At 69.9% G+C, this 112,560-nt stretch carries 112 protein-coding genes and 10 pseudogenes (2 of these 122 running past the window's edge); 72 read left to right on the top strand and 50 right to left on the bottom strand.

Going from position 1 to position 112,560, the window contains the following annotated elements:
- The 3 genes in view from OG622_RS02360 to OG622_RS02350 are tightly spaced (at most 50 nt apart) and all read left to right on the top strand, a layout consistent with a single transcriptional unit that may run on beyond the window.
- Positions 1-1,157 carry the 3' portion of an MMPL family transporter gene (locus OG622_RS02360; protein WP_371572800.1) on the top strand. The gene continues 1,048 nt to the left of window position 1, outside the view, so the window shows 1,157 of its 2,205 coding nt (coding positions 1,049-2,205); the start codon falls outside the window, past its left edge; it ends in the stop codon at positions 1,155-1,157.
- Positions 1,158-1,207: 50 nt separating this feature from the next.
- Positions 1,208-2,395: a sensor histidine kinase gene (locus OG622_RS02355; protein ID WP_371572798.1), complete on the top strand. Its 1,188-nt coding sequence runs from the start codon at positions 1,208-1,210 to the stop codon at positions 2,393-2,395.
- Between the two features lie 2 nt (positions 2,396-2,397).
- Positions 2,398-3,045: a response regulator gene (locus tag OG622_RS02350; RefSeq protein WP_371572796.1), complete on the top strand. Its 648-nt coding sequence runs from the start codon at positions 2,398-2,400 to the stop codon at positions 3,043-3,045.
- A gap of 12 nt (positions 3,046-3,057) precedes the next feature.
- Here the strand turns inward: OG622_RS02350 and OG622_RS02345 are convergent, their stop codons facing one another.
- From OG622_RS02345 to OG622_RS02325, 5 genes and pseudogenes are all read right to left on the bottom strand, one after another.
- On the bottom strand, positions 3,058-3,438 hold the full coding sequence (locus OG622_RS02345) for a transposase (protein ID WP_371583986.1): 381 nt from the start codon (positions 3,436-3,438) through the stop codon (positions 3,058-3,060).
- 976 nt (positions 3,439-4,414) lie between these two features.
- Positions 4,415-4,528, bottom strand: a pseudogene (locus OG622_RS02340) (transposase); the annotation flags it as partial.
- A 305-nt stretch (positions 4,529-4,833) separates the two neighbouring features.
- Positions 4,834-5,550, bottom strand: coding sequence for a methyltransferase domain-containing protein (locus tag OG622_RS02335; RefSeq protein WP_371583985.1), 717 nt, complete (start codon positions 5,548-5,550; stop codon positions 4,834-4,836).
- Positions 5,551-6,216: 666 nt separating this feature from the next.
- Entirely contained in the window at positions 6,217-7,494 is a 1,278-nt protein-coding gene (locus OG622_RS02330; protein WP_371572795.1) for a hypothetical protein, read from the bottom strand.
- Positions 7,495-7,607: 113 nt separating this feature from the next.
- A complete protein-coding gene (locus OG622_RS02325; RefSeq protein ID WP_371572793.1) occupies positions 7,608-7,859 on the bottom strand; it encodes a hypothetical protein in 252 nt (83 codons plus the stop codon).
- A 240-nt stretch (positions 7,860-8,099) separates the two neighbouring features.
- Here OG622_RS02325 and OG622_RS02320 point away from each other — a divergent pair, with 240 nt between their 5' ends.
- Together OG622_RS02320 and OG622_RS02315 are read left to right on the top strand one after the other, a co-directional pair.
- Positions 8,100-8,705 carry an ABC transporter ATP-binding protein gene (locus OG622_RS02320; protein WP_371572791.1) on the top strand — a complete coding sequence of 202 codons (606 nt, stop codon included), beginning with the start codon at positions 8,100-8,102 and terminating at the stop codon, positions 8,703-8,705.
- Positions 8,702-9,535: an ABC transporter permease gene (locus OG622_RS02315; RefSeq protein WP_371572789.1), complete on the top strand. Its 834-nt coding sequence runs from the start codon at positions 8,702-8,704 to the stop codon at positions 9,533-9,535. Before OG622_RS02320 ends, OG622_RS02315 begins: the two co-directional genes overlap by 4 nt.
- Before the next feature lie 165 nt (positions 9,536-9,700).
- Here the strand turns inward: OG622_RS02315 and uppS (OG622_RS02310) are convergent, their stop codons facing one another.
- Positions 9,701-11,527: a polyprenyl diphosphate synthase gene (gene uppS, locus OG622_RS02310; RefSeq protein ID WP_371572787.1), complete on the bottom strand. Its 1,827-nt coding sequence runs from the start codon at positions 11,525-11,527 to the stop codon at positions 9,701-9,703.
- A 327-nt stretch (positions 11,528-11,854) separates the two neighbouring features.
- Between uppS (OG622_RS02310) and OG622_RS02305 the strand changes: the two genes are divergently transcribed.
- The 9 genes from OG622_RS02305 (at position 11,855) to OG622_RS02265 (ending at position 19,416) form a co-directional block, all read left to right on the top strand.
- Entirely contained in the window at positions 11,855-12,880 is a 1,026-nt protein-coding gene (locus tag OG622_RS02305) for an SDR family NAD(P)-dependent oxidoreductase (RefSeq protein ID WP_371572786.1), read from the top strand.
- A 97-nt stretch (positions 12,881-12,977) separates the two neighbouring features.
- On the top strand, positions 12,978-13,457 hold the full coding sequence (locus OG622_RS02300; protein ID WP_371572784.1) for a nitroreductase family deazaflavin-dependent oxidoreductase: 480 nt from the start codon (positions 12,978-12,980) through the stop codon (positions 13,455-13,457).
- A gap of 157 nt (positions 13,458-13,614) precedes the next feature.
- Positions 13,615-13,773, top strand: coding sequence for a hypothetical protein (locus OG622_RS02295; protein WP_371572782.1), 159 nt, complete (start codon positions 13,615-13,617; stop codon positions 13,771-13,773).
- Entirely contained in the window at positions 13,773-14,024 is a 252-nt protein-coding gene (locus tag OG622_RS02290) for a hypothetical protein (protein WP_371572780.1), read from the top strand. The genes OG622_RS02295 and OG622_RS02290 overlap by 1 nt, the downstream gene beginning before the upstream one ends.
- 19 nt (positions 14,025-14,043) lie before the next feature.
- Positions 14,044-14,838, top strand: coding sequence for a hypothetical protein (locus tag OG622_RS02285; protein WP_371572778.1), 795 nt, complete (start codon positions 14,044-14,046; stop codon positions 14,836-14,838).
- A 253-nt stretch (positions 14,839-15,091) separates the two neighbouring features.
- On the top strand, positions 15,092-16,198 hold the full coding sequence (gene uppS, locus OG622_RS02280) for a polyprenyl diphosphate synthase (protein ID WP_371572776.1): 1,107 nt from the start codon (positions 15,092-15,094) through the stop codon (positions 16,196-16,198).
- Positions 16,195-17,208: a hypothetical protein gene (locus OG622_RS02275; RefSeq protein WP_371572774.1), complete on the top strand. Its 1,014-nt coding sequence runs from the start codon at positions 16,195-16,197 to the stop codon at positions 17,206-17,208. Before uppS (OG622_RS02280) ends, OG622_RS02275 begins: the two co-directional genes overlap by 4 nt.
- Entirely contained in the window at positions 17,208-18,362 is a 1,155-nt protein-coding gene (locus OG622_RS02270) for a Rieske 2Fe-2S domain-containing protein (RefSeq protein WP_371572772.1), read from the top strand. Before OG622_RS02275 ends, OG622_RS02270 begins: the two co-directional genes overlap by 1 nt.
- Positions 18,286-19,416, top strand: a complete 1,131-nt coding sequence (locus OG622_RS02265; RefSeq protein WP_371572770.1) for a terpene synthase family protein — start codon at positions 18,286-18,288, stop codon at positions 19,414-19,416. The genes OG622_RS02270 and OG622_RS02265 overlap by 77 nt, the downstream gene beginning before the upstream one ends.
- A 341-nt stretch (positions 19,417-19,757) precedes the next feature.
- On the opposite strand, the gene OG622_RS02260 is transcribed toward OG622_RS02265, so the two are convergent.
- From OG622_RS02260 to OG622_RS02245, 4 genes are all read right to left on the bottom strand, one after another.
- Positions 19,758-20,483: a spirocyclase AveC family protein gene (locus OG622_RS02260; protein ID WP_371572768.1), complete on the bottom strand. Its 726-nt coding sequence runs from the start codon at positions 20,481-20,483 to the stop codon at positions 19,758-19,760.
- A 1,018-nt stretch (positions 20,484-21,501) separates the two neighbouring features.
- The gene (locus OG622_RS02255) at positions 21,502-22,398 is read right to left on the bottom strand and encodes an aminoglycoside phosphotransferase family protein (protein WP_371572766.1); all 897 of its coding nucleotides are present in this window, start codon (positions 22,396-22,398) and stop codon (positions 21,502-21,504) included.
- Positions 22,399-22,719: 321 nt separating this feature from the next.
- Positions 22,720-22,965 (bottom strand): hypothetical protein, encoded by a 246-nt coding sequence (locus OG622_RS02250; protein WP_371572764.1) that lies wholly within the window; start codon positions 22,963-22,965, stop codon positions 22,720-22,722.
- 524 nt (positions 22,966-23,489) lie between these two features.
- Positions 23,490-24,341, bottom strand: a complete 852-nt coding sequence (locus OG622_RS02245) for a replication-relaxation family protein (RefSeq protein ID WP_371583984.1) — start codon at positions 24,339-24,341, stop codon at positions 23,490-23,492.
- A gap of 187 nt (positions 24,342-24,528) precedes the next feature.
- Between OG622_RS02245 and OG622_RS02240 the strand changes: the two genes are divergently transcribed.
- A complete protein-coding gene (locus OG622_RS02240; protein ID WP_371583983.1) occupies positions 24,529-26,289 on the top strand; it encodes a S8 family serine peptidase in 1,761 nt (586 codons plus the stop codon).
- Between the two features lie 356 nt (positions 26,290-26,645).
- Positions 26,646-26,803 (top strand): annotated as a pseudogene (locus OG622_RS02235) (purine permease); the annotation flags it as partial.
- Here OG622_RS02235 and OG622_RS02230 read toward each other — a convergent pair.
- Positions 26,790-27,587 (bottom strand): helix-turn-helix domain-containing protein, encoded by a 798-nt coding sequence (locus OG622_RS02230; protein WP_371572762.1) that lies wholly within the window; start codon positions 27,585-27,587, stop codon positions 26,790-26,792. The pseudogene OG622_RS02235 and the gene OG622_RS02230 sit on opposite strands and share 14 nt — an antisense overlap.
- A 96-nt stretch (positions 27,588-27,683) precedes the next feature.
- Between OG622_RS02230 and OG622_RS02225 the strand changes: the two genes are divergently transcribed.
- Positions 27,684-28,538: an NAD(P)H-binding protein gene (locus OG622_RS02225; RefSeq protein ID WP_371572759.1), complete on the top strand. Its 855-nt coding sequence runs from the start codon at positions 27,684-27,686 to the stop codon at positions 28,536-28,538.
- A 157-nt stretch (positions 28,539-28,695) separates the two neighbouring features.
- Here the strand turns inward: OG622_RS02225 and OG622_RS02220 are convergent, their stop codons facing one another.
- The 3 genes and pseudogenes from OG622_RS02220 to OG622_RS02210 form a co-directional block, all read right to left on the bottom strand.
- On the bottom strand, positions 28,696-28,836 hold the full coding sequence (locus OG622_RS02220; protein WP_371572758.1) for a hypothetical protein: 141 nt from the start codon (positions 28,834-28,836) through the stop codon (positions 28,696-28,698).
- A 74-nt stretch (positions 28,837-28,910) separates the two neighbouring features.
- Positions 28,911-29,640: pseudogene (locus OG622_RS02215) on the bottom strand (IS6 family transposase).
- A 483-nt stretch (positions 29,641-30,123) separates the two neighbouring features.
- Positions 30,124-31,575, bottom strand: a complete 1,452-nt coding sequence (locus OG622_RS02210; protein ID WP_371572756.1) for a membrane-associated oxidoreductase — start codon at positions 31,573-31,575, stop codon at positions 30,124-30,126.
- 115 nt (positions 31,576-31,690) lie between these two features.
- Here OG622_RS02210 and OG622_RS02205 point away from each other — a divergent pair.
- Positions 31,691-31,980: pseudogene (locus OG622_RS02205) on the top strand (helix-turn-helix domain-containing protein); the annotation flags it as partial.
- Positions 31,981-32,180: 200 nt separating this feature from the next.
- On the opposite strand, the gene OG622_RS02200 reads toward OG622_RS02205, so the two are convergent.
- From OG622_RS02200 to OG622_RS02185, 4 genes are all read right to left on the bottom strand, one after another.
- Positions 32,181-32,573, bottom strand: a complete 393-nt coding sequence (locus tag OG622_RS02200; protein ID WP_371572754.1) for a nuclear transport factor 2 family protein — start codon at positions 32,571-32,573, stop codon at positions 32,181-32,183.
- A 276-nt stretch (positions 32,574-32,849) separates the two neighbouring features.
- Positions 32,850-34,193: a zeta toxin family protein gene (locus OG622_RS02195; protein ID WP_371572752.1), complete on the bottom strand. Its 1,344-nt coding sequence runs from the start codon at positions 34,191-34,193 to the stop codon at positions 32,850-32,852.
- A gap of 5 nt (positions 34,194-34,198) precedes the next feature.
- On the bottom strand, positions 34,199-34,498 hold the full coding sequence (locus OG622_RS02190) for a hypothetical protein (RefSeq protein ID WP_371572750.1): 300 nt from the start codon (positions 34,496-34,498) through the stop codon (positions 34,199-34,201).
- Positions 34,495-35,292 (bottom strand): histidine phosphatase family protein, encoded by a 798-nt coding sequence (locus OG622_RS02185; RefSeq protein WP_371572748.1) that lies wholly within the window; start codon positions 35,290-35,292, stop codon positions 34,495-34,497. Before OG622_RS02185 ends, OG622_RS02190 begins: the two co-directional genes overlap by 4 nt.
- A gap of 217 nt (positions 35,293-35,509) precedes the next feature.
- Here OG622_RS02185 and OG622_RS02180 point away from each other — a divergent pair, with 217 nt between their 5' ends.
- Positions 35,510-36,964, top strand: a complete 1,455-nt coding sequence (locus tag OG622_RS02180; protein ID WP_371583982.1) for an IS66 family transposase — start codon at positions 35,510-35,512, stop codon at positions 36,962-36,964.
- A gap of 142 nt (positions 36,965-37,106) precedes the next feature.
- Here OG622_RS02180 and OG622_RS02175 read toward each other — a convergent pair whose 3' ends face one another.
- From OG622_RS02175 to OG622_RS02160, 4 genes and pseudogenes are all read right to left on the bottom strand, one after another.
- Complete coding sequence (locus OG622_RS02175) at positions 37,107-37,433, bottom strand: DUF1048 domain-containing protein (protein ID WP_371572745.1); 327 nt, start codon at positions 37,431-37,433, stop codon at positions 37,107-37,109.
- 1 nt (position 37,434) lies between these two features.
- Positions 37,435-37,791: a DUF1048 domain-containing protein gene (locus OG622_RS02170; protein ID WP_371572744.1), complete on the bottom strand. Its 357-nt coding sequence runs from the start codon at positions 37,789-37,791 to the stop codon at positions 37,435-37,437.
- The gene (locus OG622_RS02165; protein ID WP_371572743.1) at positions 37,788-38,114 is read right to left on the bottom strand and encodes a PadR family transcriptional regulator; all 327 of its coding nucleotides are present in this window, start codon (positions 38,112-38,114) and stop codon (positions 37,788-37,790) included. Before OG622_RS02165 ends, OG622_RS02170 begins: the two co-directional genes overlap by 4 nt.
- Before the next feature lie 210 nt (positions 38,115-38,324).
- Positions 38,325-38,474, bottom strand: a pseudogene (locus OG622_RS02160) (AAA family ATPase); the annotation flags it as partial.
- A 135-nt stretch (positions 38,475-38,609) separates the two neighbouring features.
- On the opposite strand from OG622_RS02160, the gene OG622_RS02155 reads away from it, so the two are divergent.
- The 6 genes from OG622_RS02155 (at position 38,610) to OG622_RS02130 (ending at position 42,518) form a co-directional block, all read left to right on the top strand.
- Complete coding sequence (locus OG622_RS02155; RefSeq protein WP_371572741.1) at positions 38,610-38,963, top strand: hypothetical protein; 354 nt, start codon at positions 38,610-38,612, stop codon at positions 38,961-38,963.
- Entirely contained in the window at positions 38,920-39,729 is an 810-nt protein-coding gene (locus OG622_RS02150) for a tyrosine-type recombinase/integrase (protein ID WP_371572739.1), read from the top strand. Before OG622_RS02155 ends, OG622_RS02150 begins: the two co-directional genes overlap by 44 nt.
- Complete coding sequence (locus OG622_RS02145; protein WP_371572737.1) at positions 39,726-40,064, top strand: helix-turn-helix domain-containing protein; 339 nt, start codon at positions 39,726-39,728, stop codon at positions 40,062-40,064. The genes OG622_RS02150 and OG622_RS02145 overlap by 4 nt, the downstream gene beginning before the upstream one ends.
- Positions 40,065-40,069: 5 nt before the next feature.
- Positions 40,070-40,426: a hypothetical protein gene (locus tag OG622_RS02140; RefSeq protein WP_371572734.1), complete on the top strand. Its 357-nt coding sequence runs from the start codon at positions 40,070-40,072 to the stop codon at positions 40,424-40,426.
- 139 nt (positions 40,427-40,565) lie between these two features.
- Positions 40,566-41,069 carry a hypothetical protein gene (locus OG622_RS02135; protein WP_371572733.1) on the top strand — a complete coding sequence of 168 codons (504 nt, stop codon included), beginning with the start codon at positions 40,566-40,568 and terminating at the stop codon, positions 41,067-41,069.
- A gap of 39 nt (positions 41,070-41,108) precedes the next feature.
- Positions 41,109-42,518 (top strand): IS701 family transposase, encoded by a 1,410-nt coding sequence (locus OG622_RS02130; protein WP_371572538.1) that lies wholly within the window; start codon positions 41,109-41,111, stop codon positions 42,516-42,518.
- Between the two features lie 29 nt (positions 42,519-42,547).
- Here the strand turns inward: OG622_RS02130 and OG622_RS02125 are convergent, their stop codons facing one another.
- Together OG622_RS02125 and OG622_RS02120 are read right to left on the bottom strand one after the other, a co-directional pair.
- Positions 42,548-43,108: a transposase gene (locus OG622_RS02125; RefSeq protein ID WP_371572731.1), complete on the bottom strand. Its 561-nt coding sequence runs from the start codon at positions 43,106-43,108 to the stop codon at positions 42,548-42,550.
- Positions 43,105-43,644, bottom strand: coding sequence for a winged helix-turn-helix domain-containing protein (locus tag OG622_RS02120; protein ID WP_371572729.1), 540 nt, complete (start codon positions 43,642-43,644; stop codon positions 43,105-43,107). The genes OG622_RS02125 and OG622_RS02120 overlap by 4 nt, the downstream gene beginning before the upstream one ends.
- A 554-nt stretch (positions 43,645-44,198) precedes the next feature.
- Between OG622_RS02120 and OG622_RS02115 the strand changes: the two genes are divergently transcribed.
- The 4 genes from OG622_RS02115 to OG622_RS02100 all read left to right on the top strand — a co-directional run bounded on the left by OG622_RS02115 (position 44,199) and on the right by OG622_RS02100 (position 46,637).
- Positions 44,199-44,840 carry a hypothetical protein gene (locus tag OG622_RS02115; protein ID WP_371572727.1) on the top strand — a complete coding sequence of 214 codons (642 nt, stop codon included), beginning with the start codon at positions 44,199-44,201 and terminating at the stop codon, positions 44,838-44,840.
- The gene (locus tag OG622_RS02110) at positions 44,840-45,145 is read left to right on the top strand and encodes a transposase (RefSeq protein ID WP_371572347.1); all 306 of its coding nucleotides are present in this window, start codon (positions 44,840-44,842) and stop codon (positions 45,143-45,145) included. Before OG622_RS02115 ends, OG622_RS02110 begins: the two co-directional genes overlap by 1 nt.
- 86 nt (positions 45,146-45,231) lie before the next feature.
- Positions 45,232-46,059 carry an IS3 family transposase gene (locus OG622_RS02105; protein ID WP_371572725.1) on the top strand — a complete coding sequence of 276 codons (828 nt, stop codon included), beginning with the start codon at positions 45,232-45,234 and terminating at the stop codon, positions 46,057-46,059.
- Between the two features lie 209 nt (positions 46,060-46,268).
- On the top strand, positions 46,269-46,637 hold the full coding sequence (locus OG622_RS02100) for a hypothetical protein (protein ID WP_371572724.1): 369 nt from the start codon (positions 46,269-46,271) through the stop codon (positions 46,635-46,637).
- On the opposite strand, the gene OG622_RS02095 is transcribed toward OG622_RS02100, so the two are convergent.
- A complete protein-coding gene (locus OG622_RS02095; protein ID WP_371572723.1) occupies positions 46,595-46,804 on the bottom strand; it encodes an ATP-binding protein in 210 nt (69 codons plus the stop codon). The genes OG622_RS02100 and OG622_RS02095 overlap by 43 nt on opposite strands.
- Positions 46,805-47,055: 251 nt before the next feature.
- Between OG622_RS02095 and OG622_RS02090 the strand changes: the two genes are divergently transcribed.
- From OG622_RS02090 to OG622_RS02080, 3 genes and pseudogenes are all read left to right on the top strand, one after another.
- Positions 47,056-47,661 carry a YiiX/YebB-like N1pC/P60 family cysteine hydrolase gene (locus OG622_RS02090; RefSeq protein ID WP_371572721.1) on the top strand — a complete coding sequence of 202 codons (606 nt, stop codon included), beginning with the start codon at positions 47,056-47,058 and terminating at the stop codon, positions 47,659-47,661.
- 71 nt (positions 47,662-47,732) lie between these two features.
- Entirely contained in the window at positions 47,733-48,962 is a 1,230-nt protein-coding gene (locus tag OG622_RS02085; RefSeq protein ID WP_371572719.1) for a hypothetical protein, read from the top strand.
- Between the two features lie 5 nt (positions 48,963-48,967).
- Positions 48,968-49,089 (top strand): annotated as a pseudogene (locus OG622_RS02080) (IS3 family transposase); the annotation flags it as partial.
- A gap of 261 nt (positions 49,090-49,350) precedes the next feature.
- Here the strand turns inward: OG622_RS02080 and OG622_RS02075 are convergent.
- The 4 genes from OG622_RS02075 to OG622_RS02060 all read right to left on the bottom strand — a co-directional run bounded on the left by OG622_RS02075 (position 49,351) and on the right by OG622_RS02060 (position 52,707).
- On the bottom strand, positions 49,351-50,019 hold the full coding sequence (locus OG622_RS02075) for a response regulator (protein ID WP_371572717.1): 669 nt from the start codon (positions 50,017-50,019) through the stop codon (positions 49,351-49,353).
- Entirely contained in the window at positions 50,004-51,101 is a 1,098-nt protein-coding gene (locus tag OG622_RS02070; RefSeq protein ID WP_371572715.1) for a hypothetical protein, read from the bottom strand. Before OG622_RS02070 ends, OG622_RS02075 begins: the two co-directional genes overlap by 16 nt.
- Positions 51,094-52,203 (bottom strand): sensor histidine kinase, encoded by a 1,110-nt coding sequence (locus OG622_RS02065; RefSeq protein ID WP_371572714.1) that lies wholly within the window; start codon positions 52,201-52,203, stop codon positions 51,094-51,096. Before OG622_RS02065 ends, OG622_RS02070 begins: the two co-directional genes overlap by 8 nt.
- 294 nt (positions 52,204-52,497) lie before the next feature.
- Positions 52,498-52,707 carry a hypothetical protein gene (locus OG622_RS02060; protein WP_371572712.1) on the bottom strand — a complete coding sequence of 70 codons (210 nt, stop codon included), beginning with the start codon at positions 52,705-52,707 and terminating at the stop codon, positions 52,498-52,500.
- 3 nt (positions 52,708-52,710) lie between these two features.
- Here OG622_RS02060 and OG622_RS02055 point away from each other — a divergent pair, with 3 nt between their 5' ends.
- Positions 52,711-53,400, top strand: coding sequence for a hypothetical protein (locus OG622_RS02055; RefSeq protein WP_371572710.1), 690 nt, complete (start codon positions 52,711-52,713; stop codon positions 53,398-53,400).
- Between the two features lie 144 nt (positions 53,401-53,544).
- On the opposite strand, the gene OG622_RS02050 is transcribed toward OG622_RS02055, so the two are convergent.
- From OG622_RS02050 to OG622_RS02025, 6 genes and pseudogenes are all read right to left on the bottom strand, one after another.
- Positions 53,545-53,712, bottom strand: coding sequence for a pRL2-8 (locus tag OG622_RS02050; RefSeq protein WP_371572709.1), 168 nt, complete (start codon positions 53,710-53,712; stop codon positions 53,545-53,547).
- A 1-nt stretch (position 53,713) separates the two neighbouring features.
- Entirely contained in the window at positions 53,714-53,986 is a 273-nt protein-coding gene (locus OG622_RS02045; RefSeq protein WP_371572707.1) for a hypothetical protein, read from the bottom strand.
- A 97-nt stretch (positions 53,987-54,083) separates the two neighbouring features.
- A pseudogene (locus OG622_RS02040) lies at positions 54,084-54,446 on the bottom strand (Pycsar system effector family protein); the annotation flags it as partial.
- A gap of 82 nt (positions 54,447-54,528) precedes the next feature.
- Positions 54,529-54,813: a hypothetical protein gene (locus OG622_RS02035; protein WP_371572705.1), complete on the bottom strand. Its 285-nt coding sequence runs from the start codon at positions 54,811-54,813 to the stop codon at positions 54,529-54,531.
- 170 nt (positions 54,814-54,983) lie between these two features.
- Complete coding sequence (locus OG622_RS02030) at positions 54,984-55,346, bottom strand: hypothetical protein (RefSeq protein ID WP_371572703.1); 363 nt, start codon at positions 55,344-55,346, stop codon at positions 54,984-54,986.
- Positions 55,347-55,375: 29 nt separating this feature from the next.
- Positions 55,376-55,627: an RRQRL motif-containing zinc-binding protein gene (locus OG622_RS02025; protein ID WP_371572701.1), complete on the bottom strand. Its 252-nt coding sequence runs from the start codon at positions 55,625-55,627 to the stop codon at positions 55,376-55,378.
- A gap of 280 nt (positions 55,628-55,907) precedes the next feature.
- Between OG622_RS02025 and OG622_RS02020 the strand changes: the two genes are divergently transcribed.
- Positions 55,908-56,378 carry a hypothetical protein gene (locus tag OG622_RS02020; RefSeq protein ID WP_371572699.1) on the top strand — a complete coding sequence of 157 codons (471 nt, stop codon included), beginning with the start codon at positions 55,908-55,910 and terminating at the stop codon, positions 56,376-56,378.
- A 502-nt stretch (positions 56,379-56,880) separates the two neighbouring features.
- On the opposite strand, the gene OG622_RS02015 is transcribed toward OG622_RS02020, so the two are convergent.
- Positions 56,881-57,033, bottom strand: coding sequence for a hypothetical protein (locus OG622_RS02015; RefSeq protein WP_371572697.1), 153 nt, complete (start codon positions 57,031-57,033; stop codon positions 56,881-56,883).
- Positions 57,034-57,393: 360 nt separating this feature from the next.
- Positions 57,394-57,879: an ester cyclase gene (locus tag OG622_RS02010; protein ID WP_371572695.1), complete on the bottom strand. Its 486-nt coding sequence runs from the start codon at positions 57,877-57,879 to the stop codon at positions 57,394-57,396.
- Between the two features lie 33 nt (positions 57,880-57,912).
- Here OG622_RS02010 and OG622_RS02005 point away from each other — a divergent pair, with 33 nt between their 5' ends.
- The 3 genes from OG622_RS02005 (at position 57,913) to OG622_RS01995 (ending at position 60,463) form a co-directional block, all read left to right on the top strand.
- Positions 57,913-58,491 (top strand): PadR family transcriptional regulator, encoded by a 579-nt coding sequence (locus OG622_RS02005; protein ID WP_371572693.1) that lies wholly within the window; start codon positions 57,913-57,915, stop codon positions 58,489-58,491.
- A gap of 21 nt (positions 58,492-58,512) precedes the next feature.
- A complete protein-coding gene (locus OG622_RS02000; protein ID WP_371572691.1) occupies positions 58,513-59,493 on the top strand; it encodes an NADPH:quinone reductase in 981 nt (326 codons plus the stop codon).
- 232 nt (positions 59,494-59,725) lie between these two features.
- Positions 59,726-60,463, top strand: a complete 738-nt coding sequence (locus OG622_RS01995) for a dienelactone hydrolase family protein (protein WP_371572689.1) — start codon at positions 59,726-59,728, stop codon at positions 60,461-60,463.
- Between the two features lie 137 nt (positions 60,464-60,600).
- Here OG622_RS01995 and OG622_RS01990 read toward each other — a convergent pair.
- A pseudogene (locus tag OG622_RS01990) lies at positions 60,601-60,825 on the bottom strand (hypothetical protein); the annotation flags it as partial.
- A gap of 67 nt (positions 60,826-60,892) precedes the next feature.
- The gene (locus tag OG622_RS01985; RefSeq protein WP_371572687.1) at positions 60,893-61,624 is read right to left on the bottom strand and encodes an IS6 family transposase; all 732 of its coding nucleotides are present in this window, start codon (positions 61,622-61,624) and stop codon (positions 60,893-60,895) included.
- A 565-nt stretch (positions 61,625-62,189) separates the two neighbouring features.
- On the opposite strand from OG622_RS01985, the gene OG622_RS01980 reads away from it, so the two are divergent.
- The 3 genes from OG622_RS01980 to OG622_RS01970 all read left to right on the top strand — a co-directional run bounded on the left by OG622_RS01980 (position 62,190) and on the right by OG622_RS01970 (position 65,395).
- Positions 62,190-62,756 carry a DUF485 domain-containing protein gene (locus OG622_RS01980; protein WP_371572685.1) on the top strand — a complete coding sequence of 189 codons (567 nt, stop codon included), beginning with the start codon at positions 62,190-62,192 and terminating at the stop codon, positions 62,754-62,756.
- Complete coding sequence (locus OG622_RS01975; RefSeq protein WP_371572683.1) at positions 62,753-64,336, top strand: cation acetate symporter; 1,584 nt, start codon at positions 62,753-62,755, stop codon at positions 64,334-64,336. The genes OG622_RS01980 and OG622_RS01975 overlap by 4 nt, the downstream gene beginning before the upstream one ends.
- A 447-nt stretch (positions 64,337-64,783) precedes the next feature.
- Positions 64,784-65,395 (top strand): helix-turn-helix domain-containing protein, encoded by a 612-nt coding sequence (locus OG622_RS01970; protein WP_371572681.1) that lies wholly within the window; start codon positions 64,784-64,786, stop codon positions 65,393-65,395.
- Between the two features lie 15 nt (positions 65,396-65,410).
- Here OG622_RS01970 and OG622_RS01965 read toward each other — a convergent pair whose 3' ends face one another.
- Positions 65,411-66,283 (bottom strand): IclR family transcriptional regulator, encoded by an 873-nt coding sequence (locus OG622_RS01965; RefSeq protein WP_371572679.1) that lies wholly within the window; start codon positions 66,281-66,283, stop codon positions 65,411-65,413.
- Between the two features lie 401 nt (positions 66,284-66,684).
- On the opposite strand from OG622_RS01965, the gene OG622_RS01960 reads away from it, so the two are divergent.
- The 27 genes from OG622_RS01960 to OG622_RS01830 all read left to right on the top strand — a co-directional run bounded on the left by OG622_RS01960 (position 66,685) and on the right by OG622_RS01830 (position 99,217).
- Complete coding sequence (locus tag OG622_RS01960) at positions 66,685-68,037, top strand: aromatic ring-hydroxylating dioxygenase subunit alpha (RefSeq protein ID WP_371572677.1); 1,353 nt, start codon at positions 66,685-66,687, stop codon at positions 68,035-68,037.
- The gene (locus OG622_RS01955) at positions 68,034-68,396 is read left to right on the top strand and encodes a bifunctional 3-phenylpropionate/cinnamic acid dioxygenase ferredoxin subunit (RefSeq protein ID WP_371572675.1); all 363 of its coding nucleotides are present in this window, start codon (positions 68,034-68,036) and stop codon (positions 68,394-68,396) included. Before OG622_RS01960 ends, OG622_RS01955 begins: the two co-directional genes overlap by 4 nt.
- On the top strand, positions 68,393-69,619 hold the full coding sequence (locus OG622_RS01950) for an NAD(P)/FAD-dependent oxidoreductase (RefSeq protein ID WP_371572673.1): 1,227 nt from the start codon (positions 68,393-68,395) through the stop codon (positions 69,617-69,619). Before OG622_RS01955 ends, OG622_RS01950 begins: the two co-directional genes overlap by 4 nt.
- A gap of 642 nt (positions 69,620-70,261) precedes the next feature.
- Entirely contained in the window at positions 70,262-70,828 is a 567-nt protein-coding gene (locus OG622_RS01945) for a 3-phenylpropionate/cinnamic acid dioxygenase subunit beta (RefSeq protein WP_371572671.1), read from the top strand.
- A 120-nt stretch (positions 70,829-70,948) separates the two neighbouring features.
- A complete protein-coding gene (locus OG622_RS01940; RefSeq protein WP_371572670.1) occupies positions 70,949-71,815 on the top strand; it encodes an alpha/beta fold hydrolase in 867 nt (288 codons plus the stop codon).
- Positions 71,816-71,817: 2 nt separating this feature from the next.
- Positions 71,818-72,675 carry an SDR family NAD(P)-dependent oxidoreductase gene (locus OG622_RS01935; RefSeq protein WP_371572668.1) on the top strand — a complete coding sequence of 286 codons (858 nt, stop codon included), beginning with the start codon at positions 71,818-71,820 and terminating at the stop codon, positions 72,673-72,675.
- Positions 72,676-72,724: 49 nt separating this feature from the next.
- On the top strand, positions 72,725-74,311 hold the full coding sequence (locus OG622_RS01930) for a long-chain fatty acid--CoA ligase (RefSeq protein ID WP_371572666.1): 1,587 nt from the start codon (positions 72,725-72,727) through the stop codon (positions 74,309-74,311).
- 31 nt (positions 74,312-74,342) lie between these two features.
- Positions 74,343-74,888: a hypothetical protein gene (locus OG622_RS01925; protein WP_371572665.1), complete on the top strand. Its 546-nt coding sequence runs from the start codon at positions 74,343-74,345 to the stop codon at positions 74,886-74,888.
- Between the two features lie 178 nt (positions 74,889-75,066).
- Complete coding sequence (locus OG622_RS01920) at positions 75,067-76,068, top strand: zinc-binding dehydrogenase (protein WP_371572663.1); 1,002 nt, start codon at positions 75,067-75,069, stop codon at positions 76,066-76,068.
- A gap of 9 nt (positions 76,069-76,077) precedes the next feature.
- On the top strand, positions 76,078-77,016 hold the full coding sequence (locus tag OG622_RS01915) for a 3-carboxyethylcatechol 2,3-dioxygenase (RefSeq protein ID WP_371572661.1): 939 nt from the start codon (positions 76,078-76,080) through the stop codon (positions 77,014-77,016).
- Positions 77,013-77,171, top strand: coding sequence for a hypothetical protein (locus OG622_RS01910; protein ID WP_371572659.1), 159 nt, complete (start codon positions 77,013-77,015; stop codon positions 77,169-77,171). The genes OG622_RS01915 and OG622_RS01910 overlap by 4 nt, the downstream gene beginning before the upstream one ends.
- Before the next feature lie 5 nt (positions 77,172-77,176).
- Positions 77,177-78,007, top strand: coding sequence for a 2-keto-4-pentenoate hydratase (locus tag OG622_RS01905; RefSeq protein ID WP_371572657.1), 831 nt, complete (start codon positions 77,177-77,179; stop codon positions 78,005-78,007).
- The gene (locus OG622_RS01900) at positions 78,004-78,954 is read left to right on the top strand and encodes an acetaldehyde dehydrogenase (acetylating) (protein ID WP_371572655.1); all 951 of its coding nucleotides are present in this window, start codon (positions 78,004-78,006) and stop codon (positions 78,952-78,954) included. The genes OG622_RS01905 and OG622_RS01900 overlap by 4 nt, the downstream gene beginning before the upstream one ends.
- On the top strand, positions 78,951-79,973 hold the full coding sequence (dmpG, locus tag OG622_RS01895; protein ID WP_371572653.1) for a 4-hydroxy-2-oxovalerate aldolase: 1,023 nt from the start codon (positions 78,951-78,953) through the stop codon (positions 79,971-79,973). Before OG622_RS01900 ends, dmpG begins: the two co-directional genes overlap by 4 nt.
- Before the next feature lie 239 nt (positions 79,974-80,212).
- The gene (locus OG622_RS01890; protein ID WP_371572651.1) at positions 80,213-81,556 is read left to right on the top strand and encodes an MFS transporter; all 1,344 of its coding nucleotides are present in this window, start codon (positions 80,213-80,215) and stop codon (positions 81,554-81,556) included.
- Between the two features lie 233 nt (positions 81,557-81,789).
- Positions 81,790-82,602: an aminotransferase class IV gene (locus OG622_RS01885; protein ID WP_371572649.1), complete on the top strand. Its 813-nt coding sequence runs from the start codon at positions 81,790-81,792 to the stop codon at positions 82,600-82,602.
- A 104-nt stretch (positions 82,603-82,706) separates the two neighbouring features.
- Complete coding sequence (locus OG622_RS01880) at positions 82,707-84,509, top strand: class I adenylate-forming enzyme family protein (RefSeq protein ID WP_371572647.1); 1,803 nt, start codon at positions 82,707-82,709, stop codon at positions 84,507-84,509.
- Between the two features lie 109 nt (positions 84,510-84,618).
- Positions 84,619-85,308, top strand: a complete 690-nt coding sequence (locus OG622_RS01875; RefSeq protein WP_371572646.1) for a DsbA family protein — start codon at positions 84,619-84,621, stop codon at positions 85,306-85,308.
- A gap of 407 nt (positions 85,309-85,715) precedes the next feature.
- Entirely contained in the window at positions 85,716-87,092 is a 1,377-nt protein-coding gene (locus tag OG622_RS01870; RefSeq protein ID WP_371572644.1) for a nitrate/nitrite transporter, read from the top strand.
- A 57-nt stretch (positions 87,093-87,149) separates the two neighbouring features.
- Complete coding sequence (locus OG622_RS01865) at positions 87,150-88,244, top strand: phenazine antibiotic biosynthesis protein (RefSeq protein WP_371572642.1); 1,095 nt, start codon at positions 87,150-87,152, stop codon at positions 88,242-88,244.
- On the top strand, positions 88,244-89,677 hold the full coding sequence (locus tag OG622_RS01860) for an aldehyde dehydrogenase family protein (protein WP_371572640.1): 1,434 nt from the start codon (positions 88,244-88,246) through the stop codon (positions 89,675-89,677). Before OG622_RS01865 ends, OG622_RS01860 begins: the two co-directional genes overlap by 1 nt.
- Positions 89,674-90,333 carry an FMN-dependent NADH-azoreductase gene (locus OG622_RS01855; RefSeq protein WP_371572638.1) on the top strand — a complete coding sequence of 220 codons (660 nt, stop codon included), beginning with the start codon at positions 89,674-89,676 and terminating at the stop codon, positions 90,331-90,333. Before OG622_RS01860 ends, OG622_RS01855 begins: the two co-directional genes overlap by 4 nt.
- A 130-nt stretch (positions 90,334-90,463) precedes the next feature.
- Positions 90,464-91,885 carry a 3-deoxy-7-phosphoheptulonate synthase class II gene (locus OG622_RS01850; RefSeq protein ID WP_371572636.1) on the top strand — a complete coding sequence of 474 codons (1,422 nt, stop codon included), beginning with the start codon at positions 90,464-90,466 and terminating at the stop codon, positions 91,883-91,885.
- A 74-nt stretch (positions 91,886-91,959) separates the two neighbouring features.
- The gene (gene pabB / locus OG622_RS01845; protein WP_371572634.1) at positions 91,960-94,143 is read left to right on the top strand and encodes an aminodeoxychorismate synthase component I; all 2,184 of its coding nucleotides are present in this window, start codon (positions 91,960-91,962) and stop codon (positions 94,141-94,143) included.
- The gene (locus OG622_RS01840) at positions 94,140-96,290 is read left to right on the top strand and encodes a molybdopterin oxidoreductase family protein (RefSeq protein ID WP_371572633.1); all 2,151 of its coding nucleotides are present in this window, start codon (positions 94,140-94,142) and stop codon (positions 96,288-96,290) included. The genes pabB and OG622_RS01840 overlap by 4 nt, the downstream gene beginning before the upstream one ends.
- A gap of 27 nt (positions 96,291-96,317) precedes the next feature.
- Positions 96,318-97,673 (top strand): NAD(P)/FAD-dependent oxidoreductase, encoded by a 1,356-nt coding sequence (locus OG622_RS01835; protein WP_371572631.1) that lies wholly within the window; start codon positions 96,318-96,320, stop codon positions 97,671-97,673.
- Positions 97,670-99,217 carry an FAD-dependent oxidoreductase gene (locus OG622_RS01830; protein WP_371572629.1) on the top strand — a complete coding sequence of 516 codons (1,548 nt, stop codon included), beginning with the start codon at positions 97,670-97,672 and terminating at the stop codon, positions 99,215-99,217. Before OG622_RS01835 ends, OG622_RS01830 begins: the two co-directional genes overlap by 4 nt.
- 181 nt (positions 99,218-99,398) lie before the next feature.
- On the opposite strand, the gene OG622_RS01825 is transcribed toward OG622_RS01830, so the two are convergent.
- A complete protein-coding gene (locus OG622_RS01825; RefSeq protein ID WP_371572628.1) occupies positions 99,399-100,931 on the bottom strand; it encodes a PLP-dependent aminotransferase family protein in 1,533 nt (510 codons plus the stop codon).
- A gap of 253 nt (positions 100,932-101,184) precedes the next feature.
- On the opposite strand from OG622_RS01825, the pseudogene OG622_RS01820 reads away from it, so the two are divergent.
- A pseudogene (locus OG622_RS01820) lies at positions 101,185-101,499 on the top strand (LysE family translocator); the annotation flags it as partial.
- A gap of 23 nt (positions 101,500-101,522) precedes the next feature.
- On the opposite strand, the pseudogene OG622_RS01815 reads toward OG622_RS01820, so the two are convergent.
- The 5 genes and pseudogenes from OG622_RS01815 to OG622_RS01795 form a co-directional block, all read right to left on the bottom strand.
- Positions 101,523-101,768: pseudogene (locus tag OG622_RS01815) on the bottom strand (ATP-binding protein); the annotation flags it as partial.
- 115 nt (positions 101,769-101,883) lie between these two features.
- Positions 101,884-102,030 carry a hypothetical protein gene (locus OG622_RS01810; RefSeq protein WP_371572626.1) on the bottom strand — a complete coding sequence of 49 codons (147 nt, stop codon included), beginning with the start codon at positions 102,028-102,030 and terminating at the stop codon, positions 101,884-101,886.
- Between the two features lie 167 nt (positions 102,031-102,197).
- On the bottom strand, positions 102,198-102,917 hold the full coding sequence (locus OG622_RS01805; protein ID WP_371572624.1) for an IS6 family transposase: 720 nt from the start codon (positions 102,915-102,917) through the stop codon (positions 102,198-102,200).
- 228 nt (positions 102,918-103,145) lie between these two features.
- Positions 103,146-103,769 carry a hypothetical protein gene (locus tag OG622_RS01800; RefSeq protein ID WP_371572623.1) on the bottom strand — a complete coding sequence of 208 codons (624 nt, stop codon included), beginning with the start codon at positions 103,767-103,769 and terminating at the stop codon, positions 103,146-103,148.
- Between the two features lie 479 nt (positions 103,770-104,248).
- Complete coding sequence (locus tag OG622_RS01795; RefSeq protein WP_371572622.1) at positions 104,249-104,605, bottom strand: hypothetical protein; 357 nt, start codon at positions 104,603-104,605, stop codon at positions 104,249-104,251.
- A 284-nt stretch (positions 104,606-104,889) separates the two neighbouring features.
- Here OG622_RS01795 and OG622_RS01790 point away from each other — a divergent pair, with 284 nt between their 5' ends.
- A complete protein-coding gene (locus OG622_RS01790) occupies positions 104,890-105,246 on the top strand; it encodes a hypothetical protein (protein WP_371572620.1) in 357 nt (118 codons plus the stop codon).
- Between the two features lie 550 nt (positions 105,247-105,796).
- Here OG622_RS01790 and OG622_RS01785 read toward each other — a convergent pair.
- Positions 105,797-106,408, bottom strand: coding sequence for a hypothetical protein (locus OG622_RS01785; RefSeq protein ID WP_371572619.1), 612 nt, complete (start codon positions 106,406-106,408; stop codon positions 105,797-105,799).
- A 379-nt stretch (positions 106,409-106,787) separates the two neighbouring features.
- Between OG622_RS01785 and OG622_RS01780 the strand changes: the two genes are divergently transcribed.
- A complete protein-coding gene (locus OG622_RS01780; RefSeq protein ID WP_371572617.1) occupies positions 106,788-108,242 on the top strand; it encodes an FG-GAP repeat domain-containing protein in 1,455 nt (484 codons plus the stop codon).
- Between the two features lie 150 nt (positions 108,243-108,392).
- Here OG622_RS01780 and OG622_RS01775 read toward each other — a convergent pair whose 3' ends face one another.
- Complete coding sequence (locus tag OG622_RS01775) at positions 108,393-108,653, bottom strand: hypothetical protein (protein WP_371572615.1); 261 nt, start codon at positions 108,651-108,653, stop codon at positions 108,393-108,395.
- A gap of 43 nt (positions 108,654-108,696) precedes the next feature.
- On the opposite strand from OG622_RS01775, the gene OG622_RS01770 reads away from it, so the two are divergent.
- Positions 108,697-109,317 (top strand): hypothetical protein, encoded by a 621-nt coding sequence (locus OG622_RS01770; RefSeq protein WP_371572613.1) that lies wholly within the window; start codon positions 108,697-108,699, stop codon positions 109,315-109,317.
- A 74-nt stretch (positions 109,318-109,391) separates the two neighbouring features.
- Positions 109,392-109,745, top strand: coding sequence for a hypothetical protein (locus OG622_RS01765; RefSeq protein ID WP_371572612.1), 354 nt, complete (start codon positions 109,392-109,394; stop codon positions 109,743-109,745).
- 92 nt (positions 109,746-109,837) lie between these two features.
- On the opposite strand, the gene OG622_RS01760 is transcribed toward OG622_RS01765, so the two are convergent.
- Positions 109,838-111,649 carry an N-acetylmuramoyl-L-alanine amidase gene (locus tag OG622_RS01760; RefSeq protein WP_371572610.1) on the bottom strand — a complete coding sequence of 604 codons (1,812 nt, stop codon included), beginning with the start codon at positions 111,647-111,649 and terminating at the stop codon, positions 109,838-109,840.
- A 61-nt stretch (positions 111,650-111,710) separates the two neighbouring features.
- Positions 111,711-112,560, bottom strand: the 3' end of a protein-coding gene (locus tag OG622_RS01755) for a PhoX family phosphatase (protein WP_371572607.1). Its footprint extends 896 nt past the window's final position; only the last 850 of its 1,746 coding nucleotides appear in the window; its start codon lies off the right edge, out of view; its stop codon occupies positions 111,711-111,713.

Raw genomic sequence — 112,560 nt, 5'->3', positions numbered from 1 at the left:
TCGCGCCGAAGAAGCAGAAGACGCACAAGACCGGCCCCGGCCGCCTGACCGCCGCGGTGCTGCGCCCCGTCTCCAAACACCCCATCGCCACCCTCACCGTCACCGTCGTCGGACTGCTCGCCCTCGCCGCCCCGGTCCTCGGCCTCAAGCTCACCGACATGGGCCGCGAGACACACTCCCGCTCCATCGTCGCCATGCAGGTCTACGACCGGCTGAACGCGGCCTACCCGGAACTGAAGTCCATGCACCAGGTCGTCGTCCGCGCCGAAGCCGACCGCTCGCCCGAGGTGACCGCCGCCCTGCGCGAACTCGCCGCCGACGTCAAGGACGACCCGCGCCTGAGCGGCACCTCCCAGCTGACCACGTCGCCCGACAAACGGATCAGCATGCTCCAGCTACAGGTCCCGCACTACGTCAGCAGCGACAAGGCCCAGTCCTCACTCAAGGACATCCGCGACACGTACCTCCCGGAGACCGTCGGCCAGGTGAAGGGTGCCGAGACCGCGGTGACCGGTGACGTGGCCCGCTACACCGACTACCCGACCCACCAGGAACAGAAGCTGCCGCTCATCATCGGGGCGCTGCTCCTGGTGACCTTCGCCATGACCGTCTGGGCGTTCCGCTCCCTGGTCCTCGGTCTGGTCGGCATCGTCCTCAACCTCCTCTCCGCCGCCGCCTCGCTCGGCATCCTCGTCATGGTCTTCCAGCACACCTGGGCCGAAGGCCTCGTCGACTTCACCTCCACCGGTTCGATCGGCTCCCGCGTCCCGCTGTTCCTCTTCGTGATCCTGTTCGGCCTGTCGATGGACTACCAGGTCTTCGTGATCAGCCGGATCCGGGAGGCCGCCCTGCGCGGAGTTCCGACCCGCAAGGCCGTGATCGACGGCATCGGCAGCTCGGCGGGCGTGGTGACCAGCGCCGCCGCGGTCATGGTCACGGTCTTCGCCAGCTTCGCGGCCCTGCACCTGATCGAGATGAAGCAGATCGGCTTCAGCCTCGCGGTCGCCGTCCTCCTGGATGCCTTCGTCATCCGCATGCTGGTCCTGCCGTCCCTCATGCTCCTGCTCGGCGAGGCCAACTGGTGGCCCTCCCGCGGAGTGCGCCATGCCCACCGCACCACCGAACAGGCCCCCCGCCCCCTGGAATCGGTAGGCTGATCGACTCGACCGCCGGCCCCTCAACTCCCTTACGAACGAGGTGAATCAGCGTGAGTCAGTGGCAGCAGCAGCCGGGTGACCGGCTCACCCAGGACCGTATCCGCCGCTGGAACTCAGCAGGCTGGATCCTGTTCGGTCTGCTGCCCCCGGCCGTCGCCGTGCTCGACGCGTCGCCGACCCGGAGGTACCGGCTGCTCGGCCTGCTCGCCCTGATCGCGCTGTGCCACACCGTCGTTCTCACCCGACCGGACAACCCCGTCCTGCGTCCCCGTACCTACCTCGCCGTCCTCGCGCTCGTCCTGGGCGCGACGGCCTACCTCCTGGACGGCGGGGCCGCCTTCTACGTGGTGTCCCTGCCGCAGTTCTGGCTCTTCACCCGCGCCCCGCGGGACGCGATCACACTCAGCGGGGCTGCCGCGGCCCTCACCGTGTTCGGCAGCACGGTCGGCCAGGGCTGGAGCCCCCAGTTCCTCACCGGGAACGTCGTGTTCACCGTGGTCGCCTACGCCGCCGGGGTGGGGCTAGGGCTGTGGCTGCACCGCTTCGTCGGCCAGAGCAACGAGCGCCAGGAGCGACTGACCGCGGAACTCGTCGTCACCCAGGAGGAGCTGGCCGCCGCACACCAGCGGCAGGGCGCGGCCGAGGAGCGCGAACGGCTCGCCCGGGAGATCCACGACACGCTCGCCCAGGGCTTCGCCTCCATCGTGGTGCTCGCGGAGGCCGCCCGCGCCGCCACCTTCACCGACCCCGTACGCTGCGCCGAGCAGCTCACCTCCATCGAGCAGACCGCGCGCGAGAACCTGGCCGAGGCCCGGGTGCTCGTCGGCTCCACCCCCGAGAGCGGCGTCGCACCCGGCTCGCTGGCCACCACCCTGCGCAGAACCCTGGACCGTTTCGTCCAGGACACCGGCCTCACCGTCACCGCCGAACTGCCCGACATCGACCTGGACCAGCGCACCCGCGTCGCCCTGTTGCGCTGCACACAGGAGTCCCTTGCCAACGTGCGCAAACACTCGGGCGCCTCCACCGTCGGCGTCGTACTCACCGAACTCCCGGGCGGTGTCGAGCTGGAGATCACCGACGACGGCTGCGGCTTCGTCGTCGAGGAGTCCCATGGTTTCGGCCTCGACGGCATGCGCCGACGGCTGGCCGAACTCGACGGCGAACTCGCCGTCACCAGCTCCCTCGGGGACGGCACCCGTGTCCTCGCCAGCCTTCCCACGCACAGTCAGGACTGACCATGACCGACACCGCGTACGACCGGATCCGCGTGGTCGTGGTCGACGACCACGCCGTGATGCGCGCCGGAGTCATCGCCCTGCTGGCCGACGAGCCCACGATAGAGATCGTCGGCGAAGGGAGCGACGGCCGCGAGGGCGTCGACCTCGTCGAGCGGCTCGCCCCCGATGTGGCCCTCCTCGACCTGCGCATGCCGGTACTCGACGGCGTGGCCGCCACCACCGAGATCGTCGCCCTGCCGGTGGCCACCCGGGTGCTGATCCTCACCACGTACGACACAGACGTCGAGATCGAACGAGCCGTGGAGGCCGGCGCCATCGGCTACCTCCTCAAGGACACCACCCGCGAGCAGCTCGCCGACGCCATCCGCTCGGCGGCGCGCGGTGAGACGGTCCTCGCGCCCAAGGTCGCGGAGCGCCTGGTGGCCCGGATGCGCCGCCCCGAGCCGGTCGCGCTCACCGCCCGCGAGCGGGACGTGCTGCACGCCGTCGCCGACGGCCTGTCCAACGCCGAGATCGGCCGCCGCCTGGTCATCGGGGAGGCCACGGTGAAGACGCATCTGCTGCGGGTCTTCGCGAAACTCGACGTCAGCGACCGCACTCGCGCCGTCGTCGTCGCCCTGGAACGCGGACTCCTTGCGCACTCCTGAGGCCCGGGCGCACTAGCTTGACTCTGTCGGGGATCTTGGGCCGTCGAGGTCAGCTGCCCAGGGTTCGCCAGGACTTCGGCCGGGGTATCTCGCGCTGGTCGAGGTAGCTCTGGAAGGCAGTCGGTCGGCGGGGCGTGGGGCTTGTTCGGTTGGAGGCAGTCCGCTGAGGCGCTCGATGTTGACGGCGATGGCCGTCAGGACGTGCTGGATGTGGGCCTTTCCCTGTCCGCGGTAGCGGTAGCGGCAGCGCCGCATGCCGTATCCGTGGGCGAACTCGTTGACCGTGCCCTCCACTCCGGAGCGGACCGCGTAGCAGGTCTTCCACTCGGGTGTCTGTTGCTCGGCGCGGACGCGAAGTTGCAGGTCGCGGAGTTCTCGTGGGGGAAAGCCCACGGTGCGGGTGCTTTCGCGGGAGGTGGTGCACTGGGTGCGGGCCGTGCCAGCCCTGGCTGACCTGGCCCTGGGGGCAGGTGACCTGCTGGCGGTCGTAGTCGATGTGGAAGTCGTCCCGGGCGAAGCCCTCGTCCCGGCGGTGTTGCCGGGTGGGGTTGCTCCGCAGTGGTCCGGAGACGGTGACCTGGTGTTCAAGGCTGGCTTGTTCCAGGTGGGGCAGGGAGGTGCAGCCGGCGTCGACCAGGTGCTCGGCGGGCAGCAGTCCGCGGCGTGACAGGCGGGTGTGGATGCCGGGCAGGACCTGGCTGTCGTGGGTGGGGGCCGCGGTGTTGGCCACGTCCGTGATCACGTTGGGGCCGTCGGGAGCACAGGTCTCGGTCAGGTGAGCGGAGAACCCCTTCCAGCTGATGATGTGTCCGTGCCGTGCGTAGCGGGCCGAGGTGTCGTAGGGAGAGACGACCGCCCGGGACGAGGGCGGCAGCCCGGGCCCGCCTTCCTTCTCGGCGGTGCGCCGGCGCAGGTGTCCTGCGGCGTCACGGTGGTAGTTCTGCACCATGATCTGGCGCAGGGCCTGGATACGAGGGCCGGATGTGCAGTCTGCTCCGTGCCGGTAGAGGTATTCCAGGAGCCGGACGGCGTCGTTTCCGGTGGCAAGGATCCTGGTCCTGGGCTTGGTGGGGTTCTTGCCCAGGCGGACCGGTCGGCCGCAGCGGCGCCCCCAGTCCTCATCGACCAGCTCGTCCAGCAGGTGAGGGGAGGTGCCGGCGACTTCTTCCGGTGCGGCGCGGACCGCCTCGGTGATCAGCTCCAGGCGGGTCGGGTCACGCACCGCGGCCAGGACATGGGTGGAGTCGGTGCGCTGGGTTGTGCGCTCGTGCACCAGGCCGGCCTCCTTGAGGCGGGCCAGCGCGAGGTCGAGGAGGCGGTCAGCACGGTCGCCTTCGGCGAGACGATCGCGGAAATCGGCCAGCACGCTGTGGTGGAACCCGGGGTCATCCAGCTCCATGGCCATCGCGTACTTGAAGTCGATACGGCAGCGGACCGCCTCAGCGGCCTGCCGGTCCGACAGACCGAGCAGGAACTGCAGCACACAGACGGTAGCCAGTTGCGCAGGCGAGAGACCTGGACGCCCGTCACGCGGGTACCAGTCGGCGAAGTCCTCGTCGTGCCACAGCCCGTTGAGGCGGTCTCTCACTCATATCGCCGTCGTGCCACCCGGGTTGCTCGCCCGCGTGAGCTGCGCAGTCAGAGGCGGGACCTGCTCACCGGAACGTGGACGGAGGGACAACGGGCATCTCAACAGCTGCATCGGCCATCGGAACCACCCGAGCATGCCCGTTGACCATGCTGCCGCACCGGGAAACTCCAAGATCCCCGACAGAGTCAAGCCAAGGGTCAAGCCCTCTTTCCGAAGACAAGCACCTCAGTGGAGGCGACGCCCATGGGGGCCAGGAAGCTGCCCTCCAGGCTGCAACCGAGGGTCGCGAAGAGGTCCACGCATGTCCGGCGAGGCATGGCGGCTGGGTAGGAACCGTGTCCCGCACCACCCTGCGTCGCCCAGGCACGCACCGTGGCCGGGTCCAGGCAGGTCTCTGTCATTACGTCGAAGACGATCCGGCCACCAGGTCGCATGACACGTGCCATCTCGAAGAAGTAGCGGGAGGCGTAGAGGAAGGTCACGGTGTTGAAGACCTTGTGGGCCTGAAGGAGGTCGATGCTGCCATCGGGTGTCGAGGCGAGACTGCATCCTGCGGTCGGTTGGGCGACCACGCCGAATGTGTCCACTAGGTAGTCGGACCATGGCGCCGCCGTCTCGTAGATCTCGTAGCGGCCTGGTGAACACTCCTTCAGCGTCTTCTCCAGGTACCGTCCGGACCCGGGCCCGATCTCCAGCACCGTGTCCGGGTTGGCAGCGAAGACGCCGAGAGCGCGTAGTTCATCGATGGTGAACTGGGTGGCGCCAGGCGTCCCGTTCATGACCTCGTCGATGTAGTCACCGACCGACAGACCGGCCGCCCGTGCAGCCTGCATCGTTGCCTCGAACGGGATGAAGTCGTCCACTCCACCTCGGTTGTTGTTGGCACGCACGATGTCGAATCCCGCACGTCCCATGAGCCGCTTGACCCCCGACTTCAACACTGACGTTCCCCGCCCTGCTGGACTCACCAGGCATGCCCCTCCCAGCTCGTCTTTACCGTCGGTCCCCAAGAGCATAGGGCCCTGCGGACGTGGACGCGCAGTGGGACGGCGAACTTCGCTAGGCGGCAGTCGAGGGCCGGTCCACGACGCCGGGGTCTCACGCCCGATACGCGCCTTCCCAGTAAGGCTGCTTGTCGATCTTTGGTGGCCGGCGCGGGAGTCCCGGCCAGCACCTCGGGCCTCCGTCGCCCACGTCCCGGCCCACCGCGCCAGCGCGCTCTCCGCCGCGGCCGGCGCCGCCTGCACCCGCTCGGCCTCCTTGCGCAGCCGCGCGACCTCCTCGCGGAATTTCTTCCCCCGCGTCTCCAGCAGTCGCAGCACCGATGGCACCACTAGCGGACATCAACACCAGCTCTGTACATCAGCTTCGAGCGCCCGACCGTGGCGGCACGACCCTGACCGCGCTTCTCGACCGGGACATCGGCCGGTCCGGGACCAACTGGAGGCTGACTCTGGACAGCTGAACCGTTCGAAGGCCAGGTTCGGGGTCAGGGACCGGGAGGATGCCGTGCGTGGATGCGGCGCCAGATGATGTGCTGCGCGCCGTGGACCATCTCCCGTACGGCAGAGGCCGGAGCGTCAGTCCGCCGGCTGGGCCGCGGTGGCCATGTCTTCGAGGGCCTGCAGCCAGCGTGCGGGGAGGCTTTCTGCTCCTGGGAGAGCTTCGTCGATGCGGAAACACGCACTCGCCTCGTTTCCGTAGACGAGCACGGCAACCGTCATGGGCGCGCCTGGCGGGCAAACGACCAAGGGATCGAGGCGGTTCACCTCCGCGTCGCCGTAGCGCAGGCGGTGACGCACGACGACGTAGGAGGCGCCGAGCGTGAGCCGGCCAGGGGCGGTCATCAGTGCCACCAGACGCTGAAACGGCCACATCGGGAGCCGAGTGAGCATCGCGCGGAGTACTGCCTTGTGCTCCGTCGACTTCAGTTGGTGGGTGAGCGTGCGTGTGTGTGCCAGTCGTTGGAGGGGTGGCATGGTGCCGCCTGGGAGGTCGATGCGGGCCAGGAACAGGCGATTGCCGGGGGCCGTCACTTCTTCGGCTGTGCGGAGGTTGATGGGGACCATGACGGGGATGGGGAGGTCGGCAGCGCGGGGCCATGCGGCTCGCGCCCACTCCGCGACCGCGTCGGCTAGGGCCGTGAGGTTGACGTCGTTGGTACTGGCGTCGCCGGCGCGTGCCGTTGTCCGCAGCCACGCCGCGGGTGCGTGGGTCAACATGAGGTGGCGGCGACTGGACAGCGGGTGTGCCGGTGAACTCCACCGGTGGTGTTTGCCGGCGCGCCGCAGCAGCATCATGGTGCTTCGCAGGACCTGGCCCGGCCGAAGCCGGTGTGCATGGGGGACTCCTCGCGCCACCGCTGTGGACTGCTCGGAGCCCATCGGCGGCCCGAACAGGGCCTCGAGCACCGCGAGGATGCTGCCGCCGTCCTGCAGTGCGTGATGGGTGAGGTACAACAGGACGAATCCGTCGGGGACATGCCCGTGGAGCAGGATCAGACGCCAGGTGGGAACTGCTTCGGGCCAAGGTTCCCGTAGGAGGCGCCGCATTGCGGCGTCGAGAGGTTCCGGTCCCGCGTCGACGTGCCGTGCCTTGACGTGGTGGTCCATTTCCGGGGCGGCGGACTTCCATCGTGGCGTCGGCCCGCTCCTGTCCAGGACGTGCGTCAGACAGGGAAGGTCTGCCAGCCGCGCGGCGACGTGCTGGCGCAGCTCGGCCAGGTCGGGCACGGCACCGGTCAGGTGCAGCATCACTCCGGTGTTGGACAGCGCGTCCGGGTGCTCTGCGTGCCGTTCGACGTCCCGCAGGATGAGATCGGCGGGGGTGGGGGCGAGGAAGCTGCAGCTCCCTGTCACGTTTGTCGCCTCCGCCGTCATTCCGTCTTTTGCCGCTTCTGCGGACCGCTTGGTCATCCCGAAGCTCCTGCCATGACGATCTTTCCGGCGTGGATGGATGAGCACCCCCTCCCTCAACGAGGCCGGACAGGGCTGGTCACGTGGATGCTGCGAGCCCAGCTTTCAGGACACCGGAGCGGTTTTCGAATCAGGATGGTCAGGAACTCTCCGGTCAGCTCGCTGCGCACCACGGCCGCTGACACGATGCCGATGCGGCCGTAGATCAGGGTGCCGGTGAACATCCCAGCGGCGAACACGGCGGGCTGAACAGTCCGCCAGAACAGGTTCATACACGCGGTGGCGCAGACGGCGACCGCGGCTGCCATCAGGAGCGGCGCACCCCGCCAACGCGAGGCAGGAGCGCCAGGTCGCCTGCTCCCCCCATCGTCACGTACGGGCTCATCGGCCTCGGCGTCGGCATAAGCGCGTGCATTGTCGGTCCGGTCTGCCCCGACCGGGCGCCGGTGAGGCGCGGATGCTCGCCGCTGACCTCTCACCGATGCCGTACCCCGCCTCCAGGAAGGTCGTTAGGCATGAAGATCGGCTAGAGGTTCGAAGGGGCTGTGATGGAAGTCTGCGGTGTGCACCACGCCTACCGTCGGCGGGTGGTGCTGCGCGGTGTGAGTCTGCAGCTGCGTTCTGGTGTGCTGGCCGGCATCGTCGGGGAGAACGGGGCGGGCAAGACCACCCTGTTGAAGATTCTCTCAGGAGAGCTGCGGCCCGTGAGGGGCACGATCCGCCACAGCGGCAGGTTCGGGTACTGCCCCCAGGCAGCCGTCCTCAACGATGCCCTCACAGTCCGTCAGCACCTGCGGTTCTTCGAGACTGCCTATGGCCTCAAGGATCTGCGCAGGGCCGAGGAAGTGATGGAGAGGCTCCACTTTCACGAGTACGCCGACGAGCTCGCCGGCACCCTCAGCGGCGGCACCCGGCAGAAACTGAATCTCACGCTGGCGCTGATGCACGACCCGCAGGTGCTGCTTCTGGACGAGCCCTACCAGGGCTTCGACTGGGACACCTACCAACGCTTCTGGGACCTGGCCGCGTTCCTGCGGGAGAGCGGACGCTCCGTCCTGGTGGTCTCCCACCTCGCCTACGACACCGAGAGCTTGGACGAGCTGTGGCGGCTGGACGGCGGCCTGCTGCACCAGCAGCCAAGGGTGTCGGCATGAGGCGGCATGGCCGGCTGTTGGTCACCGCCACCCGGTATACGGTGATCGGACACCTTCATAACCGGTTTGCCATGGTGCTGGTCGCCGGGTACATCCCCGTGTGGACGGTCCTTGCTTACCTGTCGGTACCCAGTGCGCGGGTCGAGTTCCGTCTGCGGGCCACCGGGCAGCTTCTGAGGCCCGCCGGTAACCAGCTGACCGAGATCACCGGCGCTCTCAACGCCGTCACGCTCATCATCGGGTTCATGATGTTCGCGGCCGCTTTCTCCGGCGGTCATTTCGACCGTCGTCTGGCTATGGCGGGGTATTCGCGCGGCCACCTTGTCCTTGCCAAGATCAGTGCTCTTGTCCTGGCGTCGGGCGCCGTCGCCATCTACGCCGCCGCTGTCACGCAGTACTTGTGCGCGCCGCGGCAGCCGTTTCTCCTGGCTGCAGGGCTGTTCTGCGCCGCCTTGACCTATGGCGCCGTCGGGGTCGCTCTTGGCTCCCTGTTGCGCCGGGAGGTCGAGGGCATGTTCACCATCGTCATGATCAGTGTGATCGACGTGTGTCTGCAGAACCCCGTCACCAGCTCCGGGTCCGACAGCAGCGTCGTGCGCTTTTTGCCTTCATACGGCGCCGTGCAGGCCAGCACCGCCGCTGGGTTCTCCGACACCGCGCTGCCCCGCTATCTTGCCGTCCAGCTCCTGTGGTTCACCGCTGTCGCCCTGATCGGTTTCCTCGCCTTCCAGCGACGTACACGCAACACCTTGTCCCTCAAGGCCGGCCACTCTCACCGGCGGCTGCCCGAGCAGACGGTCCGCAGCTGTGTGAAGGAGACAGAGGTCTGATCCGCACCGTCTCCTCGCGGGGGAGCGGTCGCCTCCTCATGCACCGCTCGTTCGGGATGCCGCGTGCTGCAGTCGTGGTGCGGACTCCGGGGCCGCTGCGTGGGCCGGGAGACGACGGGCGACGGCGCGTCGCGAAGGCCCTGCGCAGCCGCGTCGTGTCTCTTGCTATGTGATCGCGGTCTCGGTGCGGGCGGCGGGTGGCGCGTCGGGCGAGGGGGCTGCGCCGTAGCGGCGGTGACGGTGAGTGTGGTCGCTGACCACCTGCCAGAGATCGCGGCGGTCCACCTGCGGCCAGAGCTCGGAGGTGAAGTGCAGTTCGGCATAACTGGCGTGCCAGGGCAGGAGGTTGGACAGCCGCTGCTCGCCGCCGGTGCGCCACAGCAGGTCGACGTCGGGCATTTCAGGGTAGGGGAGGTAACGCGCGAAGTCCCGCTCGGTCATGTCACCGTGGGTGAGGTCACCGGTTCGTGCGGCGCGTGCGATGGCGCTGCCCGCCCGTGCGAGTTCGGCGCGGCCGCCGTAGTCCAGACAGAGGTTGAGCGTCAGTCCGGTGCGGTGACGGGTGGCCGCCTCTTGGTCGCGAATCCTGGCGGCCAGGTCGCAGGGGACTCGCTGCCCGTCGCCGATCCAGCGCAGCCGGATGTCGTGCCGCAGGATCCAGCCGTCCTCCAGCTCGTCGCCGAGTACGCGGAAAATGTGAAAGACCTCGTCGGCGGAACGGTTCCAGTTCTCGGTGGAGAACGTGTAGAGGGACAAGTGGGCCAGTCCGATCTCCAGTGCTCCCATGGCCATGTCGCGAAGCGCACGGACGCCGGCCGTGTGGCCCGCCGTGCGCGGCACACCGCGGCTGGTCGCCCACCGGCCGTTGCCGTCCATGATGACCGCCACATGGTGGGGCAGGCGATCGGGGTCGATGGCCGGTGGGCACGCCCCGCTGGGATGAGCGGGCACGGGCACCGCCGGCACGGTGACCGTGGCGGACCGTGGCTGATGGGACCCGGGTGTGCGCTGCTGAGGCACTCCTGCCTGGGGACGGGCAGCCGGCGGCGTATGGAGCGGGACCAGGCGCCACAGCAGGAACGCCTTCAGACGCGCGGGGGCCATGATGCGCCATCGCGTCAGCCGATCGGGCTCGCAGGGGCGTTGCAGGATGGCAGGGCCGCTTTTCTCGGCCACGTCCAGGCGGGCGCGGAACAAGGCGACGATGGACTGGAGCAGGATGTCGGCACCTGGGTGCAGATGGTGGCGCAGCTCGTCATGGCCCTCAGCGAGGCTCTGACGGGCCCGTTGCAGGAGGTGGGTGACCAGCGCCTGGACACTGGGGCTGAAATGCCGGGCCGCCAGGTCACTGCCGGCACCGGGGAAGCGGTCGAGAACTTCCGTCGGCAGGGTCAGGGTGCCGCGGTTCACGTCGTCGGCCAGGTCGGCGAGGGTGTCGGTCAGGTACAGGCCGTCGAGGAGGCCGGAGACCGCGGCGAGCTGCCCGAGATCCACCGGAACGCGGACGCCGCAGCGCTCCAGGAGCCGGAGGAACTGTCCCACCCAGCCGGTGTTCTGGGACTTCACCCGTGCACGCCATTCGTGCCACGTCGCCGGGGCGGTGCCGTCCGCGTCCGCGGCAAGGGCGGACAGCGACTCCGCAAGGTCGTCCAGGTCGATACCCCACCGCCAAACCGTGTCCACGAGTGCCCGACGCACCGGGTCACGGCTGCGTCCGTGATCCGCCTCGGTGCGCAGGGCCGCCGTCCAGGCGGCAAGGTGCTCGGACCGCTGGGCCGGGGTCCCCTCAGTGGTGTCGATCAGGCCGTCAGCGGTGTGGAAGGCCGCGTACAGCGCCCAGCACGCCGACCGGGTCTGGGGTGGCATCAGTTGCAGGAGCGTGTACTCCGCCGAGTGCGCCTCGCGCACAATCCTTCGGCAGGCGCGGTAGGCCGCCCGGACATCGGCGCCCTCGTCCGCACCGACCGGCGCGTCTTCTCCCAGCCGTGGCACGGGATTCCTTCCAGCTGCCTGATCAGTTCTCCGGACTTTCCAACGGGTTTCCTGCTGCCGCGCTACGGCTGATCGTCACCGTTCACCTGAAAGCGCACTGCCGGAACCGGGTGTATCGCGGCGGGCCGCAACGCTCTCCGGCACGCGCGTACGCGCGCCGGGCGCGAGGTGGCTGTGCGCGCGGACTCCTGCCGCACGCCTCCTTGAGGGAGGTACTGGCGCCGGGTACGCAAGCATGCCCTTCCCCAGGAAGCCGTGTCCCTGGCCCGATCGGGAGCGTTGAGCGGGGAGCCCGCCGTTCCCCCACCGGTCATCCAGGTGCCAGTCATGCCGTTTCTTCCCGCCTCACCGCGCTGCCGCGCACCGCTGCCCTGGCTGCGCAGGGGAACCCACCCGTCGGGGTGGGGGTACCCCGACGTGCCGCTGCTCACCGGTCTGACAGCAGTCGTCACCGGCGCCAGCTCGGGTGTGGGACTCGCTCTCGCCGAGCAACTTGCCGCGCGAGAAGCGCATGTGGTGCTCGTCGCACGCGGCGCGGATGAAACCGGGTCCGCCGCCCGCAGTCTGTGCCTCCGGGGGCGCGTATCTGCGGTGCCGGTGGATCTCGCCGACCTCGATGACGTCCGTGCCGCAGCGGGCCGTATCGGGGAACTGACGGCCGGCCGCGTCGACCTCCTGGTCAACAACGCGGGCGTTGCGGCTCTGCCACCGACCTGCACGTCCAGCGGGTTCGAGGCGCATTTCGCGGTCAACCACCTCGGTCACTACGCCCTCACCGGCCACCTGATGCCTGCTCTGCTGGCCGCGCCCGCACCCCGGGTCGTCACGGTTTCCTCGGTCCTGCACTGGCTCGGCCGACTCGATCCTGTGACACCCCACCGGCCGGCCCGATACCACCGATGGGGCGCCTACTTCGCCTCCAAAGCCGCCAACCTGCTCTTCACACACGGCCTGGACACCTGGGCCCGCGCTGCCCGAGCACCGCTGACGGCCGTGTCCGCTCACCCGGGTCTCGTGCACACCAGCCTTGGCTCACGCGCCCTGCGGGAAGCAGGCCGCCACACCGAGGCCCGCCTGCTGGAGCATCTGCAGCGCCGCTGGCACAGTCCCACCGAGGCCGCCCTGCCCCTGCTGAGAGCGTCCACCGACCCTGCTGCGCAGGGAAGTGACTTCTTCGGGCCCGGTGGATACCTCGAGCTGTCGGGACCGGCCGTACACGTCCGAGCCGCACCATCGACGGCATCTGTAGCAGCCGCCGATGGGCTCTGGCGGCTGTCGAAGCGGCTGACCGGCGTCGTCTACCCCGCTGCCTCGCCCGCGCCACACAAGCCCGACCATTCGACAGGACCATGAAACAGCCAGAGAAGCCGGCTGGTCACACCCGCCGGCCCTCCTCGGGCGACACCTGCTGGTGCTGCCGACTCGTCCCGAACGACAGGAAGCATCCGACATGATCCACCCGTGGGTCGCACGGGCGATCCGCACGCGCCCCTTCCTCGCACTGGCCCCCGGTCTGCACCTCCCCCAGCTGGATGCGGCCGCCCATCGCCTCACCGGCGGCCGGCTGCTGCCGAGCCGTCTTCTGCTGCCCACCGTGCTCCTGACCACTACCGGCCACCGCACCGGCCGATCGCACACCACTCCCTTGTGCGCCCACAAGTACGCGGACGGCAGCTGGCTGATCGCCGCAACCAACTTCGGCCGTCCGCGTCACCCGGCCTGGAGCACCAACCTGCTCCACCATCCCCGGGGCACCGTCACTCACCGGGATCACCAGTGCGCCGTCGAAGCCGCCCTGCTCCCCGCGAGCCAGCACGGTGCCATCCGCCCGGAACTCCTGCGCATCCTTCCGGTCTACGACCACTACGCCAGCCGTGCCGCACGCGACATCCGCATCTTCCGGCTGATCCCGACCATCGCCAGTCCGTAGCGCCACTGCTCTCCCGGGCCGCGGAGCGCTCTCCCCGGCGACCGCTCCGCCCTGCACCGCGCGATGCGGGAGACGTTCGTCGTCCTGGCGGTGGCAGCCGGGAACATGGCCGGTACGGCTCGCCACGTGGGCGAATCTGGAAGAGGAGGCGTTCACGGTGGGGGAGCTGTTCGCCCTGGCCGCCGAAGCCGCGGGCGGGCGGCACCACCTGGTCTCGGTCCGGATGCCGGTCAGTCTGGTGATGCTGACGCCGATCGCGCAGGCCTTGGACGGCCGGGGGCCGCTCCCGGCCGCAGCCGGGGCGGGGCTGCGGTGATGGCCTCCGCACCGCTCCACGGCGGTGAGCTGCCCGGCCTGGTCGACCAGGAGCTCGCCGGCCTCATTCGTCCGGGCCTGAGCCCCGCACAGGCGTGCGTCCTCGCGGTCGCGTCATGCCCAGGAGTGACGGACGTCCTCATCGCCGCTTCCAGTGCGCCACACTGGCGTCAGGCGGCCGACGCTGTCCCCCACCCCTCGTTGACCGTCGCCCAGTTGCGGGAGATCACTGGTGTACTCGCCTCCCCCTGACCCGGACACTGAGCAGCGCATGCGCGCCCGCCACGCCCGCGCCGCCCAGGCTCTGGACGTACGAGTCGAGCCGGGCGGGGAGTTCTGGGGTTGGGCCGGGCGCACCCTGGGTGCCCCGGCCCGCACTGCCGCCGGGCAACGGGCGTGGCTGCGGCTCGTGTTCTCTCCGGAGGACAAGGCGTCGGGGAAGCTGTGGGACGGCGCCCTGGACGCACAGCACGTCTTCGGGGACCTCGGCGGGCGCCGGCTCGCCCTCCTGGCGGTCCACGACGCCGTCGACGACACCACCGCCTACCGGGCGGAGCTGTCGGCCCGTGTCGACCAGCCGGTCCTGTCCGACGACCCGGTCCTCCAGCGCGACCTCCAGCTGCCGGACTCCTGGTGGGAGGACCTCGCCGGGACGCTGGAGAAGGTGGCGGCCGTCGAAACCGACCGCGTCGCCGTACGACAGCAGTACATGGACCGGGCGATCCCCGAATTCGTAGGCATCCCAGTCCCGGCCGTGACCCGCTGGACAGCCGCCCACGCCGACCTGCACTGGGCTAACCTCACCGCACCGCTGAGAATTCTCGATTGGGAGGGCTGGGGGCGAGCTCCGGAGGGGTTCGACGCCGCGACGCTCTACGCCTATTCCCTGCTCCACGAGAACGTCGCCACCCGCGTCCGCGACGCCTTCCCCGTGCTCGGCAGCCCGGCCGGCCTCGCCGCCGAAGCGACCATGTGCGCCCAGCTGCTCCAGACCGTGCCCCGCGGCGACAACCCCACCCTCGAAGACCAGCTGCGGAACTGGTCCGAGGAACTTCGCCATCGCTGACCGAGCTCCCAGGCCTGGCGCTGGCAGTCGCTCTCAAGACAGCGCATCTAGACGAGGGCGAGCAGCCGGGCGGCGAGGTCCAGGAGTCGCTTTTGTCGCGCGGATAGTGGCGGCCGCGTTCAGGATGTGCGGCTGATGCCCGGCAGGGCATCGCGCAGTTCGGTTGCCCGTCTGCGTGAAGCAGTGCTCGTACGCCGGTTGACCGTGCCCTCCGCCAGGCTGTGACCACGAGGCCCGCGACGGCTCGATCACGATGTTGAGGTGCCGGGACGAGGAAGCTGCTCGGGAGCTGGCGTTCCAGCGGTCGGAGCGGGATGAGGAGCTGATGGCTCGGCCCCGCCCCTCTCGCGCCGGGCGTGCACGGTGCTTTAGGACCGGCCCTGGAACGGCTCAGGGCAGGCTGGTGCGTCGTGTCAATCCGCGAGCCCCCGGTGAAGGGGTGTTCCGGGAGGGGGGCGGCCCGTTACACCTGGATCAAGCACAGTCGCCCCGAAGCCGGTTCCCAAGCGCCCAGGCATCCAGCAGGTTCGTGCCCGCATTCCCTGAAAGAACGTCCCATGCCGCGCACAGCCACCTCTGTGGGAGTAGTGCGATGACTTCCAGACCTGCCGCCGATCCGCCCATACTCCCTGCAAAGTACGTTCCTTCGCCGCACCCGGCCATGGCAGCACTCCGGCATGTCGCTGTGATCGTGGATGGCAATCGCCGGTGGGCTCGGGAGCATCACACCGATCTGGCCGCCGCCTACCGGCAGGGCGGTGACCGCGTGCACGAGCTGTTGACATGGTGCGAGGCGGCCGGCATGAGCGTGGTCACGCTGTGGCCCCTGTCAGCGGACAATCTGCGGCGCGATCCCGGTGATGTGCGTGCCCTGGTCCAGGTCATCACGGAAGTGGTCGGTGAGCTCATCGCTGCCGGGCGCTGGCAGCTGAACCTGTTCGGCAACACCGCGCTCCTGTGCGAGGGCGTGCAACGCGAGGTCTGCCACGCCGCGCGGCGCACCGGCCTGTTGTCAGATATGGCGGTCAACATCGCGGTGGCTTACGACGGCCGCGAAGACATCACGTCGGCCGTCCGGTCGCTGCTGACCGAGCACGAAGGCCAGGGGACGACAGTCGCGGACATCGTGGACGGCCTCACCAGCGAGCACATAGCCCGCCACCTGTCCCTGACCGGGCAGCCTCCGGTGGACCTGATCATCCGGACCTCGGGCGAGCAGCGCCTGTCCGGCTTCCTTCCCTGGCAGAGCGCGTACAGCGAGTTCTACTTCTGCGACGTGAACTGGCCCGACTTCACCCGGGCTCACTTCGATGCCGCCCTCCTCAGCTATACCCGACGATCGCGGAGGTACGGGCAGTGACGACGTACAGCACACTCTCCACACCCTACGATCCCCCGCGCCCCGCTCTCCCGTTCCCGTCGCTGCGCAGCGCGCACGCGTCGGACTTCGAGGACAGCGCGCTTCAGTGGGCGATCCAGCGGCGGCTGGTGAGCGGAGGGAGAGCCGAGGCGTACTGGCGCGAGGTGGGCCTGGGTGAGGTCAGCGCCCGCGCGTACCCGTACGCGGAGGCGTCCACGGGACTGCTCCTCACGTGCTGGATCGGCTGGACCGCCTGCGTGGAGCGGTACTTCGATGAGCCGGCCGCCCCCGCCCCGCGGGAGCTGCTTGCCCTGGTGGAGAGTCTGGCGGGCGGGGGAGAGCCGCCGCGAGTGCGGCATCCGCTCGCCGCGGCGCTGGCCGATCTGTGGCGGGACACCAGCAGGCTGATGCCGGCGCACTGGAGCCGGCATCTCGCGGTCAACCTCGCGGACTACATCCACGCCTGCGCCGCCGAATCCCAGGAAAACGACAGCGCCCCCCAGCCGGCCGTGGTCGACGAGTTCTTCGAGCAGCGTCGGCTCACGGTCGGAAGCTACGTCTACTGCGACCTGGTCGAATTGTCTGTCGGTTTCGCCGTTCCGGACGGCCTGTACCGAAGCGCGGTCTTCAGCCGGATGCGGCAGGTCTTCAACGACCTGACCTCACTCGTCAATGACCTCGCGTCGGTTCCCAAGGAACTGGCGGCCGGGGACATGCGGCACAACCTCGTGCTCCTCACCCACCAGCGCGAGGCAGTCCCCCTCGCCCAGGCAGCCCACCGGGTCGCCGCGCACATCGAGGAACTCGCCGGGACCTTCACCGCCCTCAAGGAGCAGTTCGAGGCCGAAGCCCGCCGGCTGAATCTTCCCTCGGAAGACCGCAACGGTGTTGGGCGCTGTGTCGCAGCGATGGAGGCGTTCATCGCGGGAGAACAGCGCTGGCACGAACTCAGCTCCCGGTACACGCAGGCCGGTGGATCTCCCGAAGCGCACACCGCGAAAGGACTGTGATGCTCGGTCGCAAACGACAGCGCTGGTACACGAAACCCGCCCTGCGTCCCACGGCGGGCGACGAAGCGTTCCCGCCCGCCCTGCCCAACCCCGCGGGCTGGTTCTGCATCGGCTTCTCCGACGAAGTCCGGCCCGGTCAGGTCGTCACCCGCAGGCTCGTGGACAGCGACATCGTGCTGTACCGCACCCGCAAGGGACTCCTTCGCGCGACGGAGGCGTACTGCCCGCACCTGGGCGCTCACCTGGGAGTCGGCGGCACCGTCGAAGGGGAGAACCTCATCTGCCCCTTCCACCGGTTCGCCTACGCACCCGACGGAACCTGCGTGAGGACCGCATACGGCAAACGCCCTCCCAAAGCCCGGCTGCGGCAGCTCGAGGTCCGGGAGATCAACGGCGGCATCATCTTCGCCTGGTACGACCACGACGGCGCCGGACCGCAGTGGGAACTCCCCGAAGTCGACCTGACCGGGTATTCGCCGCTGGTGCACATCACCGTGGAAATGCCCACGCACCCCCAGGAGATCGGCGAGAACACGGTCGACGAGGGGCACTTCCCCGTCATGCACAAGTCGCCGATCGTCAAGATCCGCCCATACACCTTCAACGGGCACGTCCTCGGCCTCAACTTCACGATGCGCGTCCCGATCCCTCATCTGCCCCGCGCGGCCATGACCGTGACGTACGACGGGGAACTTCACGGCCTGGGCTACACGGCCGGCTCCATGACCTTGAAGGCCGGGCCCGTCCTGCGCGGCTGGATCATGCCCACCGTCGTGGGGCCCTGGCGGATCCAGCTCCGGTTCGCCGCGTGCCTGCGCCTGCCCGCCCCGCGCTGGCTGCCACCCCGCCTGGGACAACCCCTGGCCAACGCCGCCGCCCGGGCCCTGTGCGACGTCGGGCTGCGCACCACCGCCGCCGGTTTCGTCCTCAACGACGACAGCCCGATCTGGCACACCAAGCGCTACCAGCCGGCCCCGCGACTGGCCGACGGGGACGGCCCGATCATGGCCTACCGCCGCTGGGCCCAGCAGTTCTACCCCGAACAGCAGGATCCGGCCGACGAGCAGAAGGACACCCATGCCGCCGCTCTCCCCAGCGATCGACAAGCTCCCCTTCTACTGCCCCGTACCCCCCGCACCCCATCCCCCGGCTGACACACTCGACACCGACTCGGTGCGCTGGATGGTGGACTTCGGGATCTGCGCCCCCGACTCCTGGCTCGCCCAGATCAACAGCGGGCACGTCGCCTCCACGATGATCCCCCTCCACCAGGACAGCCACCCGGCCCGCCATCTCGGCCTGTTCTCAGACTTCTGCTACTGGGCCTACGCCTGGGACGACGCACGCGACGCCCGCCTGGACCTGCGGCCACCCGCCGCACTGACCTCACACTGCCAGCGCCTGGACCGGATCCTCGACCACCCCGAAACCCGCCCGCACGAGAAAGACCCGTACTGCCAGTCCCTGTGGGACCTGCGCCGCCGGCTCGCCGAACTCCCCGACACCGACCAGGCCCTGCTCGTCACCGACGGCATGCGCCGCTTCCTCCACGGCGGCCACCACTGGACCCGCATGCAGCGCAGCCGCACACTTCCCAGCCTCAACGACTACCTGCTCGCCCGCAGCGACGACTGCGCCGGAAGCTGGATGGTGCCGTTCTATCCCCTCATCGGCGACTACCGGCTCACACCCCAGGAAGCCGCCGACCCGCTCACCCTGATCCTCACCGACCTCGTCCCCCTGACCGGCGCCCTGGACAACGACATCATCTCCCACCACCGCGAAGCCGCCATCGGAGAGTTCAATGTCCTCGACGTCCTGCAAAAGGAGAACGGCTACTCCCTCCCGCACGCCGTCACCGACGCGCTCGCCCTGCGCGACGGCCTCATGACCCTGTACGTGCGCATCCGCGACCACCTGGCCCGCACCGCCGGCCCCCACCTCGCCCGCTTCGCACACGACATCGGATACATCATCCGAGGCCACATGGAATGGGCCCTGGAAACCAACCGCTACCGGACCCCCCAGAACGCGAAAACCGGCGAACTCCACGACGCCACCGCGTTCACCATCGACTGGAGCGATCACCCCGCCGACGACAACCCCCAACCGCCCACGCTCCCTGCGATCGCCTGGTGGTGGGACCACATCCAAGCCGCCGAAGCCAACGGGTGCAGCGCGCAGGACCAGCCTCCTGCCCGCCCCTGACAGACACCCCGACCAGCTGGCCGGAGCGGCTGCCACGGGCTGCTCGTGCGTGCGGAGCAATAACGCGCACACCACCGCGACAGAGCGAGCACAGGCTGCGGACGGGGAAGGTCACAGGCCCGGCAGCCCGGCCGCTCAGGAGGGCCCCCCTCAGCCCTCGGGCACCGCTGGCCGCTCGTCGGAGCGATTCCGGTGATGCAGGCCCCCGACCACGGACAGGAACGGCCTCCCCCGCTCGGCCAGAACCTGGTCCCCGGCCGGAGGCGGCACCAGACGGTGTGCCCCATGGACCGCGAACCGCGTCGGTCACCCCTCCTCATGCTTACCGCAACGAGGAAGGATCACCAGAGCCAGCTCGGCATGTCCCGGGGGAACGAGCCGTCGAGTTCCGCGATGGCGACGTTACTCAGGAGATAGGCCAGGATCACGACGTTGGCCAGGCCCACGCCCGCCAGGAGCCGGACGAAGGGGCGAGCCGGCGTGGTGGTTCGGCTGCTCGTCGTGAACAGCCAGGGGACTGGGCGGGCCTGGTCGATCCGGCGCAGTACGAGGATAGGGGCGACCAGGACGAGGCTGGCCGACAGAACCTCCAGCAAGGGCAGTTGGTACCAGTGCCCGGCAAAGAGCGTGAGCGGGGGATACCCCCCCGGATAGGCGAACACACCGGCGAAGAGGAAAAGGGGCTCGAGAGGCAAGTCGATGAGGGCTCCGAACCCCGCCGCAGTCATGAACAGTCGCCAGTTGCTCCAGTGCGGCCGACGACGGGCGATCTGCCGGTACAGCTTGTACTGGAGCCAGAACCAGACCATCACGATGGGATACGCCAGGCCGGAGCCGCCAGCCACCGACTCGTAGATGGGCTGGCCTGCGGCGTCCGGGCCGTGCCAGCCGGGGATATAGGGGCCCCAGGTCTCCACGTTCGGCAGGTTCTGGTTGTAGACGACGTACAGCTTGTTCCAGTACATGATCGGGTCCTGCCACATGGACAGCACAAGTCCCATGTAGAGGGCGGCATCGAACGTGACCGTCCGTTCCCGCAGGCAGCGACGTATGAGAACGATCCCCATGCACAGTACGGTCGCGGCGACGACGCCTTGCACGGTCCAGGCCGCGGCCATCTGTGCACCCGAGATCCGGTAACCCGACGGCGGGGCGGACCGGAGTTCGCTGAAGATGAGCCACCGGCCCAGAACCCCACACCTGCAGGGCGACAGCGGCCCCCCAGGCTGCTCCAGACACCAACCGGTGAGATACGAGTGCGGACGGAGAACTCCGCGGCGACCGTCGGCCGCAGTTCTTGCGCCATGTGAAAGACGTCCCTTCTGGACGGACTGGGCATGCGGCCTTTCGTCTGCGCCTCTCCTCGAACCCGCCTGTTCAAGGGCCCGAGAGGAGGCCGTTGAACCCAGGCTCGCAATAGCCGGCGATGCCGCCACGTGCCGCGAGCGACAACCAATAGCGCCGAACGCCTGCCATTTCGCCACCACGGATGGAGCGGGGACCTGCCTGCTCCCATGTCTGATCCCCGCAAGACCAACTGGAACGCCTTGGACAGGTGGCGTGCGGATCGACACGACGCACCCGAACCGAACCGTGCGACCCAAACCCGCTCCCGCGCACCGCCCTGCCCAGGTGCCTGGCTGCGCGAGGCCACGAACGCCACCTGCCGGAGATCACCCTCTTCGCCCTGCGCTACACCCGCGCCAAAGCCCCGTCTTCTGGGCCCTCGTCGGCAACTCCGGCGCCGAACTCCTCCACAGCGTCGACCACCTCAGGCGCTGGGCCCGCAACCGGCTCCCTGCTGCTGCAGAACCTGCTGATCAACCCGGATAGGGATGGGGTCGTGCGCCGGAGGGGTTCAACGCCGCCACGCTCTACGCCTACTCGCTGCTCCAGCCCGACACCGCCGCCCGCGTCCGCGCCGCCTTCCCTGTGCTCGGCAGCCCGGCCGGCCTCGCGGCCGAAATGGCTTTCCCTCCCGGATGCGAGGGGAGCCACGGCCGCCGACGCTGAAGGCATGAACCCATGAAGGTGGGCTGCCGCAGGGCTCAATCAAGATCGAGAACAAGTTCGAAGAAGCGTGCGTCAAACACCCTTCAGAACACGATCAAGTGCCGCCCGGCCTACGGGTCCCCAGTTCGGCTTGCCGCCGGGAAGGCCCCGATCTCCGTTCTGTCCCATAAGCATTAGGAAGAGGCTCTTCATAGCGGCCAGCCCGCGGGCGCGCCGAATCGCCGCCTCGTCTGCACGCGCGTACGTGTCGAAGAACCGTGAGGCCGTGCCCGCGGGTAGCAACACCCATGCGGCGGCGAGGTCCAATGCCGGATCGCCGGCGAACATGTCACCGAAGTCGACGATGCCCGAGAGCGTTCCGTCCGAGACCACGACGTTCGCGGGATGGAGGTCGCCATGCACCCAGAGCGGCGGCCCCTCCCACTCGGGCGCTGCGACGGCGTTGTCCCAGACGGCCCGGACATCGTCGGCGAGGTCGTCGAGGGCAACGGCGTGGAAGAAGTGGTCGAAGCCGTCCGTGCAGTTCCTGGGATGGGCACCGCGGTCCGTAGCGATCGGCGCCTCGGCGGGCGCCTCCACGTGGAGCGCCCGGAGGAAGCCCGCCAGCGTGTCGGCCGCGTGGGCACCGCGGCTGATCGAGCCGTGGTCCAGCGGCTCGCCGGGAATCCACGTCATCACGGTCCAGTGCTTGGGGAAGCGCTCGGACGGTTCGCCGAACCGCACCGGGGTCGGTACCGGGAGCGGCAGGTGCGGGGCCAGCACGGGCAGCCACCGCCGCTCCTTCAGCTGGAGTTCCGGGGTGGGGTCCATGCGCTGCATGCGCACGGCCAACTCGTCCCCGAGGCGCCACATTTGGTTGCCCCAGCCGCCCGCCACCTCGCGGATGGCCAGCCCCGCAAGGTCTGGATGTTGCTCCTGCAACAGGTCGCGGACCAGGTCTGCGGTGATCTCGATCTCGGTGTCGGTCATGCGAAGTCACAGTACCGAGGTGGTAGGCGGAACGGCTCTCGCTCTCCGGAACGTCTCACTGTGATCCCTCTGGGATCACCAATTCGGTTTCAGAGACCTGCAGACCAGAGGCTTTGGGACGGAACAGCCCCAAAGTTCAGAGAAGCGTGTATTCGATGCTCCATGCCCCGACCGGATCCGGCTCAGAGACACCGCCTCGTCGAGATCCGCGACAACCTGATCGCCCGAATCACCGAAGCAGAACAGGAGAGATGGCTCGGTGAGATCGAAGGACTTCAGCCAGATCGCGACACCAATCAGTGCGGCAAGAGGGCCTTCAAATTAGCCGAGGCTCATCCACGCGGATGATCTACGCCACCCCGACTCACGCCCTACGGGGCGGCGGGCCAGCGCAGCGGGCTTGCGCCGCACCGCGCCCAGTTGGGCCTGTGTCCGCAGGTACGCCGGTGCCCGGCCGCTTGCGTACACCGGCACTCCCTTCACGAACTTCAGCGGCTTGCCCCGGGCTGCCCGGTCCGGGGCGACGTCGTCCTCCTGGCCCGCCGATGCGGTCAACACCTCGTTCACGAATTGCCTCCTTCGGCCTAGCGGCGACTGACCGCAATGGAACGTGAAATAATGCATGAATCAGTGTCAAGTGACACGGAAAACAGGCAAGTTGGGCGTATGTGCTTAGATGCCCGCTCGCGTACGCGAGGAAAAAAGTCACCCCGTCCGGACGTCCGGCGGAGCCCGGGAGCCGCCACACGGTCGGCAGCGTGGTCGCCCCGACCAAGACCCCGACCACGCCTCCCGCCGTGCCGCGTCCAGCCCAACCACGGCTGGTCAGCGCACCGCTGACGCCCGCAGAGACCGCGAGGTGGCCGGTAGCTTCTCGTATTGCCCTTCTTGGCGTCCCTCGTGGTGCCTCTCGTAGTTCTCCTCGTAGTGCCCCTATTGCTTCGACCGGTCGGCAGTCGGCGCTCGGGCACGTTGCTGACCAGGTCGACAAGGGGCGGATACGTGCTGGCCCGGTGGCCGACTACTTCGCTACGGAGGGTCTGCCGGCGAAGCGGAGTACAGACCCGTGCCGTGTCTGCGGCGGCCGCGCGTCAGGTCTGCCGATGACCGGGCTCCGGCCAGCGGACCCGCTGGCCGGGGTCGTGGACGGGGCGCCACACGGGTGCGGAGGGGGCGTGCTGGAGCAGGTCGGCCAGCGGCGCTACGAGGACGGGGACGTCGTACGGAAAACGGGCCAGCAGCCCGGCCCCCGCGCGCAGGGCGCTGATCCGGTTCTCGACACCGGCCGGTCCGGTGCCGTCCAGGACGAACAGGAGACGCGGGAAGAGCGGGTAGCGCCGACGCCACTCCTCAACCGCCGGTTTCTGGAGGGTCGGCCGGCGCCCCGGGAACACGGGTACGTAACAGTGGAGGCGCTCGTACGCGGTCAGCTTGGCGGCGAGACGTTCGGGGCCCATGGTGGGCCGGTCGACTTCCACGAACGCCCGCAGCATCGAACCGTTGTCACCGTCGACGGGACCGCGCCGGTAGTACAGGAGCGCGTCGGGGATGACGGCCTCGCCGCTCCCGATCGGATGGTGGACCTCGGGGATCCAGTCCATCGGCTCGCACACATCGCCGCGGCGGCGCGCGTCCTTGAGGAAGACGAGCGCGGTCTCGGTCAGCGTGTGGCCGGCCTTCAGCCGCACGGCGGTCGGAGCGGACACGGTCCTGGAGAGCCGCCGCCCGCGCATCTCGGGCCACTCGGAGGCGAGTTGCACGCCGTACGCCGTGGGGAACCGCACCCGGGTCCGTCCGGCCTGCGGCAGGGTGATGCGGTCGACCAGCCCCTCGACGCGCAGCCGGGCCAGCCGTCGCCGGGTCTGCTCGATACGCACAGAGGGAGCGATCACCCGGTGCATCTGCTCGGTGGTGGCCATCCGGTACGGCGCCAGCACCCCCAGCGGGGCTTTTCAGCCATGCCCCTATAACTTCCCGGCACGGAAAGGTACTTCCGTACAGGAGGACCCGTCTGACATCTTGCATCCACCACTCGTTTCGTACGGCCCGGCCGGTGCCCTCAGCACGGCCGGGCCGTCTTCGGAGGATGCATTGATACCCCACATATCCGGCCGCTCCAGACGCACGCTGGTGCTGGCGGCCACGCTCGGCGCCGTCCTCGCGTTCGGCGCCCCGGGCGCCCTCGCGGGCACGCTCCCCGTCGTCCCCTCCACCGTGCCGGCCGCCAAGGCCCACGCTCCGGCCGCCGTACCGGCTTCCCAGAGTGCGACCTGGGTGGCCGGCACGCGTGCCTACCTCGTGATCACCGCCCCTGGTGACAGTTCGGCGGTCCGCTCCGCGATCGAGGCCAACGGCGGCACCGTCTTCTCGAACTTCGACGCCATCGGCGTGATCGTCGCCCACTCGGCGTCCAGCGGATTCGCCGCCACCATGCGCGGCGTCGCCGGCGTGCAGCAGGTCGGCGCCACGCGCACCTCTGACGTCCCGGCCGACGCCTACACCCCGGCGCTCCCGGCCAATCCGGCTCAGGCCTCGACCCCGGCCGGAGAACCGGTCCGGGCCGACATGAGCCAGATCAAGGCCGACCAGGCCTGGGCCGTGAACCCGGGTTCCGCCTCGGTCAAGGTCGGCGTCCTGGACACCGGTGTGGACGACCAGCACCAGGACCTGGCGCCCAACTTCGATGCGGCCGACTCGGTCTCCTGCGCCTACGGCAAGCCTGACACCCGTGCCGGCGCCTGGCGGGACGTCGACACGCACGGCACCCACGTGGCGGGCACCATCGCCGCGGCCAAGAACGGCAAGGGTGTCGTCGGCGTGGCCCCCGGGGTGAAGATCGCCGCGGTCCGGGTCGCCGAGCCGGGCAATGCCTTCTTCTTCGCCGAGAACACCATCTGCGGCTTTGTCTGGGCCGGTGACCACGGCTTCAAGGTCACCAATAACAGCTATTACACGGACCCGTGGCAGTTCAACTGCCCGGACAACATCGACCAGGCCGCCATCATCGAGGGCGTCAAGCGCGCCCAGGAGTACGCCGAGGGCAAGGGCTCCCTCCAGATCGCCGCCGCGGGCAACGAGAACTACGACCTCGCCCACAAGACGACCGACTCCGCGAGCCCGAACGACTCGACGCCGGTCACCCGCACCATCACCAACGCCTGCCTCGACATCCCGACCGAGCTGCCGGGCGTGGTCACGGTCGCGGCCAACGGCACGGGCGTCACCAAGGCCTCGTTCTCCAACTACGGGCAGGGCGTCATCGACGTCGCGGCGCCGGGCAGCAACGTGTACTCCACCGTCCCCGGCGGCGGTTACGGCAGCAAGAGCGGCACCTCGATGGCCACCCCGCACGTGGTCGGCGTGGCGGCACTCATCGCCAGCGCCGACCCGGGCATCACCCCGGCGCAGATCCGCGCCAAGCTGGCCGCCCAGGCCAACGACATCGCCTGCCCCTCGGACAGCCGCTGCACGGGCACGACGGCCAGCAACGCGTTCTTCGGCGAGGGACAGACCGACGCCCTCAAGGCCGTCGGGACCACCCCGCCGCCCGGCAAGTACTTCGAGAACCTCACGGACTTCGCCGTCAACGACAACGCGACCGTGGAGAGCCCGATCGCCGTCACCGGCGTGACCGGCAACGCCCCGGCCACCCTCAAGGTGGGTGTGGACATCAAGCACACCTACATCGGTGACCTGAAGGTCGACCTGGTGGCGCCGGACGGCACCGTCTACGCGCTGCACAACCACACCGGCGGCAGCGCCGACAACATCGCCCAGACCTACACCGTGAACGCCTCCTCGGAGGTCGCGAACGGCACCTGGAAGCTGCGCGTCAACGACAACGCGGCCTCCGACACAGGAAAGATCGACGCCTGGAACCTGACCTTCTAGCGCAGGGCCCGGCAACGCCCGCGTACAGCACGCACTGCGCCGGCGACAGCTCCCCGCCCGCGCCCGCGGACAAGGCGGGCTGCGGTCTGTTCGGCCAGGGCTGCGAACTGCTGGGCGGCAGAGGGCATATGGGCCCCGACCGCGGCGGTGTACGCCGCGGTCGGGGCCCATATGCCGGAGGCGTCCAGGAAGGCCGCGGACGGCCTGGGGCCGGTGTCCAGCTCACCGTGCGCCTCCCTGAGGAGTTGCAGGGCCGTGTCCGCGCTGACCGTACGGGCAGCGGGGCCGCGGCTGCGCGCGCCGCGGCCCCGAGGAGTGCCAGCCGGCTCGAGCGGCGGGCCGCCGTCCCGGCCCGGACCGCGAAGATCGTCCTCGGCTCGGGCGTTCCCATCGACGCCTGGCCGCGGTCCTGCTCAACCTGGTCTTCAACCAAAGCGGCAGGGGCCGGGACGCCCAGGACGTGACCCATCCGATGGAGGCGGGAGAGGAGATCGCGAGCGTCACCCCCGCCTGAACGCCTGGCAGGGCTGGGGGTCCGGCAGCCGTCCGGTGAAGTACGACTTCGGCGGCACCCCCATCAGAGTGCGGAAGTCGGACGTCATGTGCGACTGGTCGTAGTAGCCGGTGGCGGCGGCAAGTTCCGCCCAGTCGGCCCGGGGTGCCTCGGTCAGCACCTGACGCACGCGGTCGATTCGGGCGTAGTGCTTTGGGGAGAGGCCGACGCCCTCCGAGAAGAGGTTGCGCAACTGCCGTTCGCTGACAGCGAGTTCGCGGGCCACGTCCTTGACCTGTGCGGGGGCGCGGCCCGGCCGCGTCGACAGGGCGTCGACGGCGGACCGCAGCAGGCGGGTGCGCGAGCGGTCGGCCACCGACAGATCCGGCAGCAGCTCCGTCAGGTACGACACCACCTCCTCCGATGCCAACCCGCCGAGCTCCTCGGCGAGTTGCCGTGCCGTTCCGGTCGGCATCGCGCCCAGCGGCACGGCTCGCCCGACGAGGTCGACCGCCGGTGTGCCGAGCAACGGGCGCACTGTGCCCGGCCGCAGGCTGATCTGGACGCAGGATGCCACCCGCCGGTCGGCGTCCGTGTAGTAGGAGGCACGGGTGCGAGGCCCGATGACCAGGGCGTCATGACGGCCGCCCGCCTCGACCCGTACGACCAACTTCGTCGCCGTGTCCGGCACGTGGGCGAACGACGCCGGCAGCTCCTCCCCGACGCCCACCGCCTCGATACTGCTGATCCAGGGACGCAAGGCGGCGGGAACGGTCGGGGCGCGCTCGGCGAGGGCATTCGTCACGCTCCCACGGTAGGCGCACGCCACACTCGCGCGGGCGTCACAACCGTGCCGGAATTTCCTAGCGACCGGGGGCGGCCGCCCGTCAGCGTTGAGCCCATGATCCTAGTGACGGGTGCCACGGGCACCATCGGCAGTGAAGTGGTACGACAGCTCGCGGCGCGTGGCGAGAAGGTGCGCGCCATGACCCGTGACCCGGCGAAGGCGCAGGTGCCGGCGGGCGTGGAGGTGGTGCGCGGGGACTTCCTCGACCCGGAGTCCGTGGACGCGGCGCTGGCCGGGGCGGCGGCCGTGTTCCTGGTGGCCGTACTCGGACCGGCCGACAGCGGGCGGGACGCCCGGCTGGTCGGGCGAGCGCGGACGGTGGGCGTCCGCCGGATCGTGAAGCTCTCCTCCATCGGCACCGGTGATCCCGACTACGGTCCCTTCGGCACCTGGCATCTTCCGGGAGAGGAGGCACTCCGCGCAGGCGGCTCGGAGTGGACGATCCTGCGGCCCTCGTCCTTCGCCTCGAACACCCTGGGCTGGGCGGAAGCGGTCCGGGCGGGCCGGCCCGTACCCGACATGACCGGAGACGGCCGGCAGGGGGTGGTCGACCCGCGTGACGTGTCCGAGGCGGCCGCCGAGGCGCTGACCACCTCCCGGCACTCCGGCCGGACGTACACGCTGACCGGGCCCGAGGCGATCACCGTGTCCGACCAGGCCGCCGAGGTCGCCGCCGTCGTGGGACGGCCGGTGGAGACGCTGGACCTCTCGCCGGACCAGATCCGCGAACAGCTGGCGGCCTCGGGGATGGACGCGGCGGCCGTGGAGAGCGTCCTGGGCGGCCTCCTGTTCGCCCGTGAGGGCGGCAACGCGCACCTCACGGACGACGTACGGGAGGCGTTGGGGCGGCCGGCGCGGTCGTACCGGGAGTGGGTCGAGGACCACAGGGCCGTCTTCGTGGGGGCCTGACAGGCGGAACAGGCGGAACAGGCGGCCCAGGCGGCGAGAGGTACCCCGCCGCCTGGGCCGGTCCGTCAGGGCCGCGCCCCGCCCCCGGCACCGCCGTCGACAGGGCCGCGGCGGCCACCGCGATCACCCGGGTGCACATCGCCGAGTCGCGTGCGTTCTACGACACCGGGCACGAGCCGGAGCCGGCGGACGCGTGGGCGTCCTTGTTCCTCAGAGCCCGAACAGGCTCGGATCGGACGAGGTGGTCGGCCGCCGTGCGGACGGCGGAGACCTGTACGGCGTCATCCGGCGTTGTCACGTTGTCACGTTGTTGGGTGTGTGGGTGTCTGACGGTGTGCCGGGGCGTGGTGGAGTCGGGTTGCGGCTGTGTGCTCATGGCGTGGTGGGCGGGCCGGCAACGCTGGTGATCTGTTCCCAGATCGTGAAGCGGACGGTCATCTCGGCTCGATAGTCGGATGCGGGGGTCAGATGGCGGCGGGCCCGGAGGCGGGGCGGGATGCCGCTGAACGCGGACGGGAACGGCTGTTCTCCGCCCATGGAGCGGAAGCCTTTCATCGCGCGTTCGCGCTGCCTGGTCGGCTGGTGGCTGTTTTCGGCCCGGTTGTTCAGGTACTTCGACTGCCGGTGTTCGACGGAGGGCATGACCTCGCGGTGGGCCGCGCCGTAGGAGCGGAGCTTGTCGGTGACGATCACCCGTGGCACCGTGCGGGTCTTCTTCAGGAGGCGTCGCAGGAAGCGTCTGGCCGCGGCCTTGTCCCGGCGGTCCTGCACGAGGATGTCCAGGACATTGCCGTCCTGATCGACGGCCCGCCAGGTGCTTCTGTTCCCCGTTGATCTTGATGCAGACCTCGTCCAGGTGCCATGTGTCACCAGGCCGGGACTGTCGGCGGCGCAGCGCGCTCGCGTACTGCTGCCCGAACTTGGCGCACCAGCGGCGCACCGTCTCGTAGGAGACGACGATCCCACGTTCGAGCATGAGCTCCTCGACCTCGCGGAATGACAGGGGAAAGCGGTGGTACAGCCACACGCAGTGGGAGATGACCTCGAGCGGGTACCGGTGCCCCTTGTACGACGGCGGCACGGCCCCCACGAACAGCCCCATCCAGCACGATCAACCAGAAGATGATCCCACCCGGTCAACCAACGTGACAACGCCGCGTGACGTGTTCCGGCTCAGCACCCGAGCGGCGGTCGGAGCCAGCATCTGGCGGGAAGACCGATGAGCGCGGGGCTGGGGTCAGACGCCGCCGCGTCGCCGGAAGAGATCCACACCGAGGCTTACGCCAGGGCCAGAGACGAACGTTGCGTAGGCGGTGGGACTGTCCCCACTTGCGCCGGGAGCACGAGAAGAAGGCGCCCGTCTCGTTGGAGGCGTCTCAGGCGAAGATCACGTCGCGGATGTGGTGGAGCAGTGCCAGAAGTCAGTCAACTGCCACAGGTGGTGAGGCTAGTGCCGCATCAGGCAAGGTTCGCCCCGTTGTGACGTGTCGCTCGGTTGCTGCGCCGAACGGCACCGAGTTGTTGACCGGACTTCCGCAGGACACGCCGAGCGCCTCCTGACGGAGAGCGTGAACGCAAGCAGGCGCTATTGGCGGCTGAGGGTGCGTGTGATCCCGGCGGCGACGGTCGTGGCGAGGACCCAACCGAAGGCGATCAGTAGGTAGGACAACCACTGGTAAACGCCGGTGGGCGTGAAGGCAGTCTGCTGGCCGAAGTCGATGATCGGCAGCAGGAGGTCCAGGGTGTAGATGGGGGCATTGAACTCTGGGCCTTTGCCGTGCTCGGCCGGGAGTGGGTGGTGCATTCCGTACACGACGGAGCCCAGAAGGAGCAGAGCCAGGAGCCAGCCACCGGCACGGGTGGGACGGAAGCCATAGCCCACGGTCGCGTCCTGGAGGTAACCCCATAGCCTGGCGTACCAGGGCAGAGTGGCCCGGCGTCGACGCTGCTTAGCGAGTTGGACGGCGCGGGAGTCTGCGTCATCACCGACGCGGCGGTAGGAGGCCGCGAGCTGCTCGTAGCTGTGAGGGACGAAGCCGTCCGCATCGCGCTGCAGCAAGGCGAGTCGGTCCGCGGCGGGAAGGCGCGGGGTAAGCGCCTCGTACGTCAGTCCCTCCAGGCGTACCGTGGCCGGCCAGACGTGTGGTGCAGCCTCGATGACCTTGAAGCTGGCGTAGTGCATTTTGACGTCGCCGGAGACTTGCTGTGCATCTCGCAGCGTCAGCTGGGTGGCTTCGCAGCTGCTGATGCCCAGTGCGACGCCGCCTGGGTTGCTGAGCTTGGCTTCGATGAAGGAGATCCAGCCTGCGACCTTGGCACCAGTGAGCCTGACCCGGCCCTCGGTTGTGAGGCCACCCGCGTTGAGGACAGTTCCGACGGTGAGTCGCGCGGCGTCGAGGGCATCACCATTCGCGTTCTTGACCCGCGCATCTTCTAGATCGACAGCCCCTTCGACGTGCGCCGTGCTGAGGCGGATCCCACCCAGTGCCACGAGGCCGGGTGCCCATACATCGGCGCCGACAGAGGCGTGATCGAGTTGGAGCGCCCATCCGCCACCAGTTCCGATGTGCGCGTGGTCCAGGAAGATCCCGCTGGAGATTTCGGCGTTGCTCAGCTGGACACTTCCTGCTATCCGACAGTTCGTGAGCCGGAGTGCGCCGTCGATGCGAAGGGACGTGGCCGCCAGAGCGGGAAGGTAGGACCCGGTGAGGTCGAGTTGGCGGGTCTGCGTCCCGTCGAGTTCCAAGGAGTGCTGAAAGCGGCAAGAGGTTAGACGGATTGGGTGGTGTATCTCTGCGTGCTGGAGGTCGAGGACGCCGGTGATGCTCGCTCCGGTGATGCGCAGAGCGGGCGCTTCGCCGGGTTCGGATGAACTTCCCAGGAGGAGGGCCCGGATGACCTCAGCCCGAACAGTCCGTTCCGCGCTCTGAATAGTCGCGGGGTCCTCACTCTCGTCTCCGCGGACGTCGGTCGCCACACCACGAGGGAACGCCTGCCAGATGCGACGTTCCAGAGGCGTCAGGTCTGTGATGTCCATCCGCAGGACCTTATCCGTTGATGCCCCGCGATCCGGGAGGAGATGGCTCTCTGGTCTCGCAAGCGGCCCCCAGGTTTAACCCCCTGGTCCGGAGAAGGACGACGAGAATGATCAAGTGGCTGAACGTGTGCGGGTCCGGGGTATTGACGAGGCCGAGGGCAGGCGGTTGCTGCGGATCTCCGCAGGGGCACCGGTTCGGTGGTGACCTGGAGGCGGGCCCAGATCGTGCTGCTATCCGCGCAGGGCATGCCCGTGGCGAAGATCGCAAAGGTTACCTTCACCGTCCCGGACCGGGTCCGGGACGTGATCCACAACTTCAACGCCGACGGCTTCGAGGCTCTCTACCCGAAATACAAGGGCGGCCGACCCAGAACGTTCATGTTGCCCGAGCGGCGCGAGATCAAAACGCCGCAGGATGGCCCCTCACCACCGCCTGAGGGCCCGAGGCGCCACACACCCCCCCGCATGCGGGGGTGCCAGCCCCACAGCAGGCCCTTCAGGCACCCCACCACGCCCACAACCCGCCACCCCAACCAATCCCGGCCGCCGGCCACCCCGCCGACGGCCTCAAGCCCAGCCCCGGAAACGGTGACATCAGCGGCCTCCTAGAAGCGATGTGGCCACGTGAGATGGATGACCCGCCGGGAAATGCGCCAGCCGTCATCGGTGCGTCGCAGGTCGTCGGCGTAGACGACGCTGGCGACACCGCCGCCCTCCAGCAGGCTCAGACCTTTGGATCGGGCCCGCACCTCGTCGCCCGTGCCCTCCGACACGACGATGTTCGTCGTGTGGTGGGCTTTCGCGTGTCCGGGGGCGTTCATGAAGGTCGCGATCGCGTCCAGCCCGACGACCGGGTCGCCGCCGAAGACGCTGCCGTCCCACACCGCGTCTTCGGTGAGGCATTCGCCGAGACGGTCCAGTTCGTGGTCGTCCATGATGTGCGCCCACAGCGCCAGGGCCCTGCTGATTTCGACGGTGTCTTCATTCGTGGGTTTCACGTTCGGCTCTCCATCTCACGCCCACCAAGATCGATAGAGCAACAGCTTCTTACTTGCCTGACAGCGGATCAGGCTTCCTGACCTGCGGGAAGTGCCTTCGCCCCCTAGATAACCCCGGTTACCGCAGTTCAGGCCCTTTGCGCTGACTCCTCGGGCTGTGCCGTGCTCCAGGTCGGCGCGGCCGTCCTCCCGGACTACCTCCGACGGGAACGCGAGTAGCGACCGAAGGGGCCGACAGCCCCGACCCCTTCAGCCAGCCTGCAGACGGACGTGTGGCTACCGGCCGTGTCCGCGCCGATGCTCCGGCCCGTCCGCAGGCCGGGGAGCGGTGGCCGGGCGAGGAACGGGCGCGATACTGCCCGAGGCCCTCAAGGTGGTCGTCGACCGGCTGCGGGCGGCCACGGCGCTGGGCCGGGCTGGCAGGGCGACGCCAGCTTCACTGACCGTGCGGTGGTCGGCTGTCCGCAAGGCGTGGCGCTGCTGTTGCTCCCGCTCCCGCTGATCAGGGGAGAGTGAGGCACGGCGGGCGAGTTCGCCGAGCAGTCGCTCCACAGTCGCCTCGTGCTGCGTCCCCGCCTGCACACTCTCCGCGCCGAGGGCCGTGTGATGGGCGGCCAGGGCGTGCGCGAGGAACTGGACGACGTCGGCGTCGGTGCGGGCCACCAGTGTCAGGTCGGGGTCGGCCGCAGGGAAGACCCCGCGCAGTTGGACGGCGCGGGCGGCGGCTTCCCGCCACGGTGTGCTGGGCGGTGGCAGCAGCGGGGCGGCGGCCCGGGCGATGTAGTCCAGCCCGGGCAGCGCGAAGGCGGGCGCCATCACCGTCGCGGCGGCGTGCCGGGCCACGAACTGGGCGGCCTCGGCCGGGCTCTGCACCCTGGCGTGCTCCCGTTCGATGGCGGTCACGAGCGTGAGCTGATCTTCAGGGGTGGACTGGCCGGCGGTGATGGTCTGGGCGTGCACGGTGTGGCCGTCACGCCGCAGGACGGCCGCGTAGTCGCCGAGGCCCTCGCGCTCAAGCGCGGCGGCGCCGCGAAGGACGCCGCGCAGAGCGGCGTCGTGGATGTCGGGATCGACGAGACGGCCGTGCCCGCGCTCCTGGAGTTCGTCCAGATACCGGCCCATGATGCCGAACCGGCTGATGGGCCCGGGGACGGCGACGAAGGCCGTCTCGATCCGGTACGGTGCGACGGCCGGAGGCAGAGCGGCGCCCTGGACGCGGCGGCAGATGTCCTCGTACTCGGCGGGGGAGACCATGGCGGACTCCAGCAGGATGCTGAAGCCCCGCGCGAGCGCGTACTCCTGGGCCTGCTCCCACCACAGGTCCCCGTCCGGCCGGACCAGGGCGTCAGCCTCCTGGGGGCGCTCCGCCTGCCAGCTCGCGTACTGAGGGTGGTGGGGGTTGTAGAAGTCCATGTTGATCCAGGCCGCCGGGCCGTTGAGGTCGAGGGCGTCCTTCACCATGCGGGTCACCGCGGTCTTGCCCGCCCCGGTCTGCCCGGCCACGATCACGACGATCGGGGCGCTCTGCGGGGTGCAGCCGTCGAGGAAGACGGGGGCGATCTGCTCCCGGAAGATGCGACGGTTCTCCTCCAGCGGCAGCTGTCCCTCGGTGGTCGGCATGCCGCTCACGCCGTCCCGGTGGTCAGGTAGCGGCGCACCGTGCGACACAGGGCGTGGGCGCGCTCCAGGGCGTCGTCGTCGTCCGGACGCAGCTGGAGCTGGGCGCGGTTGAGGTCGACCTGGTAGCGCATCAGGTCCTCGGTGACGGCCGGGTCCTCGGTGTCGCGCAGGGCGGCGGACACCTCGGCGACGGCCGCCCGTAGGTCGCTCAGGGCTGTTTCGTAGGGCTGGTCGCCGTACAGGCCGCCGGGCAGCGGCTGGACGTGGGAAAGCACGGGGTCGGTGGGAGGCTGCTTGTCGCTCATGCGGTTCCTTCCGGGAGGGCGAGGTCGGTGAGGTGGGCGGTCTGGCCCCAGTGGGCGAGTCGCAGGTGGTGCCCGTCGCCTCGCCAGTGCGTGACGGAGGCGTTGGGGACCGGCGGCAGATCGTGCGGGACGGGCGCGCCGAGACCGGCCAGCACGTAGCGCAAGGCGATGACGATTGCGTCGTGGGCGACGACGAGGACGCGTCGGTCGGCAGCGGCCCTGGCCAGTTCGGTGGTGAAGTCCCGTACGCGCAGGGCGACGTCGGCGAGCGCCTCCCCGCCCGGCGGGCGGTACGACCACTCGCCCAGCAGAGTCCGGCGCACGGCTTCGTCCGGTGCCACGGCCGCCAGCGCTCCCGGCGGATGCAGCTCGAAGACGCCCATCTCACGGTCGCGCAGCCGCTCGTCGACCAGCACTGGCACGTCCGCCGTCAAACCGGCCATCGCCTCCCAGGTCTGGCGGGCCCGCGCGTAGGGGGAGCAGACCACCAGGTCCGGCCCGGCGCCGGGAGCATGACCGGCGAGCCAGCCGGCCAGCATACGAGCCTGGGCTCGTCCCAGCGCGGACAGCGGTACGTCACTGTCGCGTCCCGCGACTGGAAGACCGGCCGAACCGGTCCGTTCGGCTTCGGCGAAGGCGACGTTGGCGGTGCTCTGCCCGTGCCGGACCGCCCACAGCGCGGTCACCGCCGACCGCGGCAGCAGGGCCTCACCGTGGCGGTTGTCCTGGCCCGGCACAGCGGCTGGCGTGGCTGACCCGGGTTCGCCCAGTGCATCGCGGTGCGGTGCGGACATGTGGCCTCCTGTCGGATTCCTCGTGATCATGGCTCGATCTTCCCTTCCCGGCCACGGAGTTGCTGGCTCACGGGGCGCATTCCAGCCGACGTTCGACAGACCTCGGGCTGACGTAGCTATTCAGCAGGGTGTGAGCGGTTCGCCGACCGGGCGGCGTGATCGCTAGGGTGGCGGTGTGGGGGATCTCGACTGGTCTGCGAAGGACCTTCTCGCCGAGTTGGCCGCGGTACGTGGCGAGTTGGCGGCTGCGCGGAGTCGGGAGGCCGCCAAGGACGAGCGGATCGATCTGCTGCTGGTCCAGATCGCGGAGTTGACCGCGCAGGTCCAGGCGCTGGTGCTGCGGTTGTCGAAGGATTCCTCGACCTCGTCGAAGCCGCCGTCCTCGGACGGGCCGGGCAAGCGGCCCCGGGGCGGATCCTCGCGAACGCGCTCGGGGCGCGAGCCGGGCAAGCAGCCCGGCGATCCGGGTACCACCTTGCGGCAGGCCGACGATCCGGACGAGCGGATCCCCATCCCGGCCCCGGCGGTCTGCGCGGGCTGCGACCGGTCGCTGATCGAGGTACCGGTGTCCGCGGTACGCCGTCGTCAGGTCTTCGACCTCACTACCCCGCCCCCGCCACGGGTCACCGAGTACGCCGCCGACATCAAGTGCTGCCCAGGCTGCGGGAAGAAGGCCACCGGTTGCTTCCCCGACGGTGTCGCCTCCGCCGCCCAGTACGGTCCGGAGATCACCACGAAGGTCGCCGACGCGGTCCTGGGCCACCACATTCCCGTGCACCGCTCGACGCTGCTGGTGATGGAACTGTGCGGGATGAAAGTCTCCGCCGGGTTCGCCGCGTCCCTGCGTGCCAAGGCCGCCCGCCTGCTGGAGTCCGGGTTCCTGCCCGCGGTGCGTGCCCTGCTGGCCGGCGCCCCGGTGGTGCACGCCGATGAGACGTTCACCCGCGCCGCGGCCAGGACCGCCTTCCTGCACGTGGCCTCCACCCAGCACCTCACCCTGATGCACACCGGAGACCGCTCAGCCGCCACCATCGACGCCGGAGACGTACTGCCGCACCTGTCCGGTGTCCTGGTCCGCGACGGCTACGCGGGCTATACCCACCTGGACCATGTGCTGCACGCCTGGTGCGGCGCCCACCTGCTGCGTGACCTGCGCGGCATCCACGAATCCGATCCCCAGGGCCAGTTGTGGGCCCGTGCCATGGCCGACGCCCTGCTGGAAGCCAACCGCTTCGCCCACGCCGCCCGGGACACGGGACGCGAGGAACTCAGCGCGGGCGAGCTGCGCACCATCAACCGGCTCTACACTGGAGCACTGGCCCGCTCCCGTCAGGACAACCGGGGTCTGAGCACCGCCCTGGCTGGTCACGCCCGGACCCTGGCAGCCCGCTTCGAGCAGCACCGCGACGTGATCCTCCGCTTCAGCACCGACCTCGCTGTCCCCTTCACCAACAACCAGGCGGAGCGCGACATCAGACCCGCGAAGGTCCAGCAACGCTCCTCCGGAGGCTGCTGGCGAACCCTGGAGGGGCTGGCCGACTTCGCCATCGTCCAGTCGTACCTGTCGACCGCGTCCAAATGGGGCATCGGCCGTTACGACGCACTCAAACGCCTCTTCACCACCGGGGCGTGGATCCCACACGCCCTCACCCCCGACACGACAGCGGCCTGACCGAACCGCTCAACCCCGCTGAATAGCTACCTTGCGAGGGCTGATGAATCTTCCTGCTCAGGAATACGACAGCTGCTGAACAAGTGCTCCATGAACCCCGCGTGGTGGAACCCAGCAGCGTCGCGAACCGGTCCGGCGGCTGTCACTCCGTGGCCGCGCCGGGTTCCCCGCTAATGGCTTTCTGGCAAGCATCCGCGTAGGTGGGAGAGTCCTTGATCAGGTCGTCGCAGAACGCGGCGACGTCGGTGCCGATGAGTTCCAAAACTCCCTTGCCCGCGGCGACGCCCTCCTCGAAGAAGTCAACGATTCCAGGGAGGAGGGGTCCGTCGGGCAGGCTGACCGGTCCGACCTTGAACAGGTACTTCTGCATCTCCTTGTAGACGATCTGGTAGTCCGGCGGGAGTGCCTTGACCCGGGCCACGTGCGCCCGCCATTGTTTCTTGCCTTCGATGATGTCTTGGATGCTCACGTCAGCCTCCCAGCCGATTCAGTTTCCTTGCGACGTTCCTGTTCAACTGCTCGCGCCACCGGTCGCGATGAGTCCGGGCCCCTGCTCCGCCGGCCAGCGCCGTGCAGAAGCCCTGGATGTCGTCGCCGAGCACCTCGTGGACGCTCTGCCCGTCCGCTGCCGACACTTCGAGCAGCCCCAGGGCGGAGTCGAGGATCGGTGTCAGGTTGCGGCCAGTGAAGTCCCCGTAGGGGAAGAGGTGGGCGACGATCTGGTCCCACGCCTCCCGGTAGTCGTCCGGCAGGGCCTCCACCCGGGCTCCGAACGCCTTCCAATCCCTGGTGAGATCGCTGCCTGTGACCTTCTCCCAGAAGTTCATCTCCCGCCCTCCTTGAGCCTGTTGATGCGTGATGAGAGGTACTGCCACTTCTCCCAGAACTTCACGAGTTCCTCGCGCCCGGCGTCGTTGAGCGCGTAGAACTTGCGTGGCGGACCGACCCCGGATGGTCGTTTCGTCACCTGGACGAGCCCGTTCCTCTCCAGCCGCAGCAAGATCGTGTACACCGTGCCCTCGATGACGTCGGCGAAGCCGAGCTCGTTCAGCTGGCGAGTGATGGCGTACCCGTAGGTTTCCTCGCTGCCGATGATTTCGAGCACGCACCCTTCGAGCGTGCCCTTCAACATCTCCGTCAGGTCGTCCATCGCGGGTGCTCCTCATCCGGGCCAGTACTACGTGCTACCGAGTACCGCTATACGGTATCACCGAGTAGTGAAACGGCAACGTCTCCGGTGGACACAACCCCGGGCCGAAGGTTCGGCCAGGGACCGGGTTCCGTCGAACGCTGCAGCCCGGTCATCGGTTGAGCTGATGGGTGAGCCGTTTCACGTCAACATGCTGAACTTGACAGAGAAATCGTCGCTGGTGACCTCGCGTAGCGCGTCCAGGGACAGGACCTGCGAGGCGGGCCAGGTGCGCGCGATCGTGGACTTCCCGGCGCCGGAGGGGCCGATGAGGACCACCAGGCTGTGCAACCCCGGGGAATTGCGTTGGATGCATCCCATGTTGGGCGATTCGCCCCTGATCTGCGGGTCACAGTAGCAGCCCTCCGTGACGCCCGGGATGGGCCCTGACCTGCCAAGATGACAAGCGTCATTCATCTGCTGCATGATTCAGCCTCCTGATGCAAGGGGGTTGGTGTGGTTCGGCGCGACCAGGAATCACCTGGATCGGCTCGACTGGAGTTGGTCGACGGGGTGTTCTTGCTGCACCCGGAAGACGCCGTGCTGGACGGGATGCTCGACGGGTGGGAGAAACAGCAGCGCGGACGCCGTCTGGACCCCGAGACGATCGACGACCGTCGTCGACTCATACGGCGATTCGTCGATTTCAGCGGCGAGTATCCGTGGAACTGGACTACCGCCCACATGGATGAGTGGTCGTTCTCGCTGAATCGCGGAACAAGGGCGGGCGAGGTCAACGATCCGCTCCTACCAGGGGGCGATCCGCTTGTTCTGCGACTTCATCACCTCGCCCCACTACCGGTGGGCTGAGGAGTGCATCAAGCGGTTCGGGACGCATCCCATCCAGATCTGCCATGAGTGGAACACCGCGGCTTACCTGGAGGATTACGAAGGCGATGTCGAACGCCGACCGCTGACGAGGGAGGAGTGCCAGGCCCTCTTCGACTACGCCGATGACCAGGTCGAGAAGGCCGTCCGCCTCGGACGCAAGGGTGCCCTGACCTCCTACCGGGACGCCACCGTCTTCAAGACGATCTATGGCTGGGGCCTGCGGGCCCGCGAGGTGTCCCGCCTGGACCTCACCGACTTCTACCGCAACCCGAAGGCGCCCGAGCTGGGCAAGTTCGGGATGATGAACGTCCGTTGGGGCAAAGCGACGAAGGGCTCGGGTCCTCGCCGCCGGATGGTGGCCAGCGTCATGCCCTGGGCGGTGGAGTCCCTGGAGGACTACTTCGTCAACATCCGTCCTCGATTTCGGCATCACGCCGACCGCAAAGCCGTGTGGTTGACCGAGCGAGGCGGCCGCCTGCAACCAAGGGAGATCGAGACGCGGTTCGCCGCCTACCGTGATGCCCTCGGCTTCGACAAAGAGCTTGTCCCTCACTGCCTGCGGCACAGCCACGTCACGCACCAGATCGAGGACGGCGTCGACCCGAAGTTCGTACAGGAACAGGTCGGCCATCGCTTCGCGTCGACCACCGCCATCTACACCGGGGTCAGCACGGACTTCATGAACACGATGATGCGCAACGCACTCGACCGGGCCTTCACCGCCGAAGAACTGGAGACGGTATGACCGCCAAGTTGAACTACCAGTGGCACCTGCGGGAGCTCATGGCCGCCCGCGGCATGTTCTCCACCACCGACCTCCGACCGCTGCTGGCCGAGCGGGGGATCAACCTCTCGGCCAGCCAGGTCTTCCGGCTGGTCACCGAGAGGCCCGAGCGGCTGAGCATGAAGACGCTGATGGCTCTCCTGGACATCCTGGGCTGCCGGATGGAAGAACTCATCGAGCCCGTCCGTGCCACCGGACAGCAGCGCAAGACCGCCTCCGGTGAAACGGCCGCGACCGCCGACACCTCCGAGCCCGGGGTCGGTTCGTTCCGGCCCAAGCCCGCCCGCATCCTCTGACCGACGTGATATCCAGCGCCACCAGCGATGCCGCGCGGTTCCTGACGGAGCCGCGGGCCGTGATCCTCGAAGTGCTCGTCGCCACCGAGCCCGACCTTCCGCTCGATCTGCTCGAACACAACGTCGACCAGATAGCCGACACCCGTGCCAAGCTCCGCCGCCTGGCCCAGGCGCTGGCGACCTCGCCCGACCTGCTGACTACCGGGAGGCCCGAAGGGCCTCGCCTCATCGAGCTGCTGGTACGCGCTCTGCAGCCGCACGGCGCCTCCCGCCTCGTCATGCCACGATGCGCCGGCTGCGGGAAGAACAACCCACTGCGCCGGGTCGACGGGAACAAACGGCTCTGTGCCCCACTGCGGTGACCCCCAGCGGGCACGGAACCGCCGTCCCTGCGCCGTCTGTGGAAAGACGCTGCAGGTCGTCGCCTGGGACCGAGAGGGCCGTCCCCGCTGCCAACAGCACCGGCCTGACGAGGACGGTGGCGCCGAGGCGATCATCGACATGCTGCAGAAGTTCGACACCGGACTGGATGATCAAGCGCTGGCCCGGGTGGTCGAGCTGTCGGTGCCGCAGCCCTTCCAGTGCCGTAAGGTCGCGGACGAACTCTCCCGCCACCCTGAATTGCTGTCAGGGCAAGGAGCCTATGGATCGACGCGGGTGATCGCGCTCATCGAGGCCCTGGTCGAGTACGGAGCCCGCAACATCGCCCTGCCGGCCTGCCCCTTCTGCCGTCGCCCGGTCGCGTTGAGATTCCGGCGCGACGACGCGCGGTGCTGCCGCCGCTGCTACGACCAGACACGGCTACAGTCCTGCTCGCGCTGTCACCAGCCATCCAGCATTGCCACCCGTACTCCCCAGGGGAAGCCGCTCTGCTCACGCTGCATGCGCCGTGACCCGGTGAATCACGAGACCTGCACCGGCTGCGGACGCCTTGCCCTACTCACTACCGGTAGTTCGTTAAATCCGGCGGTGGCGTGGGTTGACGACGGGTCGAGTTGGTCGTAGGCCGGTCATAGGAGCCAACTGCCTTGCCGGAGGCTAAAGATGACTGCCCGCCGTCCGTGTCCGCCTGCGCCGGGGCCGCTGGAGGACTACGCGGCCCAGTTCGACGACCTCTTCTTCAGCCTGGCCCAGCGGCGAGGATTTCGCGAGTATCTGACCGGGCTGCTGGCGCCGCGAGAGCGGAACAAGACGATCACCTGCCTGGCCGGGGCGGAGCCAGTGGCCGGTGCGGGGAAGCCAGGGGTACAGCGGCTGCAGTTCTTCCTGTCCGAGTCGCCCTGGGAGGCCGAACAGATCAACGACCGGAGGCTTGAACTGCTGCGCAAGGAACCGGCGACCGCTCCGCACGACGGCGGGATCATCGTGATCGACGACTCCGGGGACCGCAAGGCCGGCACCGCGACCGCGAATGTGGGCCGGCAGTGGCTGGGCCGGTACGGCAAGACCGACAACGGCATCGTCACGGTGACCACGGTATGGACCGACGGCCGCGTCTACTACCCGCTGCACACGCACCCCTACACCCCTGCCCACCACTTCCCCCGCGGCCGGTCCGACCCGGCCTTCCGCACGAAACCGCAGCTGGCCGCCGCCCTCGCGGCCCGCGGGAAGGAGGCGGGCTTTTCCTGCCGGGCGGTGGTCGCCGACTGCGCCTACTCCGTCAGCGACGACTGGTATCTCGCACTGCGCGAGGCCGGCCTGGCCTACGTGGTCGCGCTCAAGCCGCACCGCGGCACCTGGGCCCCGGCCGACCAGCCGCACACCCCCATCGAGGCCGCGCACGCCCTGACCTGGCGCGATGCCAGACATCCAGGCGACTGGACGCCCGTGGAGCGTCACTTCCGCGACGGGCACACCGAGACTTGGTGGGCCGCCGATGCCCGACTGGGCGGCTACGGTCCCGACTCGCCCTGCCGTCTGGTCGTGGCCACCACCGACCCGGCCGCCCTGCCGGAGAAGGCCACCTGGTATCTGGCCACCAACCTGCCCCACCCCGACGCACCCCACCACGCCGCCGGCCCGCACCCGCCCGCCGACCTCGCCGAGATCGTCCGACTCTACGGACTGCGGCCCTGGATCGAGCAGAGCTACAAGCAGATCAAGGACGAACTCGGCTGGGCCGACTTCCAAGTCCGCTCCGACCGCGCCATCCGCCGCCACCAGACCCTGGTCAACTGCGCCTTCTCCTTCTGCTGGGACCAGTGGTTCACCCCACCCGGACCCCTGGATGCCACCGCGCCGGACCCCTGCCCCGACGAGGGGCCAGAGAGGGGGACCAACCGAACCCCACCCACCCCAACTGCCCTGCTGGCCCAAGGCATTACGTTCGGTCCGCTCCTGGCTCACCCCCGCCATCACCCTCACCCGATGGTGGCAAGCATGGACGGACACGGACCCACCCCCCGACCTCCAGGCCCTAATCGACGCGGTCACCACCGGACACGGTATTGATCTCTATCTCCGGATTTAACGAACTACCGCTACTGACTTCGGCGTTTTAGGGTCAGTTCGGTCTGTCGAGAGCGAGGCCCGTCCCCGGCGAGGAACCCGCCGAGGATGCTGTGCCGGTACTGCAGTGCCTTGAGCCGTCTGCGGAGCAGGGTCTCCAGTTCGCTGAGGGTGCGGGCGGCCAGGTTGGCCAGGCTCCGCTTGATGTGCGCCCACAGGCCCTCGACCGGGTTGAGGTCGGGCGCATACCCGGGCAGCAGGACCACCGTCAGCCATTCCCGCTCGGCCACGAGTGCCTTCATCGTCTTGGAGGTGTGGGTGTTCAGCCGGTCCCACACCACGATCAGTGGGGCCTTGAGCAGGTGGTGGGCGCCGTCCAGGAGGTGGATGTAGTCGCTCTCGCCGAGCGAGCGGCGCTCGCCCTTGCGGCCGGTGTGCCGGCGCAGCCGGTAACACAGGCGGGCGGGCAGGCCGGGCCGGTAGCACAGCAGCCCGGCTACCGAGAGCCGTCCCCCGCTGCGACCGGGCACTTTGACCTTCGGGGTGATGCCGCGTCGGCCCCAGGTGCGGCCCTTGGGCGGCCGACCGGTCACGCCCGCTTCGTCCTCGAAGCAGAGATACGCGCCGGTCGCCGCCCGGAAGGTTTTACCTCCTGCCAGGTCGCCTCCCGCCATGCGGTGATCGCGTCCTCGTCGCGTTCGGCGGCGGGCCGGGCGGGCATCTGCACGCTGAAGCCCATCCGGTGCAGCAGCCGGGTCACCCCGGAGACGCTGTAGGAGAGGTGGAACTTCCGCCCGATCAGCGTGCGTACCCTTGCGGCGGTCCACACCTGGTCGTCCCTCCAGCCGTGCGCGGCCGGCCCTTCTTCCAGCCAGACGGCGAGCTTGGCCTGCAGGTCGGGGCCGAGTCGGCAGTCGTAGCCCGGGGGCCCTTGTGAACGCAGCGCTTCCCGCCCACCTGACGCCCACACGCGGCGCCACTGGTAGACCGACTTCTCGCTCACCCGTAACTCCCGGGCGATGCACGGGACTTTCACATCCTCCTCGAAGAGATCAGCGGCCCGCATGCGTACCTCTTCGCGCCGCGTGCGCTGCTCGGCGGTCAAACCGCCCCCGTCCGGATACCGCATACTTCCGGGCTACCAGCCAAGACGGGTCCTGTCACGAGGTCCGACAAAGACCCAGACGCTATAACGCCGAAGTCAGTAACCGCCAGGACGGTGCCGCCGTCTGCAAGCGATGCTGGCGGCCTCCTCTCGCGACGTGCTCCAGCTGCGGCGACTACAAGCCCTGCCACCACGCGGACAGCGACTCACCGCGCTGTCCGAACTGCACCGCCCGCCTCAATCAGGAACCCTGCATCCGCTGCGGCACGATCCGTCCCGTCTGGGTCCGCGCCGACGACGGGTCCGCTCTCTGCGAGCCTTGCGCCCGCCGCAAGGAACCGTGCCTGACCTGCTGCGAGGTCCGCCGTGTCCACGGCCGGACTCCCGACGGGCCGCTCTGCAAGAGCTGCTATGCCAACGATCCCGTCTCGTTCTCCGCCTGCGTCGACTGCGGCGTCGTCGAACGCCTCCATCACTACGGGCTCTGCGCTCAATGCGCCGCCACCCGCCAGCTTCGCGGTCTTCTCGCGGATCCCGCCAGCACCCTGCGGCTGCACCTGGAGCCCGTCGTCACCGTCTTGACCAGCAGCGAGCCCTCCTCCCTACTGCTCTGGCTGGGCCGGCCCGGACCTCGGCGTCTGCTGTCTGCCCTCGCCTCCGGCTCCGGCCCGGTCACGCACGACACGCTCGACGACGTGCCTCCCTCGAAGGCAGTGCGCTTCCTCCGCGCTGCCTTGGCCGCCAACGGCGTGCTTCCTGAGCGAGACGAGTTCCTCACCCGTTTCGAGCAATGGCTCGAGGAGACCCTTCAACAGGTCGAAGTCATCGAAGAGCGACGCGACTTGCGACACTTCTCGGTCTGGTTCCACATGCGCCGCCTGCGGCGGCGAGCCGCCCGGCGTCCGCTCAACCACAGCCAAATCGTCACCGTCCAGACCGACATCAAGGCTGCGATCCGGCTGCTCGGCTCGCTCCGCGAGCAGGGCACATGTCTGTCCGCCTGCACTCAGCAGGACATAGACGGATGGCTCGCCTCGAACGAGACCATCGCTTTCGGGGCCCGCAACTTCCTCGTCTGGAGCGTGGCCCGCGGACACGCACACGGCGTCGCCATACCCACTCGCCGCAGCACCCGCGGCCAGCAGGCACTGAGGTTCCCCCTGCCAGCCGGACAGCTTGATACTGGGACGGATGGTCCCGGAGGAAGCAGTCACAGGTAGTGAGCAGCAAGAGCAACATGAGTAAGCGGTACACGGCCGAGTTCAAGCGGGACGCGGTCGCCTTGGCGTTGTCCTCGGAGAAGACGGTCACCGAGGTCGCGAGGGATCTGGGCGTGAGTCCCGAAGGGCTGCGTGGGTGGGTGAAGCAGGCGAAGGTCGACCGCGGTGAGGGACCCGCCGGGGCTTTGACCACTGCGGAGCGTGAGGAGTTGGTCCGGCTGCGGCGGAAGGTTCGCGAGCAGGAGGCCACGATCGAGGTTCTGGGAAAAGCGACCGCCTTCTTCGCGCAGGACAAGATGAGGTAGACACCGTGGCACGGTGTCGTTTCATCGATGCGGAGAAGGCATCGGAGGGTAATCCTGCAGGTCACAGCGTTGCGTTTCTGTGACGTGTGCTGGGAGTGCCCCGTTCCACCTACTACGCGCACAGGGCGTCACGGCCGGCCCGGTCGGTGCGGGAGCGGGCCGAGGAGGTGCTGGTGGGCGAGATCCGGGTGCTTCACGCCGGATCTCGCGGCGCCTACGGGGCCCCGCGGATCCACGCCGCCCTGCGGCGGGCCGGGCGGGTGGTGAACTCCAAGAAGGTCGAGCGGCTGATGCGCAAGCACCGGATCGTCGGGATCACCCGCCGTCGGCGGCGGGGCCTGACCCGGCAGGCGAAGCGGGCGGTGTTCGCGCTCGACCTGATCGGCCGGGACTTCACCGCGCCCCGGCCCGGGATACGGCTCGTCGGCGACATGACTGAACTCAGCACGCTGGAAGGGAAGTTGTATCTGGCGACCTGTATCGATCTCGCGACGCGGGAGGTGGTCGGCTGGGCGATGGCCGACCACCACCGCGCCGAGCTGCCGGTCGCCGCCTTGCGGATGGCGGCCGGGCGTGGCGGCCTGGAGCAGGGTTGCGTCATGCATACGGATCGCGGCAGCGAGTACACGAGTGACGAATTCCGCAGCGAAATACGCAAGTTGCGCATGAGGCAGTCGATGGGGCGCGTCGGCTCTTGTTACGATAATGCCGCCGCGGAAAGCTGGTTCGCCATCCTGAAAGCGGAGATCGGGACGACCATGTGGGAGACCCGCAAGGCCGCCCGGGCCGACGTTTTCCGCTACATCGAGGTCGAGTACAACCGCAGCCGGCTCCGTCGACACCCCGACTACGGGTACGTCACCCCGCTCGAAACGAGATCCTTGCTCAGGCAGAACCTCGCCCCGGCAGCGTAAACACCCGCTGTCCAGTTCGCGGGGGGAACTTCACACTGCCGGAACCGGATCAACGATGGAGCCTGAGCCGGCGACTCCTGCACGACACGGAACTCTCCACCGTCGACCGCGTCGCCGGCTGCCTGGTCCTCCTTTGTGGCCAGCCCTGCACGCGCAACGCGCACCTCACCACGGCCAAGGTCACGGACACTGGCCAGACGCTGGACCTCATGCTGGGAACGCGCCCGGTTGAGATCCCCGAACCTCTGAGCACGCTGATCCGCGACCTCGTCCGTACTCGCAAGGGCTATGCAGTCGTCGGGCACACCGACGCCCACCCCTGGCTCTTCCCCGGCGGGCTGCCCGGACGCCCGATCAGCGCCGCCCAGCTGAAGCATCGCCTCAACCGACTCGGAATTCCGACCCGAGCCGGCCGAAACACCGCTCTCATGGAGCTTGCAGGGCAGCTTCCCGCAGTAGTCCTCAACCGACTCCTCGGCCTCCACATCAACACCGCCACCCTGTGGTCCCAGGACGCAGGGAACACCCGTCCCGGCTACGCGGCAGAGGTTGCCCGCAGGGCACTCCACAAGGACTGATAGCCGGGGTTACCAATATCGTCGAGAAAGCGCAGCGTCGCGAGGTCGCGGATGAGTTTCTCATCGACGCCGGGCTGGGCGGTGAAGTCGAAGTCGTTGAGCGTCCAGGGATCCGGGAGCGTGGCCCCAAGAGAGTGGGTGGGTCGACCGGGGTGGCGATGAGCCACAACGGTGAGCTCCTCGGCGCCGATGCCGAAGTCGGGTGTGCCGAGCTGGCTCGTGACGTTTCGTGTCAGGTGAACACCCGACAGACGAGGGTGACCGGGCGGTTTAATGTCATCTTCGTAAACGGACTGGAGGTTCCAGGACTAGAGGGGTCTGATCGTGACCATCCAATGTGGTCACATCGGAAGATTTGTGCGCGCTACGCGCCTTTTCGTTGGGGTCACTGTCCACCGGTTACGGAGTGGGGTTACACATGTCTAAAATCGGGCGAATTCTCGCCTCGTCCATGGCGGCCACCGTCGTGGCAGGAACGGCAATGGCCGGCCTGCTCGTCGCGCCCGCCCAAGCCGCGGAGACGGCCGCGCCGAGCCCGGTCGGCATCGCTTCCTCTGACGACGGCGCCTGCAAGACGAAGAAGACGGTCGGAAACGCGCGGAACAAGGGAGATGTCTTCCACTCCTACGCCAAGACCTCCGCGTTCAAGCACAACCACGTCGGCATCTACTACACGACGAAGACGATCGTGGAGGCGCCCGGCAAGGGCAGCAAAAGCAGGTCCGTCACGGCGTCCACGCTGAAAAAGTGTGGCCCCATCTACAAGATGTCCGTCAACGCAAAGCAGTCCAGCCGCGACAAGGCAGCCAACCATGCCTACAACAAGTTCCGCAACATGCCGTACGACACGGACTTCGCGAACAACAAGTACAACAACAACGGGAAGCTGAACTGCTCCGAGCTGGTGTGGAAGGCATACAAGGATTCCGTCAACATCGACTTGGACAAGAACGGCGGGCTGGGCGTCTACCCCGACAACATCAGGGATGACGGCAGCACCGTGGTTTACCAGACCATCAAGTAACGAAGTTCGATGCGCGGTGCGGCCTGCCGGGTGCAGGTCGCACCGCCCACCGTCTGAGAGGATTCGATCCGGTGCGGATTCCCCGACTCATCGCGCTTGCTGCCGGTGCGATTCTGGCCGTGACGGCCTGCACGTCGCCGGACGGCGGAGCAGCGGTGAACATCGCCGATCCCGATGTGGTGAAGCTCGGCGAAACCGTCGTCGCGTTCTACCTCAGCCCGGACACCTCCGTCGAGAAGAGCTCGAAGAAGGAGCAGCCGGCCTATCTGGTCCTGGTGCAGGCGGACGGCAGCAAACGGCTGATCGAGACCAACGGCATGACCGAGCCGCATATCGTGTGGTCGGAGACCGGGCTGTTCTTCAGCGACGACACACGCGACTACATCCTCGGCAAGGACGGTCTGGTCAGTTTCGAGAACAAGAAGGCAGGGCATCAGCAGTCGGCCTTCGCGCTGCCGGACAACAAGGGTTTCGTCTCAGTCTACAACGAAGGATTCTCCGAATCCGGCTACGCCAACCAGGTAGCCGTCACCACTTCGACCGGTTCCCAGCTCTACCAGGTCGAAGGAAACTACTTCATGAACGCGCTGTGCGGCGGTGTCCTCAATGGAATCGCCACCGACGGGGGAGCTCATTTCGCGGATTCGGCCAAGATTCCTGGCATGCGCTCGAAGGCCGATCCCAAAGCACAGCCGGAGCTGCTTTCCCGGCTGTATCCGGCAACCGAAGGACAGGAAAAGGCCCTCGCCTGGCGAGGAGCCTTCGACGCGGGAGACCACAACCGTCACGTGCCATGTCACGACGGTGTCATCACGTTCCTTTCCGACTACGCCGACGCCGACGGCAAGCCCCACATGACCATCGTTTCGTGGGACACCAGCAACGGTGAGTACACCGAACAGCCCCTCGTCGACGTCCAGGGACGCCCCATCGCCGAGGAACTGGTCGACCCCGAGACGTTCTCCCAGAAGTCCTACGACGCACGGGCGGTCCGCGGTGGTCACCTCGAATGGCTCGCCGCCGATGGCCGGATCATGAGTACCGGAATCGCCTCCGGGGTCACCGAGCCGCGGTTCGACACAAGGTTCACCTCGGGCAGCAATTCGTCCAGCCAGGCGATCTTCACGGACCGGTCGATACACCTGATCCAGGAGACGTTCGACGGCGAGACACCCATCAAGATCAAGCAGTTCGACCGAGCCACCGGAAACCTGGTCACCGAGATCGCCGTGCCTGGGCTAGCGGAACAGCTCGGCATCGAGTTCAACTTGCGGGGCACGGCCGTTCCGCCCACCGCCTGACCCGGCAGTACCGGGCGGTGCGCTACACCCAGCGCCTCGCCGAGGCCGACGCCTCAGTGGGTCCACAGGCGACAGCTACGACAACGCCATGGCGGACGCGCTCAACTCGTTGTACAAAGCCGAACTGACCGTTCTCGCCTGACTGAGCCTTTTCATCCTGGGCTGGATGCGTTGGCAGGCAATGCTTCTTGCCGACCACAGGTTGATGATCACCGGCATGGTATGGCTACGCCCATGCGCGGGACCCGGCGAACGCGCCAACGCCCAACTCAAGACCTGGCGCATCCTGCGCAAGCCCCGCTGCTGCGTGAGCTGCACCGCCGTGTTTTCGCCAGCGCCTTTCCCGAACAGGCACCGAGCGGTGTCCTCGGGCGTGCGGGGTAACGCCTCACGGCGCGGTCTCGTTCAGCTCGGCCAGCGTGATGATGCCGTCGTCGAGTGCTCGGGTGATGAGTTCGCTCTTGGTGCGCGCGGCCCGTCCGACGCTCGCGTACTTCACCCGGACCCTGGCGATGTAGGTGTCGACGGTCTTCGCGGTGATGTGGAGCTTCGTGGCGACGAGTTCCTTGGAGGAGGAGGCGAACCATGCCCGCAGCACCTCGGCCTCGCGCGGCGACAGGCGCGGCCGGTCGGGGGTGTCGTCCGCGGCGAGTGCGCCGGACAGCGACGGCGCGGTGTAGGCCCGGCCCTCGGCGGCGGCCCTGACGGCGGGGACGAGGTGCTCTGGGCCTTCGCGTTTGGTCAGATAAGCCAACGCGCCGAGGTCGATGCATTTGATCGCCGTGGCGTTGTCGGCGTGCTGTGAGTACACGACCACCCGCCGGCCGCTGTCGACGAGCCGGCGGAGCTCGCCGAAGTCTGGTTTGCCGGGCACCAGTTCCAGGTCGAAGATCACCACGTCGGCGTCGGCGCCCTCGCCGGTCCACACGCCGGCGAGGCGGTCGCCCGCGTCGAGCAGACCGATCGGCGGATCGGCCTGCTCGCACCAGTACCGCACGCCCGCCGCGATCGCCGCGTGGTCGTCCACGATCACGGCCGTGATCAACTCGGCTGCCACTGGGCCTCCATCCACATTGTTCCGCCGCTGCCGAAGATCTCAATCCGCACGTCCGGTGTGGCCGGCGACGGCACCGCGTGTTCGGCGCAGTCCGCGACTACGCTGACCGACACCGCATCAGCGCTGCCGACCACGGTGACCCGCGCCCAGGAGCCCGCCGTCGCGAGTGCGGTGAGCGCGGCGTCGGTCAGGTCCCGCCGGACGGCCACCGGTGGCGTCGGCCACTGGCCACGCGTGTCCAGCTCGACCTCGACCCCCTTGCGGTCCGCGATCTCCGCGCAGTGGCGCAGCTCGTGCAGCAGCGGGTTGTCGACCGTGTCCGTCTCGGCGAACAGCCGGCGCATCCGGGACGCCTCGATAGCGCAACTGCGTTGCACCGCCGGATCCGACGGCTCGAGCGACCCGTCGGCGAGGCCGGTCAGCAGCGGCACGGTCGTGCCGCTCAAATCGGCGAACCGCTGGGTGCGGCGTCGATGCGCGGCTGACGCGGCAGCATCTGCGGTCCGTGCCAGTTCGAGCTCGCGAGCGGACCTGGCGGCCTCGGTGGCGATCCCGCCCAGCACCGACGCCACCACGGCCATGAGCAGCGGCAACCCGAACACCGTCACCGAGCCCGTGGTGAACCGCACCAGCGCCGCCCGGTTCACCTCGTGGAACACCAGCAGGTTTGCCAGCGCGAGCAGTTCGTGCGTCACCAGGAACGCCAGGAAAATCCTGAAAGGACGATCGAGCAGGACCACGGCCCCAGCCCAGTTCGCCGCTCCGAACAACCAGTCCACAGTGGTCGACGTCATGCCGTCCGGCAAGGTCAGGTAAGACAATGCGGACGCGGCGAGTACGACGGCGATGGCGATCCGGCGCCCGGTGCGCCAAGACCGCCGCCGCACAACCAGGACAGCCTCGGTGGCCAGCACCGCGGTCAGCGCGGCGAGGGCAGCGAACTGTGCCGCCGGCAAGTCGTGGGACTCCAGGCCCTGCAACAGGTGGATCAGGCCGAGCACGTCCACCGTCAGCACGGCGAGGATCAGTGTGGCGATCCGCAGACCACGCTGCAGCTGCGCTCTCGTTTCGTCGTCACTCATCGGACCGCCACTCCAGCCGCACCATCGTGCCCGCCCCCTCGGCCGAGATGACCGTGGCCGTGCCCCCAACCCGTTCCATCCGTCCGTGCACAGACTCACGAAGCCCACGTCGGGCGGTCGAAGCACCCTCGGTGACAGCGAATCCCTTGCCCTCGTCGGAGATCTCGACCCGCAGTGCGCTCGGACCGCCGTGCAGCCGAACCAGCGCCCGGTCCGTCCCGGCGTGACGGCGCACGTTGTTGAGGGCCTCTCCGACCGCACCCTTGATCGCGTCGGCCACGTCGAACGGCAACGGCAACGCAGGCGGTGCGTCGAGCTCGACGGTCAGGTGGCCGGCGTCGAGACCGGCCCGCAGCAGGTCGACGAGATCGGCCTGTTCCGGTCTGCGCCCACCGGCAGAGGAACGCAACCGCGCCAGATCACGGCGGGCCTGTGGTGCCAGCCAACTCGCCCCCGCCGGCACCTGCCCGGTGCCGACCATCAGCAACGTGGTGGCCGCCGTGTCGTGCAGGGAGTTCGCGAGCTCACGCTCCTCGGCACGGACGGCCGCCACCACCGCGGCCTCGCGACGTGCCCGTTCGGCCTCGGTGGCCATGCGGTCGGCTCGTTCGGCCGCGCGAACGACGACTGTCCAGGCCGCCCTGGACATGCCGGCCATCACCAGCACCCACATCAGCGACGAGGTCGGGTTCTGCCCGGCCACGGCGAAGACGACGAGCATCGAGCCGCAGGTCACCAGTGCCGCGACGATGCCGGCCAGCGGCGTGGTGTACCACTGCCACGTCACGCACGCGAACGTGACCAGCAGCCGAAGCCACGCGGTGTTGCCGTCCTCCACCGCGTCGTTCCAGAAGGCGCTCAGGCACAAACCCAGCAACACAGCCACATCCAAGGCGACCGGCACGGTGGCCGTCCGCTGCAGCCATCCCTGCGCGCACGTCCAGGCCACGGCGACGGCAACCGTCAGCGCTGTGGCCGCGAACTCGCCGGCTGAGGCCTGCAGCAGGGCGACCGCCCCGATGGGCGGCAGGGTCGCGACGCGGACGGCGACGGCGTAACGGCGGCCGAACCTGTCCAGCAACCGCACAGCTTCGCCAGCCACCCGTCCCCCACCGATCTCAACCCGGTCACACGTCGCGTCGAAACGTTACCGGTCAAGATGCGGCTCGCGCTGGCCGTTGCGTTGCCGGGCCTGTGCGCGGTTGAGCGCATGACCTTCCCGCAGGACCGTGCTCACCACCGCGCGTTGGTAACCCGATCAGGATCGTGATGCAGCTACGAGCCCGCGGACCGCTCGGCGAGCGGTCCGCGGTCAGGGCTCACGTCCGAACTGCTGCCGAGTGAACGTGCAGGTGAGGCCGGCCGCTAACACGGTCCTGATCCGGTTCGTGCACCGTCAGGTCTTCGTGTACGCGGTCACCCGGCCTCCTTCGTTCTCGACCACCAGCCGTGCGGGTTCATACGTGACCTCAGCCGGGTGCACTCGGGCGAGCCGGGCCTGATGATCTCTCCCGGCGATCTCCGCGAGGTGCTCGCGGGCGGGCGATCCCGGCGGCAGTCCGTACACCGCGGCGACCGTTCCCGGCAGCCAGTCGCACTGGTCCACGTCGTGGGCGGTCAGCGTATAGACGGATGGCTCGCCTCGAACGAGACCATCGCTTTCGGGGCCCGCAACTTCCTCGTCTGGAGCGTGGCCCGCGGACACGCACACGGCGTCGCCATACCCACTCGCCGCAGCACCCGCGGCCAGCAGGCACTGCCGGAACCGGATCAACGATGGAGCCTGAGCCGGCGACTCCTGCACGACACGGAACTCTCCACCGTCGACCGCGTCGCCGGCTGCCTGGTCCTCCTTTGTGGCCAGCCCTGCACGCGCATCGCGCACCTCACCACGGCCAAGGTCACGGACACTGGCCAGACGCTGGACCTCATGCTGGGAACGCGCCCGGTTGAGATCCCCGAACCTCTGAGCACGCTGATCCGCGACCTCGTCCGCACTCGCAAGGGCTATGCAGTCGTCGGGCACACCGACGCCCACCCCTGGCTCTTCCCCGGCGGGCTGCCCGGACGCCCGATCAGCGCCGCCCAGCTGAAGCATCGCCTCAACCGACTCGGAATTCCGACCCGAGCCGGCCGAAACACCGCTCTCATGGAGCTTGCAGGGCAGCTTCCCGCAGTAGTCCTCAGCCGACTCCTCGGCCTCCACATCAACACCGCCACCCTGTGGTCCCAGGACGCAGGGAACACCCGTCCCGGCTACGCGGCAGAGGTTGCCCGCAGGGCACTCCGCAAGGACTGATAGCCGGGGTTACCAATATCGGGCATCTGCGGGTAGATCAGCTCAGTCATGCGATTCTCCTTGCGTGTGAAGGGCGCGGGCAGCCCAGATGAGGCGCTGCCCGGCGTAGTCGGTGATCAGGGCGGCGGCTTCGCGCAACGGGTGTTAGCGGACGATCATGTGGGCGGGGTGGCCGTTCTTCATGTGGTCCACGCAGTCCGGGCAGTCCTCACGCGGACCGAGCCCGGCGTGGGCCTCTCGGCTGGCGTACGCGTGGTACCAGCACTGCGTGCACTGCCCCCGGGGCGGATTCGTCGCCTTCTTGCTCGCCATCTCAGATGTCTCCCTGCGGGTGAAGGGCGCGGGCAGCCCAGATCAGGCGCAGGCCCGCGTTGTCGGTGATCAGGGCGGCGGCTTCGTACAGCGGGCACGAGACGTCGCCGTCGCGGTCGGGCTCGACCTGCTCGGCACGGCGCGCGGCGCCGGTGAGCAGCTGCGCGACGGCCGCCATGAACCCGCCGGGCGGGTCGGTGTCCTCGATCTGCTGGAGGGCCAGGGAGGCGATGCCGACCGCGGTGCGGACGCGTTCCAGGCGTGTGCGGGTCACCGCGGCCGCCGTCACAGCGCGAGGCCGGGGCGGCCAGGGCGGCGAGGTACAGGTCGACCGCGCGCCGCAGGTGGGTGAACTTCCGTACGGCGAGGGTGGACAGGACCCGGATGCGGGCGGCGCGGGTGTCGCCGTCCATGCAGGCGCGGATCTCGTCTTCGTCCAGGGGTGCCCAGTGCGGGAAGGACGCCCGGTCGTCGCCGCGCAGGCGGGGCCTGACCACCAGGAGCAGCAGCACGGCGGCCGCGCCCAGGGCGAGGACGGCGAGCGCACCGAAGAGTTTCGTCGCGGGCGGCAGGTCCTTGTCGGCGACGGACGCGAGGCCGGCGAGGACTGCGCCGTTGAAGGCGAGCAGTAAGGACGACTTGCCGTCCGTGCGTCCGATCTCGCTGGCGACGGAGGCGCAGGCGGTGTCCAGGTTCTTGTCGACGGTGGAGGCGGGGACCGTGGCGGTCGTCATGAGCGGGGTTCTCCTTGCGGAACGTGAAGGGGCGGCCCGCGTGGTGTGCGGGCCGCCCGGGACGGCTTCGGTGCGTCGGATGTCAGAACGGCGGTTCGTCCGGCCAGGGGTCATGGACGGGCAGGAGCCGGAGAGTCCGCACGGGGCGGTCCCAGCACCAGCACATCTCGTCGCCCGGGTAGAGGCCCTCGGACCACCAGCCGCCGGCGTCCTTGCAGTCGGGGCAGTTCGGGCGGGGCCGGGGGAGAGCCGATTCGCGTGCCGGGAGATGGTCAGCTCCCAGACGCCGGCCCGTGAGTACGGCGCTGGCCGCCGTGGCCGTGAGCGATATGGCGGCCACGAGCAGCAGCGCGGTTCGGGCGCGCACCTCGTTCAGGTCCGGGGCGGGTGCGGCAGGACCAGGAACTGGGTGCCCGTGCCGCTGTCGTTGGGCCGGGCGGCCAGGAAGTCGGGCTCCGCCTTGGCGAGCTGGAGCATCGTCTCCTTGATGAAATCGGCCCGGGCGCTGGAGGTCGACCCGGTCCGCGTGGAAGTCGCTCAGGCAGACGGGGTGGCGGCTGGTGGTGCCGTACAGGCGCAGACCCCACAACCGGGCGCGCACGCCGGGATGCCCCGGTCCAACACGCGGCAGCCGGCCGCGTGCGTGTTGGCGAGGTCGGCGGCCTCCTTCTCCTTCAGCCGACTGCTGTGGCTGCTGCTGGCTGCGCGGTAGGTGCAGCCGAGGCAGGCGGCGGCGAAGGACGACGTCCCTCGGTCGCCGTCGGCGGTGTAGACGAGGACGATCGCGCCCTCCCGTTCTCCGACGACGCCGCGGCATCGCTGGACGACGATCGTGCCGTCCGGCGTCCACGTCGCCGTCTCCTGCACCTCGGGACGGCGGGCGAACAGGGCGTTGAGCATGGGTGACTCTCCTTCGGGATGGTCGTTGGTCAGGCCGCGAGTCGGTGTGTGGCCGGGGAGGTCATGACGGTTTCGGGGCTGGGCTCGTAGCCCTTGTCGCAGGGGTCGCAGACACTCTGGGTGCGCAGCGGGAGGCAGAAGTAGTACCGGTGCTTACACCGAGGGCAGGTGCTCCTCGCGGCCATCGCCTGGTCCAGGGCCCGCTCCTGAGCGAGCGTCGGGATGCGCTTGGGCTTCGCCAGATCGACACGGAGCAGGAAGCCCCGGGTGGGGCGTTGCACGACAGATGCGGCCGGTAGGAGCACCACTTGCATCGCAGGATCGCGACCGGGCCGCCGTTGCCGCCGGGGCTGAGGCCCATGTCCCGCAGCTGACGCCGTGTGGTCAGACCTTCAGGTATCGCGCCGCGGTCGTGCTCGGAAACCAGTGGGTTCGAGGGATCTGGACGGTGCTCCGGCGAGAACCCGCTGGGGGTGTGGTGGTCCTGGGAGGGAGTACCGCGCGGGTTTGCCTTTGCCGTCTGGGACAAGATGGGGCCTCCGATCTGGAGGGGGCGTTGGGATGGGTTACGACCTGCAAGCAGTGATCGCTGAAGGGGAGGCGCTGCGGGGTGTGGCGCGGGACCTGCCTGCCGCTCGGCTGGCGTCGATCGGACAGGGCCTGTCGCTGATGCCGATGACGGACGCCCTGTTCGATTCCGTCGCAGACGGGAGCGGCGTAGGCGCGTTGGGGTTCTGGCGGCTGTCAGGAGGGTTCGAGAAGACCCTCGCCGCCTGGTCAGCCGGTGGGCCGGTGGCCTACATGGAAGCTGAGTACTTCGGCGGCGTGGGCGAGCAGCGGGCTGCCGTGTGGGATGGCGGCACCATCGTGCTGGGCCCGCTCCACGTGGAGGAGGGCCAGCCCTTCCCGGCAGCCGGCAGCCCGATCTCTCAAGCGCTGCGGCGGTTGGGCGTAGTGGCAAGCGCCGTCGAGGACGAGTTCTCAGCTGTGGGGTTGGACCGGCATCGACACGGCGAGGCGTGGATTGACTGACGCGCGACTTCCGGATTCCCGCACTCACGCGCAAGTTCCCGGCTCAGCTCGCGGAATCTGCCCGTGAGTGCGAGAACCTCGTGCGCTCGCTGATTCGCCCGGTGCAGGGCGCTCACCTGCGTACTTGCATGGATGCGGCCGCGGTACGTCTCGAGGAACCCGAGTGAACTCCAGTTGGCAGTAAGGCCTCACTGCGTGGCACTCGCTTCGTCTCGCGGCGGCGGCGCTGCTTGCGAGTGCGCGGCATCACTGCCTCCAGGCGCCGGGCAGCCGGTCGGGACGGCGCGGGTAGCGGGGGCCGGGGACGCTGCGGGCGAGGACGGCCGATCCGGCGGCGCGGGCGGGGGATGAGCACAAGCGGTTCGTCCAGATGTCGGTGGACAGCAAGCACCGCGCCCGCCGACGGTGTTCGTCGGCGGGCGCGGTGCGAGGCGGCCGGTCGGCCTGTCCGGTCCTCGCTCACCCGGGCGGGTGGGCGAGGACCAGGCGGAGCGACCGGAGGTCAGTCCCGGAAGGGGCAGCTGTTGTGCGGGGGCTGGTCGGCGGGCGCGGGCGCGGCCGGGGCGGGCACGTGGACGTGGATCTCGGGCCGGACGGCGACCTTCGCCGGGCGCGCCGGGCGGCCGACGGGGCGGCGCAGGGTCAGGCCGCGCATCGCGAACGCGGACAGGAACGTCCAGGCGAGGACGGCGAGTCCGGCGGCGACGGGGCAGCTGGCGTCCGGGGCGGCCCACTGGTGGACTGTCGGTATTCGAGGGTTGCAGTATTCGCCGTAGAGCGAGCAGTTCCGTACCCGGCTCGGTCACGTCAGCGGTGACAAGGTGTAAAGCTCTCGCCGTAAGGGCGCTGTCTGCGCGAAGACGCCGGGGCAAGAAGAAGACCGGCCTCTTGCGGTGAACCCGCGCCGGCCGCCCGCGCTCCGGTGCGGGCCTTCGCCCTCTGCCACCGCGCCGTACGGCCCCCTCCCGGCAGCGGCAATCCCGCGCGGCAGAAGGCCCACCCAGCGCTACGAGGTTCACGGCGCCGGTACGGCACCGATCTGCTGCATCACCCCGAGGAGATCGGGCTGGCCCCGTTCGCCGACGATCCGGCCGCCGGCCAGATAGTAGAAGTTCATGGCCTGCACCGAGATCTTGTTGCCGCTCGCCGGGATCCCGAAGAAATCACCGTCGTGGGTTCCCCGCATGGTGAACCGCGCGGCCACTGTCTCGCCTTCGGTGACCGTCTCCTCCAGCGTCCACTCCACATCCGAGAAGCCGCCGCGCATCATCCCGAGGACTTCCAAGTACCCATCGGGCCCCCGCAGCGGTTCCGGATGACTGGGCGCGTGGAACACCGCGTCCGGAGAAATGACCTCGCGGGCGAGATCCTCGTTGCCCGTGTTGATGAACTCGACGAAGCGGTTCATCACTGACTCGGTGGACTGCGATGGCATCTTGCTGTGCCTCTCCAGAGACGTTTGGGCGGGTACTTGCGAGCGTAACATCGATTCGATGTTCACATCGATTCGATGTCCGTGTGCGAAGATGGGCTCATGCTGGAACTCGCGATACTCGGCTTCCTGGCCGAGACCCCCCTGCCCGGACACGAACTGCGCCGCCGCCTCTCACAGCTGACCGGCTACACGCGGCCGGTCAGTGACGGCAGCCTGTATCCGGCAATCAACCGTCTGACCAAGGCGGGCTTGATCGAGCGGCGCGCCGACCCGGCCGCCGGGGCGGCCCGGTACGTGCTCAGCCTGACCGCGGCCGGACGGGCCGAAATGCTTCAGCGCCTGCGCAAGCCCGCCGACCACGAGATCACCGACTTCACCCGGTTCTACGTCGTCCTGGCCTTCCTCTCCCACCTGCCCGACGTGGCCGAACAGCACGCGGTGCTGCGCAGACGGCTGGAGTTCCTGGAAGAACCGGCGAGCTTCTTCTACGACAACGAGCGGCCCCTGCGTTCCGAGGAGATCGCCGACCCCTACCGGCGGGGCATGCTGCTCACCGCCCGCGCCACCAGCCGCGCCGAACGGACCTGGCTGCGCGAGACCCTCGGGGAGAAGCCGCCCGCATTCGACACCGCATGCACCGACAGCGATCCACATGCGCCCGCCGCTCCCGCGAGCTGACCGCCCACGGAGGTACCCCCCATGCTTGCTTCCTGGTACGACGACCAGGGCCCCGCCGCCGATGTCCTGCACGTCGGCGAACTCCCTGATCCCGTCCCCGGCCCCGGCGAGGTCCGCGTCCGCGTCACCGTCTCGGGCGTCAACCCCGGCGACACCAAGAAACGGCGCGGCTGGCTCGGCTCGTCCAGGCCCTCCCCGCGAGTGATCCCGCACAGCGACGCCGCCGGAGTCATCGACGCCGTGGGCGCCCAGGTCGACGCCCGCCGCGTCGGACAACGGGTCTGGGTATACGGAGCCCAGTCCTACCGCCCCTTCGGCACAGCTGCTCAGTACACCGTCGTACCCGACCACCAAGCCGTACCTCTGCCAGATCATCTGAGTGACGAGCTGGGGGCGAGCCTCGGCATCCCTGGCATCACCGCCCACCGCACCGTCTTCGCCGACGGCCCGGTCGACGGCCAACTGGTCCTGGTCCACGGAGTCCTCGGCGGCGTCGGCTCCCTGGCCGCCCAGCTCGCCCACTGGGCCGGCGCCACTGTGATCGCCACCGTCCGCCGAACCGCGGACCTCGACCGCGTCGACCCGGCCGTCGTCTCCCACGCCTTCGCCCTGGACACCGGCGACCCCGCCACAGCCATCCGCTCGTACGCGCCGCGGGGCGTCGACCGGATCATCGAGGTCGCGCTGTCCGACAACGCCGACCTCGACAACGCCGTCGCCGCCCAGGGAGCCGTCATCGCCGCCTACGCCACCCGCACGGACCGCACTGCGATCCCCTTCTGGCCCCTGCTGTTCAACAACGTCACCCTGCGGCTGCTCGGCAGCGACGACTTCCCCGCCGAGGCCAAGCGCCAGGCCGTCCGCGACCTCACCTCCGCCGCCGTCAGCGCCCTCACAGTCGCCGTCGGCGACCGTTACCCGCTGGACGACATCGCCAAGGCCCACGACCACGTCGACGCCGGCGGTGGCCACGGCCGCATCCTGGTCACCATCCCGCAATAGCGCGGACTGGGAACACTGCCCTGCTCAACCGCCTAAGAACCCATCTTCAAACCGGTGAGATGCCTGACCGAGATACGGGTCAAAGGGGCAACGGGATGGATAGCTGCCGTGGGGACGAGGTTTGTGACGGTTCTTGTGAGCCCTCGCCGTATTTCAGGTGGATGTCCGCGCTGTTCTGCCAGCGGCAGAACAGCCGCCGGACCGGGCTCGACGATCACTACAGTCCAGTCTCATGACGACGATTACGACGCGTACGGTCGAGTATCCGGCCGACGGTCTGACGATGATCGGGCACCTCGCGCTCCCGGCCGGTGTCGACCGCCGGCCCGCGGTGCTGCTCGGACCAGAGGGCACGGGGCTCAGCGACGTCGAGCGCCGCCGGGCCGAGGCTCTCGCCGAACTGGGATACATAGCGCTGGCCTTCGACCTTCACGGCGGGCGCTATTTGAGCGACCCCGAGGAGATGCTGGCCCGTTGCATGCCACTGCTCGCTGATCCCGACCGGATGCGGAGCATCGGCCATGCGGCGCTCGACGTGTTGCGCACCGAACCGCGGACCGACCCCGACCGGATCGCCGCCGTCGGCTACGGCACCGGGGGCGCCATCGGGCTGGAACTCGGGCGCGACGGCGTCAACCTGCGCGCGATCGGCACAGTCAACGCAACTACCACGGGCCGACCGGGCGAGGCGGCGCGTATTCGCTGCCCGGTGTGGGCCGGGGTCGGGTCGGAAGACCCGATCATGCCGCCCGCGCAACGGAACGCGTTCACCGCTGAGATGCAGGCCGCGGGCGTCGACTGGCGCCTCGCGGTCTACGGCGGCGCCTTGCACGCCTTCCACCACCCGCCGGTCGACCACCCTACGGTCCCCGGCGTCGGCTACCACCCACAGCACGCGCAGCGAGCCTGGCGCGACGTCGTCGACCTGCTCGCCGAGTGCCTGCCCGTGACGGAGGATCTGGGGACATGACCCAGGCGAACATGCTGGCCCCCAGGCTTGGTCGGCGTCATGCACTGACCCGGCCGAGCGCGAGGCGGTCCTGAACGACGCGATGGACGGCATCGTCGCGTCCATCGCGATGGCGCTCCCGTCGGACCTGTGACGCCTCAAGCAGCGTGGACGGGTTCGGCAGATCGGGGCAGGGATGCGTTGGGCTGGACGGCGGGCCGGGTGAGTCTGCGGGTCATGAGCGTGATCGAGGCAAGGGTGAGCATCGCCTCGGAGTGCTCAGGCCGGGTCTGGTAGTCGCGCACGTTTCGACGCGCATGCGATAACCAGGCCAGTGACCTCTCCACCACCCAACGCCTCGGCAGGATCACGAAGGGCGCTGTCACGTTGTTGGGTGCGTGAGTGCCTGACAGCGTGCTGGGGTGTGGCCGGCCCGGGTGTCGGCCTGGGTCAGGCTGTTGCGGGCAGGCCGGCGATGCCAGTGATGTGGTCCCAGATGGCGAAGCGGATGATCATCTCGGCTCGGTAGTGGGTAGCGGACAGGCTGTGGCGGTGGGGTCGGAAGTGGGGTGAGATCTCGCTGGACGCGGCGAGGGATCTCTGCGCTCCGCCGGTGCTGCGGAAGCCTTTCATGGCCCGTTCGCGCTGCCGGGTCGGTTGGTGGGAGTTCTCGGCCCGGTTGTTCAGGCCTTTGTGGGAGCGGTGCTCGACCGAGGGCATGACCTCGCGGTGGGCGGCTCCGTGGGAGCGGAGCCTGTCGGTGACGACCACCCGCGGCACCGTACCCGTCTTTGTGAGAAGGCCACGGAAGAACCGCCTGGCCGCGGCCTTGTCGCGTCGGTTCTGCACGAGGATGTCCAGCACGTTGCCGCCCCGGTCGACGGCCCGCCACAGGTATTTCTGCTCGCCGTTGATCTTGAGGAAGACCTCGTCGAGGTGGCACTTGTCGCCGGGGCGAGGGCGCCGGCGGCGCAGGGAGTCGGCGTAGGCCTGCCCGACCTTCAGGCACCAGCGGCGGATGGTGTCGTAGGACACGACGACGCCGCGCTCCAGCATGAGCTCCCCGACCTCGCGGAAACTGAGCGGGAAGCGGAAGTACAGCCACACGCAGTGCGAGATGATCTCGACCGGGTACCGGTGCCCCCTGTACGACGGCGACGCGGACGACACGGGCGATCCCATCCAGACGCGATCAACCACAAGATCATCCCACCCCGCTCAATCAACGTGACAATGCCCCGCCGAGGGCTCCACCACCGTCGACACCGTGCGCGGCCGCCTCCATCTCGACGGGCCGCCGCCACGCCGTATCCGGCTACGGCCCGATCTGATCGACGGCGAAGGGAGAGAGCGGAGGACGCTGTGCCTTGTCGGCATTGGACAGATCCTCACCCGCCTCCCCACTCAGTCCGCGGCTGTCACCTGCGCTTTTTCGATGCGGCAAGTCCGCGTGCCGGATAACGGCACGCGCGCTATGAGGTACGGGTCGCTTGCTGTGTGATGTCCGGCGCGACGCAACCATGCGTAGCGGCGCCTCTACAGGGAGTTCGGCGGTAACTGCCGCGCTGCTCCATGGAGAGGGGTGGCTGGAGGGCCCGCTCTCCCCAGGAGGTCTCCAGCCCGGCATCCACGCAACCGACCATACGAAGAGCCGTTCATGCATCCCCAGAAGAAACGTCCCCAGAATCCTCCGCAACCTCAACGGCCCCCCAATCCTCATGACCCCTTACAGGACCCGCTCGCGGCCGTGCTCCTGTACCTGAGCCATCTCGACCACGGACACCTGTACTCCGAGAGCGAGTTGAGCCGGGCGATCAACGACTGCTATCGCTCGTACGGAAGCGCGGTCGACCTGCACATCTGGTACGGACAGTCGCTGAGCGCCGGGGGTACCGCGAATACGGTGGCCATCGTCCAGGAACGGCGGGCATGGGCCCTGCGGATCGCCGCCGACCAAGCCCACCGCCATCCCTACGACCGCTCTCTGCCCTGGGCCTCGGGTGTCACACTGTCCGGTGCCCTCCAGCCGGCGGACACGCAGCACGCGGTACGGGGTGTGCGCCGCCACGCCTTCCTCGTCGCCGCCCCTGTCATCGCCCTGTACCTGGTGATCAGCTGCCTGGGGGAGGCGGCCAAGGAAGTCATGGCCGTGCCGGTGGCCGGCCCGTTGAACGTGGGTCTCCTGCTCGGTCTGGTCCAGCTCGTCGCCGTCGCGGGATGGGTCCAGTGGTACGCCCGGTACTGCAGAACCTCGATCGACCCGCTCGTCGAGAACCAGGGAACGCCCGGCGAGAGACTGGAGCACCGCTCATGACGAGGGACTACGTCACAGCCGATCTGCCGGTCTTCTTCGTCTTCCTCGTCTGCGCCCTGTTCCTCGTGATGTGGGCCGGTCCCCAGCGGGGGACGGTGACCGAGTTCTACGTCAGCGACGGCCTCCTCAAGCCCGCCCACAACGGCGTCGCCCTGTTCGGTGACGTCATGTCCGCGGCAGCCCTGCTGGGCAGTCCCGGTCTGATCGCGCTCACCGGGTACGACGGCACGCTCTCCGTTCTGGGTCCGGCCGTTTCGTGGATCGTCATCCTCCTCCTGGTGGCGGAGCGCTACCACAGCACCACCGAGTTCACCATCGGTGACCGCCTCGCACGTCGCCTGCGGTCCCGCCCGGTGCATCTCGCGGCGGGTGTCGCGACGCTCCTCGTCTGCCTGCTGTACCTGATCGCCCAACTCGTCGGAGCGAGTGCGCTCACGGTGGGAATCCTGGGCTCGGCCGGGCGGGGCATGGAAGGGGCCGTATCCGTCGGCCTCGGCGCGCTCATGATCCTCTACATCGTCCTGGGGGGCATGCGAGCGGCCACGCTGGTCCAGACGGTCAAGGCGGTCATGCTGATGGGCGGCGGTATCGCCCTGGCGCTGCTGGTACTGGCCAGGTTCGACTTCAACCCGGGCGCGCTGCTGAGCGCGGCCGCCAAGGGGAGCGGCCACGGCGACGACTTCCTGAGCCCGGGGCTCCGGTTCGGCGGCGGAGCGACGAAACTGGACTCCCTGAGCGAGCAGATGGCCCTGCTGATCGGGGCCGCCGGTCTGCCGCATCTGCTGATGCGGATCAGTACCGTGCCCACCCCGAGCGGCGCACGCCGGTCGGTCCAGTACGCGGCCCTGATGACCGTCGTGTTCTATCTGGCCGCCGGCGTGCTCGGCTTCGGGGCCGCGGCGCTCGTCGGCACTCAGGTGATCGAGGGGGACAATCCCTCCGGCAACACGGCGGTGCTCCTGCTCGCGGCGAACATCGGTGGTTCGTTCCTGCTCACCGTTGTCGCCTGCGTGGCCTTCGCCACCGTCCTGGCCGTCGTGGCGGGCGTCACGCTGGCCGCCGCGACCTCGCTGGCGCACGACGTCTACGGCGCCTTCATCACCCGTGGCACGGCGTCCGGGGAGCGGGAACTGTTCGTCGCGCGCGTGGCGGCCGTCGCGATCGGCACGACCGCCACGCTGCTGGCCGTGTTCGCCCGCAGCCTCAATGTCTCCTTCCTCATCGGACTGGCGTTCGCCGTGGCCGCCTCGGCGATCGTTCCCGCCCTGCTGTACGGCATGTTCTGGAAGGACTTCACCACCCGGGGCGCGACATGGAGCATCTACGGTGGTCTGCTGACCTCCGTGGTGCTGGTGGGGCTGTCGCCCCAGGTTTCCGGGAGCGCGACCGCGCTCCTGCCCCACCTGGACTTCTCGGTGTTCCCTCTGCGCAACCCGGGGCTTGTCGCGATCCCGGCCGGATTCCTCCTCGGCTGGCTCGGCTCCGTACTCCCCGGATCAGCCGGGCGGGCCGATGCCGCACCGAGTCCGCACACCGCGTCGGAAGGGCGCGGCGCCTCTCCGAGTCTGTCGGGTGGTTGACCACGCGTGGAGCGTGGTGTGGGTGATCTGCCTCCGGGCAGGGCGACGACCCCGGAATGATCACGTGGTGTGAACCGGCGCGACCTGGTGTGCTGCGACCCGGCGCCGCCGCCGGTTCACCAGGTGGCGCTGGGGCGGCACCTGGGACCGCGTCCATGATGAGCTCCGCTACCGGGTCCGGATCGGGGCCGTACGTGATTCCGGGCCGTCGGCCGCCGTGGTCCGATCGAGCCCGGTACGAACGGCTGACGGCGACCTCCAAGGCCATGACCGGGATGGCGGCGATCCGTCTCATGCTCGTCCGGCTCGCCGCGCGGCCACCGCGGTGGAGCCATGAATCCCCAGCGCGAGACCGTCCGGACAAGACCGTCGAGGACCTCGCCACGGCGTCGTCAACGGCCCGCCCGACAGTCTCTGAGCAGGTCGTGCCCCGTTTACAGTGGTGTCGTGTCCTCAGGAAATGCCGTCGTCGCGCGCAACGTGCGCCTTCTCAGAGAGCAGCGGGGTCTGTCCCTGGCCAGGTTGGCCCGGGAGGCGGGCCTCGCCAAACAGACGCTGTCCAAGCTGGAACAGGGCACCGGGAACCCCACCGTGGACACGTTGTTCTCGATCGCGACGGCGCTGGGGGTGCCGGTGACCCGGCTGGTGGCCGAGCGCGAGCAGGTGATGACCGTTCAACGTGGCGCCGACGTCGTCTGGAAGGCACACGAGGGGTTCGAGACCCGGGCTCTGGACCATGTGTACGGCTCCGGTGTCATCGAGAACTATCTGGTACGCGTCGGCCCCGACCGGGACGGCACGGGGAAGCCGACCGAGCCGCACCCGGTGGGCACGCTGGAGCACCTGTATGTGATCAGTGGCCGGGTGCGGGTGGGCCCGGCCGACAGCCCGGTGGAGTTGGCCACCGGTGACTTCGTGCGCTACCCGGGCGACCGGCCGCACGTGTACCAGTCGCTTGAGGGGGAGAGCCTGGTGCACATCGTGGTGAGTGTGCCACGGGTGCAGCCCGGTACCGGGGGCACGAACACGGCGCGCACCCACGGCGACGGCGCGCACTGAGCCGCGTCCACCGGGTCAGGCGGCGGGCGTGCTCCCGGCGTCCGAGGGCGCGCGCCGCTGGGCCTTGGCGGCCGCGCTGATCGCCCGCGCCGCCTCGTAGGCCACGCGGCGCAGGGCGGGGGCGAAGCGGGCCCGGTCGAAGCGGTGGTCCGCGCCGGCGACGGAGAGGGCCGCGACCGGTCGGCCAGCGGGTCCCATGACCGGGACGGCGACACAGGTGAGGCCGAGGCTGGCCTCCTGGCGGTCGTACGCGATGCCGTCCTGGCGGATGCGCCGCAGTTCGGCGCGGAAGGCGGCGGGGTCGGTGACCGTGTAGTCGGTGAGCCTCGGCAGCCCCGCCGAGATGGCCGCTTCCGTGGCGTCGTGGTCGAAGGCCAGCAGGGCCTTGCCGACGGCCGTGCAGTACGCGGGCAGCCGGGCGCCGATGCGGGAGGGGGAGCGGGTGGCGCGGTGTCCGTGGATCTTGTTGACGTACACGATATCGGTGTCGTGCAGCACCGCGAGGTGAACGGTCTCCTGGGTCAGCACATACAGGTCGGCGAGATGTGGCAGCAGTCGCTCGCGCAGCACCAGGGACGTCGGGCCGTAGACCCGGGTACCGATGTCGAAGAGCTGGGCGCCCAGCCGGTAGTTGCTGCCGACCCGCTCGACCAGGTCATTGCGCTGGAGGATGCCCAGCAGCCGGAAAGCGGTCGACTTGGTGAGACCGGTGCGGCGGGCCAGCTCGCTCACGCCGATCTCCCGGTCCTGTTCGGCGAGCGACTTGAGCAGGACGAGTGCCTTGTCGACTGCGGTCCGCTGATCCGACGGGGTCGTTAACTCCTGGGCGGGCGAGGTGTCTGCGGGTGAGGTGTCGGTGAGTTCGGAAGTGGGGGAGTGAACTGGCATGGGGGCTCCCGGAACTATGCGGACGCAGCCATCATAATGGACGCGCGTCCAATGTAGGGGGCCCTTTGCGGGTTGTAAACGGGCGGGGACGGTGCGTTGATCACGGCACGTCCGTGTGCCACATCACGGCACGTGGGCTGGGCCGGGCCTGCGCACCTGACGTCTTCTGACCGCATGCACCGACTCGACACCGCAGCGCCGACGCTCCGCTCAGCAGACCGTGTGCGTCGGCACCGAGGGGCCGCGCGACCTGGGGAGTCGGGTGGCGTGATGGTCCCGCGCCCCGGATCCGGACGCCTGGGCTCCGCACCGGTACCCGCGCTGGGGCCTGCACCCGCACCCGTATGCACACCGCCCGGCCGCCTGGACCTCGCCCCGGCCTGTGCCGAGGAGGCCCAGCGATGACTTCCCCGCCCGTACGGCCCCTGGACCGTCTCGCCGGGGTGCCGCGCCCGTCCGTCGACGTGAGTGCGTACTTCGACCTCGACCACGGGCTGATCGACCGCACGATCTTCAGCGACCGGGCCCTGTACCAGCAGGAGCTGCGCCGGGTCTTCGCGCCGAGCTGGCTGTTCCTCGCCCATGAGAGCCAGTTCAAGAAGCCCGGCGACTTCTTCACCACGTACATGGGGGAGGACCCGGTCATCGTCGCGATGGGCCGGGACCGGAAGCTGCGGGCGTTCCTCAATGCCTGCCGACACCGCGGGATGCGGGTCTGCCGGGCCGACGCCGGCGCGACCAAGGCGTTCACGTGCAGCTACCACGGCTGGTCGTACGACACCTCGGGCAAGCTCGTCAACGTCCCCAACCAGGGCGACTATCCGGACCACTTCGAGCAGGACCGGTGGGGACTGCTCGAGGTCGCGCGGCTCGACTCCTACAAGGGGCTCGTCTTCGCCACGTGGAATCCCGAGGCGCCGACGCTCGTCGAGGCGCTGGGCGGCATGACCTGGTACATCGACGCCATGCTGGATCGTGATCCGGAGGGCACCGAGGTCGTCGGCGGGGTGCACAAGTGGGTGCTGGAGGGCAACTGGAAGCTGGCGGCCGAGCAGTTCGCCTCCGACTGGTACCACGTCAACATCTCGCACGCCTCGGCGCTGATGGTCATGTCGCCGACGGGCAAGGGCCCCAGGACGGAGATCGTGCAGACCCCGGGACGGCAGTACGCTGATCCGCTCGGGCACGGGCACGGCTTCCCGACCCACCCCAAGAGCCGCTTCGACGACCGGATCGTGCACGCCCACTACGACTACGAGGCGCTGCGCGAGCGGCTCGGTGACGCCCGGGTGGAGGGGCCTATGACCACCGGGCACGCCACCGTCTTCCCCAACTTCTCCTACCTCCCGGTCAACGGATCCATCCGGGTCTGGCACCCCAAGGGCCCGGACCGGATGGAGGTCTGGGCCTGGACGCTCGTCGACCGGTCCATGCCGGACGAGGTGAAGGACGCCCAACGGCTCTACAACCTGCGGACGTTCGGGCCCACCGGCATCTTCGAGCAGGACGACGGCGAGAACTGGAGCGAGTGCCAGGCCACGGCCCATGGCTTCGTCTCCGGCTCGATGACCCTCAACTACCAGATGGGTCTGGGGCTGGAGGCCGAGGACGGTGTCCATCCGGGCACCACCGGCCGCCTCTACACCGACGGCGCCGCCCGCGGCCTGTACGCCCGCTGGCGCGACCTGATGAACACGCCCGCCTGGCATGAGAAGGCCGAAAAGGCCGAGATGCACGAGAAGGACACCCGATGAGCACGAACACGAGCAGCACCGCTGTGCGCGTCGCCACCGTCGGCGACATCGAGGACGGCGAGGCGCTGAAGGTGCCCGCCGAGACCAGCGGTCACGGCGACGCCATCGCCGTCTTCCACGACGGCGGCGCCTACTACGCCCTCGACGACACCTGCTCGCACGGCCAGGCGTCCCTGTCCGAGGGCTGGATCGAGGACGGCGAGGTCGAGTGCCCGCTGCACAGCGCCCGCTTCTGTCTGAAGTCGGGCGACCCGCAGTGCATGCCCGCCACCCTCGCCGTGCGCACCCACCGCGTCGAGGTCCGCGACGACGCCATCTGGCTCCACCCCGGCCGACCCGGTGCGGAGGCCGCCGAATGAGCTCCCCGCCGTCCTCGCCCCGGCGGATCGCCGTCGTCGGCGCGGGCCTGGCCGCCGTCTCCACCTGCGACGCGCTGCGCGTCCAGGGGTACGACGGGGAACTGGTCCTGTACTCCGCCGAGCGCGGCCTGCCGTACGACCGGCCGCCGCTCAGCAAGGACGTCCTGCTCGGCAAGGCCCGGCGCGAGGACGTCCTGCTGCGGCCCGAACGGTGGTACGAGGAACAGCGCGTCCAGGTGCGTGAGGGCGCCCGGGTCCGTGCGATCCGCCCCCACTCGGGCGGCGTGGAACTGGCCGACGGCACGGTCGCCGCGGCCGACCGGATCGTGCTGGCCACCGGGGGCACACCGCGCCCGCTGCCGGTGCCCGGCGGCGACGACCCGGCGGTCCGTCCGCTGCGTACCTGGGAGGACGCGGAACGCCTCCGGGAACGGCTGCTGCCCGGCGCCCGAGTGATCGTCGTCGGCGCCGGACTGATCGGCGCCGAGACCGCCGCCGTCGCTGTGGCCCTCGGCTGCCGGGTCACCCTCGTCGACCCCGTGCCGGTGCCGCTGGCCGCGGCCGTCGGCGGTGACATCGCGGGCGTGCTGCACCACAGGCACACAGCCGAGGGCATCAAGGTGATCACCGCCGGGGTCGAGAGCGTCGAGCGAAGCCCGGGCGGGCTCCGCGTACGCCTCGCCGGGTACGGCGGCACCCTGGCCGCCGACACGCTGGTGGCAGGCATCGGCATCCACCCGGCCACGGAAGTGGCCGAGGCCGCCGGGCTGCGCGTCGACAACGGCGTCGTCGTCCACCCCGGGCAGCGCACGTCCCACCCGAACGTCTTCGCCGTCGGCGACGTGGCCCGCCCGGACGCCCACCGCGTACGGCACGAGCACTGGGAGGCCGCCCAGCGGGACGGCGAGGCCGCCGCCCTGGGCCTCCTGGGCCGTCCCGTGCCGGACGCGGGCGCGCCCTGGTTCTGGTCCGACCGGCACGGCTCACGCCTGGAGGCGGTCGGCACCATGGCGGACGCCGGGCGGCACGTACTGCGGGGCGACCCGGACAGCGGTGCCTTCACCGCCTTCGGCCTGCGCGGCGACCGCCTGGTCGCGGCAGCCGCCATCGACCGCGCCCGGGACATCAAGGCCGCCCGGCGTCTCATCGACCGAGGGGTCCGCCTGTCCCCCACAGAACTGACCGACGAGCACACCGACCTGCGGACCCTCCTCAGACGATGACGCCCCGGGGCCTGACCGGCGCCCCTCACCGAGGGCTGCCCGGGTGACCGTGCCGGGGCTTGTCCGACCGGCTTCGGGCGGCGTTCCGCGGCTCGTCCGCCGGGCTCCGGCCGACGCGCTGCGGTACGGCCGTTGGGCCTCGGTGTCCGCGCCGGGTTCTCGGACCGACCGTTCCTGACCGAGCGGGGGTGAGTCCGTTCAGCCGCGCGCCCCGAACGGTCTTGGGCGAGCTGGTCCCCGGCGTTCTCGGCCCCGGGAGGCCCCCGCGGCCGGAGGCCGCTGACGGACACAGCCCTGCGCGACCTGGCCATGTGGGTACGGCCAAAGGCGACGGGGAGGCCCTGAACCATCCTCTGGTGGAGCAGGGGCCCGCACGCCGACGCCGTACCCGGTGTCCCAGGTCGCACGATCACGTCAGCCGATCAGCCCAGGGCACCGCAAGCCCGCAAGCCCGCAAGCCCGCAAGCCCGCAAGCCCGCAAGCGGACGATCACACCATCGAGCCAATTCGGCCTTGTGCGCACTCCTTGGTGAGCAGTTCCAACCCCCGCGGCTGTGCCGCCCCATGGCACACGCGCTCCCCGTGCCCCGTACTCCGCGCTGGAATGCCTGCAAGCAGCGAGGCCCGCAGGAGGAACCACCGATGAGTGTTCACGCGCCGGAGCCGGCGGTCGCCGGGACGCAGACGGTGTCCGATCCCGATATTCGGCTGCATTTCGAAGTGCAGCGGCTGTACGCCCTTGAGGCGCAGTTGCTCGACCAGCACCGCTACGCGGACTGGCTGGACCTGCTCGCGGAGGATCTGCACTACTGGGCGCCGGTGCGCACCAACCGGCTGCGGCGGCAACAGGCGCTGGCCGACGGGGCGCCCGGTGAGGTGGCGATCTTCGACGAGACCAAGGCGAGTCTGGCCTGGCGGATCCGCCGCTTCGACTCGGGCATGGCCTGGGCCGAGGACCCGCCGTCCAGATCCCGGCACCTGATCACCAACGTCATGGTCCGGGCCGTCGAGGAGCCGGGGGAGTACGTCGCCGAGTCGGCCTTCCTCTGCTACCGCAACCGCCTGGAACGAGAGGTCGACCTCTACGCCGGTGGCCGTACCGACCTGCTGCGCCGCGCCCCGGACGACGGGCGGCTGTTGATCGCCCGCCGCACGATCCTGCTCGACCAGAACGTCCTGCTCGCCAAGAACATCAGCACTTTTCTCTGACCGGACGGCGGGACGGCGGGACGGCCGATGAACGACCGGCCGACCGACCGGCCGACCGACCGGCCGACCTGACCGCCGATGAACGAACGACCGGATGAACGAACGACCGGGAGACCCCTCGTGACCACAGACCAGACCGAAGAGCCGAAGCTCGTCGAGCACACCGTGCGGACCACGCTCGGGCCCGTCGCGGTCGGCGAGACCGGCGAAGGACCGGCGCTGGTGCTGCTGCACGGCGGCGGTCCCGGTGCGAGCGCGGTCGCCAACTACCACCAGAACCTGCCCGCCCTCGCCCCCCACTTCCGCGTGGTCCTGCCCGACCAGCCGGGCTTCGGCGCCAGCTACCGGCCCACCGAGGCGGACCTGGACGCCCGCAGCATCACCGAGATCACCGTCGACGCGCTGCTGCAGACCCTGGACGCCCTCGGCATCGACCGCTTCCACCTGCTCGGCAACAGCCTCGGCGGCGCCGCCGCCATCGCCACCGCGCTCGAAGTCCCGGAGCGGGTCGAGAAGCTGGTGCTGATGGCACCCGGCGGCGGCTGGCTGTCCTTCGGGCCCACCCCGACCGAGGGGCAGAAGGCCATGTTCCGTTACTACAACGGCGAGGGCCCGACGCTGAAGAAGATGCGGGACTTCATCGGCGTGATGACCGCCGAGCCCAAGCGCTGGGCGGACACCGCCCAGGCCCGCTACGAGGCCTCGCTCGACGAGTCCCACATCGCCTTCTACCACGCCTACAACGCGGCCTTCGCCAAACGGCACGGCATGGACCCGCTCTGGCAGCGCGTCCACCGGATCAAGGCGCCCACCCTCCTGCTCTGGGGCCGGGACGACCGCACCATCACCCTGGACGGCGCCCAGCTCATGCTCAAGCAGATCCGTGACGTCCGGCTGCATGTGTTCGGAGGCTGCGGCCACTGGGTGCAGCTGGAGCGGCAGGCCGAGTTCGAGCGCCTGGTCACCGACTTCCTCAAGGAGGCCTGACCATGGGCAGGGACTGGCTGGAGAACGAGGTCGCGCTGATCACCGGCGGAGGCTCCGGCATCGGTCGCGCCGTCGCCCTGCGCTACCTCGCCGAGGGCGCGCGCGTCGCGGTCCTCGGCCGTACGGCCGCGCAGCTGGAGGAGGTGGTGAGCGCCGCCGGCGAGCTGGGCGACCGGGTATTGCCCCTCACCGGCGACGTACGCAGCCCGGACGATCTGCACCGGGCGGTGGAGACCACCGTCGAACGGTTCGGCAAGCTCGACATCCTCGTCCCGAACGCCGGAATCTGGGACTACCACCGCAGTGTGACCCGGCTGTCGGGCAAGGAACTGGCCGAGGCCTTCGACGAGATCTTCGCGATCAACGTCAAGGGGTACGTGCTGGCTGTGGAGGCTGCCTGGCGGGAGCTGGTCGCCACGCGCGGCAGCATCGTGATGACCCTGTCGAACGCCTCCCTCCACACCGACGGCGGCGGCTCCCTCTACACCGCCAGCAAGCACGCCTGCCTCGGCCTGCTGCGCCAGTTCGCCTTCGAACTGGCGCCGAGGGTCCGCGTCAACGGCGTCGCCGTCGGCGGCATGCGCACCCAGCTGCGCGGCCCCGAGAGCCTGGGCCTGCACAACCGCACGCTCGCCGCGTCCTTCGCCAGGAACGAGGAGGCCCAGGCCCTCTCCGGCGAGAAACCGCCGCCGCTGATCCCGTTGTACGACTCCAGCGTTGAACCGGAGGACTTCACCGGACCGTACGTCCTGCTGGCATCCCGCACCGACAGCGGCACCGTCACCGGTGCCGTGATCCCCGCCGACGGCGGCATCGCCGTACGCGGTTTCCGCGCCCCCGCCGGCGGCGCGGGCCTCTGACCCACACCCACGCGTGTCCCGCCCGACAGCCATTGAAGGAGCCGCCGTCATGGCCGCCGTCGACATCAGTCCCGCCGCCGCGCTGCACCGCAGAGCTCTGTACCCCACGGCAACCGCCGTCGTCTACGAGGGCCGCGAGGTCTCCGCGGCGGAACTCAGCGGCACGGTCGGGGAGTTCGCCGCCGGGCTGTCCGAGCACGGGCTGCGCCGGGGGGACCGGATCGCCTACCTCGGCTTCAACAGCGTGACCTTCCTGGAGACGCTGTTCGCCGCGGCTCATCTCGGCGCGGTCTTCGTCCCCCTCAACTTCCGCCTCGCGGCCGACGAGGTCCGCCACATCCTGAACGACTGCGGCGCCCACACCGTCGTCGTCGAGGAGGGTCACCGCGAACTGGCGGAGTCGATCCTGGCCGACGTACCCGCCCGCAGCCGTCTGCTGGTCGACACCGACCCCGAGTGCCCCGCGACGGACGCGCCCGCGCCCGGCTGGACGCCGCTGTCCGCGCTGCGCGGCCCGCAACGCCCCGTACGGGAACCCGTCGCGCTGTACGACGACGACCTCGCGGCCCTGATGTACACCTCCGGCACCACCGGTCGGCCCAAGGGCGTCATGCTCACCCACGGCAACCTCTGGTGGAACGCGGTCAACGTCGACGCCGTCGTGGACACCCGCACGGACGACGTGAACCTGGCCCTCGCCCCGCTGTTCCACATCGGCGGCCTCAACGCCCTCACCCTGCGCACCCTGGTGCGCGGCGGCACCGTGGTGCTGCGCCGGGCGTTCGATCCGGCCCAGTGCCTTCAGGACCTCGTCGACCACCGCGTGAACACCTTCTTCGCGGTCCCCGCCATGTACGCGGCCCTCGCCCGGGTGCCCGGTTTCGCCGAGGCCGGCCTCGGCGCCCTGCGCTCCGCGATCGTCGCGGGGGCTCCCGTTCCGCCGCAGCTGATCAGGGACTACGGCGAGGCGGGCCTGCTGCTCCAGCAGGCCTGGGGGCTGACCGAGACGGCCCCGTTCGCCACGTGTCTGCCGGCCCGGCTGACCCTGGAGAAGACCGGTTCGGCCGGCGTCGCGATGCCGTACACCGAGATCCGGCTGACGGACCCGGGCACCGGGGCCGGGATCGACGGACCGGACACCCAGGGCGAGATCTGCGTACGCGGCCCCAACGTGACCTCCGGATACTGGGACAACCCGGACGCCACCCGGGCCGCCTTCGACGACATGGGCTGGTTCCACACCGGGGACATCGCCTACCGGGACAAGGACGGCTTCTACTACATCGTGGACCGCCTGAAGGACATGATCATCAGCGGCGGCGAGAACGTGTACCCCGCCGAGGTGGAGCGCGTTCTCGTGGAGTACCCCGGACTCCTGGAGGCCGCCGTCATCGGCGTACCGGACGCCAAGTGGGGCGAGACCGTCCTGGCCGTCCTCAGCTGCGCGTCCGGTACGGAGCCCACGGTGGAGGAGATACGGGCGTTCGCGGACCGGTATCTGGCCCGCTACAAGCTCCCCAGCGACGTCATGGTCATCGACCGGCTGCCCCGCAACGCCAGCGGCAAGCTGGACAAGATCGAGCTGCGCCGGTGGGTGACGGCGCGGCGGAGTGCGCCGAGCACGCCCACGGCCTGACCCACCCTCCAGCCCTCCAGGAGCACACGTCGTGGCCACACTTCCCCCCACCGCACCAGCCACCGCCATCGGCGGTGGCTGGTCCCTGCGGCCGCTCGACGGACCGCTCGGCGCCCGTCGGTCGGCCGCGCGCGGCTATGCGGCCTCGTACGGTGACGGTGACGGGGGTGGACCGGAGGAGTTCCTCGTCCGGGTCCAGCGGGTCCGGCACCACCCGTTGCGGGCCTGCTATCCCTTCGGCGCGCACGACCTCGTCGTATGGCTCGGCGACGGCGACGGTCACGGCGGCGACGGCGGCAGTCCCGACCGCGACGACCGTGCGGCGCGCGTGCCTGAGAGGGCCGCCGCCGGCCTGCTGCGCGTGCTCGCCCCCGCGCTCTTCGCCGCCGATGCGCGCTGCCGACGCGTCATCGCCGCGCCGGACGAGCACGACGTCCGCGCCCAGCGAGTCCTGGCGGCCGGGGGCTTCCGCAGGATCGCCGAGGCGGACCTGCCCGACGGCTCCGTCGTCCTGTTCGCCGCCGAACCACCGGACATCGCCGAGCTGTCCACCGCCCTCGACGACATGCCCCACTGAGGGGGCCGCCCGAGCGGGCTCACCGCGCCGTCAGCCGCGCCGCGGGTCGGGACGATCCCGACCCGCGGCGCGGCTGTGACGTGTTCGCGTACGCATCGCTGGTGCGTACACGGGATCCCGTGCTGCCCAGCGGCACACGGGCTAGGGCAGGTCGGCCGGTCGGCGCGACCGTGGCCGCGTGCTTGCTGCTACCGCCATTTCCCAGAGCGCCGCCGACCCGCTGTCGGGGCTGGTGCTGCGCGATGTCCCTGAGCCGGCCCCGCGCCCGGGGTGGTCACGCGTCCGCGTGGTGGCCTCCTCGCTGAACATGCACGACGTGTGGACGTTGAGGGGAGTGGGGCATCCCCCCGACCGGCTGCCGATCATCCTCGGGTGCGACGCGGCCGGCTACGACGACGAGGGCAACGAGGTCATCGTCCACCCGGTGATCGGCGATCCGGACGCGGGCCGGGGCGACGAGACGCTGGACCCGAATCGTGCGCTGCTGTCCGAGCGGCACGACGGGGCGTTCGCGGAGTATCTGACCGTTCCCGCCCGCAACCTGGTCCCGAAGCCGGACTGGCTCTCCTTCGACGAGGCCGCCTGTCTGCCGGTCGCCTGGACCACGGCCTACCGCATGCTGTTCACCCAGGCCCGGATCACGGCCGGCGACCGGGTGCTCGTGCAGGGCGCGGGCGGCGGTGTCGCCTCCGCGGCCATCAGGCTCGCGGTGGCCGCGGGTGCCGTCGTCCACGCCACCAGCCGGAGCGCGGACAAGCGCGCCGAGGCCGTGTCCTGGGGCGCCCGTGCCGCCGTGGCCCCCGGCGAGCGGCTGCCCGAACGGGTGGACGTGGTGATCGAGACGGTCGGTGAGGCGACCTGGTCGCACTCGCTGAAGTCGCTGCGCCCGGGCGGCACGGTGGTCATCGCCGGTGCGACGAGCGGGATGAACCCGCCCGCCGACCTCGGGCGGATCTTCTACCTCCAGCAGCGCGTCCTCGGCTCCACCGGCGGCACCCGTGGCGAACTGGTCGCGATGCTGCGGCTGATGGAGGCCACCGGTGTCCGGCCGGTCATCGACCGGACCCTTCCGCTCGCCGAGATCCACAAGGGCTTCCAGCTCATGATCGACGGCGGTCTCACCGGAAAGCTCGTCGTCCACCCGCCGGGCCCGGCCCGCCCCCGCACCCCCCAGCAGTAAGGAACCGCCATGACCGCAGCAGCCGTCGGGCTGTCCCACTCGCCCCTCATCGGCAAGAACGACCCGGACCCCGAGGTCCTGGCCAGGGTCGACCAGGCCGTCGAGGGCGCCCGGGACTTCATCCGCGCGTACGACCCGGAGCTGGTGGTCCTCTATGCGCCCGACCACTACAACGGCTTCTTCTACAAGGAGATGCCGCCCTTCTGCCTGGCCACCGAGGCCCACGCGGTGGGCGACTTCGGCACCTCGGCGGGCCCGCTGTCGGTCGACACAGCCGCCGCGAAGGCGCTGGCCCGGGGCGTGCTCGACCGGGGCGTCGATCTGACCGTCTCGGCCCGGATGACCGTCGACCACGGTTTCGCGCAGCCCCTGGAGGTGCTGTTCGGCGGGATCGACCGGGTGCCCGTGGTGCCGGTGTTCGTCAACGGCGTGGCCACTCCGCTCGGCCCCGTCGGCCGGGTCCGGGCGCTCGGCACCGCGATCGGGCGGGCCGCGGCCGAACTCGACCGGAGGGTGCTGTTCCTGGCCTCCGGCGGCCTCTCCCACGACCCGCCCGTGCCGGTCCTGGACGGGGCACCCCCCAGGGTCGCCGACGCCCTCATCGAGGGCCGCCCGCCCACCCCCGAGCAGCGCGCCAAGGGCGAGCAGCGGGTCGTCAGGGCCGGCCGCGACTACGCTGCCGGCTCGACCGCGATGATCCCGATCAACCCCGCCTGGGACAACCGGTTCCTCGACCACCTCGAAAACGGCGAGCTGGCGGAGTTCGACACCTGGACCGTCGAGGCCATGGCGAAGGAGGGCGGCAACTCCGCCCACGAGGTCCGCACCTGGATCGCCGCCTTCGCCTCCCTCGCCGCCGCCGGCCCGTACGACCTGACGTCCCGTTTCTACGAGCCCGTCCCCGCCTGGATCGCCGGTTTCGCCGTGGCCACGGGGAGGGGGCGGTGACCGGTAGGGCGATGGACAGGTACGCGGCGCCGCGGACGGGCGCCCGGTTCGTGGACGCGGTGGACGACGGCCCTCGCGTCGCTGCGGTCCGGAATCTGTTGGGTGTGGGGGGCGTCGTCGGCGTCTCGGCGATGGCTTCGGTGAAGGGGTGGTGATCGGTATGGCTACCGACATGGACGCGGTGGCGCGGGCCGCCACGCGGCTGGCGGGGGCGATGGATGACGGACGTCCGGTCGCCCCGGTTCGCGATCTGCTCGGTGAACAGGACATCGCTGTCGCCTATGCCGTGCAGCAGGAGCTGACGCGGCGCAGGCTGACAGCCGGCGCGGTCGTCGTCGGGCGCAAGATCGGGCTCACCTCTCCGGCCGTGCAGAAGCAACTCGGTGTCGACCAGCCCGACTTCGGGGTGCTGTTCGCCGACATGGACGTCTCGGCCGAGCCGGAGGTCCCCTCGGAGCGGCTGCTCCAGCCGAAGGCCGAGGCCGAGATCGCCTTCGTACTGGGGGAGGACCTGGTCGACGGAGACCTCGACGCCGCCCGGGTCCGGAGTGCCGTGGAGTACGCCGTCGCGGCGATCGAGATCGTCGACAGCCGTATCGCCGACTGGGACATCCGTCTCACCGACACCATCGCGGACAACGCCTCCAGCGGCCTGTTCGTGCTGGCCGAACACCGGGTCACGCTCGACGCGTTCGAGCCGCGCGAGACCACCATGCGGATGTACGCGGAGGACATACCGGTCTCCGAGGGCGACGGCGCCGCCTGCCTCGGCGACCCGTTGAACGCGCTCGCCTGGCTGGCCCGTACGGCCCAGGCGTACGGCGATCCGCTGCGGGCCGGACAGGTCGTCCTGTCGGGGGCCCTGGGGCCGATGGTCCCGGCGCCGCCCGGCACCCGGATCCGCGCCGAGATCGGCCCGCTGGGCACCGTCACCGCCGTGTTCTCCGAGAAACCGGAGTTGTCCCACCAGCCCAAGGAGGAGGACGCGTGAAGCGAACCAAGGTCGCCGTCATCGGGTCCGGCAACATCGGCACCGACCTGATGATCAAGGTCCTGCGCCTGTCGGACACGCTGGAGATGGGCGCCATGGTCGGCATCGACCCGGACTCCGACGGGCTCGCCCGCGCCGCCCGGCTGAAGGTGCCCACCACCCACGAGGGCGTCGACGGCCTGATCGCGCTGCCCGGCTTCGACGACATCGACATCGTCTTCGACGCCACCTCCGCCAAGGCCCACCTCGCCAACGCCGCCCGGCTGGCGCCGTACGGCAAACGGCTCATCGACCTCACCCCCGCCGCGATCGGCCCGTTCGTCGTGCCGCCGGTCAACGGGGACACCCAACTGGACGCCGAGAACGTGAACATGGTGACGTGCGGCGGCCAGGCCACCATCCCCGTGGTCGCGGCGGTCTCCGCGGTGACGCCGGTCCACTACGCGGAGATCGTGGCCTCCATCGCCTCCAAGTCGGCGGGGCCGGGCACCCGTGCCAACATCGACGAGTTCACCGAGACCACGTCCCACGCGATCGAGTCCGTCGGCGGTGCCTCCCGGGGCAAGGCGATCATCGTCCTCAATCCGGCGGAACCACCGCTCATCATGCGGGACACGGTGTTCTGCCTCATCGGGGACGCCGATCACGACGCCGTACGCGCGTCGGTCGTGGCCATGGTCGAGCGGGTCGCCCAGTACGTTCCCGGCTACCGCCTCAAGCAGGAGGTGCAGTTCACCCCGGTGGACGACACCGAACCCGTGCACACACTGGTGCCGCCGGGCGCCGGGCCGGTGACCACCCGGGTGTCGGTGTTCCTCGAAGTCGAGGGCGCCGCCCACTACCTGCCCGCCTACGCCGGAAACCTCGACATCATGACGTCCGCCGCACTGCGGGTCGCCGAGTCGATCGCCCGGCGCGACGCCGTTCCCGCGGAGGCCCGCCCATGACGCGCAAGCTGTACATCCAGGACGTCACCCTGCGGGACGGCATGCACGCCATCCGGCACCGCATCGACCCCGCCGACGTGGGGCGGATCGTCGCGGCGCTCGACGCCGCCGGGGTCGACGCGATCGAGGTCGCCCACGGCGACGGCCTGGCCGGCGGCTCGGTCAACTACGGTCCGGGCAGCCACACCGACGAGGAGTGGATCGAGGCGGCGGCCGAGCACCTCACCGGCGCCGTCCTCACCACCCTCCTCCTCCCCGGCATCGGCACCATCGCCGAACTGGAACGCGCCCACGCCCTCGGTGTCCGCTCGGTTCGCGTCGCCACCCACTGCACCGAGGCCGACATCTCCGCGCAGCACATCGCCAAGGCCCGTGACCTCGGCATGGACGTCGCCGGGTTCCTGATGATGAGCCACCTGGCCCCCGCCGCCGAACTCGCCGCCCAGGCAAGGCTGATGGAGTCGTACGGGGCGCACTGCGTGTACGTCACCGACTCCGGCGGCCGGCTCACCATGAACGGCGTACGCGAACGGGTCCGTGCCTACCGGGACGCGCTGGACCCGGCCACCGAGATCGGCATCCACGCACACGAGAACCTCTCCCTCTCGGTCGCCAACAGCGTGGTCGCCGTGGAGGAGGGCGTCACCCGGGTCGACGCGTCCCTCGCCGGCCAGGGCGCCGGCGCCGGCAACTGCCCGATCGAGGCGTTCGTCGCGGTCGCGAACCTCCAGGACTGGAAGCACGGCTGCGACCTGTTCGCCCTCCAGGACGCCGCCGACGACCTGGTACGACCACTACGGGACCGCCCGGTCCAGGTCGACCGGGAGACGCTCACCCTCGGTTACGCGGGCGCGTACTCCTCGTTCCTGCGCCACGCCGAGGCCGCCGCCACCCGCTACGGGGTCGACGCCCGCGCGCTGCTCCTGGAGGTGGGCCGCCGGGGGCTCGTCGGCGGCCAGGAGGACATGATCGTCGACATCGCGCTCGACCTGGCGTCGGCCGGGGGCGGGACCCGCTGACGCCCGCTTCCCGGCGCCTCACCCACTTCACCCATCTCCGGGAGAGATGGGTGAAGTGCCGGGAAAAACATGCATATTACAGGCGGTCAGGCGCGTTCCTCGCAGGCGATCGGCCGCCGTTCCGCAGGGCGGCACAGCCGTGCGTCAGCCGGTCACCGGCCTCCTACAGTCCACGGCACCAGTCCCCACTGTGGCCCGGATCACTTCATGACCAGGGCCTGTCGGAGGTGAACCGCTCCATGTCCGAGACCAGCAGCGACGCAGCAGCAGTCGGTACCGCCACACCCCCCGCCCCACCACCCGCGGCCAAGGAGAACGTCTCGCGCGTCGCCGTCGCCAGCCTCGTCGGCACCACGATCGAGTACTACGACTTCGCTGTGTACGGTACGGCCGCGGCGCTCGTCCTGGGCCCGGCCTTCTTCCCGTCCGGCAACTCCACGGTCTCGACCCTCGCGGCCTTCCTCACCTTCACCGCCGCATTCCTCGCCCGCCCCATCGGCGTCGTGCTGTTCGGGACGATCGGCGACCGGCTCGGCCGCAAGCGGGCCCTGGTGACCTCGCTGGTGCTGATGGGCATCGCCACGGTCGGTGTCGGCCTGCTGCCGACGTACGAGACCGTGGGCATCCTCGCCCCGGTGCTCCTGGTGGCCCTCCGGCTGCTGCAGGGCGTGAGCATGGGCGGCGAGTGGGGCGGCGCGGTGCTGCTGGCCGCCGAGCACGCTCCGCCGGGGCGGCGGGCGATGTACGCGTCCATTCCCCAGATCGGCGCGCTGCTGGGCTTCCTGCTGTCGAGCGCGGTGATCCTGCCGACGATCGCCGTCGCTGGCCGGGACGGTTTCGCCGACGGGGCGTGGCGGGTGCCGTTCCTGCTGAGCACGCTGCTCATCGTCGTCGGGTTCTGGGTGCGTACCCGGGTCAGCGAGTCACCGGTGTTCAGCAGCCAGTCCCCGGCCGACCGCCCCGCCGCCCCCCGGTTCCCGCTGGGCGCCCTGGTCAAGGAGTACCCGGGACAGTTGCTGCTCGGCATCGGCGCGGCGGCCGGCGGCTCGGCCGTCTACTACCTGACGATCGTCTACAGCCTGTCGTACGGGCCGAAGGCGCTCGGCATCGCGCAGAACACGATGCTGGCCGCCGCGAGCGTCGCCGCGGGCATCACGGCCGCCGCGGTGATACCGGTCGCCCGGCTGGCCGACAAGGTGGGGCGGCGGCCGGTGATCATAGCCGGGGCCAGCGGGTGCGTGGTGTGGGCGCTGCCCATGTTCGGCTCCATGCAGACCGGCAACGGGCTGGTCATCACCGGGGCCTTCACCGTGGGACTGCTGCTGTTCATCCTGATGTTCGCGCCGATCGCGGCCTTCCTGCCGGAGTTGTTCCCGGCCCGGCTGCGTTACACGGGAGCCTCGGCGACCTTCATCCTCGCCAACACCCTCGGCGGCGGGTTCGCCCCGCTGGTCGCGACCTGGCTGAACTCCCAGTGGAAGTCGCCGCTCGTCCTCGGCGTCTACGCGGGAGGGCTGTGCCTGGTCAGTCTGCTGTGCGTACTGGCGCTGCCGGAGACGCGTGACCGCGACTTCGCGGTCTGACGCGCCACCGGCGCGCGACTGAGCGCGGTGACCCCGTCCGGGGTCACCGCGCTCAGTCGCGCGCCGGCACGGGCGGCCGGGGAGCCACTGTTTCGCATGCGTCTTCGTATACGTCGGGATTGGCCCCCTCGTTACGGCCCGTACATGGCTCTGTTGCTCCATTCCCGCATTCATTACCTTCATGGAAAGGGGAACTTCGCAGCCGGAGTTCGTCGCCGGAGTTCGCCGCCCGGATGAGGAGTGTCACCGTCATGCGTACTGAAATAGGCAGCCAATCCTTTCTCGTATGGAGTTCCGTCGGCGGGCTCACTGCCGAGGAGAATGACCAGGGAATGGTCATAGCCGATTCATGGCTGGTTGACGAAGGCCGGGTTCGGGGTTACGAAATGCACTGGGACCGGTTCTCGGAGGCCGTCGGTTCCTATGGCGTCGACCGGGCCGAGATCGCGGAATTCCGCGCCGCGGTCACCGCGGAACTGCCGCGGACCGGAGCGTGGTTCCCCCGGCTCGAACTGCTGGCCGGCCCGTCGCCCAGGCTCGCGCTGCGACTGCGCCGCGCCCCCCGGTTGCGGGACACCGCCAGGGTGTGGGTGGCGGACTGCGTCGACCCCCGGACCCGTCCCCGGTTCAAGGGCCCCGACTTCGCCGCCCAGGGCAGGCTTCGCAAGCAGGCCAGGCTCCACGGCGCCGACGAGGCGATCCTGCTCGACGAGGACGGCCACGCGGTCGAGGGAGCCTTCAGCAGCCTGCTGTGGTGGGACGGTGGTGACCTGTGCACCGCCCCGGACGACGGCCGGATCCTGCCGGGCGTCACCCGGAGGCTGCTGCTCGACCGGGCCGCCCACCTCGGGGTGACGGTGCGTCATATGCGGGTCGCCCCCGCCCGCCTCACGAGGTGCGAGGTGTGGATCACCAGTGCCCTGCACGGCATCCGGGTCGTGACCGGCTGGGAGCCGGGCGGCGAACCGGCGCCGCCCGCCCCCTTCGCCGACGGCCTGTGGCAGGCCCACCTGGACTCGCTCCTGGCGCCGCTGCCCGCGAGGTGAGAACCGCCGTGGAGCCGCGGGGCCCCCGGCTCGACGCTTCCGCCCCCGTTCACCGACGAACCGCGCGCCCCCACCAGTTCAGCACAGAGTCAAGGAGAGTCGAGATGAAGATCCGATCCCTGCAGCGGCATCTGGCGTCCGTCCGCCGAATGAAACTGGGCCCTTCGCACCGCGGGCTGCGCGCGCGGCTGGAGCTGGTGTCCGAGCGCTCCCTCGGTGTGGGGACCTTCCTCTGGCACACCCTCGACCGGGCGGCCGACCTGGACGCCCCGCTGCTGTACCACCTGCCGCGCGGCGGCGGCGAGAAGGACCTCCGTGCCTACTCCCTGGCGGATCTGCGGGACGCGACCGAGCGGTACGCGCGCTGGTTCCACGCCGCCGGTGTGGGACGTGGCGACCGGGTCGGCATCTACAGCGGCGACGGCATCGCCAACTTCGTCCACTTCATGGCCCTGAACAGCATCGGCGCCATTCCCGCCCCGGTGAATCCGAACATGGCGCCCCAGACCGCGGCGCGCTATCTGAAGCGACTGGAGCCGCGTGGGGTCGTCGCCGACGCCGACCGGCTGGTGACCTTGCTGGCGGCCGCCGACAGCCCGGACGGGTTCGGCTTCACGGTCGCGCAGGAGGAAGTGGACTCGGCGGGCCGCGTGGGCCCGCTGCCCGTCGGCTATCCGTACATGCACGGTGACCACGACCCGGTGCTGATCGCGCACTCCTCGGGCACCACGGGCATGCCCAAGGCGCCGATCCTCGGTCACCGCCAGTTCTTCGCGGGCAAACGCCCCCGCATCCTCACGATGCCCTCCGGCGTCGACGACAAGAACCTGCTGGTGTTCCCCCCGTCCCACGGCTCCGGCCTCAGCTACATGATGATGGCCACCCTGACCGGGGTGCCCACCCTGGTGATGGAGGAGCAGCGGGGGCCGGCGGTGGCCGAGGCCATGCGCTGGTGGAAGCCGACGGTGGTCATCGCCTTCCCCATCACCTTCGGCGAGCTGGCGGCGCTGGGCGTGGAGCCGTCGGCGGCTGCACGGGTGACCACCTGGCTCAGCACGGCCGACGCCTCGCACGAGGCCCACGTCCGTGAGCTGGTACGGCTGGGCAGGCACCGCGTCGGCGGCAAGTGGCGGCAGGGCTCGCGGTACATCGACGGACTCGCCTCGACCGAGGTGGGCATGGCCGTGTTCCAGAACATCCACGGCCCGGACACCGACGCCTACAAGCGGTGCGTGGGCTACCCGGAGCCCATCGTGGAGGAGGCCACCGTCTACGACGAGCACGGCAAGCGGCTGGGCCCGAACGAGATCGGGTTCATCGCGGTCAAGACCCCGACCGAGACGCTGGGGTACTGGAACGACCCCGACCTGACGCACCGTTCGAAGCACGACGGGTTCTGGCTCACCGGTGACATCGGGTACTACGACGAGCAGGGGCGCTTCTACCAGTACGACCGGGCCACCGACGTCATCCACACCGCCCGCGGGCCCGTCTACAGCCTGCCCACGGAAGAGATCGTCCTGAAGGCGTGCCGCCAGGCCGTGGACTGTGTCGTGGCCGCCGCCATCAGCCCCGCCGACGAGGAGCTGTCCGAACCGGTCGCCGTGGTCCGGCTGGCCGAGCGCTGCGAACTGACCTCGCGCGAGCTGCTGGCCCAGCTCAACGGGGCGCTGCGCAAGGCCGGTATGCACGAGGTCTCCGCGGTCGTGCTGGTCAAGGGCGAGAACGACATCCCGCTCGGCGTGACCGGCAAGGTGCTCAAGCGCGAGGTGCGCACCACCTACGAGAAGGTGCTCCTCTCCGACGACGACCACGGGCTCGACATCGCCCGCACCCGTTCGGCGCGCACCGCGCCGAGCAGCCCGGAATCGACGACCACCCGGCGCCGGCAGGCCAAGGCCGCCTGACCCGTACCGCCGCCTCCGCGGACGTCCCGGCGCACACCCGTCCGGGACGGTCCGCGGGGCGGGGGCCGGACCGGGTGTGTACCAGCACGTCAGAAGGGACCCCTGGCACATGATCAGCGTTCTGCCGGGCACGGTGGCGGTCTACGCGGACCTCGCCTGCCCCTGGGCGCATGTCGCCGTCCAGCGGCTGTGGCGGACCCGCGCCGAGCTGGACCTGGCCGAGGTCGTACGGTTCGACCACCGCGCCGTCCTGCTGGAAGTGGTCAACCGGGGCACACTGCCCAAGCCGGTCATCGACGCCGAGATCCCGGTCGCGGCGGAGATGGAGCCCGACGCGGGGTGGCAACCCTGGGTGGAGCCCGACTGGCGCTGGCCGGTGAGCAGGCTGCTCGCGGCGGAGGCGGTGCAGGCGGCCAAGGAGCAGGGCCTGGCGGCGAGCGAAGCCCTCGACCGGGCGTTGCGCAGAGCGTTCTTCGCCGACAGTGCCTGCATCACGATGCGTCATGTGGTGCTCGGCGTCGCCGGGTCGGTGCCCGAGGTGGACGCCGGGGCCCTGGGCGAAGCGCTGGACGCCGGGCGCGCGCGTGCCGCCACGCTCGCCCACGTCGCCGACTTCGCCCCCGGCGGCGCGACCACGAGCCCGCACCTGTTCACTCCGGACGGCGGTTCCTGGCCCAACCCCGGGGTCGACTACCACTGGGTGGGGCCACCCGGCGACAGTGCCGTCGCCCTGAAGTCCGACGACCCCTCGATCTACCGCCGGATCCTGACCAAAGCGGTGGAACCCGCCCAAGGATGAGCGCGGTCACGACACCGCCACGACCGCTGTTCGACGCGGTCGGCCGACGGGCGTCGTGCACGGGTGTCGCCGACCGGCCGGCGTCATGCACGGGCGTCGCCGACCGGCGGCGCACCGGCCCGGTGCCGTGGCTCCGCCCGACTGCCGGTGGGCGGAGCCCGGCCCGGTGCCACGGCTCGACACCGCCGGCGGGCGGCGGCGCCGTGCCGACGCGTCGGTACGGAATCGCTCCGCTCGCTCCGCAGCCGGTGTGTCCCCCCAAACGGCTCGTATCGCCGCCTGGCTCGACCGCCCCGCTCCGCCCCTTACCTCGCCCGGCCCGTTCGTCGTTCTGGTTCGCCCGTCCTTCTCCCGCGCGCCGTTCTCGCTCGCGGCGTGGCATGTCCGTCTGCTTCAGGAGGTTGTCGATGAGCGCCGTGGTGAAGAGCGGCCCGCGCGGAATCCGGTACTGGGATCCGGAGGACGAGGTGTTCTGGCGGCGTACGGGGCGGCGGGTCGCGATGCGGAATCTGGCGTTCTCGATCCTCGCCGAGCACGTCGGGTTCTCCGTCTGGAGCCTGTGGTCCGTGCTGGTGCTGTTCCTGGGGCCGGAGTACGGGCTGTCCCCGGCGGACAAGTTCCTGCTCGTCTCCACGCCGACGCTGGTCGGAGCCGTACTGAGGATTCCGTACACGCTTGCCGTGGGCTGGTTCGGCGGACGTACCTGGACCGTCCTCAGCGCGGCTGTGCTGCTGGTGCCCACGGTGCTGGCGGCGGTGTACCTGCGCCCCGGCACCTCGCTGGGCACGCTGCTGCTGGTGTCCGCCGTGGCCGGTCTCGGCGGCGGCAACTTCGCCTCGTCCATGGCGAACATCAACGCCTTCTTCCCGCAGCGCCACAAGGGCTGGGCGCTCGGCCTGAACGCGGGTGGCGGCAATCTGGGCGTCGCCGTGACCCAGCTGGCCGCCCTCGCGGTGCTGGGCACGGTGGGCGCGGCCGAACCCCGGCTGCTGCTGGGGGTCTTCGTTCCGGCGATCGTCGTCGCCGCTGTGTGCGCCGCGCTCTTCATGGACGACCTGCCCGGCAACCGCAACGACACCGACGCCCTCAGGGACGTCCTGCGGGACGCCCACTGCTGGGTGATGTCCCTGCTCTACCTCGGCACGTTCGGTTCGTTCATCGGCTACTGCTTCGCGTTCGGCCTGGTGCTCCAGACACAGTTCGACCGTACGCCGCTCCAGGCCGCGTCGCTCACGTTCCTCGGGCCGCTGCTCGGCTCGCTGACCCGGCCGGGCGGCGGCCGGCTGGCCGACCGGATCGGCGGTGCCAGGGTCACCTTCGCCGTGTTCGTGGCGCTGATGCTCTGCACCGGGGTCGCCGTCGTGGCGTCGCGCACGGACTCGCTCGGTCTGTTCGTCGCCGACTTCGTCGTGCTTCTCGCACTGGCCGGGGCGGGCAACGGATCGACGTACAAGATGATCCCGGCGATCTTTCTGGCGAAGGCGCTCCAGGACGGCGGAGGCGACGAGGGCGGCGCGAGCACGCGGGCCCGGCTGGCGCGGGCCCGACGGCTGTCGGGCGCGCTCATCGGGGTGACCGGTGCCCTCGGCGCGCTCGGCGGGGTGCTCATCAACCTGGCGTTCCGCGCGTCCTTCGCCGGCTGGGGCAGCGGGGTCCCGGCGTTCACCGGATTCCTGGTCTTCTACGCCGCCTGCGCCACGGTCACCTGGGCGGTCTATCTCCGGCGCCGCCCCCGCCCACGGACCGCCCACGATTCCCGTCCCGACGTCGTCCTCTCGGTCTGAACCCTGGTCCGCACCCTGGTCCGAACCCCGGTCCGCACCCGGTTTGAAGGAGAAAACATGGCAGTCGCCTCAGACCCCGTCCTCACCTTTCCCCCGGACCAGGTCCCCGATCCGGAGGAGTTCATCCAGGCCGCCATGCGGTGGCACTTCGGCCCCGAGACGGGTTCGCCGTACTGGCTCCGCAGGGCGCGGACCCTGGACTTCGATCCGCGCCGGGACGTCCGCACCTTCGACGACCTCCGGCTGTTCCCCAACATCGTCAACGAATTGCGCGACGTGCCCGCCCGGGACCTCATCCCCCAGGGCTACGGTCCGTCGACCGAGGTGATCGGCGTCTACGAGAGCGGCGGCACGACCGGCGCACCCAAGCGGGTCGCCTACCTCGCCGACTGGATGGACAGGTATGTGACCTGGTCCACCGGGCGGATGGACGAACGCGGTCACCCCCGTGACGCCCACTGGCTGGCCATGATCCCCAGCGGCCCCCATCTGTGGGGGGAGGTCGTTGCCCGCCAGGCGCGGCGCCGGGGCGGCTTCACCTCCACCATCGACCTCGATCCGCGCTGGGTGAAGAAATGCATCGCCGAGGGGCGCGGCGACGAGGCCGGCCGCTATGTCGAGCACCTTCTGGCCCAGGGCGAGTTCCTGCTGGAGACCCAGGACATCGGCGTACTGGTCATCACGCCCCCGCTGTTGGAGCGGCTCGCGCAGCACGAACACCTCGTCAAGCTGGTGAACGAGAAGATCCAGGTCATCATCTGGAGCGGGGCCCACATGGACGCCGACAGCAGGCACCTGTTCCGGACCGAGGTCTTCCCCGACGTCCAGCTGTTCGGGAACTACGGCAGCACCATGATCCTCTGCGGGGCCGTCGAGCGCGCCGGCAGCGAGGACGAGTGCGTCTTCGATCCCTTCGCGCCCCACATCTCCTTCTCGGTCGTCGACCCCGAGACGGGGCAGCCGGTTCCCTACGGTGCACGCGGCCAGGTCGTCATGAACCACGTCAGCCGCAGCGCCCTGCTCCCCAACAACCTGGAACGCGACGTCGCCACCCGGATCCGCCCCGAGGCCGGACAACTCGGCGACTCGGTGGCCGATGTCAGCCCCGTCCGGACCTTCGACGACGAGGTCGTCATCGAAGGTGTCTACTGATGGGCGGCCTGAGGGGCGGGCCGATGGACGCACCGGTGGACCCACCGGCGGGCGGCCCGATCCAGCTCGACGCCCTCGGTTCACGCGGTGCCTTCCGGGCTCGGAACCGACTGACCGTGGCCGATGTCACCGGGCAGCCGGTCGCCGAACTCAGCCAGGTGCCACGGCTGTTCGTCCAGCGCGGCCTGTCCGCGCTGCGCGCCGCCGGCCCGGCAGGCTCCGGTGCATTGGCCGAGGTCATCGCCCGAGCGGGGCACGCGTTCGCGAACGGCACGGTGGGCGGCCTGTCGGCCCCGGAGTACCAGCGTCTCGTGAGCCGGGTCTCCGGTGTGCCGGTCGCGGTGGTGAGGTCCGCCACCGCCCGGATCGAGCGCGCGGCGGCCGAGGTGGACCGCACCGTGCGCTGCGCCCGCCCCACGGCGACGGTCGACCACTGGCGGGACCCGCGGACTCGGGGCGGCGGCGCGGTCTGGGCCCGGCGAGGTGACGTCTTCGCCGTGCACGCCGCCGGCAACCATCCCGGCGTGCACGGCCTGTGGCTCGAAGCGCTGGTGCTGGGCTACCGGGTCGCGGTACGGCCCTCCGGACGGGAGCCCTTCACCCCGCACCGGCTGGTGACGGCGTTGCGCGAGGCGGGGATCGGCGACGACCGGCTCCTGCTGCTGCCCACCGACCACCACGTGGCCGACGACATCGTCCGGGGCGCCGACCTGTCGCTCGTGTACGGCGGCGACGCGGTGGTGGAGAAGTACCGGGCGCATCCGAACGTACTGACCCAGGGCCCCGGGCGGTCCAAGATCCTGCTGGCGGACGTGGACACGGGCGTGGGCGCGGGCCTGTCGTCCGCGCTCGACACGATGGTCGCCTCGATCCGGGACGAGGGCGGGGTCGCCTGCGTCAACGCCACCGCCGTCTTCGTGGCCGGCGACCCGGCACCGGTTGCCGAGGCCATCGCCGAGCGGCTGGCCGGGCTGCCCAGCCTGCCGCCGGAGGACGACAAGGCGGTCCTGCCCGTCCAGCCCACCGCCGACGCGCGCAGGCTGGAGAAGTACCTGCTCGGCCAGGCGGACGGCGCGACCCTGTGGCTGGGCGGCGACGGGATCGTCGACGAACTGGGCGACGGCAGCGCCGTACTGCGCCCCGCCGTGATCCAGTTGGACCGGCCGGACGCGCCGCAGCTCGGCACCGAACTCCCCTTCCCCTGTGTCTGGGTGGCCCCCTGGTCGCCCAAGGACGGCGTCGGACCGCTGCGGAACACCCTGGTGCTCACCGTGATCGGCCGGGACGAACGGCTCGTCGAGCGTCTGGTCGACGAGCCGAGCATCAGCAACGTCCATGTCGGACACCACCCCACGCACTGGATGGCGCCGGGCGTCCCGCACGACGGCTATCTCGCGGAGTTCCTCATGCGCTCCAAGGCGGTCATCAGATGAACCCGAACGCACATGCGGAACAGGTGGACGTCACGCGTCTGCTGCACATCGTCGCCTCCCCCATGGGTGAGCGCTCGCAGTCCAGGGCCATCGCCGAGACCCTCGTCACCGCCTACCGCCAGACCAGTCCCGGCGCGACGGCCGACGTCCTCGACCTCTGGCGGGAACGGCTTCCCGAGTTCGGGGCGGCGGCGGTCGAGGCCAAGCGGGCGGAGGCGTCCGGGGGACGGGCCGAGGGGGAGGGCGCCGTGGCCTGGGAGGCGGTCCGGCGCACCTTCGAGCACTTCGACAGCTACGACAAATATGTGTTCAGCGTGCCCATGTGGAATTTCGGAATTCCCTATGTCCTCAAGCACTTCATCGACGTGGTGAGCCAGGCCCGCATGCTTTTCTCCTTCGACCGGGACTCGGGCTACACCGGTCTGCTCAAGGGAAAGAAAGCGGTGGTTGTTTACACCAGCTCGATCTACGGGCCGGGTCTGCCGCCCGCTTTCGGTGAAGACCACCAGACCCCGGCGTTCGACGGCTGGTTGCGGTGGGCGGGGGTCACCGACATTTCCACGATCCAGTTGAGAGCGCATCAGATCACCGAGGACGCCGATCTCCTGCGCCGCAACGCACACGCCCAGGCACAGGAGCTCGGCAAGAAATTCTGAGCCGCGGGGACGCCTCTCTCTGTTTCGCTCTCCCTGTTTTCACCCCTCCCTGTTCCGCCTCTTCCACGACGCCACGACGTAACGACGCCACGACGCCACGCCGTTCTCGATCCGCAACAGGAGCACCCGCATGCCCGTTCCGCCCCTGCTCGAACCGGTCGGCCCGGCCGACCACGCCCACGACACCCAGGGAGGCGAGGAGTCCGAGGCCGGTCTCAGCACGTCGTCCTGGCACCCGCCCGCCTGGCGGGGACTGCCGATATGCCAGCAGCCGCAGTGGCCCGATCCCGACGACGTGGCCGCCGTCACCGACCGTCTCGCCCTGCTGCCGGCCCTCACCACGCCCAGCGACGTCCGCAGCGTTCTAGCGGCCCTGGCCCGGGTGCAGAACCGGGAGGCATTCGTGCTCCAGGGCGGCGACTGCGCCGAGCCGCTCGGCCCCGCGGCCGTCACCGGTGCCCGGGACAAGCACCGGGTGCTGGGCGCCGTGGCGGAACGCGTCAGCACACGCCTGGACATGCCCGTGGTCACCGTCGGCCGACTGGCGGGTCAGTTCGCCAAGCCCCGCTCGGCGGCCGTCGAGGAGGTGGACGGCCGACAGTTGCCGGTCTTCCGGGGGCTCACGGTCAACGGGCCGGAGCCGCACGAGGACGACCGCAGGCCCGACCCGTACCGGATGCTGTCCGGCTACTACACGGCGAGGAACGTCCTGCGCGAACTCGCCGCCCTCGCCCATGAGACGGCGAGTGCGTTCGCCCCGCAGGCCTGGGATCCCGCGGCCGCCCGTGAGGTGCTGTGGAACCGGTGCGAGGAAGCCGTCCCCGACGGCTCACTGCGCTCGCTCGTGCAGGGGTACGGGCAGACCCGCTGGACCGAAGGCGGGAACTGGCGCCACACCGGGCTGTGGACCAGCCACGAGGCGCTGCTCCTGGACTACGAGAGCCCGCTGACCCGCCAGGATCCCGTCACCGGTGAATGGTTTCTGCTGTCCACGCATCTGCCGTGGATCGGCGACCGCACCCGGCGCGTCGGCGACGCCCATGTGGAGTTCCTGGCGGGCATCGCCAATCCGGTCGCCGTCAAGATCGGCCCCGGCGCGGAGCCTGCCGAGATCGTGCGCCTCTGCGAGCGGCTCGACCCGTACCGCAGGCCGGGCCGGCTCACCCTGATCTGCCGGTTGGGCGCCCTCGAGCTGCGCGGACTGCTCCCGGCTGTCGTCACCGCCGTACGCCGGGCGGGCCACCCCGTGGTCTGGATGTCGGACCCCATGCACGGCAACACCACGGCGACCGGCACCGGCGTCAAGACCCGCCACCTCAAGGACATGCTGGACGAGGTGACGGACTTCTTCGAGGTCCTGCGCGGCATGGGCGAGTGGCCCGGCGGGGTGCATCTGGAGGCCGCCGCCGCCGAGGTGACCGAGTGCGTGGGCGGTACCCGGGTGGCCTGCGAATCCGATCTGGGTGACGCCTACGAGTCGTTGTGCGACCCCCGGCTCAACAACGAGCAGCTCATGACCATGGCGGACATGGTCGCCAAGCTCGCCGTGTAACCGGCACCTCGAAGACAACCCCAGCAGCCGAGCCCTCGGTGAGGGCCGCGCCGTGCCACTCCAGGGAGATCGCCATGCGGACCCTGCTCGTCGACAACCACGACTCGTACACCTACAACCTCTTCCAGCTGATCGCGCAGGTGAACGGGGTCGAGCCCGTGGTCCTGCACAACGACTCACCGGACTGCGCGAAGCTCGACCTGAACGACTTCGACAACGTGGTGATCTCTCCCGGCCCGGGCGATCCCACCCGGCCGAAGGACTTCGGCGCGTGTGCGCCGATCATCGAATCCGCCCGCCTGCCCGTGCTCGGCGTGTGTCTGGGCCACCAGGGCATCGCCGCCGGGTCGGGCGCGGAGATAGTACGGGCGCCTGCGGCCAGGCACGGGCACCTCACCGCCGTGCGCCATGACGGACGGGAGCTCTTCCACGGCCTTCCGCAGTACTTCACCGCCGTGCGCTACCACTCGCTGTGCGTGCCGGAGCCGCTGCCGCCGGAGCTGGAGGCGACAGCGTGGGCGGAGGACGGGGTGCTGATGGGCCTTCGGCACCGTACCCGCCCGCTGTGGGGCGTGCAGTTCCACCCCGAGTCCGTCGCCACGGAGTTCGGGTACGAGCTGCTGGGCAACTTCCGCGATCTCACGGAGCGGTTCCACCACAAGCGCGGTTCCTCGCGCCGCCGGACGCCGGTCCGCCCCGGGGCCCACCTGGTACCCGTGGAGACCGGCTCGCGGCCCGCACCCCGGCCCGTCGAGCCACGCCCCTACCGCCTGCACTCCCGGATCATGGAGTCGGCGGTGGAGACCGAGGCCGCCTTCACCCGGCTCTTCGCCGACTCCTCGCACGCCTTCTGGCTCGACAGCTCCCTGATCGACCCGCGGCTGTCCCGCTTCTCGTTCCTCGGCGACGCCTCCGGTCCGCTCTCCGAGATCGTCCGCTACCGCGTCGGCGACGGCGCCGTCGAGGTCACGTCGGCGGACGGGGAGACCCAACGGGTCGACGGCACCGTCTTCGACTACCTCCAGACGGCGCTGCGCGCCCGCCGCGTCGAGAACCCCGCCCTGCCCGTCGACTTCTCCTGCGGTTACGTCGGCTACTTCGGCTACGAGCTGAAGGCCGACTGCGGTGCCACCGCGCAGCACACCTCGCCCACCCCGGACGCGTTCTGGATCTTCGCCGACCGGCTGATCGCGGTCGACCACCAGCAGGGCGCCACCTATCTGCTGGCCCTCAGCGACGGCAGCCCGCGCTCCGACCGCGACACGACGGTGTGGCTGGAGAAGACCGCCGCCGTGCTCGCCGCGCTGCCCCGCCCCCGGCCGACCCCCGTACCCGACCAGCAGGCCGTCGACAACGCGCTGCTGGAACCGGCACTCGTGCGCGACCGCGCCCGGTACCTCGCCGACATAGACGCCTGCAAACAGGAGCTGCTCGCCGGGGAGAGCTACGAGATCTGCCTGACCAACGCCGTCCAGGCCCCCCGCCCCGCCGACGGACTGCGCTTCTACCGGTCCCTCAGACGCTCCAACCCCGCCCCGTACGCCGCCTATCTGCGCCTGGACGGGATGGAGATCGCCTGCTCCTCCCCGGAGCGGTTCCTGCGCATCACCCGCGACGGCATGGTCGAGACCAAGCCCATCAAGGGCACCGCCCGGCGCGGCGCGGACGAGGCGGAGGACTCCAGGCTGCGCCGGGAACTGACGACGAGCGCCAAGGTCCGGGCCGAGAACCTCATGATCGTCGACCTGCTCCGCAACGACCTCGGCCGTGTGTGCGAGGTCGGCAGCGTCACCGTTCCCCGGCTGATGCGCACGGAGACCTATGCCACCGTGCACCAGCTGGTGTCCACCGTCCGCGGCCGGCTCCGCGCCGAGGTGGACGCCCTGGACTGCGTCCGCGCCTGCTTCCCCGGCGGCTCGATGACGGGTGCGCCGAAACTGCGGACGATGGACATCATCGACTCCCTGGAGACCCAGGCACGCGGCGTCTACTCGGGTGCCATCGGCTTCCTCTCCTGCAACGGCACGGCCGATCTGAACATCGTCATCCGGACCGCCGTACTGACGGAGGAGGGTCTGCACGCCGGCGCCGGTGGCGCCATCGTGCTCGACTCCGATCTCGTCGAGGAATACGAGGAGATGCTGCTGAAGGCGGCCACATCGCTGCGGGTGCTGCTCGCGGGTACGTCCGGCCAGGACGCCGCGTCCACGACCGATCGAGTGGCACCGACGAGGGCCGCGGAGGGCGGGCTCCGATGAACGAGCCGGCCGACGCCGTCCGTACGCACTGCCCGTACTGCGCCCTGCAGTGCGGGACGGTGCTGCGGCCCGACCAGGGCGGAGCGGCGCCGCTCGCGCTCACCGGATGGCCGGAGTTCCCGGTCAACCAGGGGGCGCTGTGCGGGAAGGGGCAGAACGCCACCGACCTGCTGGACCCGGCGGCCCGGCTCGGCACACCGCTGGTCCGCGACGGCCGGAGCGGGGCGTTGCGGCCCGCCACCTGGGACGAGGCGCTCCGGCGCGTGGTCTCGGGCATCCGGTCGGCACAGACCGCGTACGGGCCGGACGCCGTCGGGGTGTTCGGCGGTGGCGGGCTGACCAACGAGAAGGCGTATCTGCTGGGCAAGTTCGCCCGGGTCGCGCTCCGTACGTCGGCGATCGACTACAACGGCCGGTTCTGCATGTCGTCGGCGGCGGCGGCCGTCAACCGGGCCTTCGGCCTGGACCGGGGGCTGCCCTTCCCGCTCGCCGACGTCGCCGGGACCGACTGCGTCCTGCTGGTCGGAAGCAACCTGGCCGACACGATGCCGCCCGCCCTGCGCCACCTGACCCGACTGGCCGACCGCGGTGGGCGGTTGATCGTGGTGGACCCCCGCCGCACCCGCACCGCCGCGCGGGCCGACCTGCACGTGCGCCTCCTGCCCGGCACCGACCTGGCCCTGGCCCTCGGCATGCTGCACATAGCCCTCGCCGAGGGCCATGTCGACGAGGACTTCGTCGCCGCCCGGACGACGGGATTCGAGGCCGTGCGCGCCACCGCGATGGAGTACTGGCCGGCCCGCGTCGAAGGGCTGACCGGTGTGCCCGCCCATCAGATACGCGAAGCCGTACGGATGTTCGCCCAGGCGCCCACCGGAATGGTGCTCACGGCCCGCGGCAGCGAACAGCACAGCAAAGGCACCGACACGGTGCACGGCTGGATCAACCTCTGTCTGGCCCTGGGGAAGGCGGGCCGGCCGTACAGCGGATACGGCTGCCTGACCGGCCAGGGCAACGGGCAGGGCGGGCGCGAGCACGGGCAGAAGGCCGACCAACTGCCCGGCTACCGCAGCCTGACCGACCCGGCGGCGCGGGAGCACATCGCCCGCCTCTGGGGCGTCGCCCCCGGGGAACTGCCCGGCCCCGGCACCTCGGCCTACGAGATGCTCGACACCGCGGGCACGCCCGACGGGGTCCGGGCGATGCTGGTCATCGGGTCCAACCCGGTCGTGTCGGCGCCGCACGCGGATCATGTGGAGCGGCGGCTGCGGTCGCTGGACCTGCTGGTGGTCGTGGACGTCGTACGGTCCGAGACGGCCGAACTCGCCGATGTCGTCCTGCCGTCGGCGCAGTGGGCGGAGGAGACCGGCACCCTGACCAACCTGGAGGGCAGGGTGATCCTGCGCCGCAAGGCCGTCGAGCCGCCCGCCCAGGTGCGCACCGACCTGGAGATCCTGTCCGCCCTCGCGGCCCGGCTGGGCCGCACCGAGGGCTTTCCGGCCGATCCGCGCCTGGTCTTCGACGAACTGCGGGCCGCGTCGGCCGGCGGCCGGGCCGACTACGCGGGGATCAGCTACGAACGGATCAGCGAGGAGAACGGGGTGTTCTGGCCGTGCCCCGCGGACGGACACCCCGGGACGCCCCGGCTGTTCCTGGAGTCCTTCGCGACGCCCGACGGCCGGGCCCGCATGGTGCCGGTCCACCACCGGCCGGTGGCCGAGACCCCCGACGAGCGGTATCCGCTGTACCTGGTCACCGGGCGGGTGCTGGCCCAGTACCAGAGCGGGGCGCAGACCCGTCGGGTGGCCGCGTCACGGGCCGCCGCGCCGGAGCCGTACGTCGAGATCCACCCCTCCACGGCCGGTCGGCTCGGGGTGGTGGACGGTGAGCCGGTGACGGTGACCAGCAGGCGGGGGACGGCTGTGGCCCCGGCCAGGCTGAGCACCGACATCCGCCCGGACGTGGTGTTCATGCCCTTCCACTGGTCCGGGCCGGGTCGGGCCAACACGGTCACCAACCCCGCGCTCGACCCGGTCTCGCGCATGCCCGAGTTCAAGGTGTGCGCCGTACGCGTGGCACCGGTGGCCGCGTTCCCTTCCCGCCCGCCGGGGCGGCCGTGTGCGGCGACCGCCGTACAAGCCCTGTGATCGGTCGATCGGTCCCTGGAGGTAACCGTGGGAAGGGAAGACGGCGCCGCGTGCCGCGTTCTCGTGGTCGGCTGCGGTATGGCGGGGGCGCGCTTCGTCCGCCTGCTGACGGCCTTGAACCCCAACGTCCGGATCACCGTCTTCGACGGCGAACACCGCCCCGCCTACAACCGCCCGCTCCTGACCGGCGTCCTGGCCGGTCACCACCGCCCCGAGGACATCGCCCTGCCGCTGCCGCCCGGCATCGACCTGCGGGCCGGCGTCCGTGTCGTCGCCGTGCACCGGGCCACCCGCACGGTCATCGACTCCACCGGCACCGAGCACGCCTACGACGCGCTGGTCCTGGCGACCGGCAGCAGCCCCCACCACCCCTGGCCACAGACCCGCCCGGCCTCGGGCGAACACCACCTCCACACCCTCGCCGACTGCCGGCACCTGACCGCCGACTGTGCCGACGCCCGCACCCCCGCGGTCATCGGCGGCGGTCTCCTGGGCGTGGAAACCGCCCTCGCACTCGCCGCCCGCACCCTCCCGGTCACCCTCGTCCACCGGGGCCCCCATCTGCTCCACCGCCACCTGGACAGGCGGGCCGGAGCCCTGCTCCGCGGCGTCCTGGAGGACGCGGGCATCACGGTACGGACGGGAACGCCCGCGGTGGGCCCGGTCGACGGTCACGGGGGCGGGACCGGGGTGGCAGCGGCTCGGGCCGCGGGCCCGGGGGATGCCGGAGTGTCGGCGTCGGGTTCGGCCGGGGGGCCCGGGGGCGTGCGGCTTGTGGCGTCGGCCGGGCGTCACGGGGGCCGTGGGGTGCTGCTCGGGGACGGGCGGGTGGTCGCCGCCGATCTCGTCGTGGTCGCGTGCGGTACACGGCCGCGGGTCGGGCTCGCGCGTGCGGCGGGGCTCCTGGTGCGGGCGGGGGTGGTGGTCGATGACACGTTGGCCAGTGTCGGCGATCCGGACGTGTACGCCATCGGGGACTGTGCGGAGCATCGCGGGGTCGTGCACGACACGGCCGTGCCGGCCTGGCAGCAGGCCGAGGTGCTCGCGGCGAGGTTGTCCGGGCACGAGCGGCACGCCCGGTTCACGGGGTCCCGCACGCTCACCCGGCTCATCGCGGGGAAGGTCGACCTGGCGGTGTTCGGCGAGGCCACCACCGGTGTCGGGGGTGGCGTCCGAGGCGGGGCCAGGACCGACGTGCTCTCCGTCTCGGACGACCGGCGGCGCGTCTACAAGAAGATCGTCACCCGGGACGATCGCGTCGTGGGCGGCATCCTGCTCGGCGACCTGTCCACCGTCGACACGGTGCGCCGGGCCTACGAGGCGGCCGAACCGTTGCCCCCGGACCGCCTCCACCTGGTCTCGGCACTCGGAGGTGACGGATGAGCGGCCGCCTGGTCCTGGTCGGCTACGGGATGGTCGGTCACGCCCTGCTGACGGCCCTGGACGCCCGGGGCGCGCTGGGGGACTGGCAGGTCACGGTGGTCGCCGAGGAGGACATACCGCCCTACGACCGCATCCACCTGTCCCGGTACTTCCAGGAGACCGAGCCGGAAAGCCGGCTGTTCCGGCGGACCGGACCCGCGGGCCTGCTCCTCGGCGAGCCCGGCTTCGGCGACCGTACGGGCATCCGGACCCGTCTCGGCGACCCGGCCGTCGCGGTCGACCGCGGTCGCCGCCGGGTGACCACGGCCGCCGGCCGTGTCATCGACTACGACGTCCTGGTCCTCGCCACCGGCTCCCGCTCCTTCGTCCCGCCCGTATCCGGAGCCGACGCCACCGGCTGCTTCGCCTACCGGACGGCCGCGGACGTACGGGCCATCCGGGCGCACTGCGAAACGGCCGGCGCGGCCGGTGGGGCGGGCGTGGGCGCGGTGATCGGCGGCGGGCTGCTGGGCCTGGAGGCCGCGGGCGCGCTACGGGCCCTCGGACTGACCATCCATGTCGTCGAGTTCTCCCCCTGGCTGATGCCCCGCCAACTGGACGAGTACGGCGGCTGGACGCTGCGCCGCCACATCGAGGACCTGGACATCGCCGTACACACGGGCACCCGCCTCACCGCCGTGGAGACCGACGCGCGCCACCGGGCCACCGGCGTACGGCTCCAGCCGCCCGACGGCGCGCGGCCCGTCCACGTCGGCGCCGACGTGGTCGTGTTCGCGGCGGGGGTACGCCCCCGCGACGAACTCGCCCGGTCCTGCGGGATCGCCGTGGGGGAGCGGGGCGGGATCGTCGTCGACGAGACCTGCCGCACGGAGGACGAGCACGTCTACGCGATCGGGGACTGCGCGCTCACCCCCGACGGGCGCGCGCATGGACTGCTGGCCCCGGGCAACGCCATGGCCCAGGTGGTCGCCGACCGACTGGCCGGCGGCACGAAGACCTTCACCGGCTGGGACACGGCGACCCGGCTGAAGCTGCTCGGCGTGGAGGTCGCCTGCTTCGGTGGACAGCCCGAGGCGGCGCCCGGCGCATTCGAGGCGACCCACCTCGATACCCGGGCCGGGGTGTACCGCAGCCTGCGCGTCTTGGGCGAGGGGCGGCTGCTCGGCGGGATGTTCGTGGGGGACACTTCCGGCTACGCGGCGCTGCGCCGTCTCGTGAGCAGCGGCCGGCCGCTGCCCGCCCCCGTCGAGGAACTCGTCGTCCCCGGACCGCTTCCGGGGCGGTCGGCGGCCGTCGGACCACTGCCCGACGAGACGACGATCTGCCACTGCCACAACGTCCCGGCGGGCACGGTCCGCTCCGCCGTCCGTGGCGGCTGCGCCGACCTGGCGGCGGTGAGGCACCGCACCCGCGCCGGCAGCGGGTGCGGTAGCTGCGCGGAGACCGTGGCCGCACTCCTCGGCGAAGGGCTCGCCGCCCCCGGCATCGGCACCGCCGCGACAACCGCGACAACCGCGACAACGGTGACAGGGAGCCCCGTATGACTGACCGTGAAGGCGCTGCCCACAGCCCCGTCCACCGGCGCTCCCCGCCCCTGGACCAGGTCCGCGACCTCTTCGATCGTCATGGTCGCCGCGTCGGTGCCGCCCCGGACCGGCGTGGGCATGACGGATGGGTCCCCCCCGCACGGGCATGGGCATCGACATGGGCAAGGTCATGCGACGGTCATTCCGTCGCGCGGGTGGACTGCTCGAACGCGGCGGCGATCCGGCGCACACCGAGGACCGCCTGCTCGGGTGGGGTGGCGCCATAGCCGAGGACAAGTGCCGGAACGGGGGTCGTCCCGGTGGAGTGGTAGGAGGCGAGCGGGTAGACAGTGGCCCCCGAACGGCAGCTGAGCCGGGCCAGCCGGTGCTCGTCCGTACCCGGCGGGAACCCGGCGACCAGATGTGTGCCGGCCGTCGGTGGCATGACCCGCACCAGGCTGCCGAACTGGTCGTACAGCGCGTGGACGCAGGCTTCCCGCCGCTCCTGGTAGGCCTGGCGCATCCGGCGGATGTGGCGGGCGAAGTGATGGTCCGCCATGAAGTCGCGCACAGCCGCCTGTTCGAGCACAGGCGGCGCCCCGTACGCGAAGTGCTGGGCGGCGGCGACGACGTCGACGAGATCGGGCGGAACCACGGCGTAGGCGAGCCGCAGGGCGGGGAACATCACCTTGTTCAGGGTGCCCAGGTAGATGACCCGGTTCGAGGTGTCCGTCTGCTGGAGCGGCGGGACCGGACTGCCCGAGGAGAACTCCCCGTCGTAGTCGTCCTCGATCACCCAGCCGTCCGACCGCGCCGCCCAGTCGAGCAGTCGGCCGCGCCTGAAGTCCGTCATACGGCAGCCCGTCGGGAACTGGTTGTTGGGGGTCACGAGAGCCATGCGTGCCGAGGGGTAGCGGCTCTCGCCCGAGGAGACGCACAGCCCCTCGTGATCGACGTCCACCGGGCAGGGGACGACACCGGCGGCCACGAGCGCGGCCCGGCCACCGGGAAACCCCGGGTTCTCGACCAGCACCTGCTCCCCGGGCTCCAGCAGGACGCGGGCCAGCAGATGGGTGATGGTCCGCGTACTGCTCGTGATCACCACCTGTTCCGCCGTGCAGGACACCCCGCGCGCCAGGCCCAGATAGGTGGCCAGCTCTTTGCGTAAGGGCCAGTATCCGATCGGGTCCTGGACGTGCATCAGGGAGTTCGGCAGCCGGGCGGCACGGCGCGAGACGACGCGGGACCAGAGTTTGGCCGGGAAGAGGTCCAGCGCCGGCACGCCGAGGACGAAGGGCTGCGCGGCGGCGGTCTGCGAGGCCGGGTACCGCCCGTCGAACGTGCGCGTGGCCTGGAGCATCAGCCGTGCGGTCCCGGAGAACCGGGACGTCCGGCCCGGCTCCTCGGGCGGAGTCGGCAGCCGGGTCACCCTCGGCGTTCCCCCGTCCCCCCGTCTCTCACGGTTGTGGACGGCCACGTGGGTGCCCGACCCCACCTGTCCGGTGGCGAACCGTTCCGTCACAAGCCGTTCGTAGGCGACCAGCACGGTGTTCCTGGAAACCCGGAGTTCCTGGGCGAGCGTCCGAGTGGCGGGCAGCCGGACACCGGGTCGGAGTTGCCCGCTGCAGATCGAGTCCTTGAGCCTTTCGTAGAGCTGTTGGTAGAGAGGCTCGGGCAGGTTGCGGTCAAGGGCGAATCCGCCTAGCGGCAGCGCTGTGGACTCTCGCGGCACGGCCTGTGCACCTCCTGGATCGCGGGGGAAGGGCTGGTGGCGCTGTACCTGGTCCGGACCACCATCTGGAGCGGCGGGTTCCACGCCAGGAGACGTGAGCACGGACGGAGCCTGCCAGTTACCGTTCCGGAGTACGGGACACGTGAGCCGGGACCGCGTGAGAATGCGTCGATTCGGGCCTGAACAGCCGTGCGGGCCAAGCCCTTCAGCGCATGGCGTCGGAGGGGGTGAGGCCACTGGTGACAAGGCCACGCAAGGCGGCCTGCGGACGTTGTGGGAGGGGTTCGCCGTCGGTGTGGCCAACCCCAAGACCATTGTGTTCTTCGCCGCCGTGCTGCCGCAGTTCGTCGACCACGCCCAAGGACACGTCGTAGTTCAGATGCTGGTGCTCGGGTTGGTCTTCAACATCATCGCAGTGGCCTCCGACAGCCTGTGGGGACTGATCGCGGCAACCGGACGGGACTGGTTTGCCCGCTCACCTCAGCGGCTCTCTCTGGTCGGGGGAATCGGCGGGCTCACGATGATCGGCCTCGGTGTCACCGTCGCCGCGACGGGACGCAAGGACTGATCCGGCACCAGAGAGGCGACGGGTCAGCTGGCGGCGCGTTCGGCCTGGGCCTTGGAGTGGGCGAGGCGGTAGGACTCGGTGCCGGTCTCGATGATCGTGGCGTTGAAGGTGAGGCGGTCCACGATGGCGGTGCAGAGCCGGGGGTCGGTGAAGGTCGTGCTCCAGCCGGTGAACGCCGCGTTGGATGCCGCCACAATGCTGTTCTTCTCCTCGCGTCCCGTCAGAACTTGGAAGAGCATCTCGGCGCCCCTCCGGTCGAGTTCGAGGTGTTGGGTCGGGGACGGGACGCCGTGCACCGTTTCCAGTGCCGGTCTTCCCGTCCCCGCCCGCCGAACCGGACGTGCCCGTTGGCCGAGCATCCGGCTCTCCACGTGATCCGCTGGATCAGGCGAGGTATTCGCTGACCTGGCCGACGAAGGCCACATCGTCGTGGTTCGTCCGGCGGAAGCGTGCTCCGTCGGGGTCGACCTCGGCGATGTTGTAGGGCGTGCTGATCTGTGCTCCCCGGAACTGGTAGCGCTGGACCCGCATCTTCGCCGGGTTGTAGAGGACGATTCCACCCTCGGTGATGCGGTCCGCCCCGTAGTAGCGGCGCCGCAGTTGTTTCCAGGTCAGGTGGGGGGCGTTGTCACGTTGTTGGCTGTGTGACTGTCTGACGGCGCGTGGGGGCAGGGTGGGCTTGGGAGCCGGGCCTGTGCTCAGGCCCCGGTGGCAAGGCCGGCGACGCCGGTGATCTGCTCCCAGATGGCGAAGCGGACGGTCATCTCGGCGCGGTAGTCGTGGGCGGGCATCGGATGGCGGCGGGGCCGGAAGTGGGGCGAGATACCGCTGAACGCGGACAGGAACCGCTGGGCCCCGCCCACGGAGCGGAAGCCCTTCATCGCCCGTTCACGCTGCCGGGTCGGCTGGTGGCTGTTCTCGGCCCGGTTGTTCAGGTACTTCGACCGGCGGTGCCCGACGCAGGGCATGACCTCGCGGTGGGCGGCGCCGCAGGAGCGGAGCTTGTCGGTGACGACCACCCGCGGCACCGCGCCCGTCCTCTTCATCAGCCTGCGGAAGAAGCGCCTGGCCGCGGTCTTGTTCCGCCGGTTCTGCACCAGAACGTCCAGGACGTTGCCGTTTTGGTCGACGGCCCGCCACAGGTACTGCAACCGCCCGTTGATCTTGATGAAGACCTTGTCCAGGTGCCACTTGTCACCGGGCCGGGGCTGCCTGCGGCGCAGCGCGCCTGCGTAGGCCTGCCCGAACTTGGCGCACCAGCGGCGGATCGTCTCGTAGGAGACGGTCACGCCGCGCCCGAGCATGAGCTCCTCGACCTCGCGGAAGCCGAGCGGGAAGCGGTGGTACAGCCACACCGCCTGGGAGATGACCTCGACCGGGTACCGGTGCCCCTTGTACGACAGCGACGCGCTCCCCACGGACGACCCTTCCCAGGCTGATCAACCAGAAGATCATCCCACCGGTCAGACAACGTGACAGTGCCCGGACCTGGTAATACGAGCGTCGGGGCGGCCGCGCGGTAGCGCCATCCTGCTGGGCTCTGACCGCGTCGAACAATTTCGATGCAAAGTGATGACCGGTACGGGGCCGTCCTTCCTGCCCCCGTGGCGGAAGGACGGCCCCGGCCCGTTGCGGTGGCTGGCCGGTCAGTACAGCTTGTTGACGGCTGTGGTCGTGGCCTTTTTGAAGGCGGTCACGGGCGCGTTCACGAAGTCGCCCATCTGTCCCCACTTGACGACGGTGACGGTCCTGCCGTCCCGTCCGACCGACAGCAGGGCGACGTCGTTGGCGCCCCAGGACGTCTCGGTGTTGAGGCCGCGGACGTGGGCGCCCTCCTCGACCGGCAGCGTGCCGTAGTCCCGGCCCTCGGCGTCGACGTCCGGGTCGTTCTCCTCGAGGCGGTCGGCGCAGGTGCGGATCAGGTCGTCGTAGTGCTTCGCCAGGGCCTTGGCCTGACCGGCTGTGCCCGTCACGACGGTCAGCTGCACGGCGCTGGTGTCCAGGTCGGTCCGGAACTCCCGGTGCCGGTAGTCGTAGTCGAGCACGCCCTCCGTGCTCAGGCAGAGGCCGAGTGCCTCCGGGAACCCCTCGGTGACCGGCCCGGCGGTCCAGGACGACGTCGGGTGCGGCGGCAGCTGGGACGCCGACAGGAACGTGGGCGCGGCGGCCTTCGTCGCGGCGCCCGCGGCCGGTGCGGTAAGGACCGTGCCCGCCGCGAGGGCGGCGACGGCGAGTGCGGTGAGAGCGCTCGTTCGGATGCGCATGGACATGGGTGTTCCCCCGTGGATCGTGTGTGTGGACGTGGATGCCGCGGCGAGGCCGGCTGGTCGGCCCGGGCCTGGTCGGTGCGGCACCAAAAGCATCAGCGCTCACAGCGGCCGGGCGCAACAGCCGACGGCCGATCAAGCAGGGTGGAACCATCCCAGCCCCTGTGACCTGCAGTTACATGGGTGCCTGGGATATCGTCCGGCGGAGATTTTGGATGCCACTGTGCCGCCGTACGGTATGCAGACGACCACGCCGTGGGCCTGCGCCAGGAAGTCTGGCGCAGGCCCACGGCACCGAAGCGATGGGCGACTGATGGTCACGTGCCTTCCTCGGCCAGCCTCGCTATCTCTTCTGCCAGCTGCCGCGAGGCTTCCTCCTGCGCGATGGCGGCTTGTCGCAGGGCTTCCATCACCTCGGGCGACGTCTGCTCGGACATGAACTTCTCCTTCCCCAGTCGGTCGTTGGCTTTGCCGGGTGGTGATCAGGGGGTGCCCAGGTTGCGGCGGCCGGAGTCGTACATCCGTCGGACCGACGACTGCTTTTCGGGGGCGTCGAGGATCGCTGCGGCGATTCGTCGCCACGAGAGCTTGTGGTCGTCACGGAGCCGGACGACCTGGAGGGCGGAGCGCCGCTCCAGCAGTGCCGTGCACACTGCGGCCTGCAGTGCGATCTCCGGCGATGCCCCCTTCAGTCCCACGTCGTCCGGATCGCCGAGAGCCTCCAGCGCGTAGGCGAGCTGGTCGCCCTCGATGGCTGTCGCCAGGTAGCCCTGGGGGTCGTCGCTCTTGGGGTCCCAGGTGATCTCTGAGGCTGGAACGGGCCGTCGGCCTGCCGACACCGCGCGAACCGACCTTTCAGGAGCGCAAGGCTCTGCAGAGGGTCCAGCGACTACTGGGCAACCTTGCGGAGGGGAAACGCCTCGGGTTTCCGATCATCACACCTCCCCAGCGCCGCCAGCTCGCCCAGGCCGCGGAACAGGCTTCCGCCTGGCTCACCGACGCCCAGCGCTCCCAGGTCCAGGCATGTCAGACAGCTCCGGCGCAGTCCGCACCCGTGCTGCGTGCCCCTCAGTCGCCGGTGCGTACCCGGGCGTTGCACATTCCTCCTGCGGCTCCCCGCTCCGTGCGCTTCGATGCGGCCGGCCTTGCCGACACGGTCCGGGACGTCCTGGAGCACGCAGCCCGGCTGGGGAAGACTGTGGCCTTCGCCGATTTGTGTGCTCAGGTCAAGGACCTGGGGGAGCTGCCGGAGTCTGATCAGGTGCAGGTGCTTCGGCGGGTCACGCCCACCGCTCGCCCTCGCAGTGCCAAACCCCAGCGCCCTGCCTTGCTCACTGCCCTGATCACCACCGAGGCGGGATCAATGCACCCGATCTACCTGCAGCTGGTCAACTATGCTGGCCACCACCTGCCCCAGCAGGCCGACAGCGCGTGGACCGACACCGTCAAGATCCTTCATGACCGCTACGACAACCCATAGCGGCACTACCCTGTGCAGACGTCAAAGCTGCAGGTCCCCACCGCCGGTGGTGGGGACCCCGTGCTGGGTCAGGTGCCGGACCTGGCGGGGGCAGCCGAACTCGGCCGAGACCCGGCCGGTCGGTCGGCCGTGACCGCGCCCCGCCAACGGCGAGGTGCCCGTTGGCTTGGTCAACGAGCGGTCAGAACAGCGGCGAGCGCGAACCCGCTGCAGATCGACCCGGGCCCTTCGATGGCATGGCGCATTCCCATCCGTCAAGAAAGCGCTACCAGGCTGGCCAAGGCGAGTCCCAGCTCGATGTGCAGCCGGCCTGCAGAGCCTCACGATCATCGGTCATGGCGCCCGTGTTGCCGGTGCCCTGATCGAGGTAACGCGACTTTCGTTGGTCGTCCGCCCCAGCGCAGGAGCTTCTCGCTGCGGATGGGAGCACGCTCCTTCCGCTGGGCGGCGAGGACGTCGGGGTGCCGGGGCATTCGCGAAGCCAGAGTGCATGGCTGCACACGGCTGGTCCTGGCAGGAGACGTCATCTGCCAGGCGCGGCTCGGATGTGCTACCAGTCGGTCAGGTCCACGAGGAGATCGCAGTGGGGGTCGTCGGAGGACGGGCATTGGTGCTGCTCTTCTTCGATGAGGCTCGGAAGGGAGGCGATCAGCGCGGTGGGCGTACCCGTGAGGCGGGTGTCAACGCCGATGATGCCTGGGTGATCGGGACGCTGCACGTATAGGCGCAACAGGCTGTGGCCCATGAGCAGGAACCCGATCAGGAAGGGGTTCTCCTCGTCATCGGGGTTCGACAAGGCGCGCAGGACGGTGAGTGCCTGGCCTTGTTCGGGTTCTGGGTCCGGGGTGAGCTCCGCGGGACGGAGGCGGATGACGGTCATTCCCATGGCTTCGCTGATGTCGCTGCTGCTGTAGAGCTGGGTGCCGGCCAGGACGGTGCGCAGGATGCCGGGGATGTAGTAGGGGGCGACGGTGTCGTGGGGGATCTCGTACAGGAAGGTCATGCCGTCCTCGTCGTCTCCGGCATGGACGGCGATCCGGACGGCGCCCGGGGCGGGCAGGACCCCGCGCAGGCGGCAGCCCTCAGCGATGGGCGCGTTGAGGTAGTACAGCAGCAGGCGGCTGACAGCCGCCTGCTGCTCTCGGTCTTCGGAATCGATCACTGGTTCATCCATGTGGGGCACTTGTTTTGTGACTGGTTTCGGCAGAAGGCGTTGATGACGCCGATCTTCTGTCCACGGCCGGCTTCGTACCTCCCGTCCTTAGTCTTGCGTGTGTACTGAACGATCACGACAAACTTGACCTGCGCCGGGTGCCCGCCAGTTGGGTCATCCCCTTCGGCCCCCACAGCTCCGTGCCCGCTCTCAGAGGCCGATCGGCTGGGCAACGATGCCAAGCTCAAGGCGCCATGTCTGAGCCTCGCCGCCACCACTGGCCGTGGCTGCACGCCCTGCTGGACAGGCCGGCGATCGCCGGCCTGCAGCTCCGCATCGGGATCTGGCCTCTACCGCCCTGTGACACCCGGGTGCGCACACTGGCGGCATGCACCGTCCGTATCTCCGCCTGGCCGCCGTCCTCTGCGTGGCTGCCGTCGTCGCGGCCTGCTCCTCCGAGGGCGGAAACAAGGGCTCGTCCGAGGAGACGCCAAGCGGGCCGGCCCCCGCCTGGTCCGCCCCTGCCCGGCAGGACCAGGGCGGGGTCAACCGCCGCGACTTCAACGGCGACGGAAAGGACGACGCCCTCGTCAACGGCTGGTACAAGCATCCGAAGACCGGCGGCAAGTGGTACAACAACCGCTTCGTCGCCCTCGCCTCGCCCTCCGGCCTCGACCCGGCGAAGGCCGTACGGCTCGCGCACCGCTGGGCGAAGCCTGATCCCCGGCTGACCTCCGCCCCCGCCTATCAGGACCGGTCGGCCCAGTTCACCGGAGACCTGGACGACGACGGCCATGCCGATGTCGTCGTCGACAACGTGCTGAGCAGTCCCGACGGGAAGTACACCTCGAATCGGCGCATCGTCTGGGGCGGCTCCAAGGATGCCGCCGGTGCCACCGTGCTTTCGCGCAGCATCGCGAAGCCCATCGGAACCGGAGATGTCGACGGGGACGGCGCGCTCGATCTCCTCACCCTCGACGAGGCAGTGAGCGACTCCGGCCACCAGGGCAAGCGGCAGTACGCCACCGTCCTGCACGGCCCGTTCAACCGCTCCCACGCGACACCCCGCACCACCACCCGGATCGATGTCAGCCACGAGGGCTGGGTGCCCGTGGTACACACCGCGATCGGCGATTTCGACGGCGACGGCCGCGACGACCTCGTGACGAAGGCGCAGTACGACGAGGAGGACGCCCGCTTCGAAGACGACGACATGCCGGAGGTCGACGGCAGCTCGTACTACCGCGGCACGGAGAAAGGCCTCAGCGAGGCGGCGCCCGTCCCCGGCATCAGGGCGGAGGACACCTCCTCCGGCGGGGAGCCGCTGGTCGCCGCCGATTTCAACGGCGACAAGCGCGTGGATCTGCTGACGGGGAACACCGGCGGAACGCATGTCGTCTACGGCAGCAAGCAGGGCCCTGGGCAGGGCCGCTCCACCACCGACCTCCACAGGCTCCACCTGTCCCGCGCCGTCACCGGGGACATCAACGGCGACGGCTACGCGGACCTGGCCACCGAGTCGCTCGGCGAGGACCGCCGCATCGGCCGGGTCTCGGTCCGGCTGGGCACCCCCGACGGCCTCACCACCGAAACCCCGACACGGATCGACCGGTACTCCATCGGCCTCGGTGGCAAGCCGACGCACTCCGGCGACAGGGACGAGTTCGGGTGGGATCTGGTGCTGTGCGATCTGGATGCGGACGGCCGGGACGAGCTGCTGATCGGCACGTTCGGCTTCAACACGCCCCGGAAAGAAGCCGGTTACTGGGTGCTGGCGGGCACGAAGGACGGTCCGTCGGTGACGGACCGCCGCTTCGTGAAGACGATGGACTTCGGCTCGTAGAAGGGCGCTGTAACGTTGTTGGGTGCGTGAGTGCCTGACAGCGTGCTGACGGCTTCGTACAGCCGGTCGTCGTCGAAGGGGGACACCCCTGGCTTACCGGAGAACTTCCCTCCGTTTTATACGGAGGCTGAAATCAGACTCTTCCTGCCCCTACGACGACCGGCACTTCGACAGCGCCCGCAGCCTGGACGCCGACCACCTCGTCCTGCTCGCCGAAGCCTGGGACAGCGGAGCACGCGCGTGGACCGCCCAACTGCGTGAGGCGTACGCCAACGACCAGGACGACGAACGCGCGCTGATCGCGGTCTCCGCGGCCAGCAACCGCTCCAAGTCGGACCAGGACCCGGGCACATGGCTCCCGCCGCACCAGGGGTGCCACTGCCAGTACGCCGCCGACTGGGTCGCCGACAAGACCCGCTACCAGCTCTCCGTCGACCCCGCCGACAGGCCGCACTTGCCGAAGTTCTCAACGGCTGCCCGCCACGTCCCCCACCACCCCCTGTACGCCGCCACCGTCACCCCCAGCACCGCACTGCTCTCGGACTGCTCCGGATCCTGGCGTCTGACCCTCGCTGACGGCTGGCAGGCCATGGTCGGCGACCCCGTCGTCGCCGACCCCGCACCCGACTACGTCCTGCTTCCCCGCTCCCTGGAACACCTCGCACCCCGGATCCGCCGGCACTACAAGGAACCCCTCTTCCCCTACGACACCACCGCCGCCATCGTCCAGGCCGTCCTCGGCGGGGCCGTGCCCGTGGCGGTCCACTTCACCGAGCACGTCCTGGACTCCGCGATCCTGCCCGTCGCCATCGGCCACGGAATGATCGTCCGGCTCCAAGGCAGTGGCGAGCTCCTGGAAAAGCCCTGGGAAGCCAGCAAGTACATGTACAAGGCCGTCACCGGCGAAGTCCCCTTCGGTGACGGCCTCGTCATCGCCCGCAACATCTGGGACGCCCGCCGCGTCAGCCGCGTCCTCGCGCACGAAACCGCGCTCCTCGAACAGCTCAACCCCATCGACGCCTTCCTCGAAGACGAGGATGACGACGACCTGTTCGACTACGAGGCGGACGACTGACCCGTCACCACCGTGCACCGACCCCTGCCCGGACCCGGCCGGAACGCTCCGGCCGCCCACCAAGGACAGCGCACATGAACAACCTCACCCTCATCCCCGACACCCCTCAGGGTGACGCACCGCAGACCAGCCCCGGATGGCGCTTCAGCGTGATCCCGCCCAAAGACGTCCGGGCCTGCTGGTACACCAACATCAAGGCCATTCGCCGCCCAGCCGGCACACTTGCCGTCCCCGCGATAGCCGCCACCGCCACCCTGCACTTCACCCACGTCCTCCACGACAGCGACACCGTCATGGCACTCGGCCTGACCGCCCTCACTGTTGGATACGACGCAGTCATCGCCGTCTGCCGCACCTGGCACAAGACCAGCCCTGCCGGTCAACCATCCATCCGGCAGGACTCCCACGGCCGTCGCACCGCAGCCTGAAACAGGCCCCCGAACACCCAATGCGGGTGCTCCGACCACGTCGGGGCACCCCCTGAACCGCCCCGGCTCGAATGGGGACTCGAAGTCGCGGGTCAGAATTTGGCGAGGTTCAGCGCTCTCTGAAGGGCGCTGACAGTTGCAGAGCCCCAGAGGCCGTCTACCGTCAGACCAGCCGAGACCATCGTGTTGAGGTGCCGTTGAAGAGCCCTGATCGTGCCCGGCCCCATGGCTCCGTCGACGGTCAGCCCTGCCGCGCTCCACGTGTTGAGGTGGTTCTGCAGGCCACGGATGGAGCCCGGTCCCCACTGGCCGTCGGCCGTGACGCCGATGGCGCGTTGGGTGGCCTCGATGGTGGCGGCGCCGAAGGCGCCGTCGACGGTCAGGAGCGCGCCTTCGTCCAGGTAGGCGTTGTACGCGGCTTCGGTTCCCGGGCCCCACAGACCGTCGGACGTGACACCGACCTTCGTCTGCAACCACCGCACTCCCGCATCGGTCTTCGGACCCCAGAGGCCGTCCACCACTATGGCGGGCGAGTGGCCGAGACCGTTGACGGCCGACTGCTGCTTGGTGATCGAGCGGACGGAGGCCATGCCCCCCGTGGCGCTGTCACCCGTCGCGGCTCGGTACGCGGCTTCGGTTCCCGGGCCCCACAGACCGTCGGACGTGACACCGACCTTCGTCTGCAACCACCGCACTCCCGCATCGGTCTTCGGACCCCAGAGGCCGTCCACCGCTATGGCGGGCGAGTGGCCGAGACCGTTGACGGCCCGCTGCTGGGCGGCCACCGTGCGCACCGAGCTCATGCCGCCGCCGCTGGTGTCGCCGGAGCCGCCGGTGACCGGGACGTCGTCACCGACCATGCCTCCCTGAACCCATGCGCGCAGCGAGGAGCCTGGGCATTCGGTGGACTGGCCGGGGAGGCCGCCGTGCCAGGTCCTGGCGAGAGTCTTGTTCGTGAGTTGGTTGGCATAGGTGTAGAGGGCGCGGACGGCCGACAGGGCGGCGGCGGTCGCCTCACCGTCGCGGCCGATGAAGCAGACGCCTATGTGCGTGGTGTTGTGGCTGGTGGCGTGGGCTCCCTCCACGTACCAGCCGCGGCCTTCGTAGACCCGGCCGGCCCGGTCGACGAGGAAGTTGTAGCCGATGTCGACCCAGCTGTTGGAATCCATGTGGTAGTTCTGGATCTGCCGTGGGGTCTGCGAGGACGGGCCGGCGGAGTAGTGGACGGTGAAGCCCGTTCTGGCGCTTGGCTCGACCCATGTGACGGCGTTGGGTGGGCGAGCGCCCCAGTCGGCACGTGAGTAGATCGGCACTGAGGCCGGCACCGGCACCGGCACCGGCACCGGTGCAGGCGGGCTGGGTTCCAGTGACCCGTTGGTCACGTACGGGAACAGCTGGCCGGGGCACTCCTTGGAGGACAACAGTTCACGATGGCCCTTGATCAGTTTACCCGCAGGCCATGTCTTCTCCTGGCGCAGTTGCGCGATCAGCTCTTTGATCGAGGTGAGCATCGCCTGTGAGGGCGCGTCGTCCAGCTCGATCATCCCCATGACGGCGAAGTAGTTCTGGTTGGAACCGGCAATCTCCCTGCCGTTGGCAGCGGAACGGACGCCGAGGCCCCGTCCCTCGAAGACCCATCCGTGCTGGCAGACAAGGAAGTTGTACGGGATGTCGTCGTAGACGTCTTTGCCGAGGATCTCTTCCTCGAACCAGGACACGTTCATCGCCTGGTCCTGGATTCCCAGCACCTGGTTGTAGCAGTCCTGATGGTTGGCCTTGGGGTAACCATCGCCGGACCCGTGATGGTGGATGACGACCCCGCCGTTCCAAGGGGCCCATGAGCCTTCTTCCGGCTGCTTGGCCGGTTTGGCGCCCCATGCTGAACGGGGAACGATGTAGACCACGTCGCGTCCTTCCTCGTACTCGTACTCGCCTTGTACTCGACGACCGCTGCTCGGTCGGAGCTCAGCTCCGGGCCAGCGCCACAACGGCCGAACGCGGGCGATCGGCTGGATCGTGGCCGGGCCAGGCACTTGCGGCCCCCGGGTCGTCCGCCCCTCGTTCGCCGGGGTGCTGGACATTGACGAACACCTCCCGCCCGTCGGGGGTGTGCGCAATCCCGGTCAGTTCGGCGCCGCGCGGTCCCGTGGCCACCCGACTGAGCACTCCCGTCGTCGGATCGGCCACGAACAGGGCGTTGTTGCCGAGGAGTTGGTACGCATCACCGGAGTGCCCAGTGGAGATCCACAGTCGGCCGGCGCGGTCGAAGGACAGGCCTTTGGGCGAGCTGAAGAGCTCCCCGCCCGTCGCGAAGAACTCCCAGCGGAAGGCGGCGGCCGTGGCATCGCCGCCCTGCTCACGCCAGCGCAGGATGTGCCCGTGCCGGTTGCCGGCGGCCGGGCTCGCCGTGCGCGCCGCCGCCGGGTCCGGTCCGCAGACGGTGGTCGACGTGCCGCCCGCGAGGGCCAGGTAGCCGTAACCCGTACGCGGGTGGACCGCGGTCTGTTGCGGGCGGTCGAGGGGAGTGCCCCGCAGGGCGTCAGCGGCCTGCCGGGCCCGCAGCAGGACGTCGGCCTGGTCGCGCCAACCGTTGCGGCGCAGCAGGGGCCCCTGTCCGTGGACGAGCGGGAGCCAGCGGCCCGAACCGTCCTCCTCGAACCGGGCCACGTACAGCGTCCCGTCGTTCAGCGGGCTCTTCTGCTGCATCAGCCGCTGTCGCCACGGGGTACCGCCGACGAACTTGTACAGGTAGCCACCGTTCTCGTCGTCCCCGCTGTAGACGACGGCCTTGCCGTGCGCCTCGACGAGGGTCGCG

The sequence above is a fragment of the Streptomyces sp. NBC_01314 genome, from assembly GCF_041435215.1.
GTDB lineage: Bacteria > Actinomycetota > Actinomycetes > Streptomycetales > Streptomycetaceae > Streptomyces.
Note: the sequence above shows the minus strand (reverse complement) of the source record. Positions and strands in the feature narration are given on the sequence as shown.

What these genes read in the sequence shown, in the direction of transcription:
- OG622_RS01905 (WP_371572657.1), top strand. Translation starts at nt 77,177, where the DNA reads ATGGCTACCGACATGGACGCGGTGGCGCGGGCCGCCACGCGGCTGGCG.
- OG622_RS01880 (WP_371572647.1), top strand. Translation starts at nt 82,707, where the DNA reads ATGAAGATCCGATCCCTGCAGCGGCATCTGGCGTCCGTCCGCCGAATG.
- OG622_RS02285 (WP_371572778.1), top strand. Translation starts at nt 14,044, where the DNA reads ATGCGCGCCCGCCACGCCCGCGCCGCCCAGGCTCTGGACGTACGAGTC.
- OG622_RS01850 (WP_371572636.1), top strand. Translation starts at nt 90,464, where the DNA reads ATGCCCGTTCCGCCCCTGCTCGAACCGGTCGGCCCGGCCGACCACGCC.
- OG622_RS01955 (WP_371572675.1), top strand. Translation starts at nt 68,034, where the DNA reads ATGAGCACGAACACGAGCAGCACCGCTGTGCGCGTCGCCACCGTCGGC.
- OG622_RS02195 (WP_371572752.1), bottom strand. Translation starts at nt 34,193, where the DNA reads ATGCCGACCACCGAGGGACAGCTGCCGCTGGAGGAGAACCGTCGCATC.
- OG622_RS01780 (WP_371572617.1), top strand. Translation starts at nt 106,788, where the DNA reads ATGCACCGTCCGTATCTCCGCCTGGCCGCCGTCCTCTGCGTGGCTGCC.
- OG622_RS02255 (WP_371572766.1), bottom strand. Translation starts at nt 22,398, where the DNA reads ATGACCGACACCGAGATCGAGATCACCGCAGACCTGGTCCGCGACCTG.
- OG622_RS02290 (WP_371572780.1), top strand. Translation starts at nt 13,773, where the DNA reads ATGGCCTCCGCACCGCTCCACGGCGGTGAGCTGCCCGGCCTGGTCGAC.
- OG622_RS02210 (WP_371572756.1), bottom strand. Translation starts at nt 31,575, where the DNA reads ATGGACATCACAGACCTGACGCCTCTGGAACGTCGCATCTGGCAGGCG.
- OG622_RS02265 (WP_371572770.1), top strand. Translation starts at nt 18,286, where the DNA reads ATGCCGCCGCTCTCCCCAGCGATCGACAAGCTCCCCTTCTACTGCCCC.
- OG622_RS01840 (WP_371572633.1), top strand. Translation starts at nt 94,140, where the DNA reads ATGAACGAGCCGGCCGACGCCGTCCGTACGCACTGCCCGTACTGCGCC.
- OG622_RS02005 (WP_371572693.1), top strand. Translation starts at nt 57,913, where the DNA reads ATGCTGGAACTCGCGATACTCGGCTTCCTGGCCGAGACCCCCCTGCCC.
- OG622_RS01765 (WP_371572612.1), top strand. Translation starts at nt 109,392, where the DNA reads ATGAACAACCTCACCCTCATCCCCGACACCCCTCAGGGTGACGCACCG.
- OG622_RS01930 (WP_371572666.1), top strand. Translation starts at nt 72,725, where the DNA reads ATGGCCGCCGTCGACATCAGTCCCGCCGCCGCGCTGCACCGCAGAGCT.
- OG622_RS01875 (WP_371572646.1), top strand. Translation starts at nt 84,619, where the DNA reads ATGATCAGCGTTCTGCCGGGCACGGTGGCGGTCTACGCGGACCTCGCC.
- OG622_RS02305 (WP_371572786.1), top strand. Translation starts at nt 11,855, where the DNA reads ATGCCGTTTCTTCCCGCCTCACCGCGCTGCCGCGCACCGCTGCCCTGG.
- OG622_RS01960 (WP_371572677.1), top strand. Translation starts at nt 66,685, where the DNA reads ATGACTTCCCCGCCCGTACGGCCCCTGGACCGTCTCGCCGGGGTGCCG.
- OG622_RS01935 (WP_371572668.1), top strand. Translation starts at nt 71,818, where the DNA reads ATGGGCAGGGACTGGCTGGAGAACGAGGTCGCGCTGATCACCGGCGGA.
- OG622_RS01865 (WP_371572642.1), top strand. Translation starts at nt 87,150, where the DNA reads ATGGCAGTCGCCTCAGACCCCGTCCTCACCTTTCCCCCGGACCAGGTC.
- OG622_RS02020 (WP_371572699.1), top strand. Translation starts at nt 55,908, where the DNA reads ATGGGTTACGACCTGCAAGCAGTGATCGCTGAAGGGGAGGCGCTGCGG.
- OG622_RS02135 (WP_371572733.1), top strand. Translation starts at nt 40,566, where the DNA reads ATGCTGCAGAAGTTCGACACCGGACTGGATGATCAAGCGCTGGCCCGG.
- OG622_RS02325 (WP_371572793.1), bottom strand. Translation starts at nt 7,859, where the DNA reads ATGGCAGCCGCGGTCGCCGTCTGCGCCACCGCGTGTATGAACCTGTTC.
- OG622_RS02050 (WP_371572709.1), bottom strand. Translation starts at nt 53,712, where the DNA reads ATGGCGAGCAAGAAGGCGACGAATCCGCCCCGGGGGCAGTGCACGCAG.
- OG622_RS01830 (WP_371572629.1), top strand. Translation starts at nt 97,670, where the DNA reads ATGAGCGGCCGCCTGGTCCTGGTCGGCTACGGGATGGTCGGTCACGCC.
- OG622_RS01800 (WP_371572623.1), bottom strand. Translation starts at nt 103,769, where the DNA reads ATGTCCATGCGCATCCGAACGAGCGCTCTCACCGCACTCGCCGTCGCC.
- OG622_RS01855 (WP_371572638.1), top strand. Translation starts at nt 89,674, where the DNA reads ATGAACCCGAACGCACATGCGGAACAGGTGGACGTCACGCGTCTGCTG.
- OG622_RS02185 (WP_371572748.1), bottom strand. Translation starts at nt 35,292, where the DNA reads ATGTCCGCACCGCACCGCGATGCACTGGGCGAACCCGGGTCAGCCACG.
- OG622_RS01890 (WP_371572651.1), top strand. Translation starts at nt 80,213, where the DNA reads ATGTCCGAGACCAGCAGCGACGCAGCAGCAGTCGGTACCGCCACACCC.
- OG622_RS01915 (WP_371572661.1), top strand. Translation starts at nt 76,078, where the DNA reads ATGACCGCAGCAGCCGTCGGGCTGTCCCACTCGCCCCTCATCGGCAAG.
- OG622_RS02225 (WP_371572759.1), top strand. Translation starts at nt 27,684, where the DNA reads ATGATCCTAGTGACGGGTGCCACGGGCACCATCGGCAGTGAAGTGGTA.
- OG622_RS02100 (WP_371572724.1), top strand. Translation starts at nt 46,269, where the DNA reads ATGCTGGGAACGCGCCCGGTTGAGATCCCCGAACCTCTGAGCACGCTG.
- OG622_RS02300 (WP_371572784.1), top strand. Translation starts at nt 12,978, where the DNA reads ATGATCCACCCGTGGGTCGCACGGGCGATCCGCACGCGCCCCTTCCTC.
- OG622_RS02070 (WP_371572715.1), bottom strand. Translation starts at nt 51,101, where the DNA reads ATGAGTGACGACGAAACGAGAGCGCAGCTGCAGCGTGGTCTGCGGATC.
- OG622_RS01965 (WP_371572679.1), bottom strand. Translation starts at nt 66,283, where the DNA reads ATGCCAGTTCACTCCCCCACTTCCGAACTCACCGACACCTCACCCGCA.
- OG622_RS02165 (WP_371572743.1), bottom strand. Translation starts at nt 38,114, where the DNA reads ATGGACGACCTGACGGAGATGTTGAAGGGCACGCTCGAAGGGTGCGTG.
- OG622_RS02090 (WP_371572721.1), top strand. Translation starts at nt 47,056, where the DNA reads ATGTCTAAAATCGGGCGAATTCTCGCCTCGTCCATGGCGGCCACCGTC.
- OG622_RS02000 (WP_371572691.1), top strand. Translation starts at nt 58,513, where the DNA reads ATGCTTGCTTCCTGGTACGACGACCAGGGCCCCGCCGCCGATGTCCTG.
- OG622_RS01860 (WP_371572640.1), top strand. Translation starts at nt 88,244, where the DNA reads ATGGGCGGCCTGAGGGGCGGGCCGATGGACGCACCGGTGGACCCACCG.
- OG622_RS01985 (WP_371572687.1), bottom strand. Translation starts at nt 61,624, where the DNA reads ATGGGATCGCCCGTGTCGTCCGCGTCGCCGTCGTACAGGGGGCACCGG.
- OG622_RS02260 (WP_371572768.1), bottom strand. Translation starts at nt 20,483, where the DNA reads ATGGGGATCGTTCTCATACGTCGCTGCCTGCGGGAACGGACGGTCACG.
- OG622_RS02120 (WP_371572729.1), bottom strand. Translation starts at nt 43,644, where the DNA reads ATGCGGTATCCGGACGGGGGCGGTTTGACCGCCGAGCAGCGCACGCGG.
- OG622_RS02145 (WP_371572737.1), top strand. Translation starts at nt 39,726, where the DNA reads ATGACCGCCAAGTTGAACTACCAGTGGCACCTGCGGGAGCTCATGGCC.
- pabB (WP_371572634.1), top strand. Translation starts at nt 91,960, where the DNA reads ATGCGGACCCTGCTCGTCGACAACCACGACTCGTACACCTACAACCTC.
- uppS (WP_371572776.1), top strand. Translation starts at nt 15,092, where the DNA reads ATGTTGAGGTGCCGGGACGAGGAAGCTGCTCGGGAGCTGGCGTTCCAG.
- OG622_RS02015 (WP_371572697.1), bottom strand. Translation starts at nt 57,033, where the DNA reads ATGCGCGGCCTGACCCTGCGCCGCCCCGTCGGCCGCCCGGCGCGCCCG.
- OG622_RS01870 (WP_371572644.1), top strand. Translation starts at nt 85,716, where the DNA reads ATGAGCGCCGTGGTGAAGAGCGGCCCGCGCGGAATCCGGTACTGGGAT.
- OG622_RS02315 (WP_371572789.1), top strand. Translation starts at nt 8,702, where the DNA reads ATGAGGCGGCATGGCCGGCTGTTGGTCACCGCCACCCGGTATACGGTG.
- OG622_RS02270 (WP_371572772.1), top strand. Translation starts at nt 17,208, where the DNA reads ATGCTCGGTCGCAAACGACAGCGCTGGTACACGAAACCCGCCCTGCGT.
- OG622_RS01810 (WP_371572626.1), bottom strand. Translation starts at nt 102,030, where the DNA reads ATGCGGGTCCAGCGCTACCAGTTCCGGGGAGCACAGATCAGCACGCCC.
- OG622_RS01945 (WP_371572671.1), top strand. Translation starts at nt 70,262, where the DNA reads ATGAGTGTTCACGCGCCGGAGCCGGCGGTCGCCGGGACGCAGACGGTG.
- OG622_RS02350 (WP_371572796.1), top strand. Translation starts at nt 2,398, where the DNA reads ATGACCGACACCGCGTACGACCGGATCCGCGTGGTCGTGGTCGACGAC.
- OG622_RS02170 (WP_371572744.1), bottom strand. Translation starts at nt 37,791, where the DNA reads ATGAACTTCTGGGAGAAGGTCACAGGCAGCGATCTCACCAGGGATTGG.
- OG622_RS02190 (WP_371572750.1), bottom strand. Translation starts at nt 34,498, where the DNA reads ATGAGCGACAAGCAGCCTCCCACCGACCCCGTGCTTTCCCACGTCCAG.
- OG622_RS01975 (WP_371572683.1), top strand. Translation starts at nt 62,753, where the DNA reads ATGACGAGGGACTACGTCACAGCCGATCTGCCGGTCTTCTTCGTCTTC.
- dmpG (WP_371572653.1), top strand. Translation starts at nt 78,951, where the DNA reads ATGACGCGCAAGCTGTACATCCAGGACGTCACCCTGCGGGACGGCATG.
- OG622_RS02130 (WP_371572538.1), top strand. Translation starts at nt 41,109, where the DNA reads ATGACTGCCCGCCGTCCGTGTCCGCCTGCGCCGGGGCCGCTGGAGGAC.
- OG622_RS01950 (WP_371572673.1), top strand. Translation starts at nt 68,393, where the DNA reads ATGAGCTCCCCGCCGTCCTCGCCCCGGCGGATCGCCGTCGTCGGCGCG.
- OG622_RS02335 (WP_371583985.1), bottom strand. Translation starts at nt 5,550, where the DNA reads ATGGGACGTGCGGGATTCGACATCGTGCGTGCCAACAACAACCGAGGT.
- OG622_RS02030 (WP_371572703.1), bottom strand. Translation starts at nt 55,346, where the DNA reads ATGCTCAACGCCCTGTTCGCCCGCCGTCCCGAGGTGCAGGAGACGGCG.
- OG622_RS01995 (WP_371572689.1), top strand. Translation starts at nt 59,726, where the DNA reads ATGACGACGATTACGACGCGTACGGTCGAGTATCCGGCCGACGGTCTG.
- OG622_RS02320 (WP_371572791.1), top strand. Translation starts at nt 8,100, where the DNA reads ATGGAAGTCTGCGGTGTGCACCACGCCTACCGTCGGCGGGTGGTGCTG.
- OG622_RS01885 (WP_371572649.1), top strand. Translation starts at nt 81,790, where the DNA reads ATGAGGAGTGTCACCGTCATGCGTACTGAAATAGGCAGCCAATCCTTT.